Source organism: Marinovum sp. (assembly GCF_034669705.1).
Taxonomy (GTDB): domain Bacteria; phylum Pseudomonadota; class Alphaproteobacteria; order Rhodobacterales; family Rhodobacteraceae; genus Marinovum.
Window position 1 is genome coordinate 1 of record NZ_JAXMOR010000021.1, and the last position, 87,142, is coordinate 87,142.

At 67.0% G+C, this 87,142-nt stretch carries 84 protein-coding genes and 1 pseudogene; 46 read left to right on the forward strand and 39 right to left on the reverse strand.

Annotated elements, in window-relative coordinates:
* Positions 1–80: 80 nt before the first annotated feature.
* Positions 81–1,115 carry a tryptophan--tRNA ligase gene (trpS, locus tag VOI27_RS14790; protein WP_323766133.1) on the reverse strand — a complete coding sequence of 345 codons (1,035 nt, stop codon included), beginning with the start codon at positions 1,113–1,115 and terminating at the stop codon, positions 81–83.
* A gap of 94 nt (positions 1,116–1,209) precedes the next feature.
* Between trpS and VOI27_RS14795 the strand changes: the two genes are divergently transcribed.
* A complete protein-coding gene (locus VOI27_RS14795; RefSeq protein ID WP_323766134.1) occupies positions 1,210–1,893 on the forward strand; it encodes a rhomboid family intramembrane serine protease in 684 nt (227 codons plus the stop codon).
* 4 nt (positions 1,894–1,897) lie between these two features.
* Here the strand turns inward: VOI27_RS14795 and VOI27_RS14800 are convergent, their stop codons facing one another.
* A complete protein-coding gene (locus VOI27_RS14800) occupies positions 1,898–2,995 on the reverse strand; it encodes an AI-2E family transporter (RefSeq protein WP_323766135.1) in 1,098 nt (365 codons plus the stop codon).
* A gap of 145 nt (positions 2,996–3,140) precedes the next feature.
* Positions 3,141–3,872: a Crp/Fnr family transcriptional regulator gene (locus VOI27_RS14805; RefSeq protein ID WP_323766136.1), complete on the reverse strand. Its 732-nt coding sequence runs from the start codon at positions 3,870–3,872 to the stop codon at positions 3,141–3,143.
* Positions 3,873–3,959: 87 nt separating this feature from the next.
* On the opposite strand from VOI27_RS14805, the gene VOI27_RS14810 reads away from it, so the two are divergent.
* A complete protein-coding gene (locus tag VOI27_RS14810; protein WP_323766137.1) occupies positions 3,960–4,376 on the forward strand; it encodes a hypothetical protein in 417 nt (138 codons plus the stop codon).
* On the opposite strand, the gene VOI27_RS14815 is transcribed toward VOI27_RS14810, so the two are convergent.
* Positions 4,363–8,343 (reverse strand): chemotaxis protein CheB, encoded by a 3,981-nt coding sequence (locus tag VOI27_RS14815; RefSeq protein WP_323766138.1) that lies wholly within the window; start codon positions 8,341–8,343, stop codon positions 4,363–4,365. The two genes, VOI27_RS14810 and VOI27_RS14815, sit on opposite strands and share 14 nt — an antisense overlap.
* A gap of 426 nt (positions 8,344–8,769) precedes the next feature.
* On the opposite strand from VOI27_RS14815, the gene VOI27_RS14820 reads away from it, so the two are divergent.
* On the forward strand, positions 8,770–9,120 hold the full coding sequence (locus VOI27_RS14820) for a response regulator (RefSeq protein ID WP_323766139.1): 351 nt from the start codon (positions 8,770–8,772) through the stop codon (positions 9,118–9,120).
* Between the two features lie 149 nt (positions 9,121–9,269).
* On the forward strand, positions 9,270–9,542 hold the full coding sequence (locus tag VOI27_RS14825; protein WP_323766140.1) for a hypothetical protein: 273 nt from the start codon (positions 9,270–9,272) through the stop codon (positions 9,540–9,542).
* 71 nt (positions 9,543–9,613) lie between these two features.
* On the opposite strand, the gene VOI27_RS14830 is transcribed toward VOI27_RS14825, so the two are convergent.
* Entirely contained in the window at positions 9,614–9,841 is a 228-nt protein-coding gene (locus VOI27_RS14830; protein ID WP_323766141.1) for a hypothetical protein, read from the reverse strand.
* A gap of 184 nt (positions 9,842–10,025) precedes the next feature.
* On the opposite strand from VOI27_RS14830, the gene VOI27_RS14835 reads away from it, so the two are divergent.
* The 6 genes from VOI27_RS14835 to VOI27_RS14860 all read left to right on the forward strand — a co-directional run bounded on the left by VOI27_RS14835 (position 10,026) and on the right by VOI27_RS14860 (position 14,388).
* Positions 10,026–10,223 carry a CsbD family protein gene (locus VOI27_RS14835; RefSeq protein ID WP_323766142.1) on the forward strand — a complete coding sequence of 66 codons (198 nt, stop codon included), beginning with the start codon at positions 10,026–10,028 and terminating at the stop codon, positions 10,221–10,223.
* Between the two features lie 15 nt (positions 10,224–10,238).
* Positions 10,239–10,742, forward strand: coding sequence for a pyridoxamine 5'-phosphate oxidase family protein (locus tag VOI27_RS14840; protein ID WP_323766143.1), 504 nt, complete (start codon positions 10,239–10,241; stop codon positions 10,740–10,742).
* Between the two features lie 349 nt (positions 10,743–11,091).
* Positions 11,092–11,769, forward strand: coding sequence for a hypothetical protein (locus VOI27_RS14845; protein WP_323766144.1), 678 nt, complete (start codon positions 11,092–11,094; stop codon positions 11,767–11,769).
* Positions 11,766–12,164, forward strand: coding sequence for a phage holin family protein (locus VOI27_RS14850; protein WP_323766145.1), 399 nt, complete (start codon positions 11,766–11,768; stop codon positions 12,162–12,164). Before VOI27_RS14845 ends, VOI27_RS14850 begins: the two co-directional genes overlap by 4 nt.
* Complete coding sequence (locus VOI27_RS14855) at positions 12,154–13,416, forward strand: DUF3618 domain-containing protein (protein WP_323766146.1); 1,263 nt, start codon at positions 12,154–12,156, stop codon at positions 13,414–13,416. Before VOI27_RS14850 ends, VOI27_RS14855 begins: the two co-directional genes overlap by 11 nt.
* A 3-nt stretch (positions 13,417–13,419) precedes the next feature.
* Complete coding sequence (locus tag VOI27_RS14860; RefSeq protein WP_323766147.1) at positions 13,420–14,388, forward strand: YihY/virulence factor BrkB family protein; 969 nt, start codon at positions 13,420–13,422, stop codon at positions 14,386–14,388.
* Between the two features lie 312 nt (positions 14,389–14,700).
* Here the strand turns inward: VOI27_RS14860 and VOI27_RS14865 are convergent, their stop codons facing one another.
* Both VOI27_RS14865 and VOI27_RS14870 read right to left on the reverse strand, forming a co-directional pair.
* On the reverse strand, positions 14,701–15,804 hold the full coding sequence (locus VOI27_RS14865; RefSeq protein WP_323766148.1) for a PRC-barrel domain-containing protein: 1,104 nt from the start codon (positions 15,802–15,804) through the stop codon (positions 14,701–14,703).
* Between the two features lie 259 nt (positions 15,805–16,063).
* On the reverse strand, positions 16,064–16,648 hold the full coding sequence (locus tag VOI27_RS14870; protein ID WP_323766149.1) for an exopolysaccharide biosynthesis protein: 585 nt from the start codon (positions 16,646–16,648) through the stop codon (positions 16,064–16,066).
* Between the two features lie 173 nt (positions 16,649–16,821).
* Here VOI27_RS14870 and VOI27_RS14875 point away from each other — a divergent pair, with 173 nt between their 5' ends.
* Complete coding sequence (locus VOI27_RS14875) at positions 16,822–16,977, forward strand: transcriptional regulator (protein ID WP_323766150.1); 156 nt, start codon at positions 16,822–16,824, stop codon at positions 16,975–16,977.
* 304 nt (positions 16,978–17,281) lie between these two features.
* Positions 17,282–17,419: a DUF1328 domain-containing protein gene (locus VOI27_RS14880; RefSeq protein ID WP_323766151.1), complete on the forward strand. Its 138-nt coding sequence runs from the start codon at positions 17,282–17,284 to the stop codon at positions 17,417–17,419.
* 86 nt (positions 17,420–17,505) lie between these two features.
* Here the strand turns inward: VOI27_RS14880 and VOI27_RS14885 are convergent, their stop codons facing one another.
* The gene (locus tag VOI27_RS14885) at positions 17,506–18,324 is read right to left on the reverse strand and encodes a response regulator (protein WP_323766152.1); all 819 of its coding nucleotides are present in this window, start codon (positions 18,322–18,324) and stop codon (positions 17,506–17,508) included.
* A gap of 111 nt (positions 18,325–18,435) precedes the next feature.
* On the opposite strand from VOI27_RS14885, the gene VOI27_RS14890 reads away from it, so the two are divergent.
* The 8 genes from VOI27_RS14890 to VOI27_RS14925 all read left to right on the forward strand — a co-directional run bounded on the left by VOI27_RS14890 (position 18,436) and on the right by VOI27_RS14925 (position 28,244).
* The gene (locus tag VOI27_RS14890; protein ID WP_323766212.1) at positions 18,436–18,612 is read left to right on the forward strand and encodes a NepR family anti-sigma factor; all 177 of its coding nucleotides are present in this window, start codon (positions 18,436–18,438) and stop codon (positions 18,610–18,612) included.
* The gene (locus VOI27_RS14895) at positions 18,609–19,163 is read left to right on the forward strand and encodes an RNA polymerase sigma factor (protein ID WP_416374680.1); all 555 of its coding nucleotides are present in this window, start codon (positions 18,609–18,611) and stop codon (positions 19,161–19,163) included. Before VOI27_RS14890 ends, VOI27_RS14895 begins: the two co-directional genes overlap by 4 nt.
* The gene (locus VOI27_RS14900) at positions 19,160–20,902 is read left to right on the forward strand and encodes a sensor histidine kinase (protein WP_323766153.1); all 1,743 of its coding nucleotides are present in this window, start codon (positions 19,160–19,162) and stop codon (positions 20,900–20,902) included. Before VOI27_RS14895 ends, VOI27_RS14900 begins: the two co-directional genes overlap by 4 nt.
* An 86-nt stretch (positions 20,903–20,988) precedes the next feature.
* A complete protein-coding gene (locus VOI27_RS14905; RefSeq protein WP_323766154.1) occupies positions 20,989–21,174 on the forward strand; it encodes a PLDc N-terminal domain-containing protein in 186 nt (61 codons plus the stop codon).
* Positions 21,167–22,594 (forward strand): dihydrolipoyl dehydrogenase, encoded by a 1,428-nt coding sequence (locus VOI27_RS14910; protein ID WP_323766155.1) that lies wholly within the window; start codon positions 21,167–21,169, stop codon positions 22,592–22,594. Before VOI27_RS14905 ends, VOI27_RS14910 begins: the two co-directional genes overlap by 8 nt.
* Before the next feature lie 57 nt (positions 22,595–22,651).
* Positions 22,652–24,901, forward strand: a complete 2,250-nt coding sequence (locus VOI27_RS14915; RefSeq protein ID WP_323766156.1) for an acyl-CoA dehydrogenase — start codon at positions 22,652–22,654, stop codon at positions 24,899–24,901.
* Positions 24,898–26,181, forward strand: a complete 1,284-nt coding sequence (locus VOI27_RS14920) for an acetyl-CoA C-acetyltransferase (RefSeq protein WP_323766157.1) — start codon at positions 24,898–24,900, stop codon at positions 26,179–26,181. The genes VOI27_RS14915 and VOI27_RS14920 overlap by 4 nt, the downstream gene beginning before the upstream one ends.
* Entirely contained in the window at positions 26,181–28,244 is a 2,064-nt protein-coding gene (locus VOI27_RS14925; protein WP_323766158.1) for a 3-hydroxyacyl-CoA dehydrogenase NAD-binding domain-containing protein, read from the forward strand. The genes VOI27_RS14920 and VOI27_RS14925 overlap by 1 nt, the downstream gene beginning before the upstream one ends.
* Positions 28,245–28,292: 48 nt before the next feature.
* On the opposite strand, the gene VOI27_RS14930 is transcribed toward VOI27_RS14925, so the two are convergent.
* Positions 28,293–30,770, reverse strand: coding sequence for an NAD-dependent epimerase/dehydratase family protein (locus tag VOI27_RS14930; protein WP_323766159.1), 2,478 nt, complete (start codon positions 30,768–30,770; stop codon positions 28,293–28,295).
* 442 nt (positions 30,771–31,212) lie between these two features.
* Between VOI27_RS14930 and VOI27_RS14935 the strand changes: the two genes are divergently transcribed.
* Both VOI27_RS14935 and VOI27_RS14940 read left to right on the forward strand, forming a co-directional pair.
* The gene (locus tag VOI27_RS14935; RefSeq protein ID WP_323766160.1) at positions 31,213–31,587 is read left to right on the forward strand and encodes a rhodanese-like domain-containing protein; all 375 of its coding nucleotides are present in this window, start codon (positions 31,213–31,215) and stop codon (positions 31,585–31,587) included.
* A gap of 330 nt (positions 31,588–31,917) precedes the next feature.
* A complete protein-coding gene (locus VOI27_RS14940; RefSeq protein WP_323766161.1) occupies positions 31,918–32,430 on the forward strand; it encodes a sigma-70 family RNA polymerase sigma factor in 513 nt (170 codons plus the stop codon).
* 3 nt (positions 32,431–32,433) lie between these two features.
* Here the strand turns inward: VOI27_RS14940 and VOI27_RS14945 are convergent, their stop codons facing one another.
* The 4 genes from VOI27_RS14945 to VOI27_RS14960 all read right to left on the reverse strand — a co-directional run bounded on the left by VOI27_RS14945 (position 32,434) and on the right by VOI27_RS14960 (position 34,389).
* Positions 32,434–32,598 carry a hypothetical protein gene (locus VOI27_RS14945; protein ID WP_323766162.1) on the reverse strand — a complete coding sequence of 55 codons (165 nt, stop codon included), beginning with the start codon at positions 32,596–32,598 and terminating at the stop codon, positions 32,434–32,436.
* 84 nt (positions 32,599–32,682) lie between these two features.
* Positions 32,683–33,204, reverse strand: a complete 522-nt coding sequence (locus VOI27_RS14950; protein ID WP_323766163.1) for a superoxide dismutase family protein — start codon at positions 33,202–33,204, stop codon at positions 32,683–32,685.
* A gap of 112 nt (positions 33,205–33,316) precedes the next feature.
* Complete coding sequence (locus VOI27_RS14955; RefSeq protein ID WP_323766164.1) at positions 33,317–33,919, reverse strand: BON domain-containing protein; 603 nt, start codon at positions 33,917–33,919, stop codon at positions 33,317–33,319.
* Positions 33,920–34,047: 128 nt separating this feature from the next.
* Entirely contained in the window at positions 34,048–34,389 is a 342-nt protein-coding gene (locus VOI27_RS14960) for a hypothetical protein (protein ID WP_323766165.1), read from the reverse strand.
* Between the two features lie 198 nt (positions 34,390–34,587).
* Here VOI27_RS14960 and VOI27_RS14965 point away from each other — a divergent pair, with 198 nt between their 5' ends.
* The gene (locus VOI27_RS14965; RefSeq protein WP_323766166.1) at positions 34,588–35,655 is read left to right on the forward strand and encodes an AI-2E family transporter; all 1,068 of its coding nucleotides are present in this window, start codon (positions 34,588–34,590) and stop codon (positions 35,653–35,655) included.
* Here the strand turns inward: VOI27_RS14965 and ligD are convergent.
* The 8 genes from ligD to VOI27_RS15005 form a co-directional block, all read right to left on the reverse strand.
* The gene (ligD, locus tag VOI27_RS14970) at positions 35,644–38,088 is read right to left on the reverse strand and encodes a DNA ligase D (RefSeq protein ID WP_323766167.1); all 2,445 of its coding nucleotides are present in this window, start codon (positions 38,086–38,088) and stop codon (positions 35,644–35,646) included. The two genes, VOI27_RS14965 and ligD, sit on opposite strands and share 12 nt — an antisense overlap.
* Positions 38,089–38,913: a Ku protein gene (locus VOI27_RS14975; protein WP_323766168.1), complete on the reverse strand. Its 825-nt coding sequence runs from the start codon at positions 38,911–38,913 to the stop codon at positions 38,089–38,091.
* Positions 38,914–39,019: 106 nt separating this feature from the next.
* Entirely contained in the window at positions 39,020–40,042 is a 1,023-nt protein-coding gene (locus VOI27_RS14980) for a DNA topoisomerase IB (RefSeq protein WP_323766169.1), read from the reverse strand.
* A 129-nt stretch (positions 40,043–40,171) separates the two neighbouring features.
* Positions 40,172–41,647 (reverse strand): phospholipase D family protein, encoded by a 1,476-nt coding sequence (locus VOI27_RS14985; protein WP_323766170.1) that lies wholly within the window; start codon positions 41,645–41,647, stop codon positions 40,172–40,174.
* Between the two features lie 2 nt (positions 41,648–41,649).
* Positions 41,650–43,197, reverse strand: coding sequence for a murein biosynthesis integral membrane protein MurJ (murJ, locus tag VOI27_RS14990; RefSeq protein ID WP_323766171.1), 1,548 nt, complete (start codon positions 43,195–43,197; stop codon positions 41,650–41,652).
* Positions 43,198–43,751: 554 nt separating this feature from the next.
* Positions 43,752–44,867: a site-specific DNA-methyltransferase gene (locus tag VOI27_RS14995; RefSeq protein WP_323766172.1), complete on the reverse strand. Its 1,116-nt coding sequence runs from the start codon at positions 44,865–44,867 to the stop codon at positions 43,752–43,754.
* A gap of 89 nt (positions 44,868–44,956) precedes the next feature.
* Entirely contained in the window at positions 44,957–45,589 is a 633-nt protein-coding gene (locus tag VOI27_RS15000; RefSeq protein WP_323766173.1) for a ribonuclease HII, read from the reverse strand.
* Between the two features lie 177 nt (positions 45,590–45,766).
* The gene (locus VOI27_RS15005) at positions 45,767–46,246 is read right to left on the reverse strand and encodes a hypothetical protein (protein ID WP_323766174.1); all 480 of its coding nucleotides are present in this window, start codon (positions 46,244–46,246) and stop codon (positions 45,767–45,769) included.
* Between the two features lie 202 nt (positions 46,247–46,448).
* On the opposite strand from VOI27_RS15005, the gene VOI27_RS15010 reads away from it, so the two are divergent.
* The 6 genes and pseudogenes from VOI27_RS15010 (at position 46,449) to VOI27_RS15035 (ending at position 50,268) form a co-directional block, all read left to right on the forward strand.
* Entirely contained in the window at positions 46,449–46,688 is a 240-nt protein-coding gene (locus VOI27_RS15010; protein ID WP_323766175.1) for a hypothetical protein, read from the forward strand.
* 61 nt (positions 46,689–46,749) lie between these two features.
* Positions 46,750–47,454, forward strand: coding sequence for a hypothetical protein (locus tag VOI27_RS15015; RefSeq protein WP_416374681.1), 705 nt, complete (start codon positions 46,750–46,752; stop codon positions 47,452–47,454).
* Positions 47,455–47,494: 40 nt separating this feature from the next.
* Positions 47,495–47,659, forward strand: coding sequence for a hypothetical protein (locus VOI27_RS15020; RefSeq protein ID WP_323766217.1), 165 nt, complete (start codon positions 47,495–47,497; stop codon positions 47,657–47,659).
* 385 nt (positions 47,660–48,044) lie between these two features.
* Entirely contained in the window at positions 48,045–49,346 is a 1,302-nt protein-coding gene (gene hisD, locus VOI27_RS15025) for a histidinol dehydrogenase (RefSeq protein ID WP_323766176.1), read from the forward strand.
* Positions 49,347–49,350: 4 nt separating this feature from the next.
* Positions 49,351–49,695 (forward strand): annotated as a pseudogene (arsC, locus tag VOI27_RS15030) (arsenate reductase (glutaredoxin)); the annotation flags it as partial.
* Between the two features lie 69 nt (positions 49,696–49,764).
* The gene (locus VOI27_RS15035) at positions 49,765–50,268 is read left to right on the forward strand and encodes a DUF2937 family protein (protein WP_323766178.1); all 504 of its coding nucleotides are present in this window, start codon (positions 49,765–49,767) and stop codon (positions 50,266–50,268) included.
* On the opposite strand, the gene VOI27_RS15040 is transcribed toward VOI27_RS15035, so the two are convergent.
* The 5 genes from VOI27_RS15040 to VOI27_RS15060 all read right to left on the reverse strand — a co-directional run bounded on the left by VOI27_RS15040 (position 50,265) and on the right by VOI27_RS15060 (position 53,077).
* On the reverse strand, positions 50,265–50,636 hold the full coding sequence (locus VOI27_RS15040; RefSeq protein WP_323766179.1) for a hypothetical protein: 372 nt from the start codon (positions 50,634–50,636) through the stop codon (positions 50,265–50,267). The genes VOI27_RS15035 and VOI27_RS15040 overlap by 4 nt on opposite strands.
* A 262-nt stretch (positions 50,637–50,898) precedes the next feature.
* Complete coding sequence (locus tag VOI27_RS15045; RefSeq protein WP_323766180.1) at positions 50,899–51,177, reverse strand: hypothetical protein; 279 nt, start codon at positions 51,175–51,177, stop codon at positions 50,899–50,901.
* Between the two features lie 29 nt (positions 51,178–51,206).
* The gene (locus tag VOI27_RS15050) at positions 51,207–51,662 is read right to left on the reverse strand and encodes a low molecular weight phosphatase family protein (protein ID WP_323766181.1); all 456 of its coding nucleotides are present in this window, start codon (positions 51,660–51,662) and stop codon (positions 51,207–51,209) included.
* 4 nt (positions 51,663–51,666) lie between these two features.
* Positions 51,667–52,146 (reverse strand): UPF0262 family protein, encoded by a 480-nt coding sequence (locus VOI27_RS15055; RefSeq protein WP_323766182.1) that lies wholly within the window; start codon positions 52,144–52,146, stop codon positions 51,667–51,669.
* 184 nt (positions 52,147–52,330) lie between these two features.
* Positions 52,331–53,077, reverse strand: coding sequence for a nucleotidyltransferase domain-containing protein (locus tag VOI27_RS15060; RefSeq protein WP_323766183.1), 747 nt, complete (start codon positions 53,075–53,077; stop codon positions 52,331–52,333).
* 436 nt (positions 53,078–53,513) lie between these two features.
* On the opposite strand from VOI27_RS15060, the gene VOI27_RS15065 reads away from it, so the two are divergent.
* A complete protein-coding gene (locus VOI27_RS15065; RefSeq protein ID WP_323766184.1) occupies positions 53,514–54,095 on the forward strand; it encodes a hypothetical protein in 582 nt (193 codons plus the stop codon).
* 127 nt (positions 54,096–54,222) lie between these two features.
* On the opposite strand, the gene proS is transcribed toward VOI27_RS15065, so the two are convergent.
* The gene (gene proS / locus VOI27_RS15070; protein WP_323766185.1) at positions 54,223–55,560 is read right to left on the reverse strand and encodes a proline--tRNA ligase; all 1,338 of its coding nucleotides are present in this window, start codon (positions 55,558–55,560) and stop codon (positions 54,223–54,225) included.
* Between the two features lie 190 nt (positions 55,561–55,750).
* Here proS and VOI27_RS15075 point away from each other — a divergent pair, with 190 nt between their 5' ends.
* The 3 genes from VOI27_RS15075 to VOI27_RS15085 are packed head-to-tail and all read left to right on the forward strand — an operon-like array spanning position 55,751 to position 59,749.
* A complete protein-coding gene (locus VOI27_RS15075) occupies positions 55,751–56,809 on the forward strand; it encodes an AI-2E family transporter (RefSeq protein WP_323766186.1) in 1,059 nt (352 codons plus the stop codon).
* Between the two features lie 25 nt (positions 56,810–56,834).
* The gene (locus tag VOI27_RS15080) at positions 56,835–57,518 is read left to right on the forward strand and encodes a chromosomal replication initiator DnaA (protein ID WP_323766187.1); all 684 of its coding nucleotides are present in this window, start codon (positions 56,835–56,837) and stop codon (positions 57,516–57,518) included.
* A gap of 56 nt (positions 57,519–57,574) precedes the next feature.
* A complete protein-coding gene (locus VOI27_RS15085) occupies positions 57,575–59,749 on the forward strand; it encodes an RNA degradosome polyphosphate kinase (RefSeq protein ID WP_323766215.1) in 2,175 nt (724 codons plus the stop codon).
* Between the two features lie 15 nt (positions 59,750–59,764).
* On the opposite strand, the gene VOI27_RS15090 is transcribed toward VOI27_RS15085, so the two are convergent.
* Positions 59,765–60,160 carry a response regulator gene (locus VOI27_RS15090; protein ID WP_323766188.1) on the reverse strand — a complete coding sequence of 132 codons (396 nt, stop codon included), beginning with the start codon at positions 60,158–60,160 and terminating at the stop codon, positions 59,765–59,767.
* A gap of 135 nt (positions 60,161–60,295) precedes the next feature.
* Positions 60,296–61,765 (reverse strand): alanine/glycine:cation symporter family protein, encoded by a 1,470-nt coding sequence (locus VOI27_RS15095; protein WP_323766189.1) that lies wholly within the window; start codon positions 61,763–61,765, stop codon positions 60,296–60,298.
* Positions 61,766–62,022: 257 nt separating this feature from the next.
* Here VOI27_RS15095 and VOI27_RS15100 point away from each other — a divergent pair, with 257 nt between their 5' ends.
* The 4 genes from VOI27_RS15100 to VOI27_RS15115 all read left to right on the forward strand — a co-directional run bounded on the left by VOI27_RS15100 (position 62,023) and on the right by VOI27_RS15115 (position 64,657).
* Positions 62,023–62,208 (forward strand): DUF1328 domain-containing protein, encoded by a 186-nt coding sequence (locus VOI27_RS15100; RefSeq protein ID WP_416374682.1) that lies wholly within the window; start codon positions 62,023–62,025, stop codon positions 62,206–62,208.
* Positions 62,209–62,318: 110 nt separating this feature from the next.
* A complete protein-coding gene (locus VOI27_RS15105; RefSeq protein WP_323766190.1) occupies positions 62,319–62,615 on the forward strand; it encodes a hypothetical protein in 297 nt (98 codons plus the stop codon).
* Positions 62,612–63,064 (forward strand): hypothetical protein, encoded by a 453-nt coding sequence (locus tag VOI27_RS15110; protein ID WP_323766191.1) that lies wholly within the window; start codon positions 62,612–62,614, stop codon positions 63,062–63,064. Before VOI27_RS15105 ends, VOI27_RS15110 begins: the two co-directional genes overlap by 4 nt.
* Positions 63,065–63,112: 48 nt before the next feature.
* Complete coding sequence (locus tag VOI27_RS15115; protein ID WP_323766192.1) at positions 63,113–64,657, forward strand: Ppx/GppA family phosphatase; 1,545 nt, start codon at positions 63,113–63,115, stop codon at positions 64,655–64,657.
* A 322-nt stretch (positions 64,658–64,979) separates the two neighbouring features.
* On the opposite strand, the gene VOI27_RS15120 is transcribed toward VOI27_RS15115, so the two are convergent.
* The 4 genes from VOI27_RS15120 to VOI27_RS15135 form a co-directional block, all read right to left on the reverse strand.
* Positions 64,980–68,009 carry a valine--tRNA ligase gene (locus VOI27_RS15120; protein WP_323766193.1) on the reverse strand — a complete coding sequence of 1,010 codons (3,030 nt, stop codon included), beginning with the start codon at positions 68,007–68,009 and terminating at the stop codon, positions 64,980–64,982.
* A 72-nt stretch (positions 68,010–68,081) separates the two neighbouring features.
* Positions 68,082–68,807, reverse strand: coding sequence for a gamma-glutamyl-gamma-aminobutyrate hydrolase family protein (locus tag VOI27_RS15125; protein WP_323766194.1), 726 nt, complete (start codon positions 68,805–68,807; stop codon positions 68,082–68,084).
* Positions 68,804–69,781, reverse strand: a complete 978-nt coding sequence (locus VOI27_RS15130) for an amidoligase family protein (RefSeq protein ID WP_323766195.1) — start codon at positions 69,779–69,781, stop codon at positions 68,804–68,806. The genes VOI27_RS15125 and VOI27_RS15130 overlap by 4 nt, the downstream gene beginning before the upstream one ends.
* A gap of 55 nt (positions 69,782–69,836) precedes the next feature.
* Positions 69,837–70,847: a ribose-phosphate pyrophosphokinase gene (locus VOI27_RS15135; protein ID WP_323766196.1), complete on the reverse strand. Its 1,011-nt coding sequence runs from the start codon at positions 70,845–70,847 to the stop codon at positions 69,837–69,839.
* 104 nt (positions 70,848–70,951) lie between these two features.
* Here VOI27_RS15135 and VOI27_RS15140 point away from each other — a divergent pair, with 104 nt between their 5' ends.
* On the forward strand, positions 70,952–71,548 hold the full coding sequence (locus tag VOI27_RS15140; RefSeq protein WP_323766197.1) for a 2-hydroxychromene-2-carboxylate isomerase: 597 nt from the start codon (positions 70,952–70,954) through the stop codon (positions 71,546–71,548).
* Positions 71,549–71,555: 7 nt separating this feature from the next.
* Here the strand turns inward: VOI27_RS15140 and VOI27_RS15145 are convergent, their stop codons facing one another.
* Both VOI27_RS15145 and VOI27_RS15150 read right to left on the reverse strand, forming a co-directional pair.
* Positions 71,556–71,909, reverse strand: a complete 354-nt coding sequence (locus VOI27_RS15145; protein WP_323766198.1) for a hypothetical protein — start codon at positions 71,907–71,909, stop codon at positions 71,556–71,558.
* Between the two features lie 102 nt (positions 71,910–72,011).
* Positions 72,012–72,764, reverse strand: a complete 753-nt coding sequence (locus tag VOI27_RS15150) for a DUF1013 domain-containing protein (protein ID WP_323766199.1) — start codon at positions 72,762–72,764, stop codon at positions 72,012–72,014.
* Positions 72,765–72,894: 130 nt separating this feature from the next.
* On the opposite strand from VOI27_RS15150, the gene VOI27_RS15155 reads away from it, so the two are divergent.
* Complete coding sequence (locus tag VOI27_RS15155; protein WP_323766200.1) at positions 72,895–73,530, forward strand: ribonuclease T2; 636 nt, start codon at positions 72,895–72,897, stop codon at positions 73,528–73,530.
* A gap of 449 nt (positions 73,531–73,979) precedes the next feature.
* Here VOI27_RS15155 and rlmN read toward each other — a convergent pair whose 3' ends face one another.
* Both rlmN and VOI27_RS15165 read right to left on the reverse strand, forming a co-directional pair.
* Positions 73,980–75,152, reverse strand: a complete 1,173-nt coding sequence (gene rlmN / locus VOI27_RS15160) for a 23S rRNA (adenine(2503)-C(2))-methyltransferase RlmN (RefSeq protein WP_323766201.1) — start codon at positions 75,150–75,152, stop codon at positions 73,980–73,982.
* A 138-nt stretch (positions 75,153–75,290) separates the two neighbouring features.
* Entirely contained in the window at positions 75,291–75,824 is a 534-nt protein-coding gene (locus VOI27_RS15165) for an invasion associated locus B family protein (protein WP_323766202.1), read from the reverse strand.
* A 179-nt stretch (positions 75,825–76,003) separates the two neighbouring features.
* Here VOI27_RS15165 and VOI27_RS15170 point away from each other — a divergent pair, with 179 nt between their 5' ends.
* The 3 genes from VOI27_RS15170 to VOI27_RS15180 are packed head-to-tail and all read left to right on the forward strand — an operon-like array spanning position 76,004 to position 78,557.
* On the forward strand, positions 76,004–77,002 hold the full coding sequence (locus VOI27_RS15170; protein ID WP_323766203.1) for an asparaginase: 999 nt from the start codon (positions 76,004–76,006) through the stop codon (positions 77,000–77,002).
* A complete protein-coding gene (locus VOI27_RS15175) occupies positions 77,002–77,622 on the forward strand; it encodes an HAD family phosphatase (RefSeq protein ID WP_323766204.1) in 621 nt (206 codons plus the stop codon). The genes VOI27_RS15170 and VOI27_RS15175 overlap by 1 nt, the downstream gene beginning before the upstream one ends.
* Entirely contained in the window at positions 77,619–78,557 is a 939-nt protein-coding gene (locus VOI27_RS15180) for an ornithine cyclodeaminase family protein (RefSeq protein WP_323766205.1), read from the forward strand. The genes VOI27_RS15175 and VOI27_RS15180 overlap by 4 nt, the downstream gene beginning before the upstream one ends.
* A gap of 462 nt (positions 78,558–79,019) precedes the next feature.
* On the opposite strand, the gene VOI27_RS15185 is transcribed toward VOI27_RS15180, so the two are convergent.
* Positions 79,020–80,258, reverse strand: a complete 1,239-nt coding sequence (locus VOI27_RS15185; protein ID WP_323766206.1) for an MFS transporter — start codon at positions 80,256–80,258, stop codon at positions 79,020–79,022.
* A gap of 227 nt (positions 80,259–80,485) precedes the next feature.
* Here VOI27_RS15185 and zapE point away from each other — a divergent pair, with 227 nt between their 5' ends.
* Positions 80,486–81,556 carry a cell division protein ZapE gene (gene zapE / locus VOI27_RS15190; protein ID WP_323766207.1) on the forward strand — a complete coding sequence of 357 codons (1,071 nt, stop codon included), beginning with the start codon at positions 80,486–80,488 and terminating at the stop codon, positions 81,554–81,556.
* A 138-nt stretch (positions 81,557–81,694) separates the two neighbouring features.
* On the opposite strand, the gene VOI27_RS15195 is transcribed toward zapE, so the two are convergent.
* The gene (locus VOI27_RS15195) at positions 81,695–82,921 is read right to left on the reverse strand and encodes a UbiH/UbiF/VisC/COQ6 family ubiquinone biosynthesis hydroxylase (RefSeq protein WP_323766208.1); all 1,227 of its coding nucleotides are present in this window, start codon (positions 82,919–82,921) and stop codon (positions 81,695–81,697) included.
* Between the two features lie 77 nt (positions 82,922–82,998).
* Between VOI27_RS15195 and VOI27_RS15200 the strand changes: the two genes are divergently transcribed.
* From VOI27_RS15200 to VOI27_RS15210, 3 genes are all read left to right on the forward strand, one after another.
* The gene (locus VOI27_RS15200) at positions 82,999–84,327 is read left to right on the forward strand and encodes an amidase (protein WP_323766209.1); all 1,329 of its coding nucleotides are present in this window, start codon (positions 82,999–83,001) and stop codon (positions 84,325–84,327) included.
* 417 nt (positions 84,328–84,744) lie between these two features.
* The gene (locus VOI27_RS15205; protein WP_323766210.1) at positions 84,745–85,941 is read left to right on the forward strand and encodes an aminotransferase class I/II-fold pyridoxal phosphate-dependent enzyme; all 1,197 of its coding nucleotides are present in this window, start codon (positions 84,745–84,747) and stop codon (positions 85,939–85,941) included.
* Between the two features lie 2 nt (positions 85,942–85,943).
* Positions 85,944–87,142, forward strand: a 1,199-nt coding sequence (locus tag VOI27_RS15210; RefSeq protein ID WP_323766211.1) for a DNA translocase FtsK 4TM domain-containing protein, incomplete at its 3' end; no start/stop codon positions are given.

Genomic DNA, 87,142 nt, shown 5'->3' on the forward strand with positions numbered 1-87,142 from the left:
GGGCAAAGCCCCCCGGTTAAGGCTGGGGGTCCGGGGGGCCTTGCCCCCCGGCCTGTCGACACGCGCAGGCGTGGCGAAACTCAGCCCCTGACCATCCCGACGATCTCGTAGGTCCGCTCGAGGATCGGCGCCGCAATCGCCTGCGCCCGCCCGGCCCCCTGCGCCAGGATGCGGTCGATCTCGCCCACATCGCCCATCAGCCGTGACATCTCTTCCGAGATCGGCGACAGCCGGGCCACCGCGAGGTCCGCCAGCATCGGCTTGAATTCAGAGAACTGCCGGCCGCCCACGTCCGAGAGCACCTGCGTCACGGTCTGATCGTTCAGCGCGGCGTAGATGTTGACCAGGTTGCGCGCCTCTGGCCGCTCTGCCAGGCCCTTATCCTCCGAGGGCAGCGCCTCGGGATCGGTCTTGGCCTTGCGGATCTTTTTGGCAATCGTGTCGCCATCGTCGGTCAGGTTGATCCGGCTGGCATCCGAGGGGTCGCTCTTCGACATCTTCTTCGTGCCATCGCGCAGGCTCATCACCCGCGTCGCGGTGCCCTCGATCACCGGTTCGGTGATCGGAAAGAAATCGACGCCGAAGTCGTTGTTGAACTTGGCGGCGATGTCGCGGGTCAGCTCGAGATGCTGTTTCTGATCCTCGCCCACCGGCACATGGGTGGCGTGATAGGTCAGGATATCCGCCGCCATCAGCGCCGGGTAGGCAAAGAGGCCGAGCGAGGCGTTCTCCTGGTTCTTGCCGGCCTTGTCCTTCCACTGAGTCATGCGCTTCATCCAGCCCATGCGCGCCACGCAGTTGAAGATCCACGCCAGCTGGGCATGGGCCGAGACCTGCGACTGGTTGAACAGGATCGAGCGGTCCGGATCGACGCCAGAGGCGATGAAGCCCGCTGCCAACTCGCGGGTGGCCTGACGCAGATCGGCCGGGTCCTGCCAGACGGTGATCGCATGCATGTCGACCATGCAGAACAGCGACTCGACGCCATTGTCCTGGCTGTCGGCAAAGCGCTTGAGCGCGCCGAGGTAGTTGCCGAGATGCAGGTTCCCCGAGGGCTGGATCCCCGAAAAGACGCGCGGGGTGAAGGCAGATGGGGTTTGGACGCCCTCTGTCATGGCAGTTCTCCGTCTGGATTTCCGATCGTTCAGCGCTTACCCATGGCACCCGAGGCCGTCAAGCCGAAGGCCCGAAGCCATGTCAGGAGCGCCCATGTCCGATCCGTTCTATCAACCGCCGATCAACCCGATGCCGCCGGCGATCACCGGGCTGTTTCTGGTGCTCATGGGGATCGAGCTGGCGTTTCAGGCCGGCGCGCAGGGCTTTGTCGGCGGGCCGCAGGCGGTGGGTTGGCGGCTGAACGCGGTGCAGGGCTTTGCCTTCTCCGGCGATATCTTCGACTGGATGCTGGCCAACGGGGTCTATCCGCCCGACCAGCTGCTGCGCTTTGTCAGCTACCCCTTCATTCAAGCCAATTTCACCCATGCGCTGTTTGTCGGCGTGATGCTCCTGGCCTTGGGGAAATGGGTCGGCGAGGTGATGGGCGGCGCGCGGGTGATTGCGCTTTTCTTCTTTGCCTCGGTGGTGGGGGCCCTGGCCTACGGGCTGCTGCTCAACGATCCGGTGCCGCTGATCGGCGGCTTTCCCGGCGTCTATGGCATTATCGGCGGCTTTACCCTGCTGCTCTGGCGGCGCCTGGGTGAAGAGGGCGCGCCACAGGCCCGCGCCTTCTTTCTGATCGGGGGGCTTCTGGTGATCCGACTGGTGTTTGCCCTGCTTTACGGCAGCGATGCCACCTGGGCCGCGGATTTCGCCGGGTTCGGCGCCGGCTTCCTTCTGGCCGGTCTGCTGGCGCCGGGCGGCTGGCGGGCGATGCTGGCGCGAATCCGGCGCTAGCGGCTCACTTCGCCGCCGGCGCCGGGGCGACCTCCGCGACCGGCGGTGGCGAGGCTGCGCCTTCGCCGGGTACCTCGCCCTCGAACACGTCGAGCATCACCAGAAGGATCGCCAGCATCGGGATCGCGACGATGGCGCCGATCGGCCCCCAGAGCCAGAGCCAGACCACCAGCGACACGAAGATCAGCAGCGGGTTGATGGCGATGTTCTTGCCGACCAGCGATGGGGTGACGAACTGCGCCTCGGCGAGGTTGAAGAACAGGTAGATCGCCGGCGGCACGATCACCATGACCCCGTCAAACGCCAGCAACCCGGCCAGCGAGAGGCCGATGGTCATCGCAATCGGGCCGATGTAGAGGATGTAGTTCAGCATCGCCGCCGCCAGCCCCCAGAGCACCGGTCCGGGCAGGCCGATCACCATCAGCGCGCCACCAAGCGCGGCGCCCATGCCGAAGTTGATCACCGAGATGGTCAGGAAATAGCGCGATACGACGCGTTCGGCGCGGGTAAAGCGGCGCATGATCTCGCGGGTGTCGGCGGACGAGCCGATCCGGCGCGACATGTAGATGTAGATGTTCTTGCGGGTGAACAGGAAGAAGAACAGCGCCCCGAAGAAGATCAGGAACTGCGCCAGGAACACCGGCGCCAGCAGGATCGCGCTGGTCAGGCTGGGCACCACCGTCTCGGCGTCACCCTCAGGCTTGCTGGTGCCGTCACCGCCGAGCGCCTGCTCGACCTCGCGGTTGACGTCCTCGAGCCCGCGGATCAGCCCGCGCATGTCCTCGATGAAGCCACGCAGCTCGAGCCGGATGCGCGGGATCTCCTCGGCCACGCGCCAGACCACGGGTTCGATCAGCAGGATCAGCACGCCGATGCCGCACATCCCGGCCAGCAGCACCAGCGCCGAGGCCAGACCGCTGGTCAGCCCGAGCTTCTCAAGCCCGTCGGTGACCGGCGCGAGCATGACGCCGGTGATGGTTGCAAGCGCCAGTGGCGCGAATATGTCGGCGCCCGCCTTGAGCGACGCGAACACCAGGATCGCGGCGATGACGATGACGGCGGACCGCAGGATGGGGTCGGGGTTTTTGTATCTATGAGCCACAGGGCAAGCAACGTCCCAAGAGCACGCCGGTTCCCGGCGCAACAGAAGATAAACTCCGTGACCCGGCCTTTTGTTTCAGACGGTCGCGGCACATTTCAGGCTCGCCACGGCCAGCCCCTTGCAATCGCTGTGCCTCCGGCGGCGCTCAGATCAGCGGGCGGGTGACCTGCGCCCGGTCGGATTCGAGCTGCGCCAGCTCGCAAAGCGCGGCGTAGTCGAGCACCTTGAGCCGACCGCCCTGCCAGCTGGCAAAGCCCAACTCGCGCAGGCGGGTCAGCATCTTGTTGGTATGAACGAGCGACAGCCCGAGCGCATCGGCGAGATCATGCTGCTTGTAGGGCAGGGGCATCTCGTTGTCCTTTACCAGGCCCTGGGCGGTGCCCCGCTCATAGAGCCGCACGAAGGCGCGGGCGATGCGCTCGAGTCCGCTCATCCGGCCGATGATCGCCAGGCTCTCGCCCAGCAGGTGCTCCTCGACGGCGGCGATCCAGGTCAGGTCGAAGGCGCGGTCGGGGTGGCCTTCGAACAGCGACCAGAGCGATTTGCGGTCGAAGACGCAGAGCCGCATCGGCGTCGTCGCCTCGACCGAATGCTGCATTTCCGACATCACCCCGGCCTGCAAGCCGAGGAAATCGCCGGGAAAGACGAAGTTGATCACCTGCCGCTCGCCGGTGGGCAGGGTCTTGTAGCGCAGCCCCATGCCCTCGAGCACGGTAAACAGTTGCGGGCTGTTCGAGCCTTCCATCATCAGCGTGGCGCCTCCGGTGATGGCAAGCTCGCCGGACTTGAAGGTCTCCATGAAGGAGATCTCGGCTTCGGTCAGCGGGTCGAAGATCGGCCACTTCCGCAGCGGGCAGGTTCGGCAATCGGTGGCCATGGCAGGAAACCTCGTCTCGATATGTCATACTTTAATGCAGGGATGGCCGGCACAACTCAATATGCATTCATGAGTAGAGGGGAATCGATGAAAGACGGAGCCGAGTTCATGGCCCGGACCTTCAAGGGTGCCGATCCGGTGATCCTTGTGCTGGAACGGGATCCGCTGATTGCCGAGGATATCGTCGGCTCGATCGGCGCTGTCTGCGAATGCCGCGTTGTTCACGCCAGCCACTTGTCGGATTTTCTGGCAAAGCTGGTGCACGAGGCCCATGTCGTGGCCGCTTTTCTTGAAATGCGCCTGTCGAAGGTGCTGGAAAGCGGGCTTGACGGAATCCTGGCCCAGAGGGGTGCGGGCATCGTCCTGACCGTCGGTGAGGACGATGAGCAACAGGCACAGGAGAGGGGCTGGGGGATGCTTGTCCGGCCCTTCTCCGACCAGATGATCGGCAACGCGCTGTTTTCGGTGGCGCGGCCCGACGTGGGCTGCCTCAGGCTTCCCTGAGCGTGCAGCGGATGGTGTAGCCCAGGGTGTCTGTGCCGATCTCGCGGTCGATCTCGAAATGCGCCTGCATCGAGATCGCCTCGATCAGCTTGGACCCGGTGCCGCGGTGAATGTGTTCCGGATCGAGAACGGCGCCGTATTCCTGCCAGTTGATCACACAGCCCGGCTGCGTCGGGTCGGGACCAGAGCCGATGGTAATCTCGATCCGGCCGTCGTCGCCGCTCAGACCGCCGTGCTTGACCGCATTGGTCACCAGCTCGTGGATGATCATCGAGATGTCGATCGCCTGGTTGGGATCGAGTGGCGAGGTGCAATTGCCGGAAATCGCGATCCGTTCGCTGTCGTAGGGCGCGCATTGCACCTCGACCAGCTCGTTCAGGGCGACATTGCCGTCGTTGCGCCGGAAATTGAGGTCATGCGCCAGGGCCAGCGCCTGGAACCGCTCGGTGATGGTGCGGGCGACCGTCGGATCGGTGCGCGCCTCGCGCAGCGACAGCGAGGCCACCGATTGCACCGTCGCCAGCATGTTCTTGACCCGGTGCCGCAGCTCTTCGAGCAGCAGCTGTTTCTGCAGGTCCGTGGCATCGCGGCGCAGCGCCGCCGCCAGCAGATAGGCCACCGATTGCGCAAGGTTGATCTCGTCCTGAACGAAATCGCGCCGGTGGGTGGCAAAGAGCGACAAGACGCCAAAGGGTTCGCGTCCGGTGCCGATCAGCACGCTGACGCCGCTGACCGCGCCGGCCTGCTGCAACAGCGGCGACGGGGTGAACCGGCTGTCGCGCGCCAAGTCAGAGACCACCACCGGCTCGCTCTGGCCAAGGGCAAAGCCGGCCAGCCCGTCGGGGTCCGCCGGCACCCGTGTGCCGTCCGCGGCCGCGAGCCCCTGCGCCGCCGCCAGATCGAGGGCGTCGCCGTCGGGGCGCAGCAGCAGCACCTCGGCCAGCTCGACGCCGGTCACCTCGGTCAGCCGCGCCGGCGCCCCGTCGATCAGCGACCGGGCCTGCACCCCGGCCAGGCTCTTGCGGCCGATCTCGGCGACATAGCGGTTGTAGCGCTCGCGGTTCTCGGTGGCCTCCTGGGCGCTCACCAGGTCGGTGATGTCGTTGATGATGCCCACGACGCGCAGGATGTTGCGGCCGGCATCGAACACCGGCGCGGCCGACATCAGCATGTCGAATTCGGTGCCATCGGCGCCGACATAGCGGGCGCGGAAATCCTGCACCGGCGCGCCGGTCCGCCAGACCGTCTCGAGCGGCAGGTCGCGCGGGGCCACCTTCTCGCCGGCCCGCAACACCACGCTGCCTTGGTCAAGCAGCCCGGTGGCCTCGGTCTTGTCGCCGAGGTTGAGCAGCCTTGCGGCAAACCGGTTGACCTTGATGCACCGGCAGTCGGGTTCATCGGCAAAGACGATGCCGATCGGCACCAGATCGAGCAGCGCGGTCAGGTCGGCCACCCGGTGCTCGAGCCGGTGGTTGAGCGCATCGGCAAGCTCTTGCGCGTCGCGCAGCGGGGTGACGTCGGAAAAGGTGGCGACAGTGCCGTCGACCACGTTGCCGGGCGAGCGATAGGGGGTCAGCCGCATGATGAACGACCGTTTGCCGGAACTGAGCTGCACCTGACGCTCCACCGGCTGCAGGGTGCGCAGCACGCTGTCGACCTCGGCGGCGATATCGACCTCGGCCACCCGCGAGGTGATGTCGGCGATCGGCCGACCGATGTCATGGGTCAGCAGGTGAAACAGCTCCTGCGCGGCGGGGGTAAACCGGCGCACCCGGGCGTGGCGGTCAAGAAACAGCGTCGCGACATCGGTGCTCTGCAGGAAATTCTCGAGGTCGGCGTTCAGCTTGGCCAGCTCGTCGACCTTGTGCGAGAGTTCCACGTTGACCGTCTCGAGCTCTTCGTTGACCGATTGCAGCTCTTCCTTCGAGGTCACCAGCTCCTCGTTCGAGCTCTGCAGCTCCTCGTTCATCGACATCAGCTCTTCGTTGGCCGATTTCAGCTCCTCGTTCGAGGATTCAAGCTCTTCGGTGGTGGTCTGCAGATATTCACGGGCCGAGCGCAACTCGGCCTCCATCGCTTCGATGTCGGCGGTGTCGCGCAGGATCTGCTCGCTGGGATTGGGCATCTCGCCGGCGGGGCCCAGGTCTTCGAAGGTGATCAGGTAGGTCAGCTTGCCGCGCCCATCCTCGTCGAGCGGCCGCACGGTGAGCCTGAGCCGCCGGCGGCCGGTCTCGGTGTCATGAAAGACCATGTCGCGCGTGGCCGGGGCCTTCTCCGAGATCACCCGGTGCCAAAGCGCCCGCAGGTCCATCCGCAGCGCCGGGGCGATCAGGTTGACCAGTTCGAGCGAAGGCGTCCCCGATTGCAGCCTGAGATACCGCCCGACCGGGCCGCCGGAATACAGCATCTCGCGGTTGGCCCCGGCGATGATATAGCCCGGCCCGACCTCTTCGAGCAGCAGTTTCTGCGCCTTGGTGACCATGTCGTCGCGCGCCGCGGACCCCTGCTGCGGCGGCGTGCGCTGGGCCTGCGTCGGCTCGCCGGTCAGCGCCATCAGCGGAAACCGCGGCGCATTGCCCTCATCCTCGCAGTAGCGGAACAGCCGCCATTTCTTGTCGATCGGCGCGAACAGCGGTTCGTGGCCGGTGATGCTCTCTGAGGGGCCGAGCATCAGCAGCCCGTCAGGGCGCAGCGCGTAGTGAAACACCGGGATCAGCTTGGCCTGCATCTCGGCCTTGAGATAGATCAGCAGGTTCCGGCAGGACAGCAGGTCGAGCCGGCTGAACGGCGGGTCCTTGATCACGCTCTGCACCGAAAAGATGCAGAGCTCGCGGATCTCGTCGCTGACCTGGTATTCCGGGCCGCGCTTGCGGAAGTAGCGCTCGAGGTAGCCCTCTGGCAGGTAGCCGGCGACGCTTTCGGGATAGATGCCGCGACGCGCCAGATCGAGGGCGTTCTCGTCGATGTCGGTGGCAAAGATCTGGATCCGCTGGGCGCTCTGGGCGGCGTCGATCCTGTCGCGCAGCAGCATGGCGATGGAATAAGCCTCCTCGCCGGTGGCACAACCCGGCACCCAGACCCGGATCGTCTCGCCCGGGGCCTTGGTGGCGAGCATCTGGTCAATCGCCGTCTCCAGCGCGCGAAAGGCATCGCGGTCGCGAAAGAAGGCGGTCACGCTGATCAGCAGGTCGCGGAACAGGTTGCGGGCCTCGGCCGGGTCGTCGCGCAGCCGGCCAGCATATTGCTCGGCCGAGGCCATGTCGAGCACATGCATCCGCCGGTTGACCCGGCGCAGCAGCGTCGGCTCCTTGTAATGGCGGAAGTCATGGCCGGTGGCGAGCCTGAGATACTGGCAGATCCGCGCCAGCGTCTGCTGCAGGTTGGGCGCGTCGCGCACCGCCCGGTCGATGCCTTCCCTGAGGGCGGCGAGATGGGCGACGATGGCCGCGCCGATCGCCTCGGCCGGCAGCACCTGGTCGGTCAGCCCGGTCGAGATCGCGCTGCGCGGCATGCTGTCATAACTGGCCTCTTCGGGGTCCTGGGCGATGACGAAGCCGCCTGCCTTCTTCAGTTCTCGCACGCCGCCGGTGCCGTCGCTGCCGGCGCCCGAGAGGATCACGCCAACGCCGTGATCGGCGCGCTCGCGGGCGACGCTGGCGAGGAAGGTATCGATCGGCGCACGCTGCGGCCGGGGCGGCGCCGGCTGTTCCACCCGCAGCACGTCGCCATCAAGCAGCAGGGTCGCGTTTTCCGGGATCACCACGATCCGGTCGGCCTCGACGGCCATGCCATCCTCGGCCTGGATCACCGGCAGGGTGGCGACCCGCGCCAGCAGTTCCGCCAGCAGGCTCTTGTGATCGGGGTCGAGGTGCTGGACGACGACGACGCAGGCCCCAGGCCGCTCGGGCAGATGCGCCAACAGGGATTTGAGCGCCTCCAGCCCGCCAGCCGAGGCGCCTATTGCCACGACCGGAACATGCTGCGCTTTGATGGGTCCGTCGCTGCTGCTGCCGGTCGGTGTCATATACCCTCTCTGTTTCCCTCAGGCGCAAGCGTAGCTGAGGCCCTTGCCGATTGACTAGCGAAAAACCCCGCGGAACCGAAATCGTTCCAGAGCGTTGCGCGATCATGCAAAGGGCATTTCTTGAGCGCTGCCGGACCATTAGCCTGGACGGCGCGTCATGGCGCTGGTGGGCTGGGGCATTCGTGCTGGACGGCCTGTGCGCAACACGGCAGCCGCCGCGCCGGACGATCGGTGACGCCGGGGGCGGCCGGATCGCGCACCCCGGGCGCTGTTCGGCCCCGGTGCCAAAGTTAAAGCCAGAGACGCAGGCGGAGCCATTGACCGGCGACTTCCTGTCACGTACCGATAATTCCACTGCGGAGGGCGCGCATGGCGCAAAGCATTCTTCTCGTTGAGGACGAGGCCATTGTGGCCATGGACCTCAAGCTTCAACTCGAGGACGAAGGCTTTACCGTCGTCGGCCCGGCCCCGACGGTGCGCCGGGCGCTGGCACTGATCGAGGAGACCCCGCCGGATTTCGCCATCCTCGACGTCAACCTCAACGGCGCCACCTCGCGCGAGATCGCCGAGCAGCTGGTGGCCTGCGGCACCGGCTTTCTTTACCTGTCAGGCTACAGCGGCAGCGCCATTCTCGACACCCTGCCACCGGGCCGGCTGGTGCAGAAGCCGGTGAGCTTTCCGGCGCTGTTGCGCGCCATCACGGAAGAGATGTCAGGCTGAGCCTGCGGCCGGCGGTTTTCCGCCGCAGGCAGAGATTGCCGGGAACCCGGGCGCGGATCGCGCGTTGAGCCGGGAACGCCGAGAGGTGGGACTGCCGAACATCCAGCATCGCCTGCCTTCCACCCCACCGAGACAAGCGGAGACGGAAGATGAGCTCACCCGACACCAACCTGAACAAGCAGAAGCGTCGCCACCGCGGCCCCCTGATCGGCATGGCAATCGCCGCCGTATTCGGCATCGGCCTGATCCTGTTCTGGATCGGCGAAGTCTTTGTCACCGCACCCGGCCCCGACGAAGAGCCGGTGCAGGACGCCTCGGAACAGGTCTCGCCAACCGAGCTTGAGGCCGGCACGGTCGAGACAGACGCGGGAGCCGTCGAAGAGGTTGCCCCCGGCGACAGCGAAGTCGAAGTCGAACAGTAAGGTCTGAAACCTTGAGCGAAACAACGCCCTCGCAGTGCTCTGCGGGGGCGTTTTTCGTAGGGAGGACGGCGCTAGAGCGCCCAGGCGGCCCAGGAGATCGTGCCCAGCACCAACACTGCAAGGATCGGCCAGAGCACGCGGTGCCAGGGAAAGCCCGGCACACCCTGCTCCGGCAATGGCGGCAGGGGATCACGCGGCGACGGGCTCTGGTTCTCGACCACGACCCGCGGCTTTGGCCGTCGCGTGTCGAGATAGATCACGTTCGGCTCGGAGGAGCGGTCTTCCTGGGGGTGGCCCATGGGGAAATTTCCTTCGCATGCCGGTGCCGTTCACTAGGTCGTGAACACCCGGGCGCGCCCGAAGTTCCCGATATTGCGCGTCGGACAGCAAGATAAATTTCCCCGGATTTCCACCCCGGCTGGGAACTCGCCTGCGGTGCCGGAGTTGATGTCTCAGTAACGCAACGCGAAAAGGAGGCCCGACATGAACTGGGACCAAATCGAAGGCAACTGGAAGCAAGTCAAGGGTCAGGCGCAGGCCAAATGGGGCGACATGACCGACGACGAGCTGCAGCGCGCCAAGGGCAACCGCCAGGAAATGGCCGGTATCGTCCAGGAGAAATACGGCAAGACCCGCGAAGAAGCCGAGCGGGAAGTCGATGACTGGGCCAACAATCTCTGAGGTCCGGGGATGTCGATGACAGACAAGGTGCGCGCCGATGCGCGCACCGCTCTCTTCGAGGTGCTGGACGAGACCCGCGCCGGAATGCTCGGCGTCACGAACTCCGATCAGCACATGCAGCCGATGACCCATCACGCCGACCGCGACACCGCGGAGCTCTGGTTCATCACCTCGGCCGTGACCGATCTGGTCAAGGCCGTCGGCCAAGGTGCCTCTGCCCACTACTGTCTCACCAAGGGAGACGGCACATTCTATGCTTGTCTGTCCGGCAGACTTGAGACCAGTGATGATCGTGACAAGCTCGACGAAGTCTGGTCCGTCGTGGCGGCCGCCTGGTTCGACCAGGGCAAGGCTGATGCCGACGTGACCCTGCTGCGCCTCGCGCTCAGCGATGCGGCAATCTGGACGGCGACGGACAGCGCCATGACCTTCGGGCTGGAAATCGCGCGCGCCAATTTTAACACCGAGAAGAAGCCCGATCTGGGCGATCACCGCGTCATCCGTTTCGACCAGGTCTGACCGCGCAAACACGCCGGAGATGACGGGTTTCGCCACAGCGGTGTCCGCCGCGGTGGGCGCCATCTGTGCGGCTTCAACACACGTTTAGCGCGAACCCGTCCGCGCGCGCTTAGGCGCGCTTGGTTTGGCATATGGGAGCAGCCTTTGAAGCCGAAGACCCGCTTCATTTCCCTTCCTGAAGGGCGCAACGGAACAAACCTCATCAAACCGTGTTGAGACGTGAGACGGCCTGACGGCCAAGCAACCAAGGGAGCCAGTCATGCATGCCATCATCTACCTCGTCGGACTGATCGTCATCGTGCTCGCGATCGTGAACTTCGTCCTGTGACCCCCGCCGAAAGGATTTATCATGAGTAACACACAATATGACGGCACAACCGGAACGCGCAAGAGCGGTCCCGATGCGGCCAAAAGTGAAACCGACGCCCTGCGCCAGGATGCCGAGAAAACGGTGCGCGACGTGAGCGATACCGTGGTCGGCGAGGCGCATGCCCGCGCCGATGCCGCCAAGGAAGGCGTGGCCGACGAGATCTCCTCGGTCTCTCGCGCTCTGCGCAAAGCCTCTGAAGAGCTGCGCGACGGCTCTCCGCAGGAACGCACCTTTGGCGCCGCGGCCTCTTCGATGGCCGATTTCGCCGACACCGTGCGCGACAAGGACCTGGGCCAGATGGTTGACGAGATGGGTGATTTCGCCCGCCGCAACCCGATGGCCTTCCTCGGTGGCGCGGCCCTGCTGGGCTTTGCCGGCGTCCGCATGGCCAAAGCGTCGCGCCGGGCCCGGACCGGCGATGATCACCATGACGACCGCCACGGCGGTGCCCAGCCCTACTACGGCCGCGGCAGCCAAGGCGGTCAGAGCGGCCAGGGCGCTTATGGTGCCACCAGCGCGCCCGGCACGCCGCAAGTGTCCCCCACCACCGGCACTGCAGGCACGGCCGGCGGCGTCAGCCCGACCCGCGCCACCGGTGCCACCACCGCCAGCGCCAGCCCGACAACGGCACGCAGCGGCAAAGGAGAGACGTCATGACCAACTCACCGAACGAAAGCACCTCCAGCCTGCTGGGCGATGCGATGAAGCATGTCAGCTCGCTGGTCCGCAACGAGGTCGACCTGGCCCGTGCAGAAGTCGACCAGAACCTGCGTCGCGCCGGCACCGCCGTCGGGCTGCTGGCCGCAGCACTGGTGGTTGCGCTGACCGCGCTCAACGTGCTGGTCGGTGCCATCGTCGCCGGGCTGACTGAGGCCGGCATGGATGCCGGCTGGGCCGCTTTTGTCGTTGGCGTCGTGCTGGCGATCATCGCCTATGCCTTCGTCCAGAAGGGCCTCAACGACCTGAAACTGAGCAGCATCGCTCCGAGTCGCGCCGCCGCCAATGTGCAGCGTGATGTCGAAGCCGTCAAAGGAGCCGCAAATGCCAAATGATACCCGCACCCCCGACCAGATCGAGCGCGACATCGAACGTGAACGCGCCGAGCTGGCCAGCACCGTCGATGCGCTTCAGGACAAGTTCTCGCCCGAGGCGGTGATCACCGAGATCGCCAACGGTTTCCGCCGCCACGGCGGCGAGTTCGGCGAGGCGGTGACCCGCTCGGCCAAGCAGAACCCGCTGGCCCTCGCGGTCACCGGCGTCGGCCTTGCCTGGCTGATGTTCGGGCGCTCGCATACCGATCCTTCGACCGAGGTGCGCCACAGCGCGGTCAGCCATCACAGCAGCAACCACGACCGCCGCGAGCTGGGCTATGCCGCCGGGCCGACCCGCGATTTCGCCAGCCGCGACCGCTATGCCGGTGCCGGCACCAGCGAACGCGAGGCGCGCTATGGCACGACACCTGCCGCCTATCCCGACTGGGCGCGGCATGATCTCGACGACGGTGTCTGGGACGACGACGACCTTGACGCCGACGGCGGCCGGTCGCTCGGCGAACGCGCCTCCGAGACTGCAGGCACGGCCGGCGCTTCGATGCGCAGCGGGGCTTCGAGTGTCGCCTCCGGTGCCAGCTCTGCTGCCGGCAAGGTCGGCTCCGGGGCCAGCTCGGCCGCTGGCAAGGTCGGCTCCGGTGCCAGTGCTGCAGGCTCTGCCGTGGCCGGTGGTGCACGCAGTGCCGCCGATGGTGTCAGCCGCGCCGCCCGCGGAACCGCCGACCGTGTCAGTCGCGCCCGTGAGCGTCTGGCCCGGGGCACCGAGAACATGAGCGACGCCGCGCGCGAGCGCATCGTCACCGCCCGTGCCAAAGCGCTCGACATGGCCCGGCAGGCCGATGAGACCGCGCGCCGCAACTATACCCGCGGCCGCGATGCCACCGCCGAGTTCATCGAAGAGCAGCCGCTGGTGGCCGGCGCCATCGCGCTGGCCGTCGGGGCCGCGCTCGCCGGGGCGCTGCCGCGCACCAAGCGCGAGGACGAGCTCATGGGACAGACCCGTGACGAGCTGTTCGACGAGGCCGAGCGCATCTTTCACGAAGAGCGCGAAAAGGCCGAGCGGGTCGCCAAGGCGGCCATGTCCGAGGCGGAAAGCATCGCCCAGGAGAAACGCGATGCCGCCGACGATGCCGCCCCGGGCAGCAAATCCGCGGTCGAGGCGGCCGCCGACGAGATGCGCGATGCCGGCAAGCGGGTGGCCGATGCCGCCAAGCAGAAGGCTGACGAGGAAAACCTCGGCACCCCGAAGGGCTGAGCGATGTCGGAGATTCCCGGCCGCCATGCCACCCGGCCGCGCGACATACCGTTGCGCGGCTGGAAGATGATCGTCCTGCGCGCCTGGCGCAAGGTAAACGAGGACCACGTCGGCCTGATTGCGGCCGGCGTGGCCTTTTACGGTTTGCTGGCGATGTTCCCGGCAATCACCGCGCTGATGGCGATTTCGGGGCTGATCTTCGACCCCGAGCAGTTCACCGGCGAGCTCGAGACCGTCACCGCCTTCCTGCCGGAAAACGTCGCCGAAATCGTGCTCGGCCAGGCCATCGAGGTTGCCGGCAGCCAGGAGGGGGGCCTTGGCCTCGCGGCGATCCTCGGCATTGGCGTGGCGCTCTATTCCGCCTCCAAGGGCGTGGCCAGCCTGATCGAGGGCATGAACGTCGCCTATAACGAGGCCGAGACCCGCGGCTTCATCAAGCTCACCCTGACCAAGCTGGCGCTCACCTTCGTTCTGCTGGTCGGTCTGATTGCCGGGCTCGGCGCCGCCCTGATCCTGCCGGGCATCCTGTCGATCCTGTCGCTCGGTCCGCTGACCGAGATGCTGATCGGCGCCGCGCGCTGGGCCATCCTGCTGGCCATGACCATCGGTGGCATCCTGGTGCTCTATCGCACCGCGCCAGCGCGCGAGTCCGCACAGTGGATCTGGCTCTGGCCGGGTGCGGTGCTGGCCTGTTTCACATGGATCGCCGCCTCCTACGGCTTTTCGGTCTATGTCGAGAACTTCGGCAGCTACAACGAAAGCTTCGGCGCGCTGGCCGGCGTGATCGTGCTGTTGATGTGGTTGTGGATCTCGTCCTATGTGCTGCTGTTCGGCGCCGAGGTAAACGCCGAGGCAGAAGCCCAGGTCCGCCCTGACACGACCACCGGGCCCGCAATGCCGCCCGGCATGCGCGGCGCCGTCAAGGCCGACGAGGTGGCCGGCGGAACCCGACCCAAGACACGCGACGCCTGACCCGAGCCATGCCTCATGAGAAGCACCGGAGCCACCCCAGCTCCGGCGTTTTTCCGTGTGCTGGGGGCTCCCCTTTGAAACCTGAGAACCTGCCTCCCAAGCGCCCTCATCCACCCGAGGGCAGGACGCACCCAAGCGACACAGCCGCACCCAATGCTCCTGGTTACACGGACAGCCGGGGAGCGGAGCGGGCTCGCTCCCCCATGACGCAGCGCTTCGCGCCGGCCGGCAGGTCTTGCGTCCCACACACCCACACACAACGAAAAAGCCCGCCAAATGGCGGGCTTCTCCTTGCAGCTCTGTATTTGACACTTAGCCTTCGTAGTCCGGCATCGCCTCAAGTTCTTCCTCGGTCATCGCGATGTAGACGCGGATGTCACCGCCGGCGTCGGTGCGCAGAATATCGATCTGAGACAGCTCCAGCTCGACCGGCTTTTCGCCGATGCCGAGGAAACCGCCTACGTCGACGATCACCGATTTCACTTCACCATTTTCTGAGAGGATCAGCTCCGAAACTTCGCCGATGCGCTCATCGTTGCTGTCATAGGCCGGCGCGCCGGTGAGGTTTTCCGAGGTCAGTTCTTCGAGCGGGGCGTTGGCATAGCCTTCACGCTCGACAAGACCGGCACCGTAGCCAACCGGCGACTGCGTACCATCGGCCATCTCGGCGTTGACCTCGGCGTTGGTTTCGGTCGCAACGGTTTCCGGCTGCTCCATCTCGGCGTCGGCTTCCGCCAACTCGCCTTCAACCTCGGCTTCCGCTTCGGCCATTTCGGTTTCAACCTCGGCCTCGACGTTCTCGGCAGCGTTTTCCACCTCTTCGGCCGCCCCTTCGACCTCGGCCTCGACCTCTTCGGCCGCGCCTTCGATCTCGGCCTCCGCCTCTTCCATCTCGGCGTCTGCGTCGGTGGTTTCAACGTCGACGGTCTTGGTGGTGGTCGTGGTTTCAGCGTCGGTCTCAACCTCGGCCTCTGCGTCGCCATCCATGCTCATCCGACCGCCGGAATAGGCGGGCGCCTCTTCCAGAGCCGAGACCGGCGCATTAAGAACGAGGAAGAAGTCGCTGTCGTCTTCGGCAGTGGCATCGTCAGAGACGAAGCGGACCGAGTTCATGTCGACGGCGACGCGGTTTTCGCCGATCCCGAGAAAGCCGCCGATGTCGACGAGCACGGAGTCGATTTCGCCCTCGCGGGTCAGCACGATGTCGTGGATCTCGCCGATGTCATCCCAGTTGTCCTGCAGCCCTTCGACCGACTCGGAGTCGGTTTCAGCGCGATAGACACGCATACCAATGAAGTCTGAGGCGTGGATGGCGTTCGGGTCGGTTTCGGCCCGGAACATACCGTCATTTTCCTGCGCCACGACGGCACCGCTGGCGGCGGCAACGAGCGCTGTGGAAATCAAAAGCCGTTTCATAACTCGGTCTCCTTTTAAGAACCATAGGAAGCGCTCTCATGCGCCTGTGGTGACAACGTTCGCCTTGCAGGCGGGTTCCCAGAGATTGAGATAAAATTCGCCGTTTCGCGGCGCAGATAATCTACCCGTTCTTAACCGGTGTGGTCGAAGAATTGCCTGTAATAACAGCGATCTGTGCTGGAGATCGGTTCGATGGTGTCAGACGGGCAGGCGGCCTGATCGGCGGCTGTTCGCTCATTGGGCGGACGGGCGCCGGTTGTCAGAGAAACCGGCTGCCGATCAGCCAGCCCAGACCCAGGTAGGGCAGCATCGCGAGAAGGAAGAACAGCCCGTCACGGGTCAGCAGTGACATTGCCAACAGGCTGACTCCGATGGCCGCGATCGATGAGGAGAACGGGATGAATTCGAGGAAGGGCATCATCAGGCCCGAGATCAGGCTGAGCACTACTGGAAGGTATATCAATGGCCGGTGAAACAGCACTGACAGCCGGTTGTGGGTGTGCCGGTCGACCCAGGCAATCACCGGCCGGGACGAGCGCAGCGCCTTGTGCAGGGTCTTGCCCTCGACCTTTTGCCGCAACAGCCGTTTCGGCAGCCAGACTTCGTCGACACTCAGCAGCATCTGAAAGGAGATTATCGCGATGGCGACACCCGCGATCATCGAGACACCGGGAATGCCGGAGAGCGGCGTCGCACAGAGCAGTGCCGGCACCAGAAGCAGCGGCAGCAGGCTGCGCTGGCCCACCGCTTCGACGATCTCTTCCACCGTGACTTTCCCGGTATCACTGACCGAGGCGATGCTATCGGCGAGTTCGCCGAGGGTTCTGGGCTGTTGTGCAGTCAAGACGCGTACCTCCTGCGGGGCAAACCCGAGGCGTCGGCCATTGTTCCCGCCAGACCGGTCTGTGACCGGAAAGCCGCAGCAGGCCCCGAGCCGGGCTGCGGTGGAACCTTGCGGCCTGCCACCGTGTTGAACAGACGAGCATGACTTGAAAATAATGATCCGGATCCGCGAAGATGCCAGAAGAATACTACGACAAACAGGACTGGTTGCAGCGCCAGGTAGACAGCAATCTGATGCGGATCTATCGCCAGCCTTGCGAAAGCAAGTTGCCCGACCGCATGGAGCAACTGCTTGAAAAACTGCGTGAAAAAGAGGCAGCCCGAAACTGAATGCGCCCTCGCTGTTCAATATTGCCCTGACGGATCCGGCGCTCCGCCAGACCCGCGGGCATGCAGAGGCAGGGTCGGAATACGGGTGGTAAACGGCCCCGCCACGGGCTGCACCGAGCAGGCCGATGCGGCGCCCACAGTTCCTTCGAACAATCGAAAAAACTTCGAACCGCGAAGCTGAACCTGCCTCGCGGGTCTTTTTGTGCAAAAGTTTGCCGGTGCGGTGCTGCGGCCGGGACATGGCTTCTGGCGGGACAATCGGTTCCCCATGCAATCCGTCAGGCCTGAAAGGTAAAAAACCCTGATGTTGCTGTTCGTCGCGCGCCTGTCCGACTTTGGTGCCACAGCCTCGACCGGCAACGCGCAAATCCTGTGCGTCGTCTTCCTCGTGCTGTTCGTGGCGGCGCTGCTGATGCTTTCGTGGCGGAGGCGGATACCGTGAGCCGGCGACCGGGCCGCCCTTGCGCGCACACAAAAAAGGCGCCCTGACCGAGATCAGGACGCCTGCGCAGTGTCACATTCGGACGCTCAGGCCTTGAGCGTCTGGGTGCTTGAGAAGAACATCGCCTGGCTGACCGCTGATTGCACCTGCTCTTCGGTGTAGGGCTTGGCAATCAGGAACGCAGGCTCCGGCCGCTCGCCGGTCAGCAGCCGCTCGGGGAAGGCAGTGATGAAGACCACTGGCACCTCGCCCAGTTCCGACAGGATGTTGTTGACCGCGTCGATGCCCGAGGAATTGTCGGCCAGCTGGATGTCGGCCAGCACCATGTCGGGCGGATCGCGGCGCGCCAGCGCGATCGCCTCGTCGCGGGTGCGGGCATTCCCGGTGACCACATGGCCCATGCTCTCGACGATGGCGGAGATATCCAGCGCGATGATGGCCTCGTCTTCGATCACCAGGATGCGGCCACGGATCACGCCGGACATCTCGTTGCGCGCAATCACCACCAAGTCGGCGGCTTCCTCGTCGGGCACATCCAGAATGGTGGCGATCTCGGGGATGGTGAATCCCTCGATCGAATGCAGCAGCAGCGCCTCGCGGGTATTGGCGGTCAGACCCGACAGCCGCCACTGGGCGCGGGCCTCCGGCGAGCTCTCTTCATCCAGCTCCTCGATCGGTGAACCGGACGAGGCCCAGATGCCATGAAAGGTTCTGAACAAAGCCACCTTGGGGTGTTGCGTGCCGCTCAGAACGCTGTCATCAGTCAAAAGCGCCTCGAGCGTCGCAGCGGCATAATGGTCGCCTGTCTGCTGATTTCCGGTCAACGCCCGAGCGTAACGACGCAGGTAAGGCAACTCGGAAGCGATCTGCCCGGTAACGTCGGTCTGGGTGTGGCTTTCAGTCATGTGATCCTCGAAAAAATTGATGCGCTGGGAACAAAACGCACAACTCGGTGTTATGTTCCAGCCAAGGTGCGAAGATGCATCCACGCGGTGACGATTAATCTGAAGGGCATGATGGCAAATAACAGCAAGACAACCAAGCTTGATCGGCAAATTGATGAAAATCTCCGGCGGGTCTATTCTGATCTTTCCGAGGAGCCTCTGCCTGATCGATTTTCACAGCTCCTCGACAAACTGCGGCAGCAGGAAGAGGCGAAAACCGGCTCTCAGCGGCCCGAGGATGACGCGTGACCAAAGTGAAAGACCCGAGAGACGAGCTCGTGGAGCATCTTCCGGCGATGCGGGCCTTTGCGATGTCGCTGACCCGCAACAGCGCGGCGGCGGATGATCTGGTGCAGGACGCGGTGGTCAAGGCCTGGTCGAACTTCGACAAGTTCAAGACCGGCACCAACCTGCGCGCCTGGCTCTTCACCATCCTGCGCAACACCTATTATTCGCTCTACCGCAAGCGCAAGCGCGAGGTCGAGGACCCCGACGGCATCATGGCCGGCAAGCTGTCGGAAAAGCCCGCCCATGACGGACACCTGGCGATGGCCGACTTCCACGTCGCCTTTGCCAAGCTGTCGGACGAACAGCGCGAGGTGCTGGTGCTGGTGGGCGCCGAAGGGTTTTCCTACGAGGATGCGGCGGACATGTGCGGCTGCGCGGTCGGCACGATCAAGAGCCGCACCAACAGGGCGCGCAAGCGGCTGGCCCAGCTGATGCAGCTTGACGATGACGATGATTTCGAGATCACCGATGCGGCCACGCTCGCTGTGGTGACGGGGAAGCCCGCTGCATGACAGACGTCACTTCGGCGACCCGGCGCCGGTTCAAGAGACCGGGCCTGGCGCTTCAGCTCGCGTTCGTTTTGAGCCTGGCGATCCTGCCGCTCGGGCTGATCTCGGTGTATCAGACCTACAAGCTGATCGAGGAACGCCAGAGCCTGTCGGGCTCGGCGCTGCTTGAGGAGACCCAGCAGGCAGTGTCGGTCGCGCGCAACGTGATCAGCGCCGCCGCCAGCACCGCCGAGACGCTGAGCGTCACCATGCCGGCGGTGCGCGACACGCCCGAGACCTGCGAGGCGGTGCTGGCGCGGATCGTCCGTCAGAACCGCGATTTCATCTTTGCCGGCTATGTCGACAACCGCATGGGGCTGATGTGCAGCTCTGACAGCAGTCTCGATCTCAGCGGGATCGACGCGCTGGAGGTCGAGCTGTTGAACCCGGCGCCGGGGCTGTTTGTCCGGTCGCTGGATTTCCTCGCCGGCCGCGCGACGCTGAATGTCACCGTGCCGGTGATGGAAAACGGCGTGTTCCGCGGCACGGTCTGGGTTGCGGTGCCGCTGGTCGACCTTAACGCCGCGCTGACCCGCGCCGCGCCCGACGTCGACCTGGCGCTGTTCCGGCCCGGCGGCGAGGTGCTGGCCACCGAGGAATTCACCGACGACCGCCGCAGCATGCTACCGGTCGAGACCACGCTCGATACGCTGGCGGTGTTTGGCCGCCACACATTCCGCGGCTACAACCGCGCCGGACAGCTGCGCGATTTCGCCGTCGCGCCGATTGTCGAGGAAGAGGTCTTTGTGCTGGGCAGCTGGGCCCCGCGCCATCAGGGCCTTCTGGTCACCAGCTACGCCGAGACCCTCGCACTCTATTTCCCGATCTTCATCTGGATGATCGCCATCGCCGTGGCCTATGTCGGCGTGCACCGGCTGGTGATCCGTCACATCCGCCGGCTGCGGTCGTGGATGCGGCTCTATGCCCAGGGTCAGACCGATTTTGCCAATGCCAAGCTCGACAACCCGCCGCTTGAGGTGGAATTCGTCGCCGAGGCCTTTCGCGCCATGACCGAGCGGCTGAGCGAACAGGACCGCCGGCGGCAGGAGGATCTCGAGGAAAAGACCGTGCTGCTGCGAGAGGTGCATCACCGGGTCAAGAACAACCTGCAGCTTATCGCCTCGATGATGAACATGCAGATCCGCGCCACCTCGAACCCCGGCGCCAAACATCTGCTGCGGCGGGTGCAGGACCGGGTGATGGCGCTTTCGGCGATCCACCGCTATCTCTACATGGCACGCAAGCTGTCGATGGTGCGCGCCGACAAGCTGCTCGACGACATCATCGAACAGCAGGTGGCGCTGGGCTCGCTCGAAGAGGCCGGTCACCGCATCGCGGTCTCCACCAAGCTCGATCCGATCGAGATCACGCCGGACCAGTCGGTGCCGCTGTCACTTCTGGTGGCCGAGGCGTCGATCAACGCGGTCAAGCATTGCGACGTCGACAAGAGCCCCAATGGCGCCTGGATCAACATCGCCCTGCAAGAGGCCGAGCCCGGTGTCATCTCGCTCAGCGTGGTGAACTCGCGGGTCAGGGCCGACGGCGAGGAGCGCGACCAGCCCGAGGGCACCGGCCTCGGCTCGCGGCTGATCGAGACCTTCGTGATCCAGCTCAACGGCACGCTCGAGACCGCCGAAGAGAACGACCGCTTCGAGCTGCATGTCACCTTCCCGCTGGCCTGGCCGCAGGAGGCTGACGACTAGGGGCCGCGAAAACACCCTCATGAGGGAACCTGCCGGACGTCCCGGACGTTCGTCCGGCAGGTGGAATTTTCGCGAAGGGACGCATCATGACAGAGATCACCGGAATAGGCGGGTTCATCCTGCTGGTGCTGGACGTCTGGGCCATCGTCTCGGTGGTGAGCTCGCGCGCCTCGACCGGCAAAAAGGTGCTCTGGGTGCTGCTGATCCTGTTCCTGCCGCTGCTGGGCTTCATTCTCTGGCTGATCTTCGGCCCGCGGGCCGCACGTGACTGACCGGTTGGGGGGCACGGCCGATCTCTCCTGTGACGTCGCCATTATCGGCGCCGGAACTGCCGGCCTCGCGGCCCAGCGCAGCGCCAGTGCAGCCGGGGCCAGCACCCTGCTGATCGATCCGGCCTTCGGCGGCACCACCTGCGCCAACACCGGCTGCATGCCCTCCAAGCTGCTGATCTCGGCCGGCGATGCCGCCCATGGCGTGCGCGAGGCCGACACGTTCGGCATCCGCGCCACGCCCGAGGTTGACGGCCGCGCTGTCATGGCGCGGGTCCATCGGCTGCGCGACCGGTTCGTCAAGGGCGTCACCGACAGCATCGCCGAACTGCCGGACGCGGTGAAGATCACCGCACGCGCCCGCTTTGCGGCCCCAGACCGGCTGGTGCTCGACGACGGCCGCAGCGTCATGGCCGGGGCGGTGGTGATCGCCACCGGCTCGTCACCGGCCATCCCCCGGGCCTTCGACGCGGTCTCCGACGCCGTGCTGACCAACGCCTATCTGTTCGAGCTTGACGACCTGCCGCGTTCTGTCGCGGTGATCGGCGCCGGCCCCATCGGGGTGGAACTGGCCCAAGCGCTGGCGCGTCTCGGCGTCGAGGTGGCGGTGTTTGACAAGGGCGACCGCGTCGCCGGCCTGCAAGACGCCGAAGTGAGCCAGACGCTTGCCAAGTTGCTGGCCAAAGAGTTGCCGCTCCATCTCGGCACCGAGCCGGAGGTCGCGCGCGCCGAGGGCGGCGTCAGGCTGAGCTGGGATGGCCAGAGCAAAAGCTTCGAGCGATTGCTGCTGGCGGTCGGACGGCCGCCCAATCTCGACGGGCTCGACCTCGGCAAGGCCGGCATCGCGCTGGATGAGCACGGCACGCCCGGGTTCGACCCAGAGACCCTGCGTTGCGGCACCTCGCGGGTCTTTATCGCCGGTGATGCCAACCAGGACCGGCCGCTGCTGCACGAGGCCTCTCACGAGGGCCGCATCGCCGGCCAGAACGCCGCCACATGCCCCGAGGTTGCGCGGTTTTCGCGCCACGTGCCCTTCGTGCTGACCTTCACCCGGCCAGAGGCGGCCGAGGTCGGCCATATCCCCGATCCTGACGATCCGGACATCGCCGTCGCCAGCGCGCCCTATGACGATCAGGGCAAGGCGCGGGTCGAGCATCGCCTCGGCGGGCTCTGCCGCATCTATGCCCGCCGCTCCGACGGCCGGCTGACCGGCGCCAGCCTCTGTGCCCCCGACGCCGGCCATCTGGCGCATTTCTTTGCGCTGGCACTCGAGGCGGGGATGGGGGCCAATGACCTGCTCAGCGTGCCGTTCTATCACCCGACGCTGGAGGAGGGGCTGAAGCCGGCGCTGCGGGCGCTCTGCAAGGCCACCGGGCGCAAGGTGCCGGCCCTGCGAGAGGACGACGCGCTGCGGGGGCTCTGAGACCGGAACCAATCGTCTCGCGGGCGGTTGACCTCGACCAAGGAGGGCCATCCCCGCATGTCAGATTTCCGCAAGTCCCGGATCACCCGACCGATCCATGCCTGGGCCCGGACCGCCCTGCCGCAGATGTCGCAGACCGAGGCCGAGGCGCTCACCGCCGGCGAGATCTGGTGGGAGGCCGAGCTGTTCTCGGGCAACCCCGATTACGACAAGCTGCACGCCGTCGCCGCGCCGAAGCTGACCGAGGCCGAGCAGGCCTTCCTTGACGGACCCTGCGAAGAGCTTTGCGCGATGATCGACGACTGGACGATCAACCAGCGCGACGCCGATCTGCCGGTCGAGGTCTGGGATTTCCTGCGCGACCGGAAGTTCTTTGGCATGATCATCGAGGAAAAGTACGGCGGGCTGGGCTTTTCCGCCTATGCCCATTCCGAGGTGGTCCGCTATATCGCCACCCGCTCGGTCGCCGCCGCCGTCACCGTGATGGTGCCCAATTCGCTGGGGCCGGGCGAGCTTCTGCACATGTTCGGCACCGAGGCGCAGAAGGACCATTGGCTGCCGCGTCTCGCGGATGGCCGCGAGCTGCCGGCCTTCGGGCTGACCAGCGCCGAGGCCGGCTCAGACGCCTCGGCCATGCGCGACGAGGGGATCGTCGAAATGGGCCTCTGGCAGGGCGAGGAGGTGCTGGGCATCCGGCTCAACTGGGCCAAGCGCTATATCACCCTGTCGCCGACATGCACCGTGCTGGGGCTGGCCTTCAAACTGCGCGATCCCGATGGGCACTTGGGCGAAGAACCGGACATCGGCATCACCTGCGCGCTGGTGCCTGCCGATCTGCCGGGGGTCGAGACCGGGCGGCGGCATATCCCGTCGTCCACCATGTTTCTCAACGGGCCGACCACCGGCAAGGACGTCTTCATCCCGCTCGATCATATCATCGGCGGTCAGGACTACGCCGGCCGCGGCTGGATGATGCTGATGTCGGCGCTGGCCGCCGGTCGGGGGATTTCCCTGCCCTCGATGGGCTGCGCCGCGATTGCCTTTTCCGCCCATACCACCGGCGCCTATGCCCGCATTCGCGAGCAGTTCAACCTGCCGATCGGCAAGTTTGGCGGCATTCAGGCGCGGCTGGCGCAGCTGGCCGGCGACGCCTACATGATGGACGGCGCCCGGCGGCTGACCTGCGCCGGACTCGACGAGGGTCGGGCGCTCTCGGTGATCTCGGCGATCATGAAGGCCCATGCCACCTTCCGCATGCGCGAGGCGGTGAACGATGCGATGGACGTGCATTCCGGCAAGGCGGTGATCGACGGGCCCTCGAACTACCTGCTGCCGCTCTACCGCGCGGTGCCGATCGGCATCACCGTCGAGGGCGCCAATATCGTCACCCGTTCGCTGATCATCTTTGGTCAGGGCGCGATCCGGGCGCATCCGCATATGCTGGACGAGATGCAGGCGCTGCAGATCGAGGATGAGGACAAGAGTCTCGACGCCTTCGACAAGGCGTTCTGGGCACATGTCGGCCACACGCTGAGGACCGCCGGCCGCAGCATTGCCCGCGCCTGGAGCGGTGGCCGGCTGGCGTCAGCGCCGCCCAAGGCCGGGGCCGCCGCGCCGATCTATCGCCGGCTGTCGCGCTGGGCGGCCTCTTATGCGCTGGTCGCCGATCTCTGCTTTCTCACTCTCGGTGGCGAGTTGAAGCGGCGCGAGATGATCTCGGCGCGGATGGGCGATGTGCTGTCAGAGATGTACCTGCTCTCGGGCGCGCTCAAGCGCTGGCAGGACGAGGGCCGGCAGAAGGCCGATCTGCCGGTGCTGGAATACGCCGCCGCCCGCAGCTTTGCCACCATGCGGCAGGCGATCGACGAGGTGCTGGCCAATCTGCCCGCCCGCTGGGCCGGCTGGCTGGGCCGCATCCTGACCCTGCCGGGCGGCAACGCCCGCGGACCCGACGACCGGCTCACGGCGCGCGTTGCCAACCTGCTGCTCGAACCCTCCGCCACCCGCGACCGCATCACCGGCCGGTTGAACGGCGGCTGCGACCGCAACGGGGTCGGGGTGCTCAACGCCGCCTTCGCCGCCGTGATCGACACCGCGCCGCTGATGAAGCGTCTGCGCGAGGCCGGCCAGACCCCGGATGGCGCGCTCAAGGCCGGGATCATCTCCGAGGCCGACCGCGCCCGGATCTCAGACATGGAGGACAAGGTGACACGCACCATCGCCGTCGACGAGTTCAGCCCCGAAGACCTCGCGGCCTATTTCCCCGGCCTGCAACCCACCAAAAGCGACAGGATGGCCGCGCAATGACCCGCCCCGTCTATCTGGTCGACGGTGCGCGAACGCCCTTCCTCAAGGCACGCGGCACGCCCGGCCCCTTCACCCCGGTTGATCTCGCGGTGCAATGCGGCCGTCCGCTGCTGGCGCGACAGCCGTTTGACCGCCGCGCGCTCGACCTCGCCATCCTCGGCTGCGTCAATGTCATCGCCGACGAGATGAACCCGGCCCGCGTCGCCGCCCTGCGGCTCGGCCTGGGCGAGGCGATGGTGGCCTTCACGGTGCAGATCAACTGCGGCTCGGGCATGCAGTCGATCGACACCGCGTTCCGCTACATTCGCGAGGGCCGCCATGACATGATCCTTGCCGGCGGCACCGAGGCGCTGAGCCATGCGCCGCTGGTGCTGCGGCAAAGCGCGGCCGCGTGGTTCGGACAGATGGCGCAGGCCAAGGGACCGATGGAGCAGGCGCGCGCGATGACCGGCCTCAGGCCCGAGTTCTTCAAACCGGTGGTGGGCCTTGAACGCGGGCTGACCGACCCGATCACCGATCTCAACATGGGTCAGACCGCCGAGGTGCTGGCGCATCGGTTCGGCATCACCCGGAAGACCGCCGACGCCTATGCGATGGAGAGCCACCACCGGCTCGCGCGCGCACAGCGTGAAGGCTGGCTGAAAGATGAGGTGATGCCCGCCTTCACCCGCGACGGCGCGGCACATGAGCACGATGACGGCGTGCGCCCCGATAGCGACATGGCGGGGCTGGCCAAGCCCGGCCCGGCCTTCGAGCGGCCTTACGGCAAGGTCACGGCCGGCAATTCCAGCCAGATCACCGATGGCGCCTCCTGGGTCATCGTCGCCTCCGAGGACGCGGTGGAGAAGCACGGTCTGACGCCGCTGGCGCGCATCGTCGACAGCGAATGGGCGGCGCTCGATCCGTCTGTGATGGGCCTCGGGCCGGTGCTCTGCTCGACGCCGCTGGCGCTGCGCAACGACCTGGGCGCCGGGGATATCAACCTCTGGGAGCTGAACGAGGCCTTTGCGGCGCAGGTGCTCTCCTGCCTCGCCGCCTGGAACGACGCGGAGTTCTGCCGCGAGGTGCTGGGGCTCGAGGGCGCCTTCGGCGCGCCGGACCGCGAGGACATCAACACCGATGGCGGCGCGATCTCGCTCGGCCATCCGGTGGGCACCAGTGGCAACCGGATCGTGCTGCATCTTGCCAACGCGATGAAACGGCGCGGCGACCGGCGAGGTATCGCCACAGAATGTATCGGCGGCGGCCTCGGCGGCGCCATGTTGCTGGAGGCTGTGTGATGACCGGACCCGTGCTGTCCTTCCTCGGCGAGGCCCACCGCGAAATGGGCCCCGCCGCCGCGGCCAAGGGCCACCCCTGGCGCCATGGCGAAGCCCGCGGCATCCACTGGCTGGTGCTCGACTGCGCCGGCAGCGCGGTCAACACGATTTCGGAGGGGGTGCTGACCGGGCTCGATGCCGCGCTGGACCAGATCGGCACGCCAAAGGCGCTGGTGATCCGCTCGGCCAAGCCGGCGGGCTTTGCCGCCGGCGCCGATATCGACAGCTTCGGCGACATGTCCGACCGGGGCGCGGCCGAGCTTCTGAAACGCGGCCACGCGGTCCTCGACCGGCTGGAACGGCTCGACTGCCCGACGATTGCCGTGGTGCATGGCGCGGCGCTGGGGGCGGGTTTCGAAATCGCGCTGGCCTGTGATCACCGCATCGCCATCCGGGGCGCGACGTTCGGCTTTCCCGAGGTCAAGCTTGGGCTGCATCCCGGCCTCGGCGGCACCTTCCGGCTCACCGGTCTGATCGACCCGACCGAGGCGATGACGCTGATGCTGACCGGCAAGACGGCCCATACCGACAAGGCCAAACGCCTTGGCATCGTCGATGCGGTGACCGAGGAACGCCATGTCGCCGCCGCCGTCGCAGCCCTCGCCGAAGACCGGCCAAAGCGCCCGGAGCCGGGGCTGAAATCCCGCGCGTTCCGGCTTGAGGCGGCGCGCAGCTACGGCGCCGGACGGATGCGAGACGAGACCGGCAAACAGGCCTCTCGCGCCCAGTATCCGGCGCCCTATGCGCTGATCGACCTGTGGGAGAAGCACGGCGACGACCGCAAGCGAATGCAGAGCGCCGAGATCGAGAGTTTCGCCACCCTGCTCGACAGCGAGACCTCGCGCAACCTGCGGCGGGTGTTCTTCCTGCGACAGGGGCTGAGGGCGGACGCGCGCGGCAACGATGGCATCGCCCACGTGCATGTGATCGGCGCGGGTGCCATGGGGGCCGAGATTGCCGCCTGGGCCGCGATCAAGGGCAAGCAGGTGACCCTCGGCGACGTCAAGCTCGAGGCTCTGGGCCATGCGATGAAAACCGCGGCCGAGACCTGCCGCAACAGTCACCTGAACACGATCGAGACCCGCGATGCGCTCGACCGGCTGATGCCCGATCCGCGCAGCTACGGTCTGTCGCAGGCCGATCTGGTGATCGAGGCGGTGCCGGAAGAGACTGAGCTGAAGGAGAAAATCTACCGACAGGCCGCTGCGGCCATGAAGGAGGGTGCGATCCTCGCCAGCAACACCTCGAGCCTGCAGCTCGCGGCGCTGACCGGGGCGGTGGCCGATCCGACCCGCTTTGCCGGCCTGCATTTCTTCAATCCGGTGTCGAAGATGCAGCTGGTCGAGGTGGTCCGCCATGCCGGCACCGATGACGCGGTCCTGCGCCGGCTCGCGGCGTTCTGCGGCGCCATCGACCGGCTGCCGGTGCAGGTCGCCGATGCGCCGGGGTTCCTGGTAAACCGCGCGCTGACGCCTTACCTGATGGAGGCGATGGTGCTGATGGACGACGGCATCGACAAGGAGGTGATCGACCGCGCCGCGCTCGATTTCGGCATGCCGATGGGGCCGGTGACGCTGGCCGATCAGGTCGGGCTCGACATCGGACTGCATGTGGCGACAAGCCTGTCGGAAAGCCTCGACCGGCCGATGGCGCCGATCAGCCAGCGCCTGCGCGACAAGGTGGCGGCCGGCGAGACCGGCAAGAAGGCGGGGCAGGGGTTCTATGACTGGTCAAACGGCGCGCCGCATCCGGCCTCTGACGGAGCACCGCCGGCGGATCTCACCGACCGGCTGATCCTGCCGATGCTCGATGCCTGCGTGGAATGCCTGCGCACCGGGGTGGCCCGCGACGAAGACGAGGTGGATGCGGCGATGATCTTTGCCACCGGCTTTGCGCCGCTCCGGGGCGGGCCGATGCACTATGCCCGCTCGCGCGGCTTTTCCGCGATTGCCAACCGGCTCGAGGACCTGGCCGAGCGCCACGGTCCGCGCTTCACCCCCGACCGCGGCTGGCGGTCGATGTGAGGGAAAAGGGCGCGCCCGGGCCCCTGAGCTCCGGTGCGCCTCGGGTCGTCACTTGATCCAGGGATCGACCGCGCCATAGTGGCCGCCGATCGGGCCGCGCGGCACCGCGAGAGCGATCAGCAGCAGCCCGGCGAGGATGCAGGTGAGGTAGGCCATCAGCGATCCGCCGGCGACCAGCGGCGCAAAGATCAGCACCACCCCGAGGATCACGTTGAGAAACCGCACCATCCGCGCCACCGAGGCCAGCGCCGTCACCGAGACGGTCAGCGCCAGCGCGCCGCAGATGTGCACGGCAGGCGCCACCGGGCTCTCCCAGCCGAGATAGAGCGGCGAGAGCATCAGCCCGAGCGCCACCGCGATCGACGCCAGCAGCGACGACGGCAGGGTGATGCCGCCGCTCAGCATTTCTTTCAGGATCGCGCCGGGCTTGCGCTCGAAGGCGTGGGTGTCGATCTCGCCCGTGCCCTCGTCGGTGTCGCCGGTAAAGAACACCAGCAGCCAGGGCCGGCCGGCCTTGTGGCGGCGGATGAGGAATTGCACCGTGGCGACGATCTCGTCGATGGCATAGGGGATCTGCAAAAGCATCGCGGCGGCGGCCACCAATGCCAGGGTGGAATAGGTGCCGATCACGATCGGCTGGATCACGATAAAGAAGATCGACACCGCGCCCAGCGGCACGATCATCACGCCAAACAGCACCGTCAGCCAAGGCATTGTCCGCCAGCGCTTGGCCGAGCCGATCACGCCGACCAGGATCTCGAGTGCATAGGTCAGCGCGCCAAGGCCCGCATCCGGCACCGGCCAGGCCTCCGAGACGTCGGAGGTGATGATCTGCTCGGTGCCGTTCTTGTCAGGCAGGGTGCCGTCAAAGAACGGCTCCCAGACGCCATCGATGCTTTCGAGCTGATAGGCCGTCAGGTAGCGCGAGATCAGCAGGCCGACGACGGCCAACAGGATCACCGGCAGCCGCTGGAACCAGTCCGAGGGCGAGTAATCCCAGCCCTTGGGGATCACCGGCCCGGTCTGCGCCGCGGCGGGCGAGACGCCGGGCGCGGGCGGCAGGCCAAGCGCAAACCCCACCGCCAGCAGGCCGGTCAGCGTGGCGTTGACATAGGCCGCCCCGTTGGGCGTCCAGAACACCAGCGGCGCGAACATGACCCAGCAGCCGACGGCGGCGGCGGCAAAGCGGAAATGCGGCCATTGCCACGACAGCGACAAAAGCCCGAAGGCACAAAGCGCCAGCCCGGCCAGAACGTCGCTCCAGGCCAGCCAGCTGTCGCCGTAGCCCAAAAGCGGCGGCGAGGTCATTAGCCAAAGACCGAGGCCCACATTGGCCCAATGCGCCCAGAGGTTGGCGCGGTGCTCGGCCCGATACTGTGTCTCGTGTCGTGCGCGCAGATCCTCCGGCGGAACCGCGGCCTCCTCTGCCGAGCGCAGCCAGACCGGGGGGGTGATGCCATTGGCCTTGTACCAGCCGGCCGGGTCCTCCTTGAGCGCGGCGACCAGATGTGTCAGCCCGTCGAGGATGTCGTGTTTCGGCGCCCAGCCCAGCAGCTCGCGTGCCTTCGAGATGTCGAGCGCGTAGTGATCCGAGGACAGTTCGATCATGAACGGCCGGATAAAGGGTTTCTCGCCCTCGTCGAGCGCATCGGGAACAGGGCCCTCGGCGGCAACCTCGGCCTTGGCGGCGGCCTTGGCGACCGGGGCGGGCACGCGCAGGGTCTGCCATTCCTCCTCGCCGTGGATCAGCCGGCCAAGCGCGTCCTGCAGCCGGGCATAGCTTACCGCGTCGGGCTCGCCGGCCAGCACCACCTCGAGCCCGTCGATCCGGTCGCGGCGGTCGACGGCGCGGCGAAACAGGTCGAGCATGTCCTCGAGATGGATGAAGGCCTGCCCGGCCTGCATGTCGCCGGAATAGAAATGCGATTTCATGTCGCGCTCGTAGATCCGGGCGATCTGCTGGCTCAGCGTCGGCACCGCCGTCCTGTCATCGTAGAGCCCGGCCATGTGCAACAGCAGCACCGACATCTCGGGGTTGGTCTCAGGCGCGAGGCTGCGGATCACCTCTTCGGTCTCGGCCTTGGATTTCGGATAGGCCCAGCCGGGGGCCAGCGGCGTGTCCTCGTCGATCCGCTCGCCGGGGTGGCCGGGCTGGTGCACCAGCATGGTGCCGGCATAGATGAAATGTTCGACCTCGAGCCCCTGCAGACCCTTGAGCAGGTTGCGCGTGCCGGCGACGTTGACCTTCTCGTACATCGAGCTCTCGCGGCCCGAGAAGTCGAAATAGGCGGCAAGGTGGATCACCGCGGCGAGCTTGCCGTCGCAGGCGGCGCGCACCTCATCGAGCGCATGGGCGACCGAGTTTTCGTCGGTGATGTCGAAGCCGAAGATATGGTCGTCCCCGGCCTGATCGGGCAGGTCGAGACCGAGGACGGTGTACCTGTCCGACAGCCTGTCCGTCAGCGCGCGCCCGATACGGCCTGCGGCGCCGGTGATCACCACGGTCGGTTTCTCTGCCTCTGTCATCCTGCTGCCCCTCGTGTCTGCTCCGCTCCGCCGGTTCCGAGCGCGCCGGTGCCGGCCTTCTCCGGTCAACGCGAAGCCCGGCGCTCTGTTCCGCTTGTGGCTGTACCGGGAACCGGCAGGTCCCGTGGCGCGTTGGGTCGGGTGAAAGGAGACCCCCATGGACAGTCTGATGCTGATTTCGACGATCCTCACCACCGCGCTCTTTGCCGGCGCGGCGATGATCCCGGCCAGGGCTCGCCAGACCGGCGGCCGGTGACAACAGCCCGGAGACCGTGGCGCGGCACCTCCCGCTGCACGGCAACGGCCTCCGGACATTTCGCCCGCTGCGGCGACACGTGGTATACTCCTCCGGAAACCGGTTTCGTAAATGCCCGTTGCGCGCGCCTGGCGCGCCATCCAGCCGCTCCAGAGAGCGGCGCGTTTTTTTCCGAGACCTCCGATCATGAAAGGCAAGACAATGTCAGAGATAGAGAACTGGAGCCCGCAACAGGTCTCCGAGGCGCTGAACGCCGGCGAGATCGTGTTGATCGACGTCCGGACCCCGGCGGAATACATACTCGAGCACATCGAGGGCGCGCTGCTGATGCCGATGCCTTTTTTCCGCGCCGAGGCGCTGCCGACGCAGGACGGCAAGCGGATCGTGCTGCACTGCGGCTCGGGCAAGCGCAGCGGCAAGGTGGGTCAGGATGCGATTGCCGCGGGCGTCACCCCGCTGGCCCATATGGAGGGCGGTTTCGGTGCGTGGAAAGAGGCCGGGCTGCCCTATGTCGGCACCGATCTGGCCAGCGGCGCGCCGAAGAAGATGGGCGGCAGCTGAGCCGGTCGCCGCACCTCAATCCGGCGTCGGCAAAAGGAACCTTTTCACTTCACGCTGCGTTGGGATTTCAGAGGGTCGAAGGGCCAACAACCTCAAGGGAGACTATAAAATGCACAATATCATTTATATCGTGGGTCTGGTCGTGATCGTTCTGGCAATCGTGGGCTTCGTGCTCTGAGGCCAGACATCAACGAGACGGCGGCACGCAGGCGCTGAGCCTCAGCCCTGCCCGCCACTCCACACCTAGTTCAACAAGCCGCGTCCGACCCACGGCGCCGCAGGAGTGCGGTCTCGGGTGGGGTGCGTCTTGTCGTGTGTTCGGGGAAGGTCATGAGAGCCAAGGAAGACATTGTCGAGATGATCCCGGCTCTGCGGGCGTATGCCTGGGTCCTGACGCGTCGGCATGAGGATGTCGACGACCTGGTGCAGGACACGCTGGTCAAAGCGATCGACAAGTTCGATCAGTACCAGCCCGGCACCAATCTGCGCGCCTGGCTCATGACCATCATGCGCAACACCTTTCTCAATGACACCAAGCGATCGGCCCGGATGCAGACCGGGGCCGAGGATTGTATTTCCGACTCAATTTCGGTGCCCGCCACCCAGGAATGGACGTTGCGCGGCCACGAGATGATGGACAAGGTGGCAGAGCTGCCAGACCATTACCGCGAGACGCTGATCCTGGTGGTGATGCTGGGCGAAAGCTACGAGACGGCGGCGCGGATCTGCGATGTCGAGGTCGGCACCGTCAAGAGCCGGGTCAACCGGGCGCGGCGGATGCTGATGGCGGCGCTGGAGGGCAACGAGCCTGAAGGGATCGAGAAACCCGGCTCTGACCGCTGAACGTCAATCAGAGCTGTCGGCCTTGCGCTCGCGCAGCAGCCTCTGCAAGTCCCGCGCCAGTTCGACCAGCCGCTCAGGCACGTCCTCTTCCTGCAAATCTTTCAGCTTGCGACGCAATTCGGCATCGAGCGCGGCCTCGGGGTCGGGCTGGTCGTCACGTCGTGTCATCTCAAGCCCTTTGGCGGTGGCGAGGGTCGCAGGTCAGGGGCCTGCTTGCCTCGCCACCCGGTGCTTGTCAATTCCGAGTGTCTGTCAGTCGATCACGGCACAGGCGATCCGCTCGCCCGCATCGCCCGAGGGCTGGCTCTGATAATCGTCCGGACCAGAGTGCAGCATCAAGGCGCGGCCAGAAACATTGTCGGCCTCGCCGCCAAGAAAGGCGTAGGTGTTGAGAACCTCGGCCTTCAGGGTGCCGTCGGCGGCCACGTACTGGTTGGGCATGTCGCCGGAATGCGGGCCTTCCTCGACCAGCAGGCCGTGGTTGGTCGCCGATACCGAGAAGTGCCCGCCGGCGGATTTGAAGCCGTCGGCCGGATCACATTCGCCGGTTTCATGGATGTGGAAGCCGTGCCAGGTCTCTGGCGGCAGGTCGCGCAGGTCGCGCAGGTCGAGCCGGATCAGCAGGCCATAGGGCGTGCCGGTCAGGGTCGCGCTGCCGATCTCGGCGCCCTCGGCCGAGGTAAAGGAGACCTCCTGCTGCGCGGCCTCGGACTGTGCTGCCACCGGCAAGGCCTGGCTGGCGCAGATTACGCCAGCCAGGAGGAGCCCACCCATGAAGGGCAATAAACGGGCGGGCTCGTCTGCCGCCGCCAAGGGACAAGGAGCGGGCGGGCAGATTTTGGACGGGCGCGACGCCGTGTTGGCGCCGGCCCGGCTGCGGGGCAGGTCAAAGGGCATTGGACTGAACTCTCAGATTGTTCTGGACATGGGTGACGCCGGAGACGCTGTCGCAGCAATCCTCGGCCCAGCGTTTCGCCTGACGGCTGTCGACGGTGCCGTTCAGGGTGACCTCGCGGTCGGCCACCGAGACCTCGATCTCGGAGGCATCGACGCGGGGATGATCGGTCAGCCGGTCGTGCACGTCCTCCTCGATGCGGGCATCCGAGCGGACATAGCCCTTGGGGCCGCGGCCGCGGTGATCGGCCTCGCGCCGCGCCTCGGCGGCATCATCGCCGAACCAAGAGGCGATCTCGTCGCCGGCCTTGTCCATGAAGCCGCGCTGGTGACGGTCGTCCGGGTGGCCACGATAGCGGCGGTCGGCGGCCTCTGGCGCGGCATGCGGGTCGTAGCCGGTGTTGCGGCGCATCGGCGGCATGAAAGGCGCGGCATACATCTGCGGCGCCATCGCGCCCATGCCGTAGCCCGGTGCCACCCACCAGCCCTCTTCGCCCCGGGCGTAGGGGTCACGGTCGTCGCGGCGGGAATGGGTGCGGCGGTACATCTCTTCGCGCGCTTCCTGCTCGGTCATGTCTGGATCGTGCTTTGCCATAACTTCGCTCCTTTCGGCGTTCTCTGCCTTGCGCCTGCAGACCGATGGTCGCGGGCAGGGCAGTCACCGGGGAAACAGGCGGCAGCAGGCCTTTGTTCCTGAGCGCGGCAAGTTTGTGAGATTTCCCCTCAGAATTCCCCCATCGCCGCGAAGAGGATCAACCCGGCCATCAGCACCAGACCGATCAGCATCACCGGCCGCCAGACCGCGCGACGGGTCTGCCTCTGGCTGAGCGGCGGGCGTTTCTTCGGCGCGGCCCGGCCCAGCTCGGCCGCCTCGGCGTGGCGCACCTGCTCTCGGCTGGGCGGGTGGCCCGCGGCTTCGTCATCGGTGCCCAGCGGTGCGGCGGAGGGGTCGGGAAAGGCCACCTTGTCGCCGGCGCCGCCGTGATCGATCTGGTGGCGCAGCCGGGCGGCGCCTGCGGCATCGGCGGTGTCGTCGCGGGGGTCGTCGGTCTTGCGGGATGCCATGCGGAGCCTCTGCCGTTCTGTCGGTTGCTGGATCAGGTGAAAACGTGCCAACCCCGCGAATGTTCCGGCAGGCGGGGCGGAACCAGCGCAGCGCCTGAGGGGTTCTCAGTCCATCATGCCATGGACCGCCAGCCCCCTCCCGCCCCGCCCGCGCGCCACAGCGACTGACCGCCGCCTCTTGGGGCCGGTGTCATGGCCGTGACCCGTCCCCGCCTGAACCGGCCGATGCAGGCCTTCGTCGTGGGCCTCGGGCTGCTCGCCATGGCGGTCTTTCTCGCCGTGCTCTGGCACCTGCGATGGGTGGCGCTGCTGGCCTTCGGCGCGGTGCTCTCGGCGATCCTGCTCAATGCCGCCGCCTGGTGCCTGCGCCGGGTGCTGCCGATGGGGCAGATCCCGGCCGTGGTGCTGAGCATCCTGCTTCTGGTGCTGCTCGGGCTCGGCGCCTTTACCCTGCTGGGGGCGCAGATCATCACCGGGCTGCTCGAGATCCGCACCCAGCTGCCAGAGGTGATCAGCACCATCGAGGGCTATGTCGACGTCGGCGACGTCGAGAGCTGGATCGGCGAGCGGATGGACGAGCCGGTCGAGATGGGCTCGGTCTACAGCGGCGTGACCAGCGTGACCTCGGTTCTGATCGCGGTCGGCACCGGCATCACCCTGATCCTCGTCGGCGGCGTCTATCTGGCGCTCGACCCCGAGGGCTATCGCGACGGCATGCTGTCGCTCCTTCCCGCCCGTCTGCGCGCCGAGAGCCGCCGCACCATGACCGCGCTGGTGCGCGCGCTCAGAGCCTGGCTGGTGGGGCAGCTGGTGGCGATGTTCGCGGTCTTCGTGATGACCACCGCCGGGCTCTGGATGCTGGGGGTCTCGACGCCGATTGCGCTGGGTGCGATCGCCGGGCTGCTGGAATTCGTGCCCTACGTCGGCCCGCTGGCCAGCGCGCTGCCGGCGGTGGCGGTTGGCCTGATGGAAGGACCGAGCACCGCGCTCTGGGTGATGCTGCTCTATTTCGCGGTGCAGCAGATCGAGGGCGCGCTGCTGATCCCGTTGATCCAGCGCGAGGCGGCCGACCTGCCGCCGGCGATCACCGTGTTCTCGATCGTCGCGATGGGGGTGCTGTTCGGGCCGCTCGGCGTGGTGCTGGCGGCGCCGCTGACCGTGGTGGTCGTGGTGCTGGCGCGCGAGGTCTGGTGCCCCTGGATGGCCGATCAGACGGCAGAGGCAGCGCCAGAGAACGCACCGGAGGAGGCAGGCTCAGCCCTCTGACGACCAGCGGTGCAGCGCGTCGATCACGCCTTCGTTGAGCGATTGCAGATCCTCCTGCAAGGCCACCGCCGGGCAGGGTTGATCGAGCCGCGCGGCGATGTCGCCCAGGCTGAAGGCATTGGCCCCCGCCAGCCCCGACAGCTCGTCCCAGGTCACAGGCACCGCCACTGGCGCGCCCTTGCGCGCGCGCAGCGAATAGGGCGCCACGGCGGTCGATCCGCGCTCGTTGCGCAGCCAGTCGATGAAGATCCGGCCCTTGCGCTTGGATTTCGACATGGTGGCGGTGTAGCGCTCCGGCGCTTTCTCGGCCATGACATGGGCAAAGGTCTTGGAGAACAGCTTGACCGTCTCCCAGCCCTGAATGCGCCGCAAAGGCAGCCAGACATGCACCCCCTTGCCACCGGTGACCATCGCGCCAGAGGCCAGCCCCAGATCCTGCAGCCGGTCGCGCAGCTCGCAGGCGGCGTCGCGCACGCTTTCCCACCCCAGCCCCTCATCGGGGTCGAGATCAAACACCAGCCGGTCAGGCCGGTCGAGCCGGTCGGTGCGCGCGCCCCAGATGTGGAACTCCACCGTGCCCATCTGCGCCGCCGCCACCAGGCTCTCGGGGCGGGTGGCGTAGAGGTATTCAGCGGTCTTGCCGTCGCTTTCCTCGATCTCGACGCGTGAAACCGCATCTGGCAGGGTGCCGGCGTGTTTCTGGAAAAAACAACTGTCCTCCAGCCCGCCGGGACAGCGATAGAGCGACAGCGGCCGGTGTGACATCAGCGCCATCATCCGCTTGCCGACGCGGGCGTAATGCTGCGCGATGTCGAGCTTGGTGCAGCCGGCCTCGGGAAAGACCCGCCGGTCGGCGCTGGTGATCTTGGTGCCCAGAACGGTGGTCTCCACGTCGCTCTCCTTGCCGGTTTCGAGATGCACGTCGCCCGCCGTCTTGTCCTCACGCAGGCCCAGATAGCTGCCGTGGCGGACATAGCCGTCATCGGTGAACTCGGTGAACTCGACCTCCGCCACCAGTGCCGGGGTGACCCACTTTGCGCCGCGGGCGGCGTCTCTGGGCACCTCGGCAAAGGGAGAGGTCTTGCGCGGTTTCATCGCCTTTTGCAGCCGGGCAAAGCCCGCCTCGTCAAAGCCGGTGCCGACGCGGCCGCGATAGCGCAGCTTGCCATCCTCGTTCGAGCCGATCAGCAGCGAGGCGAAGGGCCGGCCGGGCTTGTCGGACGGGCTGAAGCCGCCGATCACGAACTCCTGCCGGCGCGAGCATTTGATCTTGCGCCAGGCCTTGGTGCGGCTGCCGCGATAGGGCGCGTCGCGGCGTTTCGAGATGATCCCCTCGGCACCGCCCTCGCAAGCCTGGGCATGGACCTCCGGCCCGTGGCCGATGACATGGTCGCTCATCCGCAGCGCGCCGTCCTTGGGCAGGCCGGCCAGCAGCAGCGCCAACTCGTCGCGGCGCTCTTCCTGCGGCAGTTTCGCCATGTCCTTGCCGTCGAGTGACAGCAGGTCGAAGGCGACAAAGACCAGCGGTCCGCCCTCCGACAAGGCCCGCTGCAGCGAGGAAAACGCCGAGCCCTCGATCCGCGCTGCCATCACCTCGCCATCGATCAGTGCGGCGTCGCAGGGCAGGGTGGCGAAAGCCTCCGCCAGCGGCCCGTAGCGGTCGGTCCAGTCCTTGCCATTGCGGGTGTAGAACCGCGTGCCGCCCTTGCCCAGCGCCGCCAGGGTGCGGTAGCCGTCGAACTTGATCTCATGGGACCAGTCGTCGCCCTCGGGCGCCTGCTTGTAGAGCGTGGCGAGCTGCACGTCGCGGAACTTCGGCGGCTTCTTCTTGCGCGGCCGGTCGGCGGGCTTCTCCAGCCCCTCGGCAATCTCCTCCATGCTGCGCCCGGTGGTGATCGAGGTCATGAAATCGCGGGTCAGCGCCTCGGCGTCCTCGCCGGCCAGATCGTCGCGCTCCTTGATCAGGAGCCAGTTCTCGCGCTTGCCCTTGGTCCGCATCCGCACCAGCGCCCAGCCGCCCTGCATCCGCTGGCCGTGCAGCCGCACCTTCAGCTTGCCGGCTTTCAGCCCCTTGGCGATGTCCTCCACCGGCTCCCATGTACCGGTGTCCCAGAGCATCACCGTACCGCCGCCGTATTCGCCCTTGGGAATTGTGCCTTCGAAGCTGGCATACTCCAGCGGGTGGTCCTCGGTGCGCACCGCGAGGCGTTTCTCGCCCGGATCGGGACTCGGGCCCTTGGTGACCGCCCAGCTGAGCAGCACCCCTTCCCATTCCAGCCGGAAATCGTAGTGCAGACGTGTGGCATCGTGTTTCTGCACCACGAAGCCCAGCTTGCCGTCGGCGCGGGTCGGCGCGCCGCCCTGCGGCTCCTTGGTGCGGGTGAAATCGCGCTTGCTGACGTAATCGGAGAGCTTGTCGGGGGCCTCGGCCATCTAGGACGCCTTCTTCTTGCGGCCGCGTCCTTTCTTCTCGGCGGTCTTCAGGCTCTCCTTCAGCGCCGCCATCAGGTCGACCACGTTCTCGCCCCGGGCTTCGCCCTCGTCGCCGGTGCTGACGCGCGGGGTCTTCTTGTTCTTCTGCTTGGCCTCGAGCAGGTCGCGCAGGGCCGCGGCATAGCTGTCGGTGTAGCTCGAGGCATCGAAGGGCGCGGTCTTGCGGTCGATCAGCGAGGTGGCGACCTCCAGCAGGTCCTTGTCGGCCTTGGCATCCTCGATCTGCGAAAACATCGGCTCGGCATCGCGCAGCTCGTCGGCGTAATGCAGGGTTTCCAGCAGGATACCATCGCCGCAGGGGCGCACGGCGGCAAGGTACTCCTTGCCGCGCATGGTGAGCTGGCCGATCCCGGCCTTGCCGGACTGGCGCAAGGCGTCGCGCACCACACGGTAGGCGTCCTGCGCCAGCTCGTCCGAGGGGACGAGGTAATAGGGCTTGTCGAAATGGATGGGTGGAATTTCCGACATGTCGACGAATTGCACCAGCTCCAGCGTCTTCTTGGTCTCCAGTTTGATCGCGTCGAGCTCGTCGGGATCGAGCAGGATGTACTCGTCGTCGCCGACCTCGTAGCCCTTGACGATCTCGTCGCTGTCGACCGGGCCGATGCCGGGCACCGATTTCTCATAGCGAATGCGCTTGCCAGAGGGCTGGTGGATCTGGCGAAACGAGATCTTCGCCGCCGTGCGGGTGGCGGAATAGAGCTCGACCGGGATCGACACCAGCGACAGGCGAAGCTGGCCCTTCCAGAGGGCGCGGGGGGCCATGCTCAGACCCTCCCTTCTGGGGTGGTTCGGGGCAGCTGCGCATCAGTCATCGGCCGGGGCTCCTTTCGTGTCCCAACCTCCGGCGCGCAGGATTGTTCCGGCGGGCTCAGCCCTCGAGAAAACCGATCAGCTCGGCCTCGCCGGCCCGCAGCCCGGCGATCTCGTCGATCTTGAGGCGGGCCAGCCGGGCCGCGCGCGCCTCGGGCTCCAGCCGCGCGAGGTCGAGCACCTCGGGGTGGATGTAGCTCGAGCGGGCGATGGCGGGGGTGTTGCCCAGCGCCTCGGCAGCACAGTCGGCCATCGCACCCAGGGTCAGAGGCCCGGGGCGCAGGGCGAGGGCAAAGCTGGCGCGGGTGCCGTTCCAGGTGCGAAAGGTCTTGGCCGTGACCCCCTCGCCGCAGATCTCGGCGATCGCGGCGTTGACGTGGTCCGATCGAACATTGCGCGGCGTGCCGTCGGCATCGGTCCAGGTGGCCAGCTCGGCGCCGGGCAGGTCGTGGATGCGCGACAGTGCCTTTTGCAGCGCCTTGCCACGCAGGGTCTGGGTCACCCGCGTGCCGCCCTTGGCGGGAAAGGAAATCTCGATGTGGTCGTCTTCGAGGCTCACGTGGCGCGGCTGCAACGTTGTGGCGCCATAGGTGTGGTTCTCGCGGGCATAGGCGGGGTTGCCGACCCGGATCGAGGCGCGGTCGATCAGGGCCAGCACCGCCGCCACCGCCAGCTCCTGACTGCCGGCTTCGGCCTTCAGCCAGCGCGCGATGCAGCCGCGCAGACGCGGCAGGGAACGGCCAAAGGCAGCGAGCTGCTCGAACTTGCTGGCCGCGCGATGCGCCGCCCAGTCCGCGTGATAGCGGTATTGCTTGCGGCCCCTTGCATCGCGGCCGGTGGCCAGCAGGTGACCGTTGAGATGCGGGGTGATCCAGACGTCCTCATAGGCCGGCGGCACCGCGATGCCGATAATCCGCGCGCGTTCGAGCTTGTCGCGAATCAGCTTGCCGGTGGGGGCATAATAGGCAAAGCCGCGGCCGGCGCGGCGACGGGTGATGCCGGGCTTGGCATCGGGGTAATAGATCAGCCCCGGCACTTTCGGCGCCGCTGGCGGATCCTTGATGCCGCTGCCGTCAGCCACGGGGCTCTGTCTGTGCGAACATGGTCACCGCGCCTCCCTGCGCCGGCCGAAGTCGGTCCAACAGGTAATGCCCGGGAGGCGCGGCTTGTTCCTGAAAATCGGCCCGGTGCCTGGCCGGTCGCATTCCGGTCAGAACATGTCGTCCGGCAAAATCGGCAGCAGGCGGGAAAACCGGCGCACCTTCTGCAGCGGATAGGGCAGCACGAACCCCCGGCGGTCGTCGGGGGGCAGGGCGGCGTTTTCCTCGGCCCTCTGCCGCCAGATCGCGGCGCGCGAGATATCCCCGTCGCTCTCGCCCAGCCAGACCTGCGCGAGGCTTTGCCGCAGCTCTTCGATGGCGGCGGACGTATCGAAGCGCACCGAGGCTTCAGTGTCCCAGCGCAGCGAGCGGCCGTTGAGATTGGCCGATCCGACAATGCCGATGCGATCGTCGACCAGCATCACCTTGGAATGCACATAGACCGGCCCGGCGCCATGGACCGCCGGGCTGCCCTTGGGGGCGGGCCGGGGCTGGGCCGGGGCGATGATGGCGCAGCGGGCGCCAAAGGCGTCCTGCAGGCGCATGATGGCCCGAGCCTGCAACGCATGGGCATGACGCGCGTCCCAGCCGGTGTCGCCGTCAAACAGCACCCGCTCGGCAAAGGGCGGCAGGATCAGGATCAGATCGAGCCCCGGCCGCTCGGCGGCGGCGACCAGCGCATCGATCACCGGCCGGTGGCGCAGGAACTGGGTCTCGATATAGAGGCTGTCGCGGGCCGCCTCGACGGCGTTCAGGATGCCGGCCTCGATCTCGCGCACCTCTGGCCGGGGGCCGAGGCGGCTGATCCCGGGGCAGGGGGTCGAGAGGGTGCGCAGCAGCCTGTGACCGCCATCGTCCTCGGCGCTGTCGGCAGGCTCTGCCAGCTTGGTGGGGGTGACGCCGTCGGGGGCCTGCCCGCAGGGCAGCGAGCGGTTCCAGCAATCGATGAAATGGCGCTGCAGCGTGGTGCAAAAGCCGCCGTCGATGCGCATCGAGACGTCGTGCCAGGTGTCTTCGGGCGGCCGCTCGTGGTTCGGCGTGTCATAGCGTCGCTCGTTGATGTCGAGCCCGCCGATCATCCCGCGGACGCCATCGGCGATGGCGAATTTCTGGTGGATGGTCACCGGCCGCAGATGCGCCGCCCCCTTGAGCGCAGCCTTTTCCACCGGCGTCAGGTGGGCGCGGTCCTCCTTGCGCAGCTCGGCCACGCGCTTGCGCAGGGTCCCGCGCATGATCAGCCGCCAGAGCCAGCCGGCGGCCTGGCCATGGGGCGCGCAGAGCACCTGAACATCGCCCTCGGCCACCGCGTGGATGCGATTGGCCGAAGCCCAGGCCAGACGGTGCAGGTCCGGGGTGAAGAAGGGATCGAAATCCGCCAGCAGCAGCCGCAGCTTGACCCCGCGCGCCACCGTCTCGGCCAGCAGGTCGGCCCAGGTCTCGAGCCCGCGCGACCGCGGACCCTCGCCATGCAACCGGGTTTCGGGGTCGAAGATGCGGAAGGACATGTAGAGCGTGTCCTGCGCTTCCTCCGCCAGCTGTTCAAGCGCCGGAAATCCTTGGGACGCGGTGATCAGCGGGCGTAGCATGGTCAGGCTCTCCTTCGGCGTATCGCGCCGGTGACGTCTCGGTAGGTGAAGGCGCCAAAGAGCTGTCCGAAGGCGAAGTAGCTCAGGCTGCCCAACAAGATCAGTGCCGCGAGGGCGGGGTAGCGGATGTAGTCCATCGTGAGGTAGCGCCCCAGCGCCGCATTCAAGCCCCAGAGCACCAGTCCCATCGCCAGTGACGCGAGGACAATGCGCCAGATCCGCCGGCGGAACCGCGCGTCAAAGCGCACCGTGTCGCCGAACTTGCGGCTGCCGCGCACCAAGAGCCAGACCATGGCCCAGCCGGCCAGCGTGGTGGCCACCGCCGGGGCGATCCAGCCGATGACATAGGACAGGCCGATCGCCGCCGCGGCGTTGATCACCATCGACCAGACGGCATAGCGGAACGGGCTCTTGGTGTCCTCGCGCGCAAAATAGAGCGGCTGCAGCAGCTTCTGCAGGATGAAGGCCGGCAGCCCGAGACCGTAAACCGCCACCGCCACGGCAATGGCGGCGCTGTCGTCGGGGCCGGTGGCGCCGCGCTCGAACAGCACCGAGACCAGCGGCAGCGGGATCACCACCAGCGCCACGGCGCAGGGCAGCGACAGGATGAAGGCGAACTCGCTGGCGCGCGACAGCGCATCGCGGGCGCCGCTGTCATCACCGGCTTTCAGCCGCCGCGACAGGTCTGGCAGCAACACGATGCCGGCGGCGATGCCGACCACGCCCAGCGGCAGCTGGTAAAGCCGGTCGGCGGCATAGAGCCAGCCCACCGCCTTGTCGAAATGCGAGGCGACCTGCTGACCCACCAGCAAGTTGACCTGCATCACCCCGCCGGCCAGCGCCGCCGGCAGCGCCACCACCGCCAGCCGCTTCATGTCGGGCGTCAGCCGCGGCCAGCGCCAGTCGAGGCGATAGCCGGCGCGGCGCACCGCCACCCAGACCAGCGCCAGCTGGGCGATGCCGGAGAAGGGGATGGTCCAGATCAGCGTCTGAGCCACCGGCCCGCCCATCAGCGCGGCGATGCCCATGGTGGCGATCACGAAGATATTCAGCAGCGACGGCGCGGCGGCCGCGGCGGCGAAATGCCCGGAGGCGTTGAGCATGCCGGAAAACAGCGCCGCCAGCGAGATGAAGAGCACATAGGGAAAGACCACCCGGCCGTAGCTGACCGTAAGGTCGAAGCGTTCGGAGCCGGCAAAGCCCTCGGCGGTGGCCCAGACCAGCGCCGGCATGAACGCCAGCGACAGCCCGGTCAGGCAGAGCAGGATGAAGGCCAGCCCCGAGGCGGCTTCCGAGGCGAAGCCCTCGGGGTCTTCGGCTGCCTCGACCCGCTTGGAGAACATCGGCACGAAGGCGGCGTTGAACGCGCCCTCGGCGAAGAACCGGCGGAACATGTTGGGCAGTCGGAAGGCGGCGACGAAGGCGTCCATCACCGGGCCGGGTCCGATCAGCCCGAGGATCATCACCTCGCGGATGACGCCCAGAACGCGGCTCAGCAGGGTCCATATCCCGACGGTGAAGATGCCGGAGATCAGGCGGATGGGTTTCATGATGTGCTAGGGCCTCTTGGCAGGGCGTGACGGGCTGGGGCCGGCTTATCCGATTGGCCAACGCGGCGGAAGGGGGCGGGTTCCGGTGGTCGGGAGGCGGTGCAGCGCGGGCGTCGGCTGAGGGGCGCGACAGGGGAGCGGCGTGCTCCGGGGTTTGACCGGGGCGCTTTGCGATTCTGCTGGCGAGGTCCCGGATCGGGGTCCGGGACAGTGCGGGAGGGTAGGGGGGCGTGGCGTGACGAGGCGAATTGACGTCCGCACCCCGGGCCTGACTCGCGGCCTCTGCGATACGAGCGGCGAGGTCCCGGATCAGGTCCGGGACGGTGCGGGAGGGTAGGGGGGCGTGGCGTGACGAGGCGAATTGACGTCCACGGCCCGGGCCTGACCCGGGGTCTCTGCGATATGGGCGGTGAGGCCCCGGATCGGGGTCCGGGACGGCGACTTCGGTCAAAACGGACCTTGGAAACCAAAAAAGCCCCGCCGACAGGCGGGGCAAGGTAGGTGCCGTCGCGAGGACGGGCACCGGCGGTAAGATGGTCTCTCTGAGAAAGAAATCAGTTCGGGCGGTGGCCCATTTCGGCGCGGATCTGCTGGCGGAAGACGTCGATCGGCACCGACTTGCCGTCGCGCTTGATGTGCCAGTAGGTCCAGCCGTTGCACGACGGTGCGCCTTCCAGCGCCGCGCCCACCTGGTGGATCGAGCCGCGCACATCGCCGCCGACCAGCGTGCCGTCGGCGCGCACCTTGGCCTTGTGCCGCTCGTTCATCGAATAGAGCTCTTCGCCGGGACGCAGCATGCCACGCTCGACCAACTGGCCGAAGGGAATGCGCGGCGCGGCGCGTTTCGAGGCGGTGACCTCCAGCGCCTCGCGCGCGAACTTGCGGATCTTGGACAGCCGCGCCTCGGCGACCTTGCGATAGGCCGCCTCGCGCTCGATGCCGATGAAGTCGCGGCCCAGCATCTTGGCGACCGCGCCGGTGGTGCCGGTGCCAAAGAACGGATCGAGCACCACGTCGCCGGGGTTGGTGGAGCCCACCAGCACCCGGTGCAGCAGCGATTGCGGCTTCTGCGTCGGATGCGCCTTGTCGCCGGCCTCGTCCTTGAGCCGCTCGCCGCCGTTGCAGATCGGCAGCACCCAGTCCGAACGCATCTGGATGCCCTCGTTCAGCGCTTTCAGCGCCTCGTAGTTGAAGGTGTATTTCGCGCCTTCTTCCTTGGAGGCCCAGATCATCGTCTCATGCGCGTTGGTGAATCGCTTGCCGCGGAAGTTCGGCATCGGGTTCGACTTGCGCCAGACCACGTCGTTGAGGATCCAGAACCCGGCGTTCTGCATCGCCGCACCGACGCGGAAGATGTTGTGATACGAGCCGATCACCCAGATCGCGCCGCCCGGCTTGAGCAGCCGGCGCGCGGCGGCGAGCCAAGCTTCGGTGAACTTGTCGTAGGCGGCAAAGGACGAGAACTGGTCCCAGTGGTCATCGACGGCATCGACACGGGAATTATCGGGCCGGTGCAGATCGCCCTTGAGCTGCAGATTATAGGGCGGATCCGCAAAGATCAGATCGATAGATTTCTCGGGCAGGCGTTGCATCACCTCGATGCAGTCGCCGGCAAGAATCGTGTTCAACGGAAGCGCGGACGCCCCCTCGGTCGTGGTTTTCGTCTTCATATTCTGCCTCTGTCCCCGGTGCGTTATCGCACTCATTGGTTGCGGACAGGATGAGTCAAAGGCGAATCGTGGTCAATTTCTTTTTTGAATCAAGGGGTTAAGTTTTTCTCTTGATACAAGATATTGTGGACCGGTTTAAACGAACGTCTATGGTGTGGGGTCACCCCAAGATTTGTCAGCGCCGCCTTGTGCGATTTCGTCGGGTAACCGGCGTTGGTTTCCCAGCCGTATCCGGGGAAGTGTTGCGCCAAATCCCGCATGACATAATCCCGCCTGATTTTGGCCACAATTGAGGCCGCCGCGATCGACACCGAGCGGCTGTCGCCCTTGACGATGGCGCGCGCCGGAAGGGTCAGCCCGCGCGGCAGCAGGTTGCCGTCGATCAGCAGAAAGTCCGGCGGCTCCGGCAGCGCCGCGACCGCTCGCAGCATGGCGATGTGGCTGGCGCGCAGGATGTTGTGGCTGTCGATCTCCTCGACGCTGGCGGTGCCGAGGCCGATGCGGGCGCAGCCCTCGAGTTCGCTCACCAGCGCAGAGCGCCGACTCTCGCACAACATCTTGGAATCGTTGAGCCCCATCGGCACGCGCACCGGATCGAGCATCACCGCCGCGGCCATCACCGGCCCGGCCAGCGGGCCGCGGCCGACCTCGTCCACCCCGGCAATGCGCAGGAAGCCCTCGGCGCGGGCGGCGTCTTCGAAACTCGTGTCGGGCAGTGTCATGCCCCCGGAGTGGCCCGAGCGGGCGGCGTTTTCAAGCGCGAATCAGCCCCTGTCCGGCCCGGCCGGCGAAAAACAGACCGGGGCGCCCCCGGTAAGGAGAGCGCCCCGGCGCGGTGCAGGTTGCAGGGGTTACAAAACCTGCACCTCAGCCCGATCGCGTGCGACCATGATCGAGCGTTAACGTCGTCCGTCCACCCGGTAACCGCGATGGTGCAGGCAGCGGGGATGATAGCCGACCCGGGTCACCTTGCGGCCGTGGCGCCAGGTGCGCACCTGCATCCGGCAGGCGCCCGGCAGCCAGTCGGCCTGGCGGTAGTTGCGTTGCAGGCAGCGCTGGCCGAACATGCGCACCGGGCCGTGGTGGGTTCGGATCCGTCTCAGGCAATAGCCCGGCAGCGGCGCGCGGCGCAGGTTGCGAAAACCACCGTGCTTCTTGTGGCGCCGGTCGCGGAATTCGCCATGCCGGTTATCATGGCCCCGCCGCAGGTCGGCCCGGCCCGAGGGCTGGCCTGACTGATGGTTGAGCAGCAGGATCGTGCCGGCGCCGGCGATGAACCTGTCGAAGTTGCGGTTGTGCTCGGCCGCCGCCGGGGCGGCGGTCAAGCTGGTCAGGGCCATGGCAGCGGCCAATAGAGAGCTGGTGAACTTGCGCGACATGTGACTGTCCTTTCTGCGACACCTCTTTCATTTCCTTCAGGGGTCCGCATCGGGGGGGATGCCCGAACCGCGGACCAGCGACAGGACAACCGTGCAGCCCGGACGCAAAGACAGGCAATATCAGGCCGCTGTTATCGGATAACCCACGGGTAAACCGGCGGGTGTTATTGAAAAACACCGCCAGATCGCGCAGCTTGGAGAGATGAGGAAAACCCTGTCACATATTGCCCTTGTCGCCCTTGCGGGCCTGCTGCCGGCCACGGCCGGGGCCGCCTGTCTGGCCGAGTTCAAGGCCAAGCGCGACAACCCGCTGGCGCTGTTCTATGACATCGCGCCGATCCGCGGCGCCTGCACGCAGGAGAACGCCGAGGCGCAGCTCCGGGCCGAACTGGCGCGGCAGGGGCAGACCCTGCTCAAGGTGCTCTCGGTGCGCGAAGAGTGAGCCCGGTTGACGCCGGGCGCGGCCTCATGCGTCATGCCCCGGTCAGACACCGGAGGCCGATGTGATCGAGAGCGAGACCAGCGCCGCAGAGCTGCGCCGTTCGGGCAACCGGGTGGTGACCTGGGGCATTGCCGCCGTGGTGGCGATCCTGGCGCTGGCGGCGGTGTTCTTGTTTCTCAACCTGCCGGACGCCAATGCCTTCAACGCGCGGGTCGAGCGCATCTTTGTCGAGAACGATGCGCTGACCAGCGATGCCGAGATCAAGCTCTTGGAGATCCTCGCGCTCTCCGGCACTGCCTTTTCCGAGACCCTGACCTCCTACCGGGTGGTGATCTTCGTGCTGCTGGTGTTTGCCGCCGGGCTGCTGATTGCCACGCTGGTGTTCCTGGTGATGCTGGTGGCGCTCAACCGGCGGATGGCTCAGATCGAGCAATCCGGCATTCAGGTCTCGTCCCTTTTGATCAGCCGGGATGAAAAGACCGTCTATCTCAACAACATGGGCTTCAAGCTGACCGATGCCGCGATCGAGACGCTCTGCGTGCTCGCCGAGGCGCGGATGGACGAGGAGGTGCTGACCGGCGCGCAGATCGAGGCGATGATCTCGGGCCGGCCGGAGCCCGATTGCGACGAGGCCGCCGGCGCCACCCGGATCAAGCGGTTGCGCGACGGGCTGGGCAATCAGCTGGTCAGCACGCTGCTGGTGCGCAACATCGCCCGGCGCGGCTATGTGCTCTCGGTCGGCAAGGACGTGATCCGGGTGTTGTAAGGTCTGTGCCCTGCAACACCCTATCGCCCGTGCTGCGAACGTGATCCGGCCCGAGCTCGATTGCGGCGGGGCCGCCGACGCCACCCGGATCAAGCGGTTGCGCGACGGGCTGGGCAACCAGCTGGTCAGCACGCTGCTGGTGCGCAACATCGCCCGGCGCGGCTATGTGCTCTCGGTCGGCAAGGACGTGATCCGGGTGTTGTAAGGTCTGTGCCCGGCAACACCCTATCGCCCGCGCTTCGGACGTGATCCGGGGCCTCCCCCTCGGCCTCGATCTCCCGCGCGCCTCGGAGCCTCACCGCGAACCAAGAGCCCCTGGAGCAGGTCCGGGGCGGGGTTGGTCACCGGCCATTGACGTCCCCTTCGGCCGCGTTTCCCTGACCGCGACCGGGACGCAGCTCAGCATCGTGTTCCCCGGCGATGACGAAGAGACCCTCGAACGCGGCCAGAGGCATGCAAGCCCATGGACTGGCAGCCGGCCGGTTCCTTGCCCGGCCGCAGTTCCGACCTGGCCCCAGCCCCGGCCTGACCCCGGCTTGAGCCTTGCCCCCCGGCGGTCTATGTCTCGCGGGAGCCATCAGGAGCCCGCCATGCCCGTCTTTCTGTCAACCTCACAGCCCGATTTCGAGGCCAAGTTCCGCGCCCTGCTGGGTGCCAAGCGCGAAGACAGCCCCGATGTCGACGACACGGTAGCGCGGATCATCGCCGATGTGCGCGCCCGCGGTGACCGGGCGGTGATCGAGCTGACCGAGCGCTTCGACCGGATGACGCTCGACCCCGCCGGCATGGCCTTCTCCGCCGAGGAGATCGAAGCGCAGTGCGCCAAGGTGCCCGCGGCCGAGCGCCAGGCGCTGGAAACCGCAGCCGAACGCATCCGCGCCTACCACGTGCGGCAACTGCCCGACGACCAGCAATGGACCGACCCCGAGGGCGCGACGCTGGGCTGGCGCTGGACCGCGGTTTCTGCCGCCGGGCTCTACGTGCCGGGCGGGCTGGCCTCCTATCCGTCGTCGGTGCTGATGAACGCGATCCCGGCCAAGGTGGCCGGCGTCGACCGGCTGGCGATCACCGTGCCGACGCCCGACGGGGTGGTGAACCCGCTGGTGCTGCTGGCGGCGAAAATTGCCGGCGTCGACGAGGTCTATCGCATCGGCGGCGCCCAGGCGATTGCGGCGCTGGCCTATGGCACCGAGACCATCGCCCCGGTCGACAAGATCACCGGGCCAGGCAATGCCTTCGTCGCCGCCGCCAAGCGCCGGGTCTTCGGCAAGGTGGGGATCGACATGATCGCCGGCCCGTCGGAGATTCTGGTGATCGCCGACAGGGATAACGATCCCGACTGGATCGCCCTCGACTTGATGAGCCAGGCCGAGCATGACGAGAGCGCGCAGTCCCTGCTGATCACCGATGACGAGGCCTTTGGCCGCGCGGTTGCCGAGGCGGTCGACAAGCGCCTCGAAACGCTGGAACGCCGCGCCATCGCCGGCGCCAGCTGGCGCGATTTCGGCGCGGTGATCACGGTGACCGACCTCGCCGAGGCCGCCGAGCTGTCGGACCGGATCGCGCCCGAGCATCTCGAGCTCTGTGTCGCCGACCCCGAGGCGCTGAGTGCCAAGGTCCGCCACGCCGGTGCGATCTTCCTCGGCCAATGGACGCCAGAGGCGATCGGCGATTACGTCGGCGGCCCGAACCACGTGCTGCCCACCGCCCGCTCGGCGCGGTTTTCTTCCGGCCTCTCGGTGCTCGACTTCATGAAGCGCACCACCCTGTCGAAGATGTCGCCGGACGCCCTGCGCGCCTGCGGCCCGGCCGCCGAGGTGCTGGCGCAATCGGAAAGCCTCGAGGCGCATGGGCTCTCGGTCACCGCGCGGCTGCGCAAGCTGAACGGGTGACGCCATGGCCATCGTGATCTTTCACAACCCGAACTGCTCGAAATCCCGCGCCACGCTCGAGCTGATCCGCGCCGCGGGGCAGGAGCCGGTGGTGGTGCCGTATCTCAAGGCCGGATGGAGCAAGCCGCAGCTGCAGGCGCTTTTCGCGGTGGCCGACCTCACCCCGCGCGAGGCGCTGCGCAGCGGCCGGGGACCGGCAAAGGAGCTTGGCCTGCTGGACGAGGCCCCCAGCGACGACGCGATTCTCGACGCCATGGTGGCGCATCCCGAGCTGGTCGAGCGGCCGCTGGTCTGCAGCCCCAAGGGGGTGCGCCTCTGCCGGCCGCCGGAGCGGGTGCAGGAGTTGCTGTAACCCGGGCTTGATCGGGCCTCGGGCCGCGGCCTATGCTGACCACGAGCAGAGCCAACAGGACAGACCATGCTAGCAAAAGCCCTGAGCCTCGCGGGGGGCATCACCGGCGCGGTGGGCCTGTCGCAGTTCCCCGAGTTCTCGCAGCAATACGCCCAGCGGCTGGGCGGCGCGGTGGACGAGCTGTCGCGGATGGTCTCGGAGTTCGAGGCGGATGCGGCGGCGGTCGGGCTGAGCCCCGCGGAGGCACTGTCGCAGCTGTCGCGCGGCGAATCGCTGGCCCGCGCCCGGTCGGTGACCATGGCGGCGACGATCGAGCGCCATGACCGGCTGTCAGCGGACCTCGCGGCGCTCGAGGGGGCCGGGCCCTTCACCCGGGCCTATTTCGCCACCCGGATGACCGACAGCACCATCGCCGAACGTGCCTGGCAGGCCTACAAACCGGCGGTGCCGGCCACTTTCGAGGGCGTGACCTTTGCCGGCGTCGGCTACCTGACGGGGCTCTTGGTGGTGGGCGCGCTCCTGTCGTTGCTGCGGCGGCTCTTCGGCCGCAGGCAGCGGGCGGCCGCCTAGAGCTCGATCTCGTCCTCGCCGGTCACCGGCGCGTCGAGCATCTCCTGCGGGGTCTTGCGGCGGATGATGATGTCGCCATTGGGCAGGATCTCTGGCGGGTGATAGGCGCTCCAGTCCTCGACCTCGGTCATCAGCTCGCGCAGCGCCGGGCCCATCTCTCTGACAAAGCTGCGCAGGTTGGGCTCGATCTCTCGGGCCATGCCTTCGAGCTCGCGCAGGGCCGGCTCCATCTCGTCCATCAGCCCGCGAAAGAACAGCCGGGCACCTTCCTCCATCAGGTTGAAACTGTCCTCTTCCTCGGCTTGCTGCGCGGCGGCGGGCAGGGCGAGGCAGGCGGCTAGGGCGGTGGCTTGGAGATACGATTTCATGGCACGGCTCCATCGCGGCAGGGGGCGATACAAAGATAGGTTGGATCGGCGACACATCCAGAGGTGACGGTTCGGTGACGGTTGATTCAGAGCGGTCATCGGCACGCCGATAGCCTGCATCAACCGCGTCGCTCTGATCTTCTACGGATTTGGCTGGGATAAGGTGCTTCCGAACCACCCGAGGGACGCCGCGCCGCGGCCTGCGACGGCTTGCACCTTCGTTGGGGCGAAGTCTCAGCCGTGGTCCGCGCCTTAATGATGCTTATCGATAATTCCCCGAAGCCCGGGCGATCACGAGCCGGTGCTCGTCGGGTTGAAGCTGGTCAAGCATCGCCAGAATGCGGCGAACATCGTTGTTCTCCCTCAGCCTGATGAAGTCATCCACGCTCTTGCCGTAGTGCTCTGCAAAGCGAACGGCATTCTCGACCGTCGTCGACAACCCCGCCCGTGTTTTGAGACCGGTGTTTCGGGCGAGTTCGGCAATCCTCGTCTGGTGGTGTTTCAAGTGCCACAACAACGCGGCTCGGAAGTCGTATGCCATGTCGCCCCATGCGTTTTTCGGGGGTCACATCACGCCCGCACCGCCCCCCAGTCGGCCTTGAGCTGGCTGACAATCTGGTCGCGGGTCTGGCGATAGGCGGCGAGCTTGGCGGCGCGGGTCTCGCCCTGGCCGGTGGGGTCCATGATCGGCCAGTACTCCACCGTCAGGTGAAAGAACCGCGTCAGCTCGAGCGCGCGGTGCTGGCTGGCGGGCGAGAGCGCCACCACCAGGTCGAAGGAGGACAGCGCCTCGCCCATCAACTCAAGCTCGTCGAAGGAGCGCGAGCGGTGACGGTCAAGCTCCACCCCGATCTCCTGGCAGACCGAGATTGCGAAGCCGTCGATTTCCAGATCGTTGCGCACGCCGACCGACTGCACATAGGTCTGCAGGCCGAAGAATTTCTTCATGATGCCCTCGGCCATCGGCGAGCGCACGGCGTTGTGATCGCAGCAGAAGAGGACGGATTGCGGCAGCGGGCGCGTCACCGGCTCAGGCTCCGAAGTGCAGGACGCAGATCAAGGTGAACAGCCGTCGCGCGGTGTCATTGTCGAGCTCGGCCTTGCCGTCGAGCCGCTCCTGCAGGATGCGGGCGCCCTCGTTGTGGATGCCGCGGCGGGCCATGTCGATGGTCTCGATCTGGCTGGCGGGCAGCTTCTTGACCGCGTCGAAGTAGCTTTTGCAGATGTGGAAGTAGTCCTTGACCACCTGCCGGAACGGGCTGAGCGAGAGGTGGAACTCGGCGGCTTTCTGGTGGTCCTCGGTGCTGAGGTCGAAGACCAGCCGCTTGTCGCGGATACAGAGCGTCAGCCGGTAGGGGCCGGGCGGCACCTGCGCGCCGTCGCGGGCGGGTAGGGCAAAGGAGTTCTGCTCCATCAGGTCGAAGAGCGCCACCTTGCGCTCCTGCTCGACCTCGGGGGTGGGCGGCGGCAGGTTGGCGTCGTCCAGATCGATCTCGATGATGCGGCTCATCGGCGGGGCCCTCGGTTGACGGTTGATCCAGGATGGGTAGCGGATTGGCGAGGGCTGGGCAATGCGGCTTTGGTTGCGGGGGCCTTGCGGTCGCGGGAACGTCCGTGACGTGCCACCGGCCGCGCGGTGTGCGCAGCGGTTGTCGTCCGCAGTGACAGATGAGGCTGGGACGACGCCGCGCTATTCACGGGTCGGGCATGCGCCACTCTTTCGGGGCCTGTCGGGTGTAGCCCTCGAAGAGAAATCCGCCATCGGGTTCGAGGACATTTTCGCACAGGCGGATGACGGGATCGGTGTCCTCCGCAAGGATGGCCGCCTCAAAGGCCTCTGTCGCCCTTTGCTGGAACTCGGGATCGACGCGCCTGAGCCGTCTGGGAATGCTCTTGCCCTTGGCGGACCAGAGCCCCCTCGAGCGCAGGAAATGATCGGCGAGGGCGGCGTAGAGACGCGCGGCCACGATGCGAAGCTCGTCCGAATTGCGCGGGGCGCGGATGTCCTCGACCAAGTCGCTGATCACGTAGCGCGAGGTGTCACGATCGGTCTGGCCCCAAGGGATCGGACCCTCGTCCAGCACCTGCCCTGCAAGGTCTTTGAGGGAACGTCCGGTGTCCGTCTCTTGCGGCAACTCGATGGCCTCGCTGACCATGTTGGCCAGCGACGGCACGCCCGTGGGGCGATCCACCTGCCGAAAGAAATACTCCAGGGTCCGGGCATCGTGTATGAACGCCTCGACAGGCCAGCCGTCAAAGACGAAGGACTGCCGTTGCGCCGCCTCGACGCGATCAAGCACAACCACGAGGTCCAGATCGGACGAGGCGGTCGCCTCATCGCGCACCACCGATCCGGCGAGCAGGAAGGCGCTTGCTGTCGGAAAAATCTGGGCGCGGATGTCAGTGGCCGCAGGTACGGCCGCTGCAAGGGTCTGGCGCAATGAGAAACTCCCGGGGGGTCTGAGGCAAACGCAGGCTGTCGCCGGAGCCTATCAGGCCATTTGCAGCGGCCAAGAGCGAATTGCGCACTCATCGAACCCGCGGTGGGTGCGGACAGGGCGCATCGCCTCCGGTCGTGCGCGCCGCCGCTGGCAGATGCGCCGCGTGGGGGATGTCGGCGTGGGCGGATGGTGCTATCCCGGCCAGATGACATTCCGAAAGCCGACGATCAGAGCATATGAAGAGTTCACCGAAGGGGTCCGTGCCGAACGTCTCATCGGTGGCATGGGCACGTCGTGGCGGGCCGGCGGTGTCATCCTGAAGCCGAGTCCCGGTCCGGCCGTGGCCCTGTGTCTGGCGACCACCCATGAGCAGCTGCCGGAGGACCCGGACTGTCGGTTTCAGAGACCTCTTCGGTCAAGGTCGGGGGCGTGGGAAGTGGACGGCTGGACGGCCTGGCGCTGGATCAAGGGCGAGACCCAGCCAACGCACACGGCCCAGACGCTGCGCGGCGCGCGCGCCTACCATGCGCTGCTGCGCGATCTGCCCTACGATCCGGCTCTTGTCGGGCGCGACGACCCCTGGGCGCGGGCCGACCGGGTGGCATGGGGCGAGGGGCAGGCGGCCTACGGCGCGCCGTTCGATGGCCAGCTTGAGCGCCTGCATGTCACGCCCCCGGCGCTCGACCGGCAGCGCGTTCATGCGGACCTGACGGGCAACGTCGTTCTGGTGGATGATCTGCCGTCCGGCATCATCGACCCGACGCTCTACTGGCGCCCGCCGGCCTTTGCCGAGGCGATTGTTCTGGTCGATCAGGGCTGGTTCACCGATGTGCCCGATATCGCACCGTTTGCGGCGACGCCCGCTCTGCCGGCGATGGTCCGGATCGCGGCGCGGCGGCGCATCGCGGAGCAGGCCGAACAGATGCGGGCCGGCAAGGATCGGGACATTTCGGTTGAGACCTCTCATCGCGTCGCGCGGTGGAGCGACCGGGTGCTGAGCCAGCTTGCCACGCCCTGAGCGGTGCCGTGCCCGGATCAGGTGGCGCGCAGAGCCGGCATCGCGCGCAGCAAGGGCCAGCGCCACGCTCTGACGATGACTTAAAGGCAAACCGCGAGCGCCGGGCCCCCGGCACTCGCACGAAGTCTCACAGGTCTGCGTAGATTGCCGCGATCCGCTTGACTGCCTCTTCCGGCGGCAGCTCTTCGCTCTCGCCCGTGCGGCGCGAGGTCAGCTCGACCACGCCGTTCTTCAGCCCCCGCGGCCCGACGGTGATCCGCCAAGGCAGGCCGATCAGGTCCATGGTGGCGAATTTCGCCCCGGCGCGCTCCTTGCGGTCGTCATAGAGCGGATCGAGACCCAGCGCCTTGAGCGCGGCATAAAGCGCGTCACAGGCGGCGTCGGCCTCTGCGTCGCCCTGCTTGAGGTTGACGATCCCGCAGTCGAACGGCGTCACCCCCTCGGGCCAGATGATGCCGTTCTCGTCGTGGCTCGCTTCGATGATGGCGCCCAGCAGGCGCGAAACGCCGATGCCGTGTGAGCCCATGTGCACCGGCACCTTGTTGCCGGCGTCATCGGTGACGGTGGCGCCCATCGGCTCAGAGTACTTGGTGCCGAAATAGAAGATCTGGCCGACCTCGATGCCGCGCGCGGTGCGGCGGCGGTCTTCCGGCACCTCGGCAAAGAGCGCCTCGTCATGGGTCTCGTCGGTGCGGGCATAGCGCGAGGTGAACTCCTCGAGCACCGCCTGACAGGCCGCCTTGTCGTCATAGTCGATCTCGCGGTCGCCGAACTTCAGGTCGGTGATCTCGCTGTCATAGAACACCTCCGACTCGCCGGTCTCGGCCAGAACCAGGAACTCATGGGTATCGTCGCCCCCGATCGGGCCGCTGTCCGCGCGCATCGGGATCGCCTGCAGCCCCATCCGCTCATAGGTGCGCAGATAGCTCACAAGATGGCGGTTGTAGGAATGCAGCGCGTCTTCCTTGGTCAGATCGAAGTTGTAACCGTCCTTCATCAGGAATTCGCGGCCGCGCATCACGCCGAAGCGCGGGCGGATCTCGTCGCGGAACTTCCACTGGATCTGGTAGAGCGTCAGCGGCAGGTCCTTGTAGCTGCCCACATGGGCGCGGAAGATGTCGGTGATCAGCTCTTCGGCGGTGGGGGTGAACAGCATGTCGCGGTCATGGCGGTCTCGCATGCGCAGCATTTCCTCGCCGTAGTCGTCGTAGCGCCCGCTCTCGCGCCAGAGATCGGCCGACTGGATGGTCGGCATCAGCAGGGCGATATGGCCGGCGCGGGCCTGTTCCTCGTGGATGATGTTCTCGATCTTGCGCAGCACCTTGAAGCCCAAGGGCAGCCAGGAGTAGATCCCGGCGCTGGCCTGCTTGATCATGCCGGCCCGCAGCATCAGCCGGTGGCTGACGATCTGCGCCTCGGCGGGGTTTTCCTTGAGGACGGGAAGAAAGTAGCGGGAGAGGCGCATCGCGTGACCTTTGGCAATCCGGAGTTGCCCCGGGTTTTGAGCCATGGGCGCAGCCTTGGCAAGGGGCAGGGGCCCCGCGCCGCGCAATCTGCCGCGACAGGCGATGTTTTCCCCATGCCACCGCGCCGCGCTCGCCCTTGCAACCACGGCCGCAACGGGCGATGTATCGACAAACAAAGGGGAAGCCCAGATGGCCCTGCCGGTACAGGAACAGTTCAAATATTGGGGTGTCGCGGCGGTGGCCTTCGCGGTGGTGCTGTGGTTCCTGGGCGACGTGCTCCTGCCCTTCATCCTCGGCGGGGCGATTGCCTATCTGCTCGACCCGGTGGCCGACCGGCTGGAACGGGCCGGGCTGAGCCGGGCGGCTTCGGTGGCGGTGATCACCGTGCTGGCGCTGGTGATCTTCGTGCTGCTGTCGCTTCTGGTGGTGCCGACGCTGGTGCGCCAGGCCGCCGACCTGGTCGATATCGCGCCGCAGCTCTTCACCAATCTCAAGGATTTTCTGGTCTCGCGCTTCCCCGATCTGGTGGATTCGGAATCCGCCGTCAGGCAGTCGCTGGTCTCGATCGGCGAGCGGGTGCAGGAATACGGCGGCAAGCTCCTGGAGACGGTGCTGACCTCGGCCGCCTCGATCATCAACGTGGTGCTGCTGTTCGTCATCGTGCCGGTGGTCTCGGTCTACCTGCTGCTCGACTGGGACCGGATGGTTGCCCGCATCGACGAGCTGCTGCCGCGCGAACATGCGCCGGTGGTCCGCCAGCTGGCACGCGACATCGACAAGACGCTGGCCAGCTTCATCCGCGGCATGGGCACGGTCTGCCTGATCCTCGGCACCTATTACGCGGTGGCGCTGATGCTGGCGGGGCTGCAGTTCGGTCTGATCGTCGGCTTCATCGCCGGGCTGATCACCTTCATCCCCTACGTCGGCGCGCTGGTCGGTGGCACGCTGGCGGTGGGGCTGGCCCTGTTCCAGTTCTGGGGTGACTGGCTGCAGATCGCCATCGTGGCGCTGATCTTCGTCATAGGCCAGGTGATCGAGGGCAACTTCCTGACGCCCAAGCTGGTGGGCGACTCGGTCGGTCTGCACCCGGTCTGGCTGCTGCTGGCGCTCAGCGTCTTCGGCTCGCTGTTCGGCTTCGTGGGGATGCTGGTGGCAGTGCCGGCGGCGGCGGCCTTCGGCGTGATTGCCAGATTTGCCACCCGGCAGTATCTTGACAGCCGATTGTACCTGGGGGTGTCCGATGACTAGGCCCCAGGATCACGAGGCATTTTCGATGACGCGACAACTGAAGTTCGATCTGACCACACGGCCGGCGCTGGGGCGCGAGGACTTCTATGTCTCGCCCGCCAACGCCGTGGCGCTGGCGATGATCGACACCTGGCGCGACTGGCCCAACCGCAAGCTGGTGCTCAAGGGCGCGCGCGGCAGCGGCAAGACCCACCTTGCCCATGTCTGGGCCGAAATGGCCGGCGCGCGGATCATCAGCGCCGTCGACCTGCCGGAGGCCAGCGTCGCCGAGCTGGCGCAGGCGCCGCTGTGCATCGAGGATGCCGAGGCCGCCGCCGGTGATGCCGATGCCGAGGCGCATATGTTCCACCTGCACAACCTGGTGCTGGCCGAGGGTCATGCGCTGTTGCTGACCACGACGCTGGAGCCGGCCCATTGGGCGCTCGACCTGCCGGACCTCAAAAGCCGGGTTCAGGGCACGCAGGTGATCTCGCTCAACCCGCCCGATGACGAGCTGCTGGGTGCGGTGCTTGGCAAGCTGTTCTCGGACCGTCAGATCAGCCCCAACCCCGACGTGATCCCCTATCTTGTGCGCCATGCGCCGCGGTCTTTCGATGCCGCGCGGCGGATCGTGGCGACGCTTGATGACATGGCGCTGGGCCTGGGCAAGCCGATGAGCCGCGAGATGGCCCGCCGCGCCGTGGCCGGGCTGGGCGATGGTGACGAGTGACTGCAGGAGAGGGTTTCACAGTGGAAGCGGCACGCGATCTGCAGGACACCCCGGCCGTGACGCAGGCGGATTTCCTGAATTCGGACTTCCCCGCGCCGGTGAGCCTGCCGTCAAAGTCGCTCGAAGGCCCCGGCCGCTTCGTCAACCGCGAGATGTCGTGGCTCGGCTTCAACTGGCGGGTGCTGGAAGAGGCCGGAAACCCGCGCGTGCCGCTGCTCGAACGGCTGCGCTTCCTGTCGATCTCGGCCGCCAATCTCGACGAGTTCTTTACCGTCCGCGTCGCCGGGCTGCGCGAGCTGCAGAAGGAGGGCCATACCGCGCCCTCGCACGACGGGCTGACCCCGGGCGAGCAGCTGGTGCAGATCCGCGAGGATGCCCGCCGGTTGATGGCCGCACAGCAGCAGACCTGGGCGGCGCTGCGCCGCGAGATGGAGACCCACGGCATCGAGATCGTCGACCGGGTCGATCTCAAGTTTTCCGACCGCCAGCACCTCGATACCGTCTTTTTGCGGCAGGTCTTTCCGATCCTGTCGCCGCTGGCGATCGACCCGGCGCATCCCTTTCCGTTCATTCCCAATACCGGCTACAGCCTCGCGCTCGAGCTGGAACGGGCCGCTGATGGCCGGGTGCTCAAGGCGCTTCTGCCGATCCCGCACCAGACCGACCGGTTCGTCAGCCTGCCCTCGCCCGAGGGCACGCGCCGCTTCCTGCCGCTGGAACAGCTGCTGCTGCTGCACACCGAGAGCCTGTTTCCCGGCTACCGGCTGAAGGCGCATTTCCTGTTTCGGGTGCTGCGCGACAGCGATCTCGAGGTCGAGGACGAGGCCGAGGATCTGGTGCGCGAATTCGAGGTGGCGCTGAAACGCCGCCGCCGCGGCGAAGTGGTGCGGCTGACGGTGTCGCGCGGCGCGCCGCCCCGGCTGCTCGAGGTGGTCAAGCGCGAGCTGCATGTCAGCGACGCCGAGATCATCGAGCTTGACGGCATGCTGGGCGTGGCCGACCTCAAGGAGCTGGTGCTCGAGAGCCGGCCGGACCTGCTCTGGCCGTCGTTCACCCCGCGGGTGCCGGAACGGGTGCAGGACCACGACGGCGACATGTTCGCCGCGATCCGCAGCAAGGACATGCTGCTGCACCATCCCTACGAGACCTTCGACATGGTGGTGCGCTTCCTGCAGCAGGCGGCGCGCGATCCGGATGTGGTGGCGATCAAGCAGACGCTCTATCGCACGTCCAAGAACTCGCCGATCGTCAGCGCGCTCTGCGAGGCGGCCGAGGACGGCAAGTCGGTGACAGCGCTGGTCGAGCTCAAGGCGCGGTTCGACGAGGCCGCCAACATCCGCCAGTCGCGGCGGCTGGAACGGTCAGGCGCGCATGTGGTCTATGGCTTCCTCGAATGGAAGACCCACGCCAAGATCTCGACCGTGGTGCGGCGCGAGGGCAAGGACCTTGTGACCTATACCCATTACGGCACCGGCAATTACCATCCGATCACCGCCCGCATCTATACCGACCTCAGCTTTTTCACCTGCGACACCGACCTCGGGATCGATGCCACCAAGGTGTTCAACTATGTCTCGGGCTATGCGCGGCCGCTTGATCTGCGCAATATCTCGATATCGCCGCATGACATGAAGACCGACCTGCTGGCGATGATCGAGGCCGAGGCGGCGCATGCGCGGCGCGGCCGGCCGGCGGCGATCTGGGCCAAGATGAACTCGGTGATCGAGCCAGACATCATCGACGCGCTCTACGCGGCCAGCCAGGCGGGGGTGAAGATCTCCCTGGTGATCCGCGGCATCTGCGGGCTGAAACCCGGGGTGAAGGGGCTGAGCGAGAACATCCGCGTCAAATCCATCGTCGGCCGCTTTCTTGAGCATTCGCGCATCGTCTGTTTCGGCAATGGCGGCGGGCTTCCGTCCGAGAGGAGCCGGGTGTTCTTTTCCTCGGCAGACTGGATGGGCCGCAACCTCAGCCGCCGGATCGAGACGCTGGTCGAGGCGCGAAATCCCACCGTCAAGGCGCAGATCACCGAGCAGATCATGGCCGCCAACCTCGCCGATGTGGCGCAGAGCTGGGTGATGCGGCCGGACGGGCGGTTTCAGCGGCCGGCGCTGTCGGAGGGGGAGTTTGCCTTCAACTGCCACCGGTTCTTCATGGAGAACCCGTCGCTGTCGGGGCGCGGATCGGCCGGGGCGGCGGATGTGCCGGTGCTGACCCATACGGCGGACTGAGGGGGACTTGCGGCGTCAGGTCTCGGCGTCGCAGCACAGTTCGAGCAGCGCCTCGACCACCCGTTCGCAGGATTCCAGCTTGTCGATGCAGACCGCGTCGGGGTGCAGCGCACGGATGGTCTTTTCCTCGGAGACGTGGCCGCTGTAGACCACAGTGGGGATCTTCTTGGTGCCGAGCAGGGCCAGCAACTGGCGGCCCTCGCGGCCGGGGCCGAAGGGGTCGGCGGTGAACTTGCCGAGGTTGAGGTCAAGCACGCAGCAATCGAATCCGCCGGCGTCGATTGCCTTGAGCGCGGCGAGATAGCTGTGCGCCGGCTCCTTGGCCAGCAGACCATGCTCATCCGCGACCAGCTGCAGTTCGCCTGCCAGCAAGCCGTTGTCCTCGACGATCAGAACGCTTGTTCTGGTCATGGCCTTGCCTCCGGAGTTCTCTGGTTGGCGAAACAATAGACCCTTGCCCGGCGCTTGGGAATGCCGAAAGCGCCGGCATCGCGGGCAAGGAGGACGGCGCGGCGGGGCCGCGCCGTCCCATACTTCAGGCCGGCGTTATTCCGCCGGGCTGACCCGGGCGCCGGCGGGCGCGCCCCGGGCTGCGGGCGCATCCGGCCAGGCGGTCGGATCGGTGTCGAGGTCGGGGAACTTTGCCGGGTCGAAGACCGGCTTGGTGATGCCCTGCTTCAGCTGCTCCCGGAAGTCGGTGATGATCCTGAGCGCCACCGGGAAGAGCATCATCAGCGCCATCAGGTTGACCACCGCCAGAATGCCCATCATCGGGTCCGAGAAGGCAAACACCGCCGTCGCCCCCGGTGCCACCGCGCCGAGAAAGACGATGCCCACGATCGCCACGCGCAGCACATGCAGCGCCGTCGGGTTGCCGGTCATGAAGGTGAGGGCATTCTCGCCCAGGTAGTAGTTGTACATGATCGACGAGAAGGCAAAGAGCAGGATCGCGAAGGTCAGGAAATACTGCGACCAGGCACCGACATGATCGACCAGCGACTGCTGGGTCAGGGCCACCCCGTCAACGCCGTCGGCGCCGGGCTGGTAGACATCGCTGAGCAGGATCACGAAGGCGGTGCAGGAGCAGATGATCATCGTGTCGATGAAGACCGACAGGCTCTGCACGATGCCTTGGCTGACCGGGTGCCTGACATAGGCGGTGGCCGCCACGTTGGGCGCCGAGCCGAGACCGGCCTCGTTCGAGAACAGACCGCGCCGCAGGCCCTGCGCCAGCGCCGCGCCCATGCCGCCGGCGACCGCCTCGCGGAAGCCCAGCGCATTGGCGACGATGTCCCAGATCACCGCCGGCAGGCTGGTGATGTTGAGCACGATGACGATCAGCGCCATGGCGATGTAGCTCAGCGCCATGATCGGGATGATCACGTCGGCCGCCTTGGCGATGCGGTGGATGCCGCCGTAGATGATGAAGCCGGTGGCGATCGCCAGCGCGATGCCGGTGTACATCCGCGGGATCTCCATGCTGTCGAGCGCCGCACCGGCCACTGTATTGCCCTGAAAGGCGTTGAAACCGATGGCGAAGGAGGCGATCAGGCAGACCGCGTAGATCACCGCCAGCCAGCGATACTGCTGGCCGAGGCCGAAGAGGATGGTGCGCGCCGGCCCGCCGCGGTAGCTGCCGTCGGGGGTGGAGCGCTTGTAGAGCTGCGCCAGCGAGGATTCGATCAGCGAGGTGCACATGCCAACCAGCGCGATCACCCACATCCAGAACACCGCCCCGGGTCCGCCGAGCGAGATCGCCACCGCGACGCCGGCGATGTTGCCGCCGCCGACCCGGCCACCGACCGAGACGAAGAGCGCTTCCCGGGCGCTGATCTGGGTGGGATCGGAGGACTCTTCGTCGCCGGTGAGCACGCCGAACATTCGGCGGAAGAAGCGAAACTGGATGAACCCGCTGGCGACGGTAAAGAACCCGCCGAAGACCACGAGGATCGGCACCAGCGCCCAGCCCCATGTCAAATCGTTGATCAGGTTGAAAAGTGGATCGAAAAATGCCATTGCAAGACTCCTTGTCGGCCAGCGATGCCCCCACGCTAGCAGGTGCCACTCCGGGGCGTCACCTATGAATGTGGTTCGCGCATAGGTCGAACATCGCGCCGGCGACCCGGTGCCTCGGGAGCGGGCAGTCGCAGGCCGGAGCGCCGCCGGCCGAGGGGCGGGTGCGAAGAGATAGGCTGGCTTGACCGGGGGCGGGTTCGCCCTAGCTGCCGCTAGATTGAGAGGAGCGCGCCCACAGGGTGCGAAGAGGTGAGATCATGGAGAAAGCGATGCTTGGCTGGGCCCTGACGTTCCTTGTGGTTGCGGTGGGCGTCGGGCTTCTCGGATTTGCCAATATTGCGCTCATTCCGACGGAAAGCGCACAGATCATCTTCTTTGTCTTCATCGTTCTGTTTATCATCGCCATGGTGATGCGCGCCCTTCACGGCAAGCCTCGCACATGAGCCCGACCGACGCGGACCTGCCGGCAACAGGGGCCGCGCCCCGACCCACATCTGACCCCGGTGCCGCCGCCGATCCCGGCGCGCGCACCCCACATGCAGCGGAGAAGACCATGGCCACCAAGGAAGAACTCGAACAGCAGCTCGAAGTCGCGCGCCGCGATATCGAAACCCTCGCCACCATGGCCGGCGGCACCGTGCGCGAGCAGGTGCAGACCGGCGTGGCCAAGGCCAACACCGAGATCGAGCATCTCTCGGCCGAGGCCCGCGCGCTCTATGACCAGGCGCGCAACGAAGGCGCGCGGATGCGGCAGATGACCGAGGACCACATCCGCTCGAACCCGCTGGCGACGGTCGGTCTGGCCTTTGCCGCCGGTGTCATCCTGTCGGGGCTGCTGGGCCGGAAATGAGCCTCGCGCGCGGGTTGACCAAGCTGGCGACCGACTTCCTGGCGCTCAAGTCGCGCCGGATTGCCAGGCTCGCGGCGATGGGCCTGGCGGCGGCACTGCTGGTGCTGGTGTTCCTGTCGTTGACCCTGATGTTCGGCAGCCTGGCGCTGTTCCTGGCGCTCGAGCCGGCCCTTGGCGGCCCAGGCGCGGCCTTTGCCGTGGCGGGCTTGTGCCTTTTGATGGCGCTGGTGATCATGCTGGCAGGAGCGCTGATGATGCGTCGCCGCCGCAGGCCGCCGCGGCGGGCCGTGGCGGTGCCGGTCGCGCCCCAGACCCGGGCCGGGCCGGTGCCGCCGGACCCGCCGGCAGACAAGAGGTCGCGGCCCAGCGGACCGATGGCGGCGGCCTCGGGATTCCTTGCCGGCTTTGTCACTGGAAAGGCTGCGGATAAACTCCCGCCGCGGCGTTGACCATGGCCCGCTTGCCGGGCCATATGGGAAAAAACGCCGAGGACTATCATGGACGTATCACGCGAAGGCGCAGCGCAGGATCACGGGCCGTTCGGCCGCGCGCTGTTCGACGACCCGAGCGTCCGCCGGCTGGCGCGTGTGGGCGTGGTGGACATCGGCTCGAACTCGGTCCGGCTGGTGGTGTTCGACGGCGCGGCGCGGTCGCCGGCCTATTTCTACAACGAAAAGATCATGTGCGGCCTTGGCGCCGGGATGGCGGAATCCGGCGTGCTGAACCCCGAGGGCCGGCGCCGGGCGCTTTCGGCGCTGCGGCGGTTCCAGTACCTGGCGCGCGGCATGGACCTGCCGCCGCTGACCGCGGTGGCCACCGCCGCGGTGCGCGATGCCTCTGACGGGCCGGATTTCTGCGACCAGGTGCTGCGCGAGACCGGACAGAAGATCCACATCATCGACGGCGAGGAGGAGGCCAGGCTCTCGGCGCAGGGGGTGCTGCTGGGCTGGCCGGGTTCCTACGGGCTGGTTTGCGACATCGGCGGCTCGTCGATGGAACTGGCCGAGATCCATGACGGCGCGGTCGGCAAGCGGGTGACCTCGCCGCTGGGGCCGCTGAAGCTGCGCGATGTGGCGGGCGGCGCCAAGGGGCGCAAGGCCCATATCAAGGCGGTGATCGACGACCTGCACGCCCGCATGGGGCCGCAGTCCAACCGGCTGTTTTTGGTCGGTGGCTCGTGGCGGGCCATCGCGCGCATCGACATGGAGCGGCGCGGCTATCCGCTGCACGTGCTGCATGAATATCGCATGACCACCAGCGCGGTGCGCGAGACCGCGAAATTCATCGCCGACCGCGACCCCGACGCGCTGCGCAGCCTGTGCGGGCTGTCGGCCTCGCGGATGGCGCTGGTGCCCTATGCGATCGAGGTGCTCAAGCGGCTGGTGCAGACCTTCCGGCCCAAGGACATCGCGGTGTCGAGCTACGGCATCCGCGAAGGGCTGCTTTATGAGCAGATGCCGCAGCAGCTGCGCGACCGCGATCCGCTGATCGAGGCCTGCCTGTTCGCCGAGGCCAAGGACGCGCGCCTGCCGGGGTTCGGCCGCGATCTCTATGAATTCATCCTGCCGCTCTTTGCCAATGCCAAGCCCGACAAGCTGCGGCTGGTGCAGGCCGCCTGCCTCTTGCATGACGTCAGCTGGCGGGCGCATCCCGACTACCGCGCCGAGACCTGTTTCGACAATGCCACCCGCGCCAACCTGGGCGGGCTGAGCCACCGCGAACGGGTGTTCCTCGGGCTGGCGCTGCTGCACCGCTACAAGAACAAGCGCTCGGGCACCCGGTTCGAGGAACTGATGCCGGTGATCGACGAGAAGGCGCAACGCGAGGCCGAGATCCTCGGCAAGGCGATGCGCTTTGGCGCGATGCTCTGGATGTCGGAGGGCGGCCATATCGGCGAGCTGGGCTGGCGGCCGAAGAAGAAGGTGCTGAGCCTGCGGCTTTCGGAAGGCGCCTGGCCGCTCTACGGCGAGGTGGCGGAGGCGCGGTTCCTGTCGCTGGCGAGCTCTCTGGACGCGACGATCGACGTGCAGCTGGTGCGGTAAGGACGCGACCGGCAGGGAGGCCCCGGATCGGGGTCCGGGGCGTCGCGACGGCGGTGCTTGCGGGCGATCGGCTGGCGTCTCTGGCTTGCCGGGTTCTTCGCAAGATCGAAGACGCAGGCGGCGTGATCCCGGGTTCGGGGGCCGTGGCTCACGCAGGCCGGGGCGTCCGGTCGATGGGGTGAGGGGCCAGCCCCTCACACTCCCCGGAGTTTATCTGGCAAGATGAAGGAGCAGGGCGGCGTGATCTTCGGGCGCTTGGGGGCGCTGACGGTGATCGCTCGGGAGCGAAGAGGGTGGCGCGCTGCACGCCACCCGCCTTGCGTCACAGTTCGCTGAGCCGCGCGAGCGCGTCCTTCAGCTTGGCTTCCTCTTCCTCGCGGGCCGCGAGGTTGGCACGGGTTTCCTCGACCACCTCGTCGGGTGCGCTGGCGGCGAACTTCGGGTTGTTCAGCCGTCCGCGCAGACCGCCCAGCTCCTTGGCAAGCTTGCCCAAAGTCTTCTCCAGCCGGGCCTTTTCCGCGTCGACGTCGATGATCTCGGCCAGCGGCAGGCCGAAGGTGGCGCCGCTCACCGGCAGGGTGGCACAGCCCTTGGGAAAGCTCGGGACCTCGGTCAGGCTGTCGATCCGCGCCAGCCGCTTGATCAGCGTCTCGTTGCGCGCCCAGGCGGCGCGGGCGGCCGGGTCCATCTGGCTGACCAGCATCGGCACCTTGAGCCCCGCCGGCACATGCATCTGCGCGCGCACCGAGCGGGTGGTCTCGATCACCTCGATCACCCAGTTCATCTCGGCGTCGGCCGCCGGGTCGATCAGTTCGCTGCCATAGACCGGCCAGTCGGTGTGCACCAGCATCTGCGGCCGGACCGCCAGTGTGCCCCAGAGCTCTTCGGTGATGAAGGGCATGATCGGGTGCAGCAGGATCAGGCACTGGTCGATCACCCAGCCCATCACGGCGCGGGTCTCGGCCTTGGTGGCGTCGTCGCCATCGAGCAGCAGTGGCTTGGAGAACTCGACGTACCAGTCGCAGACCTTGCCCCAGACAAAGGCATAGAGCGCCTGGGCCGCATCGTTGAAGCGGAACTCCGCGAGCGCCTGATCGACCGTCTCGCGCACCCGGGCGGTCTCGCCGAGGATCCAGGTGTTGACCGGGTAGGTCGCCACGGGCACCGTGCCGTCAGAGCCGGTGACGCCGTTCATCTCGGCAAAGCGCGCGGCGTTCCACAGCTTGGTGCCGAAGTTGCGGTAGCCGGCGATCCTGGCCATGTCGAGCTTCAGCACGCCACCGAGCGAGGCCATGGCGGCATTGGTGAAGCGCAGCGCATCGGCGCCGTATTCGTCGACGATCTCGAGCGGGTCGACCACGTTGCCGGTGGATTTCGACATCTTCTTGCCCTTGGCGTCGCGCACCAGACCGTGCAGGTAGACGGTGTCGAAAGGGACCTGGTCGACCACGGCGAGCTGCATCATCATCATCCGGGCAACCCAGAAGAAGATGATGTCCTGCCCGGTGATCAGCGTCGAGGTCGGGAAATACTTGCGCAGCGCCTCGGTGTCCTCGGGCCAGCCGAGGGTGCCGATCGGCCAGAGCCCCGAGGAGAACCAGGTGTCGAGCACGTCGGGATCGCGGAACACAGGGATCGCCTGCGGCCGGTGGCGCTGGTCGACGCCGGAGGTGTCGGTCATGTTCTCGAAGTAGCCGGCCAGCATGTCGGTCGCGGCCTTCTCGTCCTCGACCATCAGGAACTCGGCCTCGTCGCCGAAGGTGGCATGCATCTGCGCCAGCGCCTCTTCCTCGGTGGCGGCGCAGAACGAGCGCCAGTCGCCGCCGAGGCCGGGGGTGTGCCAGACGGGTATCTGGTGGCCCCACCAAAGCTGGCGCGAAATGCACCAGGGTTCGATGTTCTCGAGCCAGTTGTAATAGGTCTTCTCGCCGCTTTCGGGCAGGATCTTTACGGTGCCGTCGCGCACCGCGTCGAGCGCGGGGCCGACGATCTTGGCAGTGTCGACGAACCACTGGTCGGTCAGCATCGGCTCGATCACCACCTTGGAGCGGTCGCCGAAGGGCTGCATGATCGGCTTGTTCTCGACGAAAGGAACCAGCTCGGCCGCCGGAGCGCTGCCGCCCTCCGCGTCCCGGACCTCCTGCTCGACCATCACCGCCAGACCCTCGTCGGTGATCTGCTGCACCACACGGCTCCGCGCCTCGAACCGGTCGAGACCACGCAGCTCGTCGGGCACCAGGTTGATCGCATCCGCCTCGGCCTCGCTCAGCGTCCGGTCGCCGTTGGCGACCTCGATGGCGATCTCGGCCGCCTCGGCATAGGGATCGCCGTCATCGCGCATCTCGCCACGGGTGTTCATCAGCCGGTACATCGGGATGCCGCCGCGTTTCGCAACCTGGTAGTCGTTGAAGTCATGCGCGCCGGTGATCTTGACCGCGCCGGAGCCGAAATCGGGATCGGGGTATTCGTCGGTGATGATCGGGATCTGCCGGCGGTGCTGTTTCGGGCCGACCGGGATTTCGCAGAGCTTGCCGACGATCGGCGCGTAGCGTTCGTCAGAGGGGTGCACCGCGACCGCGCCATCGCCCAGCATGGTCTCGGGACGGGTGGTGGCGATCGAGATGTAATCGCGGGTCTCGCGCAGGGTGACGGTGCCGTCCTCGTCCTTCTCGACGTACTCATACGTCTCGCCGCTGGCCAGCGGGTACTTGAAGTGCCACATGTGGCCCGGGGTCTCGATGTTCTCGACCTCGAGATCGGAAATCGCGGTCTCGAAATGCGGGTCCCAGTTGACCAGCCGCTGGCCGCGGTAGATCAGCCCCTTGTTGTACATCTCGACAAAGACGCGGATCACCGCGTCATGGAAATTGCCCTCTTCGCCCGCCGGCGCATTCGGCGCGCCCGACATGGTAAAGGCCGCGCGGTCCCAGTCGCAGGAGGCCCCGAGGCGCTTGAGCTGCTCGAAGATGGTGTTGCCGGAGGTCTTCTTCCACTTCCAGATCTCGGCGGTGAAATCCTCGCGGTCCCAATCGCGGCGCGGCGGTCGGCCTTCTTCGGCCAGCTTGCGCTCGACCACCATCTGGGTGGCGATGCCGGCGTGGTCGGTGCCGGGTTGCCAGAGCGTGTCATAGCCCTGCATCCGCTTCCAGCGGATCAGGATGTCCTGCAGCGTGTTGTTGAAGGCATGGCCCATGTGCAGCACGCCGGTGACATTCGGCGGCGGGATCATGATCGCATAGCTCGAGGCGCCGGGTTTGGCGTTGGCCCCGGCGCGGAAGGCGCCGATCTTTTCCCAAGCCTCGTAGATCCGCTGCTCGGCGGCTTTCGCGTCGAATGTCTTGTCCAGTGCCATGGGGGGTCTTCCGCTGTCGTATTGGGTCCGGCTCGGTCTAGCGAATGTGCGCGCGAAGGTGAAGCGGGTAAGCTATTCGGTGACCATCTCGACCTCGCGGCGCACGTCTTCGATCTGGGCGCGATGTTCGTGGCGGGCGCGGGCGGCAGTGACGAGGGCGCGAAAGATCGCGCGCTGGCGGCGGGCATAGAACAGGTGCTCCGGGTGCCACTGCACGCCAAGTGCGAAGGGATCGGCAATGCGCTCGACCGCCTGCACCATGCCGCCGAGATCGCGGGCGGCCACCTGCAGGCCCTCGCCCAGCGTATCGACCGCCTGCGAATGCAGCGCGTTGATCTTCATCGGCGCGAGACCCGAGATGCCGCCCAGCCGGGTCTCGGCGCAGATGTGCACCGACTTGCGCGGCAGGATCGTGTAGACCCGCCGCGACGCGGTATAGAGACCGTAGGCGTCCTGATGCAGCGTGCCGCCGAGTGCCACGTTGAGCATCTGCGAGCCACGGCAGATGCCCAGCACCGGCTTGCCATGGTCGAAGGCCTCGCCGACCAGCCGGCGTTCCAGCGCGTCGCGGTCGGGGTCGAGCCGGGCCGAGGTCACCAGCTTGCCACCGTAGAGATCGGGCGAGATATCGTCGCCGCCGCCGATGATGATGCCGTCGACCGCCGCGATATCGGCGTCGCGCCCGGCGACCCAGCGCACCGAGCGCCCGCCGGCCAGCCAGACATTGAGCGCCACCAGCGGAAAGATCCGCCAGCCCGAGCGGCGCGAGGTGGTCACCCCGATCAGCGGCCGGGTCATGCCAGCGGCTCCTCGGCCAGGCCGGCCCCCAGCAGGATGTCGCCGCAGCGCTGCGCCCAGGTGTGGCGCGACAGGGTGAGCGGCCCGTGCGCCGCCTGCCAGACCTGGCCCAAGGCGGCCAGCAGCCTCGCGTCACCCGCCACCTTCTCGACCAGAAGCCAGCGGTGCCATTCGGTCAGCAGCGACCAGTCGGGCTCGTCGATGCGGCAGTCGGGCAGGCGGAAGTGAAAGGTCGGCCGCGCCGAGGTGGTGCCCTCGGTCTTGAGCCGCGCCATGTGATCGGGCGCGAGATGGGCAAACAGCGGCAGCATGTCGAGCCCGCGGTTGCGGGTCGGGTTGTGGTGCACATAGAGCTCGATGAGCTCCGAGAGCGGCGCGTCGGCGCGCAGCTCCAGCAGGTCGCGCACGAAGCTGGTGGGGTAGGGCGCGGTGAACGGCAGGATGCGGCGGGTCTCGTCGATCGGCATGGCCGCGCGCAGCCAGTCCTCGAGCAGGGCATAGGCGGTCAGCGGGCCGCGGATATCGGCCATGTCCTCAGAGGCGACCTGCAGGTTGAAATGCACCCCGAAGCCCAGCACCAGCCCGGCACTGCTGCCCCGCGCGCCACCATCGCGCAGCCGCGGCAGCAGGCTGTTGAGCCGCGCCAGCCCTTCGAGGTCCAGCGGGTCGGTGACGATCTCGATCGGAATGACATCGCGGCCGAGCGACAGGGTGGCATCGCGCAGGGCGCTCTTTTCCGCGTTGCGCAGGTAGATGTCGAGGTAGATCTCGAGCCCGCCGAGCGCACTGTCGGTCAGCTTCAGAGAGCGTCCGTCGCCATGCGACAGGGTGCCGCCGAAGGTCTCCTGCGCAATCTCGGCCACATGCCGCTCGTCGAGCCCGCCGAGCTCGATCTCGACGCCCACCCGGCGCGGGCTTCCATCGGCGGTGTCGGGGCGGGGCAGGGGGGCAAAGGCGGGTGTCATCTCTTCCATGGCAGGAACACTAGTGCCCCGGCGCGAAAAGGAAACGACAACCCGCCGTCGCGGCTCAGAGAATGCCTTCGTAGATCGGTTCCAGCGTCTCGTGGTCGAACAGCGACGACACCGAGGTGCCGTTCCAGATGTTGAGGATTGCCTGGGCAAAGACCGGCGCGGTGGGCACGATGCGGATGTTCTTGGTCTTTTTCACCGCCTCGGTGGCCTCGATGGAATCGGTGATCACCAGCGATTTCATCACCGACTTCGAAATCCGCTCGACCGCCGGGCCCGAGAGCACGCCGTGCGAGATGTAGGAATGCACCTCGGTGGCGCCGGCCTCGATCAGCACCTCGGCCGCCTTGCACAGCGTGCCGGCGGTGTCGCAGATGTCGTCGACGATGATGCATTTCTTGCCGCGGACGTCGCCGATCACGGTCATCTCGGCCACTTCGCCGGCCTTCTCGCGGCGCTTGTCGACGATCGACAGCGGCGCATTGATCCGTTTCGCCAATTCGCGGGCGCGGGCCACGCCGCCGACGTCTGGCGAGACCACCATGATGTCGTTGAGCTTGCCCTTGAACTGGTTCTTGATGTCGAGCGCGAAGACCGGGCTGGCATAGAGGTTGTCGACGGGGATGTCGAAGAAGCCCTGGATCTGCGCGGCGTGCAGGTCCATGGTCAGCACCCGCTCGATGCCGGCCTCGACGATCATGTTGGCCACCAGCTTGGCGCTGATCGGGGTCCTGGCGCGCGAGCGGCGGTCCTGACGGGCATAGCCGAAATAGGGGATCACGGCAGTGATGCGCTGGGCCGAGGAGCGCTTGAGCGCATCGGCAATGATCAGCAGTTCCATCAGGTTGTCATTCGCCGGGTTCGAGGTCGGCTGGATGATGAACATGTCCTCGCCGCGGACGTTCTCATAGACCTCGACGTAAATCTCCTGGTCGTTGAACCGCTCGATGCGGGCGTTGACAAGGTCGACATTGATGCCACGGTGCATCGACATCCGGCGCGCAATCGACTTGGCCAGTGGCAAATTCGCGTTGCCGGACATGAGTTTAGGTTCGACGAGCTGGGGCATGTGAGTGAGATCCCGGGCATGAAAAGTAAAGGATTCGTGACGTTGACTTCGCTTAGCACGCAGTTACGGTCCGCAAAACCCAACTGTCAGGGGGACAGCGCATCATGACACAAATTCACTACTATCTGGCGACGATCTCGCCATTCACCTATCTCGCAGGCACCGGGCTGGAAGAGATCGCCGCCCGTCATGGCGCCACGATCACCTACAAGCCGTTCGACATCATGGCCTGTTTCGCCCGGACCGGCGGCACCCCGCCGGGCCAGCGTCACCCCAACCGTCAGGTCTATCGTCTGCAGGATATCGAGCGCCGCGCCAAGCGGCTGGGCAAGCCGATCAACCTCAAGCCGGCGCATTTCCCGACCAATATGGCGCCCTCCTCCTATGCGCTGATCGCGGCGCAGACGGCTGGCGGCGGCGATCTGGGCGCGCTGGCGCACAGTTTCCCGCGCGCGGTCTGGGCCGAAGACCGCGATATCGCCCAGGATGACGTGATCCGCGATCTGCTGGAACAGGCGGGCTTTGACCCGGCGCTGGCCGACAGCGGCCTGCTGACCGGGGCCGAAACCTATGCCGCCAACCTTGAGGAGGCGGTGAACGCCGGGGTCTTCGGCTCGCCCTTCTACGTGGTGGGCGAGCAGAGGTTCTGGGGGCAGGACAGGCTCGAGGATCTCGATCTGCACCTCGCCGGCAAACTCTGAGTCGGTTTCAGGCCACTGTGGCGAGGGCGGCTGTGACGGCCTCCGGCGGCGGCATCCGGGCGGGGCAGGGGGACAGCTCGAAGACGCAGCGATAGCCGATCGGCGTGCCGGTCTCGGCGCGCAGCACCAGACCGTGCGCATAGTGACTGACGGCGGCGCCTTCCTCGGCGTCGTCGAGCCGGGCGGGACCGCAGGCCTCGATCACCGCGATGGCATGGTCAGAGGCGTCGTGAAAGCGCGGACCGGTCAGGTCGACCAGGATGCGGCCCTGGGCGTCGCGGGAGATGGAGAGGTCGGTGTGCTCCGGCGGAGGGGCCGAGGTCTCGCGAAGGTGGGCTTCGAAAGCGCGCATCATGCACATGGTTGGGGTCCTTCCTGCTCGTTCGATGCAGGCTTAACAGCGCGACCCCGGCGCCGGTTCCCTCACCGCGCCCTGAAAACGCGGTGAGGGGGGAATCCTTGATCAGGGTTGTTCGTCTTCGTCGTCGTCGCCGCCGGGCAGGTTGAAGAAGCTGTCGGCATCCCGGATGTCGCGGGTATCCTCTTCCTCGTCATCGCTACTGTCGGACAGCGAGAAGGTCTCGAGCCCTTCGATGGCCGTCGGCATCCGCGGCTCTGGCGCCATTTCGAGGCTCTGCTCGGTCGACAGCAGCTTGCGGCGCTCGTCGTCGGACATCGCAGCGCCCTCGGCGGCGCGCTTGGAGGCGGCTTTCTGGACGGCGGCGTCAAGCTCGGTCTGCTTGCAGAGCCCCAGCGCCACCGGGTCGATCGGCTGCATGTTGGCGATGTTCCAGTGGGTGCGCTCGCGGATCGACTGGATCGTCGGCTTGGTGGTGCCGACCAGCTTGGCGATCTGGCTGTCGGCAAGCTCGGGGTGGAACTTGACCAGCCAGAGGATCGAGTTCGGCCGGTCCTGGCGTTTCGACAGCGGCGTGTAGCGCGGGCCGCGGCGCTTGTCTTCGTCATGCGCGGCGGGGTTGAACTTGAGTTTCAGGCGCGCCATCGGGCTCGATTCGGCCTTGTCGATATCGTCCTGGGTCAGCTGGTTGTTGGCAATCGGGTCGAAGCCCTTCACGCCGGCGGCGACATCGCCATCGGCGATGCCTTGCACTTCGAGCTCATGCATGCCGGTGAAATCGGCGATCTGCTTGAAGGTCAGCGTGGTGTTGTCCACCAGCCAGACGGCGGTTGCCTTGGGGTGCAGCAGTTTGGCCATGCGGCGGTCTCCTATAGATAAAACTCTCCCGTCGCCTGGATAAGGCGGTCCCGGTCTCTGCCGGAACGGTTTCCATTGTCGGGGAACTTCGCAGGCTTATAGTGCCCGAAAGCGTGGAAGGGAAGTAAAAATGCGTGTGATTGCTCTGTGTGCGGCACTCTGCCTGCCGCTGGTTGCCCGGGCCGAGGGCGAGCGGGCCGGGGTCTTCGATTACTGGGTGCTGGCGCTCAGCTGGTCGCCCAACTGGTGCGAGATCGAGGGCGATGCCAAGCGGTCGGAGCAATGCGATCCGCGCCATGACCACGGCTGGGTGCTGCATGGGCTCTGGCCGCAGTATCATCAGGGCTGGCCGTCCTATTGCCCGACGGTCGAGCGCGCGCCGAGCCGCGCGATGACCCGAGACATGGCCGATATCATGGGCACCGACGGGCTGGCCTGGCACCAGTGGAAGAAGCACGGCACCTGTTCGGGGCTCTCAGCCGCAGGCTATTTCGCGGCGTCGCGGACGGCCTATGAGGCGGTGGCGCGGCCGGAGGTGTTCCGCAAGCTCGACCGCGCGGTCAAGCTGCCGGCGTCGGTGGTGGAAGAGGCGTTCCTGAAGGCGAACCCGGAGCTCGAGGCGGACGGGGTGACCGTGACCTGCCGCGACGGGCATATCCAGGAGGCGCGGATCTGCCTGTCGCTGGAGCTGGAGCCGGTGCCCTGCGGGCGCGACGTGGTGCGCGACTGCACGCTGAAGGATGCGGTGTTCACGCCGGTGCGGTAGGGGCGTGGCAGCCCACGAGTGGGGATGCGATGCGGCGGTCCGACGGGTCTGTGGGGCGTTTTTGCCTGTGCGCTAAAGGAGCCGCGCAGCCTCGGGCCGCGGTGCGGCGATCCAAGGTGGCGGTAAGGCGGTTTATGCCGGCCAAGTCCGTACGAGCGTGGTCGATGCGCCGCGCCTGCGGGCGGCCCGGCGATGCCCGCTGTTAACGCGCTTGGGCGTATCCATTGCAACGACCCCGCCCTGGGCCTGACCCGGGGCCTCCTGGCGCAACTGACGGAGAGGTCCCGGATCACGTCCGGGACGCGGTGGCGGCCTGAAGCGAGGCTTTCTCTACGTCACATTCGCGCGAGACCGCGTGCTTCCTATGCGGAGGCGAGCGGCCCTGCGATGCTGCAGGCGAGCCTGATCTGTGACCCCGCCCCGGATCACGTCCGGGACGGCGGCGCGCCTTACAGCCCGGCGTCCGCCTCGATGTCCTTGCGCGACTTGCGCGCCCGTTCGGTGGCCGACTTCAGCTGACCGCAGGCGGCCATGATGTCCTCGCCGCGCGGCGTGCGGATCGGGCTGGCATAGCCGGCCTTGTGCACGATATCGGCGAACTTCTCGATCCGCTCCCAGTCCGACCGCTCGTAGGGCGAGCCGGGCCACTCGTTGAACGGGATCAGGTTGATCTTGGCTGGGATGCCCTGGATCAGCTTGACCAGCCGCCGGGCATCGGCGTCGCTGTCGTTCACCCCCTTGAGCATCACGTATTCAAAGGTGATGCGCTCGGAGTTGGCGACCCGCGGATAGTCGCGCAGCGCGCCCAGCAGGGTCTCGATGTTCCAGCGCTTGTTGATCGGCACCAGTTTGTTGCGCACCTCGTCGGTGGTGGCGTGAAAGCTCACCGCCAGCAGACAGCCGATCTCCTCGGCGGTGCGCGCGATCTCGGGCACCACGCCGGAGGTCGACAGCGTGATGCGGCGGCGCGACAGCTGGATGCCCTCGGCGTCCATCGCGATCTTCATCGCGTCGCGCACGTTCTCGAAATTGTAGAGCGGCTCGCCCATGCCCATCAGCACGATATTCGACAGCAGGCGCGTCTCGTTCTTCGGCGCGCCTTTTTCCGGCCATTCGCCAAGATCGTCTCGCGCCAGCATGACCTGTCCGACGATCTCGCCGGCGGTCAGGTTGCGCACCAGCTTCTGGGTGCCGGTGTGGCAGAACGAACAGGTCAGCGTGCAGCCGACCTGGGACGAGATGCACAGCGTGCCGCGATCGGCCTCGGGGATATAGACCACCTCGACCTCATGGCCTCCGGCGATCCTTACCAAATACTTCCGGGTGCCGTCGGCGCTGACGTTCTTCGACACGACCTCGGGCACTTCGATCACGAAATGCTCGGCCAACTCGGCGCGATAGGCCTTGGAGAGGTTGGTCATGCGGTCGAAATCGCGCACCCCCCACTGGTAGACCCACTGCCAGATCTGGCCGACCCGCATCTTGGCCTGCTTCTCGGGCGTCCCGATCGCCAGAAGCGCATCGCGCATGGCGTCACGGGTCAGGCCAACAAGGTTGGTCTTGGCGCCCTCGGGCAGTTTGCGGGGGATGGTCAGTACATCCTGGGTGATCGGCGCGGTCATGTCAGCGGCTCATTTTCCGAAAGAAGTGCCTCACATATAGGATTCGGGCGCGGAATCAAAAGGATTCCCGCCGCGACCCTCTGCCGCGCAGCATCCTGCCCGCCCGCCGGCGAGGCGCGCCCGCAAGCGCAGCCTGCTTCAGCCGGCGCAGCGGTTCTCCGCATCCTCGATCATCGCGGTGAAGCCCAGGAGCGAGAAGGTGTCCTTGGTGATCGTCCCGCGCGACGACCGCGCGGTCAGAACCGCCGAGGAGCCGCGCTTCATCGCGGCGACGATCTTGGCGTCATCCGCCGGCGAGGCCGCCCAGGCCCATTCGCCCTCGGTGAACATCTCGAACTCGGTGCCGTTGACGTCGACATTCACCGTCGAGCCGCTGGCAAAGGGATAGCCGCCGGTAAAGGTGATCTGCGGCGTGTTGACCCCGGCCTCTGGGCGGAAAAAGGCAAACAGCAGGATGTCGCCCCGGCGCACCGCCACGACACGGCCGTCGCGGGTGTTCACCGTTTCCTTGGGCCGGGTCACCGCCCAGCATTCCTTGGGGTCGTCCTCGGTAAAGACGCTCCAATCGGTCTGGGCCGCGACGCGATTGGTGCTTTCCTGCTGCGCGGCAACGGCCGTGGCCGCCGTCAGTGCAAGCACTGCGGCCATGCTGCGGGCAAAGGGAAGAATCATATGTCCAGCCTCCAAGCTGTCCTAGCCTCAATTACAATAACAAGGCCGCGCTGCTCCCCTTTTTCAGGTTCGGGTTTGCCACGCGGCCGTTTCCTTCTCGACAAAAGCATATTAGCGTCAAAGGTGCGACGGGCGAAAGGCCCGTTGGCAGAAAATCGCCAATATTTGAACGGTGTTTGATGACCCCAAATCCCCATGCCGACGCTGTCCCGCTGGTCGAAATCCACCGCGGTCCCTTCCTCGAAAGCCTGCACCACGGTCACGCCGTGATCTGTGATGCCAGCGGCGCGATCACCGAAGCCTGGGGCGACCCCGAGGCGGTGATCCTGCCGCGCTCCTCGATCAAGATGATCCAGGCGCTGCCGCTGCTGACCAGCGGTGCCGGTGCCGAACTCGACAGCCGTCGACTGGCGCTGGTCTGTGCCAGCCACCAGGGCGCGGCGATCCACACCGACCTTGCCAACGACTGGTTGGCCAGCATGGGGCTGGGCGAGGCGGACCTGCGCTGCGGCCCGCAATGGCCGGACGACCGCGACGCCCAGGCCGAACTGATCACATCCGGCGAGAAACCCTGCCAGGTGCACAACAACTGTTCCGGCAAGCATTGCGGTTTCCTGATGCTCAACCAGCATCTCGGCGGCGATGCCGAGTATGTGCGGCCCGATCACCCGGTGCAGCGCGCGGTGCTTGCCGCCTATGAGGAGGTCACCGGCGAGACCAGCCCGGGCTATGGCATCGACGGCTGTTCGGCGCCGAATTTCGCCGCCTCGCTGAAGGGTGTCGCCCGCGCCATGGCCTGGTTTGCCAGCGCCGGCCAGCGCAGCGACACCATGAGCCGGGCCGCCACCCGGCTGGTTGCGGCGATGCACCAGCACCCTGATCTGGTGGCCGGCGAGGGCCGCGCCTGCACCGAGCTGATGCGCGCCATGGACGGGGTGGTGATCAAGACCGGGGCCGATGGCGTCTTTACCGCGATCCTGCCGCAACAGGGCCTCGGCGTCGCGCTGAAGATCGCCGATGGCGCCACCCGCGCCAGCGAAGCGATGATGGCGCAGCTGCTGATCCGGCTCGGCGTGCTTGCGGCCGATCACCCGGCGGCGTTGCGCCGGGTCAACCACGTGATCCAAAGCCGCCGCGGCATCGAGGCCGGGCTGATCAAGACCGTGGAGGGCGTCTGATGCCTGTCGAGGCCGTCGTCTTCGACATCGGCAACGTGCTGATCGAATGGAACCCCGAACGATTCTATGACGCGCGGATCGGTCAACAGCGCCGGTCGCGGCTGTTTTCCGAGGTGCCGCTGCTCACCATGAACGATGGCGTAGACCGCGGCGATGATTTCGCCACCTCGGTCTCGGCGCTGGCGGCGGCGCATCCGGACTGGGCCGAGGACATCGCCTGCTGGCACGACAACTGGATCGAGATGGCGAGCCCGGCGATCGACCGTTCCGTCAGGTTGCTCAGGGCGCTGAGGGCGCGCGGCGTGCCGGTCTTTGCGCTGTCGAACTTCGGCCGCGCCACGTTCGACATCGCCTGCGCGCATTACCCGTTCCTCACCGAGTTCGACCAGCGCTACATTTCGGGCCATATCGGCGCAATCAAGCCCGAGCCGCGGATCTACGAACTGCTCGAGAGCACCTGTGGCGTGGCGCCGGGCGGGCTGCTCTTTGCCGATGACAGGGCCGACAATATCGCCATGGCCGAGGCCCGCGGCTGGCAGGTGCATTTGTTTGACGGTCCCGACGGATGGGCCGAACGGTTGGTGGCCGAAGGGCTGCTGGAGCAGGAGGAAGCAGCATGAGCGTACCCTTTATCAGTTTCGACGAGGGCGAGGCGCGGCTTGACTGGCTGCGCCTGACCGAAGCGCTGGCGGCCGGACACGCGCGGCCCAAGGCCGAGATCGGCGACACCTTCCTGCGCCGCGGCGACGACACGATCCTGAGCCGCGCCGCCTGGATCGACGGGCTGGGCTCGCTGGTCAAGACGGCGACGATCCATCCCGGCAACGCGGCGGCGGGCCTGCCCAGCATCAACGGCGCGGTGAGCCTGTTCGACGACCGGACAGGGGTGCTGGCGGCGATGGTGGATTTCCACCTGGTGACCAAGTGGAAGACCGCCGGCGATTCGCTGCTGGGCGCCCTGCGGCTGGCGCGCAAGGATGCGCGCAAGGTGCTGATCGTCGGCGCCGGCACGGTGGCGCGGTCGCTCTACGAGGCCTTTGGCGCGGGCTTTCCTGACGCCCGTTTCACCATCTGGAACCGCACCGCGGCCAAGGCCGAGGCGCTGGCGGCAGAGTGCCCCGGCATGACGGTGGCCGAGGACCTGGAGGCGGCGGTACGCGACGCCGACATCGTGGTCTGTGCCACCATGTCGACCGAGCCGGTGATCCGCGGCGACTGGCTGCAGCCGGGCCAGCACCTCAACCTGATCGGCGCCTATCGCATCGACATGCGCGAGGTCGATGACATGGCCCTGCAGCGCGGCCGGGTCTTTGTCGACAGTTTCGACACGACCATCGGCCATATCGGCGAGATCGCCATCCCGCTGGAGAGCGGGGCGATCGCGCGGGGTGACCTGCTGGCGGATTTCTACCAGATAGAGGAAATGCGGCGTCAGGAGGACAGCGAGATCACCGTGTTCAAGAACGGCGGCGGCGCGCATCTCGACCTGATGACGGCGCAGCATATCCTTGATCAGTGGAGCGACCAGGCCGCGCGACTTGCGCCACAGTCCTGAAGGTTTCCTTTTGATCGATTCTGGAGGCTGCACCAGCGGTCCGTCGAGGCCCGGTGCGGAATAAGGCCGCCAGGCCGCCGCACCATCGCCAGACCGCCCCACCGGGCTGGCGATTTGGCCTCTGACTGCGGATCATCGAAGGCTTCTACGGGATCGGCTGCCATAAAGCGCCAGCACACCGGCGTCGGATCGCCACCCCGCGGTCTGGCGATGGCACGGCTCGTGCCACAGTCCTGAAGGCTTCCTTGTGATCAATTTTAAGGGCTGAACCTGCGGTCCGTCGAGGCCCGGTGCGGAACAAGACCGCCAGGCCGCCGCACCATCGCCAGACCGCCCCACCGGGCTGGCGATTTGGCTGCTGCCTGCGGATCATCGGGAGGTCCTACGGACTTGGCTGCCATAAAGCGCAAGGATACCGGCGTCGGATCGCCACCCCGCGGTCTGGCGATGGCACGGCTCGGCTCAGGCCGCCATCGGCAGCGGCCGGGTTTCCTTCACCGGCAGATGCACCACTGCGGAAAACGCCCCGACGCCGACACCGATCCACCAGACCATGGTGTAATCACCGTAGAGGTCATACATCCGCCCGCCCAGCCAGACGCCGAGGAAACTGCCCAGCTGGTGGCTGAAGAAGACGATGCCGTAGAGCGTGCCCATGTAGCGCAACCCGTAGAGATGCGCGATCAGCCCCGAGGTCAGCGGCACCGTCGCCAGCCAGAGCGCCCCCATGGTGACCGAGAACAGCAGCACCGTCGCGGGGGTGATCGGAATCAGGATGAACATCGCCGCCACCAGCGTGCGACCGGCATAGATCCCGGCCAGCAGGTATTTCTTGGAATAGCGTTTGCCGAGGTAGCCTGCAGTCAGGGTGCCTGCGATATTGGCCAGCCCGATCAAGGAGATCGCCCAGGCCCCCAGTGCCGAGGTGGTGGTGATGCCGATGTTGTGCAACACGCTGCCCGGCACGATCGGGCCGCACATCTCGGTCACCAGCGCCGGAAAATGCGCGGTGACAAAGGCCAGCTGGTAGCCGCAGGAGAAAAAGCCGAGAAAGATCAGCGTGTAGGATGGATCGCGGAACGCCCGGCCGAGGATCACGCCCATGCTTTCCTCGAGCTCGGCCTTGCTGGCGGGCTGCGGCGCGCGCATCAGCGGCAGCGCGAGCAGCGCGCCGAGAATCACCACGGCAAAGACCAGGAACACGCTCTGCCAGGCCATCAACCCGAGCAGATATTCCGCCACCGGCGCGCCGAACACCTGCCCGGCGCTGCCAGCGGCGGTGGCGATGGCGAGGCTCATCGAGCGGTTCTCGTCGGAACTGGCGCGGCCGACCACGGCGAGGATCACGCCGAACCCGGTGCCGGCGATGCCGAAGCCCACCAGCACCTCGAGCATCTGGTGCGCCTCGGGCGTCACCGCAAAGGACGACAGCACGAGACCCGCGGCATAGATCACACCGCCCAGCACGATCGCCACCCGGTCGCCCAGACGCTCGCCCACCATGCCAAAGATCGGCTGGCCGATGCCCCAGGCGAGGTTCTGGATGGCGATCGCCAGCGAGAACTCGGCGCGCAGCCAGCCGAAGTCCTCGGCAATGGGGATCTGGAAGACGCCGAAACTTGCCCGCACGGCAAAACTCAGCAGCATGATGAAGCAACCGACGACCAGAACGGGGGTGAACAGCGGGGTGCGGGCCTGCATGGCGGCCTCCTGTCAGCAAAAACCGGGCGACCCTAGCGGATCTGCCGGTCCGGTCAATTCGGCAATTGTGACGGGTAAAATCCGCAGGGACGCGCGTGCCGCCGACCCGATCCGGGGCCATTGCGCGGCCGGCCATGAGGTCCCGGATCAGGTCCGGGACGGGGTCCTGGACGGCTGAGGCCAAGCGCGCTCTGGGCAAGCCCGGACTGGCGGGCTATGTGCAGCGCATGAAGACGATGCAGGATATCTACGCCGCCCGGGTGGCCGAGGGAACACTGGAGCCGGATGACGCCCAGCAAGCGGTGCTGCCGGAGTTCGAACGGATCCGCGCGGCGCTGGCGCAACCGGTGAAACGCGGGCTGTTCCGCAAGGCGCCTGAGCCACCGAAAGGGCTCTACCTCTGGGGCGGGGTCGGGCGCGGCAAGTCGATGCTGATGGACCTCTTTGCCGATACGCTCAAGGCGCAGGACATCCCGGTCCGCCGGGTGCATTTCCATGCCTTCATGCAGGAGATCCACAAGGGCATGCACGCGGCGCGGCAGTCCGGCGCCAAGGATGCGCTGGCGCCGGTGGCGAAACGCGTGGCCGAGGGGCTGCGCTGCCTTGCCTTCGACGAGATGCAGATCACCGACATCACCGATGCCATGGTGGTGGGCCGGCTCTTCGAGTTCCTGCTCGAGGCCGGCGTGGTGGTGGTGACCACCTCCAACCGGGTGCCGGACGATCTCTACAAGGACGGGCTCAACCGTCAGCTCTTTTTGCCGTTCATCGAGACCATCAAGCAAAGCCACGTGGTCTGGGAACTGGTCAGCCCGCGCGACTACCGCCAGGACCGGCTGTCGGGTGCACAGGTCTTCTTCACCCCGGCCGATGATCGCGCCCGGCGCGAGATCGAGCAGGTCTGGGAACATCTGACCGGCGGGCAGGGGGCACCGCTGACGCTGGTGGTCAACAAGCGCGAGGTCGAGATCCCGGCGTTTCACAATGGCATGGCGCGGGCCAGCTTCTACGATCTCTGTGGCCGCCCGCTGGGCCCGGCGGATTACCTGGCGCTGGCCGAGGCGGCCCGGGTGCTGATCCTCGAGAACATCCCGCAGCTTGGCCGCAGCAACTTCAACGAGGCCAAGCGTTTCGTGACGCTGGTGGATGCGCTCTACGAGGCGCGGGTCAAGCTCGTGGCGAGCGCCGCGGCCGACCCTGAATATCTCTACATGGAAGGCTCCGGCGCCTTCGAATTCGAGCGCACCGCCTCGCGCCTGCGGGAAATGCAGGACGCCGATTGGGGCCGTGACGCCTGAGGCGGGGGCGGGAGAAAAGAACTTTCTGCCTCCGGCGGGAGTTTATCCGGCAAGATGAAGACGGAGACCCGCTCCTGTCTTCATCTTGCCCGCCAAACTCCGGGGGTCTGGGGGCTGGCCCCCAGCTGCAAGGCCGGACTAGAGCGGCTTGCCCTGCATCAGGCGCGGGACATCTCCGGTCAGCCCGGCGGCCTCGCGGATGAAGCTTCGGCGCAGGGCAGGGACCGCGTTGACCAAGCCCATACCAAGGTCGCGGGTGGCGCGCAGGATCGGATTGTCGTTGGAAAACAGCCGGTTGAACATGTCGGTGGCCGTGGCCAGCGTGGCGATGTCGACACGGCGCCAGGCGGCGTAGCGGTCGAGCACCAGCGGGCTGGCGATATCTTCGCCGCGGCGCGCGGCCCCGGTCAGCACCTCTGTCAGGGCGGCAATGTCGCGGAAGCCGGCGTTCAGCCCCTGGCCGGCGATCGGGTGCACCCCGTGGGCCGCATCGCCCACCAGCGCGAGCCGCGGCGCGGTGAGGGCGTTGGCCAGCGACAGGCTGAGCGGATAGGAAAAGCGCGCGCCGGCCAGGGTGATTTCCCCCAGAAAATCGCCGAAACGGGGGCGCAGGATGGCGAGGTAGTCGTCGTCCGGCAGCGCGCTGATCGCCGCAGCCTGGGCGTGGCTCTCGCTCCAGACGATCGAGCTGCGGTTGCCGGTCAGCGGCAGGATGGCAAGCGGGCCCGCCGGCATGAAGAACTGGTGTGCGCAGCCGTGATGCGGGCGGTCGTGGCCGATGGCACAGACCAGCGCGGTCTGGCCGTAGTCGCGCTCGGTGCGGGCGATGCCGGCGCGCCTGGCAGTGCCCGAGCCGCGGCCGTCGCAACCAACCAGCAGCCGACCGGTGACGGTCCGGCCCGAGGCGAGGGTGACGCTGGCACAGGCGGGATCGGTGGTCTGGGCGGTGACAGTCTCGCCGGGCAGGTGGGTGATTGCCGGCTCGGCAGCGAGGGCGTCCTGCAGGCAGCGGCGCAGGTGGCGGTCCTCGACCATGAAGCCCATCGGGCCTTCCTCGATCTCGTGGTGATCGAAATGCACGAAGAAGGGCGCCGGGCCTTCGCCCGCGCGCCCGTCGGAGACCTTGATGTCGCATATCGGCTGTGCCGCGGGGGCGAGCCTGTCCCAAAGCCCGAGCGCCGCCAGCATCCTCTGCGCGGTGAGCGCCAGCGCATAAGAGCGGCCGTCGAAGTTGTCGGCGCGCTGGGCGGTGGCGTCTTGGGCGTCGATCACGGTGGCGGAAAACCCGGACCGGGCCGCCGCCAGCGCCAGAAGCGGGCCGTTCAGCCCGCCGCCGACAATCAGGATATCGCTGTCATAGGTCATGTCGCGAATATGGCCTCTGCGGCGGGATTGTCCATGCGCTTCGCGGCCGCTACCGTGCGGCGAAAAGGAGGCGCATGATGCAGGACTGGCTTTGGATGACGGCGGCGGACCTGGGTCGCGCCATCGCGGCGGGCGAGATCGACCCGGAAGCGCTGACCGAGACCTATCTGGCGGCGATCGCCGGCCATGAGCATGGCGCCAGCGTCTATGCCCGGCTGACCGAGGCGCGCGCCCGGGCCGAGGCGGCGGCGGCGGCAGAGCGCGCCCGTGCCGGGCGGCGGCTGTCGCTGCTCGACGGGGTGCCGGTGTCGTGGAAGGACCTTTTCGACACCGCCGGGGTGGCCACCGAATCCGGCACCGCGCTGCTGAAGGGCCGGGTGCCGGCGCGCGATGCCGAGGTTCTGCGCAATGCCAGCGCCGCCGGGCTGGTCTGTCTTGGCAAGACGCACATGAGCGAGTTTGCATTCTCCGGCCTGGGGCTGAACCCGATGACCGCCACGCCGCCCTGCGTCAATGGCGACGGGGCGGTGCCGGGCGGGTCGTCCTCTGGCGCGGCGACCTCGCTGGCCTACGGTCTGGCGGCGGGCGCGATCGGTTCCGACACCGGCGGCTCGGTGCGCATTCCGGCGGCCTGGAACGATGTGGTGGGCCTCAAGACCAGCCATGGCCGGGTTTCGACCGAGGGGGTGGTGCCGCTGGTGCCCTCCTTCGACAGCGTCGGGCCCTTGGCGCGCACGGTGGAGGATGCGGCGCTGTTGCTGGCCGCACTCGAGGGCCGCAAGCCGGTCGACCTGCGCGGGGCGTCGCTGGCGGGGCGGCGCTTTGCCGTGCTCAGGACAGTGGCGATGGACGGGGTGCGCGAGGCACCGAAGGCGGCCTTCCGGAGCGCGGTCGAGCGGTTGCGCGGCGCCGGGGCGCTGGTCGAGCCCGTCGAGGTGCCAGAAGTGACGGAGGCAATGGCGCTGTCGGGTATCCTCTTTGCGCCCGAGGCCTATGGCATCTGGGGCGAGCTGATCGAGACTGCGCCCGAGAAGATGTTCGCGCCGATCCTCGAGCGGTTCCGCAGCGGCCGCGAGGCCAGCGCCAGCGCGCTGATCGTGGCGGGGACGGTGCTCAAGCGGTGCAAGGCGGCCTATTGGCAGGCCGTGGCGGGCTATGATGCGGTGCTGATGCCGACCGCGGCCAACCTGCCGCCGGATCACGAGCGCCTGCTGAGCGACGAGGGCTATTACGTGACCGAGAACCTGCTGACCCTGCGCAACACGCGGATCGGCAACCTGATGGGGGGCTGCGGGTTGAGCCTGCCCACCGGGGTGCCGAGTTGCGGGCTGCAGATGCTGGCCCCGCCGATGGCCGAGGAGCGGCTGTTGCGGCTGGGTGCGGCGGCGGAGCGGGCCCTGGGGTAGGGGGCCACCCGGATGCGCGGGGGCGGTGGGTTGCAAACCCACCCTACCGGCGTGGGATGGTGGGTTGCAAACCCACCCTACGTAGGCGGGGCGATAGCTTGCAGGCTCACCTCATGGGGTTGCGGCAGTGGGGTGCAAACCCACACCCCGTGACGGGCCCGGTCGGGTGGGGTTCACGCCACCGCATGGACGCGCCCACGCCACCGTAGGGTGGGTTTGCAACCCACCGCGTGACGCAACGGCATGTCGGCCCCGCCCGCCGGCGCACCCCACCGCACCGCGCTTTGGCTGGCGCAAATGCCACAACCCCTTACCGGATCGTGTCTTTTTCTGGACGGCGGCGGGGCGGTGCCGTATTCTTGACCTCAAACGGGGCGAAAACGACCCCGTCATCCGAGGCAGAAAAGCAGTAACCCCATGTTCCCCGAACGGTTTTCGAACCTTCCGGCCTATGCGTTCCCGCGTCTGCGGGCGCTTTTGGACCCTCATGCACCGGCTGCGGCGCATGAGCACGATGTGCTGCACATGACCATCGGCGAGCCGCGGCACGGCTTTCCGCCTTTCGTCGAGCAGGTGCTTTCGGAGAACATCGCCGGATTCGGCAAGTACCCCCCGAATGACGGCACGCCCGAGCTGCGCGCCGCGATCGCCGGCTGGGTGCGGCGCCGCTACGGCGTGACGCTCGATCCCGAGACCCGTGTGATGCCGCTCAACGGCTCGCGCGAGGGGCTTTACAATGCCGCGATGGCGCTTTGCCCGGAGCAGAAGAACGGCCAGCGACCCATCGTCCTGACGCCGAACCCGTTCTATCAGGTCTACATGATCGCGGCGATCTCGGTGGCGGCCGAGCCGGTGTTCGTGCCGGCGACCGGGGACACTGGCCATCTGCCGGACTATGCCGGGCTGCCCGAGGAGGTGCTGAACCGCACCGCCATGGCCTATATCTGCTCGCCGGCCAACCCGCAGGGGGCAATTGCCAGTGCCGCCTACTGGCGCGACCTGATCGGGCTGGCGGAACGGTACGACTTTCGCATCGTGGCGGATGAATGCTACTCCGAGATCTACCGCGATGCGCCGCCCACCGGCGCGCTCGAGGTGGCCGAGGAGATGGGCGCCGATCCAGAGCGGATGGTTCTGATCAACTCGCTGTCCAAGCGCTCGAACCTGCCCGGCCTGCGCTCGGGCTTCATCGCCGGCGGGCCGCAGAGCATCGCCCGGGTCAAGCAGCTCAGGGCCTATTCCGGCGCGCCGCTGCCCCTGCCGCTGCAGAAGGTGAGCGAGCGGGTCTGGGCGGACGAGGCGCATGTGGACGAGAACCGCGCGCTCTATCAGGCGAAATACGCCGTGGCGGACGAGGTGTTTGCCGAGGTTGCAGGCTACATGCCACCTGAAGCCGGGTTCTTCCTCTGGCTGCCGGTGGCGGACGGCGAGCGCGCCGCATTGAAGGCGTGGCAGGAGACGGCGGTGCGGGTGCTGCCCGGTGCCTACCTGTCGCGCGATGTTGCCGGGGCGAACCCGGGACAGGGATACATACGGGTCGCCATGGTGGCCCCAATAGACGACATGCGCCGCGGGCTCCTGCGCCTGCGCGACTGTCTGTACGAGGTGAGGTGACAATGGCTTTTCAGGCACGGGGACGCGATCCGCTACTCGACAGCAACACGCAGGCCGCGGTTGAAAAACGCGGCAAGGAACTTTTCGGCATCGCGCTGATCCTTGTGGGTCTGGCGGCGGCGGCGATGATCTATTCCTACACCCCGGAAGACCCGAGCTGGATGTCGGCCACCGATGCGCCGGTGCAGAACTGGATGGGCCGGGCCGGCGCCTCGATCGCCGCGCCGCTGTTCATGATCGTCGGCTGGGGCAGCTGGGGCGTGGCCGTGGCCTTTCTGGCCTGGGGGGTGCGGTTCGCGCTGCATCTCGGCTCTGACCGGGCGCCGGGACGGGCCGTTTTCGTGCCGATCGCCATCGCGCTGGCCGCGGTCTATGCCGCGACGCTGGTGCCGGGGCCGGACTGGACCCATGCCTTCGGGCTTGGCGGGCTGTTCGGCGATACCGTGCTGGGCTCGGTGCTGACGGCAATGCCGGTGGGCTCGTCGCTGGTGGTCAAGTTGGCCTCGCTGGTGATGGGGCTGGCGATCCTTGCGGTTGGCGCCTTCGTGCTGGGCTTTACCGTGCCGGAACTGAAATCCATCGGCCGCTTCCTGCTGGTCGGCATCATCATGGCCTATGTCAGCCTGCTCAAGCTGCTGGGCCAGGGTGCCCAGGGCGCGATGGGCGCGGCCCAGACCCTGCAGGCTCGCCAGGCCGAGCGCCGGGCGCAGCGCGCCGAAGAGCAGCGCCAGGCCGAGGAATGGGCGGCGCAGCAGGCTGCCGCCGCCGAGGCTGCCGCCGCCAAGGCCTATGTGCCGCCGGTGCCAGAGGAGGTGCCGGCCCACAGCCAGCCCGAAAAACCCGGCCTGCTGGCGCGCATGCCCGCGCTCATCCGCCGGGCCGAGCCCGAGCCGGACGAGATGCCCTCGCCTGAACTGGTCGAGAACGACGGCCCGCTGATCGAGCCCGACATGCCCGGCGAGGACCGGATTCGGGCCAAGATCACCTCGGTCATCAAGGACCGGGTGCGCCGCAACCCCGCGATCCAGGTCGAGGCGGTGGCACCGCTGACCCGCGGTCGCGGCCATGGCCCCGATCCGCTGATCTTCCGCGCCCCGCCGCCGGTACGCGCGGAGACACCCGAACCGCCGCTGACCGCGCCCGCCGCCGCGATGCCGGCCGAGCCGCCGCTGACCGCCGCCCCGCGCGCGGTCGAGCCGCC

Excerpts from the sequence above, each read along its gene's own strand:
- VOI27_RS14840 (WP_323766143.1), top strand. The coding sequence starts at position 10,239 with ATGACAGACAAGGTGCGCGCCGATGCGCGCACCGCTCTCTTCGAGGTG.
- VOI27_RS15040 (WP_323766179.1), bottom strand. The coding sequence starts at position 50,636 with ATGAAATCGTATCTCCAAGCCACCGCCCTAGCCGCCTGCCTCGCCCTG.
- VOI27_RS14955 (WP_323766164.1), bottom strand. The coding sequence starts at position 33,919 with ATGGCAAAGCACGATCCAGACATGACCGAGCAGGAAGCGCGCGAAGAG.
- VOI27_RS14860 (WP_323766147.1), top strand. The coding sequence starts at position 13,420 with ATGTCGGAGATTCCCGGCCGCCATGCCACCCGGCCGCGCGACATACCG.
- VOI27_RS15010 (WP_323766175.1), top strand. The coding sequence starts at position 46,449 with ATGAGGAAAACCCTGTCACATATTGCCCTTGTCGCCCTTGCGGGCCTG.
- VOI27_RS15000 (WP_323766173.1), bottom strand. The coding sequence starts at position 45,589 with ATGACACTGCCCGACACGAGTTTCGAAGACGCCGCCCGCGCCGAGGGC.
- VOI27_RS14945 (WP_323766162.1), bottom strand. The coding sequence starts at position 32,598 with ATGACACGACGTGACGACCAGCCCGACCCCGAGGCCGCGCTCGATGCC.
- VOI27_RS14890 (WP_323766212.1), top strand. The coding sequence starts at position 18,436 with ATGGCAAATAACAGCAAGACAACCAAGCTTGATCGGCAAATTGATGAA.
- rlmN (WP_323766201.1), bottom strand. The coding sequence starts at position 75,152 with ATGACCGCGCCGATCACCCAGGATGTACTGACCATCCCCCGCAAACTG.
- VOI27_RS14830 (WP_323766141.1), bottom strand. The coding sequence starts at position 9,841 with ATGGGCCACCCCCAGGAAGACCGCTCCTCCGAGCCGAACGTGATCTAT.
- VOI27_RS15080 (WP_323766187.1), top strand. The coding sequence starts at position 56,835 with ATGACGCGACAACTGAAGTTCGATCTGACCACACGGCCGGCGCTGGGG.
- VOI27_RS15035 (WP_323766178.1), top strand. The coding sequence starts at position 49,765 with ATGCTAGCAAAAGCCCTGAGCCTCGCGGGGGGCATCACCGGCGCGGTG.
- VOI27_RS15125 (WP_323766194.1), bottom strand. The coding sequence starts at position 68,807 with ATGACCCGGCCGCTGATCGGGGTGACCACCTCGCGCCGCTCGGGCTGG.
- ligD (WP_323766167.1), bottom strand. The coding sequence starts at position 38,088 with ATGGCCGAGGCCCCCGACAAGCTCTCCGATTACGTCAGCAAGCGCGAT.
- VOI27_RS15115 (WP_323766192.1), top strand. The coding sequence starts at position 63,113 with ATGGACGTATCACGCGAAGGCGCAGCGCAGGATCACGGGCCGTTCGGC.
- VOI27_RS15200 (WP_323766209.1), top strand. The coding sequence starts at position 82,999 with ATGCAGGACTGGCTTTGGATGACGGCGGCGGACCTGGGTCGCGCCATC.
- trpS (WP_323766133.1), bottom strand. The coding sequence starts at position 1,115 with ATGACAGAGGGCGTCCAAACCCCATCTGCCTTCACCCCGCGCGTCTTT.
- VOI27_RS14850 (WP_323766145.1), top strand. The coding sequence starts at position 11,766 with ATGACCAACTCACCGAACGAAAGCACCTCCAGCCTGCTGGGCGATGCG.
- zapE (WP_323766207.1), top strand. The coding sequence starts at position 80,486 with ATGAAGACGATGCAGGATATCTACGCCGCCCGGGTGGCCGAGGGAACA.
- VOI27_RS15205 (WP_323766210.1), top strand. The coding sequence starts at position 84,745 with ATGTTCCCCGAACGGTTTTCGAACCTTCCGGCCTATGCGTTCCCGCGT.
- VOI27_RS15110 (WP_323766191.1), top strand. The coding sequence starts at position 62,612 with ATGAGCCTCGCGCGCGGGTTGACCAAGCTGGCGACCGACTTCCTGGCG.
- VOI27_RS15170 (WP_323766203.1), top strand. The coding sequence starts at position 76,004 with ATGACCCCAAATCCCCATGCCGACGCTGTCCCGCTGGTCGAAATCCAC.
- VOI27_RS15045 (WP_323766180.1), bottom strand. The coding sequence starts at position 51,177 with ATGGCATACGACTTCCGAGCCGCGTTGTTGTGGCACTTGAAACACCAC.
- murJ (WP_323766171.1), bottom strand. The coding sequence starts at position 43,197 with ATGAAACCCATCCGCCTGATCTCCGGCATCTTCACCGTCGGGATATGG.
- VOI27_RS15075 (WP_323766186.1), top strand. The coding sequence starts at position 55,751 with ATGGCCCTGCCGGTACAGGAACAGTTCAAATATTGGGGTGTCGCGGCG.
- VOI27_RS14925 (WP_323766158.1), top strand. The coding sequence starts at position 26,181 with ATGACCGGACCCGTGCTGTCCTTCCTCGGCGAGGCCCACCGCGAAATG.
- VOI27_RS14875 (WP_323766150.1), top strand. The coding sequence starts at position 16,822 with ATGCCAGAAGAATACTACGACAAACAGGACTGGTTGCAGCGCCAGGTA.
- VOI27_RS15105 (WP_323766190.1), top strand. The coding sequence starts at position 62,319 with ATGGCCACCAAGGAAGAACTCGAACAGCAGCTCGAAGTCGCGCGCCGC.
- VOI27_RS15175 (WP_323766204.1), top strand. The coding sequence starts at position 77,002 with ATGCCTGTCGAGGCCGTCGTCTTCGACATCGGCAACGTGCTGATCGAA.
- VOI27_RS14885 (WP_323766152.1), bottom strand. The coding sequence starts at position 18,324 with ATGACTGAAAGCCACACCCAGACCGACGTTACCGGGCAGATCGCTTCC.
- VOI27_RS15185 (WP_323766206.1), bottom strand. The coding sequence starts at position 80,258 with ATGCAGGCCCGCACCCCGCTGTTCACCCCCGTTCTGGTCGTCGGTTGC.
- VOI27_RS15145 (WP_323766198.1), bottom strand. The coding sequence starts at position 71,909 with ATGTGCATGATGCGCGCTTTCGAAGCCCACCTTCGCGAGACCTCGGCC.
- VOI27_RS15150 (WP_323766199.1), bottom strand. The coding sequence starts at position 72,764 with ATGGCCAAACTGCTGCACCCCAAGGCAACCGCCGTCTGGCTGGTGGAC.
- VOI27_RS14820 (WP_323766139.1), top strand. The coding sequence starts at position 8,770 with ATGGCGCAAAGCATTCTTCTCGTTGAGGACGAGGCCATTGTGGCCATG.
- VOI27_RS14985 (WP_323766170.1), bottom strand. The coding sequence starts at position 41,647 with ATGCTACGCCCGCTGATCACCGCGTCCCAAGGATTTCCGGCGCTTGAA.
- VOI27_RS15100 (WP_416374682.1), top strand. The coding sequence starts at position 62,023 with ATGGAGAAAGCGATGCTTGGCTGGGCCCTGACGTTCCTTGTGGTTGCG.
- VOI27_RS14855 (WP_323766146.1), top strand. The coding sequence starts at position 12,154 with ATGCCAAATGATACCCGCACCCCCGACCAGATCGAGCGCGACATCGAA.
- VOI27_RS14975 (WP_323766168.1), bottom strand. The coding sequence starts at position 38,913 with ATGGCCCCCCGCGCCCTCTGGAAGGGCCAGCTTCGCCTGTCGCTGGTG.
- VOI27_RS14825 (WP_323766140.1), top strand. The coding sequence starts at position 9,270 with ATGAGCTCACCCGACACCAACCTGAACAAGCAGAAGCGTCGCCACCGC.
- VOI27_RS15120 (WP_323766193.1), bottom strand. The coding sequence starts at position 68,009 with ATGGCACTGGACAAGACATTCGACGCGAAAGCCGCCGAGCAGCGGATC.
- VOI27_RS14865 (WP_323766148.1), bottom strand. The coding sequence starts at position 15,804 with ATGAAACGGCTTTTGATTTCCACAGCGCTCGTTGCCGCCGCCAGCGGT.
- VOI27_RS15005 (WP_323766174.1), bottom strand. The coding sequence starts at position 46,246 with ATGTCGCGCAAGTTCACCAGCTCTCTATTGGCCGCTGCCATGGCCCTG.
- VOI27_RS15165 (WP_323766202.1), bottom strand. The coding sequence starts at position 75,824 with ATGATTCTTCCCTTTGCCCGCAGCATGGCCGCAGTGCTTGCACTGACG.
- VOI27_RS14900 (WP_323766153.1), top strand. The coding sequence starts at position 19,160 with ATGACAGACGTCACTTCGGCGACCCGGCGCCGGTTCAAGAGACCGGGC.
- VOI27_RS14905 (WP_323766154.1), top strand. The coding sequence starts at position 20,989 with ATGACAGAGATCACCGGAATAGGCGGGTTCATCCTGCTGGTGCTGGAC.
- VOI27_RS14950 (WP_323766163.1), bottom strand. The coding sequence starts at position 33,204 with ATGGGTGGGCTCCTCCTGGCTGGCGTAATCTGCGCCAGCCAGGCCTTG.
- proS (WP_323766185.1), bottom strand. The coding sequence starts at position 55,560 with ATGCGCCTCTCCCGCTACTTTCTTCCCGTCCTCAAGGAAAACCCCGCC.
- VOI27_RS15095 (WP_323766189.1), bottom strand. The coding sequence starts at position 61,765 with ATGGCATTTTTCGATCCACTTTTCAACCTGATCAACGATTTGACATGG.
- VOI27_RS14960 (WP_323766165.1), bottom strand. The coding sequence starts at position 34,389 with ATGGCATCCCGCAAGACCGACGACCCCCGCGACGACACCGCCGATGCC.
- VOI27_RS14940 (WP_323766161.1), top strand. The coding sequence starts at position 31,918 with ATGAGAGCCAAGGAAGACATTGTCGAGATGATCCCGGCTCTGCGGGCG.
- VOI27_RS15055 (WP_323766182.1), bottom strand. The coding sequence starts at position 52,146 with ATGAGCCGCATCATCGAGATCGATCTGGACGACGCCAACCTGCCGCCG.
- VOI27_RS14805 (WP_323766136.1), bottom strand. The coding sequence starts at position 3,872 with ATGGCCACCGATTGCCGAACCTGCCCGCTGCGGAAGTGGCCGATCTTC.
- VOI27_RS15155 (WP_323766200.1), top strand. The coding sequence starts at position 72,895 with ATGCGTGTGATTGCTCTGTGTGCGGCACTCTGCCTGCCGCTGGTTGCC.
- VOI27_RS14835 (WP_323766142.1), top strand. The coding sequence starts at position 10,026 with ATGAACTGGGACCAAATCGAAGGCAACTGGAAGCAAGTCAAGGGTCAG.
- hisD (WP_323766176.1), top strand. The coding sequence starts at position 48,045 with ATGCCCGTCTTTCTGTCAACCTCACAGCCCGATTTCGAGGCCAAGTTC.
- VOI27_RS14880 (WP_323766151.1), top strand. The coding sequence starts at position 17,282 with ATGTTGCTGTTCGTCGCGCGCCTGTCCGACTTTGGTGCCACAGCCTCG.
- VOI27_RS15090 (WP_323766188.1), bottom strand. The coding sequence starts at position 60,160 with ATGACCAGAACAAGCGTTCTGATCGTCGAGGACAACGGCTTGCTGGCA.
- VOI27_RS15130 (WP_323766195.1), bottom strand. The coding sequence starts at position 69,781 with ATGGAAGAGATGACACCCGCCTTTGCCCCCCTGCCCCGCCCCGACACC.
- VOI27_RS14810 (WP_323766137.1), top strand. The coding sequence starts at position 3,960 with ATGAAAGACGGAGCCGAGTTCATGGCCCGGACCTTCAAGGGTGCCGAT.
- VOI27_RS14995 (WP_323766172.1), bottom strand. The coding sequence starts at position 44,867 with ATGAAGACGAAAACCACGACCGAGGGGGCGTCCGCGCTTCCGTTGAAC.
- VOI27_RS15140 (WP_323766197.1), top strand. The coding sequence starts at position 70,952 with ATGACACAAATTCACTACTATCTGGCGACGATCTCGCCATTCACCTAT.
- VOI27_RS14920 (WP_323766157.1), top strand. The coding sequence starts at position 24,898 with ATGACCCGCCCCGTCTATCTGGTCGACGGTGCGCGAACGCCCTTCCTC.
- VOI27_RS14935 (WP_323766160.1), top strand. The coding sequence starts at position 31,213 with ATGAAAGGCAAGACAATGTCAGAGATAGAGAACTGGAGCCCGCAACAG.
- VOI27_RS14930 (WP_323766159.1), bottom strand. The coding sequence starts at position 30,770 with ATGACAGAGGCAGAGAAACCGACCGTGGTGATCACCGGCGCCGCAGGC.
- VOI27_RS14845 (WP_323766144.1), top strand. The coding sequence starts at position 11,092 with ATGAGTAACACACAATATGACGGCACAACCGGAACGCGCAAGAGCGGT.
- VOI27_RS14915 (WP_323766156.1), top strand. The coding sequence starts at position 22,652 with ATGTCAGATTTCCGCAAGTCCCGGATCACCCGACCGATCCATGCCTGG.
- VOI27_RS15195 (WP_323766208.1), bottom strand. The coding sequence starts at position 82,921 with ATGACCTATGACAGCGATATCCTGATTGTCGGCGGCGGGCTGAACGGC.
- VOI27_RS15180 (WP_323766205.1), top strand. The coding sequence starts at position 77,619 with ATGAGCGTACCCTTTATCAGTTTCGACGAGGGCGAGGCGCGGCTTGAC.
- VOI27_RS14795 (WP_323766134.1), top strand. The coding sequence starts at position 1,210 with ATGTCCGATCCGTTCTATCAACCGCCGATCAACCCGATGCCGCCGGCG.
- VOI27_RS15135 (WP_323766196.1), bottom strand. The coding sequence starts at position 70,847 with ATGCCCCAGCTCGTCGAACCTAAACTCATGTCCGGCAACGCGAATTTG.